At 65.8% G+C, this 115343-nt stretch carries 95 protein-coding genes, 2 tRNA genes and 1 pseudogene (2 of these 98 only partly in view); 53 read left to right on the top strand and 45 right to left on the bottom strand.

The features are described 5' to 3' along the window. Positions 1-221, top strand: partial view of an aldo/keto reductase gene (locus NX780_RS08570; protein ID WP_258827444.1) — the 3' portion only. The gene continues 691 nt to the left of window position 1, outside the view; only the last 221 of its 912 coding nucleotides appear in the window; its start codon lies off the left edge, out of view; the stop codon is at positions 219-221. Between the two features lie 21 nt (positions 222-242). After that, positions 243-554, top strand: coding sequence for a metal-sensing transcriptional repressor (locus tag NX780_RS08565; protein WP_258827443.1), 312 nt, complete (start codon positions 243-245; stop codon positions 552-554). Positions 555-650: 96 nt separating this feature from the next. Here NX780_RS08565 and pssA read toward each other — a convergent pair whose 3' ends face one another. Then, positions 651-1430: a CDP-diacylglycerol--serine O-phosphatidyltransferase gene (pssA, locus tag NX780_RS08560; RefSeq protein WP_258827442.1), complete on the bottom strand. Its 780-nt coding sequence runs from the start codon at positions 1428-1430 to the stop codon at positions 651-653. 140 nt (positions 1431-1570) lie between these two features. On the opposite strand from pssA, the gene NX780_RS08555 reads away from it, so the two are divergent. Together NX780_RS08555 and NX780_RS08550 are read left to right on the top strand one after the other, a co-directional pair. Then, positions 1571-2539, top strand: a complete 969-nt coding sequence (locus tag NX780_RS08555; protein ID WP_258827441.1) for a CAP domain-containing protein — start codon at positions 1571-1573, stop codon at positions 2537-2539. Beyond that, a complete protein-coding gene (locus NX780_RS08550) occupies positions 2536-3150 on the top strand; it encodes an Hpt domain-containing protein (protein WP_258827440.1) in 615 nt (204 codons plus the stop codon). The genes NX780_RS08555 and NX780_RS08550 overlap by 4 nt, the downstream gene beginning before the upstream one ends. On the opposite strand, the gene NX780_RS08545 is transcribed toward NX780_RS08550, so the two are convergent. The 7 genes from NX780_RS08545 to rpmH all read right to left on the bottom strand — a co-directional run bounded on the left by NX780_RS08545 (position 3140) and on the right by rpmH (position 8318). Further along, complete coding sequence (locus NX780_RS08545) at positions 3140-3355, bottom strand: hypothetical protein (protein ID WP_258827439.1); 216 nt, start codon at positions 3353-3355, stop codon at positions 3140-3142. The genes NX780_RS08550 and NX780_RS08545 overlap by 11 nt on opposite strands. A 277-nt stretch (positions 3356-3632) precedes the next feature. Next, positions 3633-4193 carry a DUF1439 domain-containing protein gene (locus NX780_RS08540; protein ID WP_258827438.1) on the bottom strand — a complete coding sequence of 187 codons (561 nt, stop codon included), beginning with the start codon at positions 4191-4193 and terminating at the stop codon, positions 3633-3635. A gap of 155 nt (positions 4194-4348) precedes the next feature. Further along, positions 4349-5725, bottom strand: coding sequence for a tRNA uridine-5-carboxymethylaminomethyl(34) synthesis GTPase MnmE (mnmE, locus tag NX780_RS08535; RefSeq protein ID WP_258827437.1), 1377 nt, complete (start codon positions 5723-5725; stop codon positions 4349-4351). Positions 5726-5820: 95 nt separating this feature from the next. Further along, positions 5821-7485, bottom strand: coding sequence for a membrane protein insertase YidC (gene yidC / locus NX780_RS08530; protein ID WP_258827436.1), 1665 nt, complete (start codon positions 7483-7485; stop codon positions 5821-5823). A gap of 10 nt (positions 7486-7495) precedes the next feature. Next, complete coding sequence (gene yidD, locus NX780_RS08525; protein WP_258827435.1) at positions 7496-7762, bottom strand: membrane protein insertion efficiency factor YidD; 267 nt, start codon at positions 7760-7762, stop codon at positions 7496-7498. Beyond that, the gene (gene rnpA / locus NX780_RS08520) at positions 7759-8157 is read right to left on the bottom strand and encodes a ribonuclease P protein component (protein WP_258827434.1); all 399 of its coding nucleotides are present in this window, start codon (positions 8155-8157) and stop codon (positions 7759-7761) included. The genes yidD and rnpA overlap by 4 nt, the downstream gene beginning before the upstream one ends. Positions 8158-8183: 26 nt before the next feature. Next, entirely contained in the window at positions 8184-8318 is a 135-nt protein-coding gene (gene rpmH / locus NX780_RS08515; protein ID WP_040378179.1) for a 50S ribosomal protein L34, read from the bottom strand. Positions 8319-8663: 345 nt separating this feature from the next. On the opposite strand from rpmH, the gene dnaA reads away from it, so the two are divergent. The 4 genes from dnaA to NX780_RS08495 all read left to right on the top strand — a co-directional run bounded on the left by dnaA (position 8664) and on the right by NX780_RS08495 (position 15051). Further along, positions 8664-10067, top strand: coding sequence for a chromosomal replication initiator protein DnaA (gene dnaA / locus NX780_RS08510; RefSeq protein ID WP_258827433.1), 1404 nt, complete (start codon positions 8664-8666; stop codon positions 10065-10067). Positions 10068-10170: 103 nt separating this feature from the next. Further along, entirely contained in the window at positions 10171-11277 is a 1107-nt protein-coding gene (dnaN, locus tag NX780_RS08505; protein WP_258827432.1) for a DNA polymerase III subunit beta, read from the top strand. 67 nt (positions 11278-11344) lie between these two features. Continuing rightward, positions 11345-13846, top strand: coding sequence for a DNA topoisomerase (ATP-hydrolyzing) subunit B (gene gyrB, locus NX780_RS08500; RefSeq protein ID WP_258827431.1), 2502 nt, complete (start codon positions 11345-11347; stop codon positions 13844-13846). A gap of 161 nt (positions 13847-14007) precedes the next feature. Then, positions 14008-15051 carry an MrcB family domain-containing protein gene (locus tag NX780_RS08495; protein ID WP_258827430.1) on the top strand — a complete coding sequence of 348 codons (1044 nt, stop codon included), beginning with the start codon at positions 14008-14010 and terminating at the stop codon, positions 15049-15051. 5 nt (positions 15052-15056) lie between these two features. On the opposite strand, the gene NX780_RS08490 is transcribed toward NX780_RS08495, so the two are convergent. Continuing rightward, positions 15057-16361 carry an MFS transporter gene (locus NX780_RS08490; RefSeq protein ID WP_258827429.1) on the bottom strand — a complete coding sequence of 435 codons (1305 nt, stop codon included), beginning with the start codon at positions 16359-16361 and terminating at the stop codon, positions 15057-15059. Between the two features lie 132 nt (positions 16362-16493). Next, the gene (locus NX780_RS08485) at positions 16494-17060 is read right to left on the bottom strand and encodes a flavin reductase family protein (RefSeq protein WP_258827461.1); all 567 of its coding nucleotides are present in this window, start codon (positions 17058-17060) and stop codon (positions 16494-16496) included. A gap of 94 nt (positions 17061-17154) precedes the next feature. On the opposite strand from NX780_RS08485, the gene NX780_RS08480 reads away from it, so the two are divergent. Then, positions 17155-17700 carry an NMCC_0638 family (lipo)protein gene (locus NX780_RS08480; protein WP_258827428.1) on the top strand — a complete coding sequence of 182 codons (546 nt, stop codon included), beginning with the start codon at positions 17155-17157 and terminating at the stop codon, positions 17698-17700. A 96-nt stretch (positions 17701-17796) separates the two neighbouring features. On the opposite strand, the gene NX780_RS08475 is transcribed toward NX780_RS08480, so the two are convergent. Then, positions 17797-18888 (bottom strand): NHL domain-containing protein, encoded by a 1092-nt coding sequence (locus NX780_RS08475; protein WP_258827427.1) that lies wholly within the window; start codon positions 18886-18888, stop codon positions 17797-17799. Positions 18889-19064: 176 nt separating this feature from the next. On the opposite strand from NX780_RS08475, the gene NX780_RS08470 reads away from it, so the two are divergent. Continuing rightward, positions 19065-20150, top strand: coding sequence for a serine hydrolase domain-containing protein (locus NX780_RS08470; RefSeq protein ID WP_258827426.1), 1086 nt, complete (start codon positions 19065-19067; stop codon positions 20148-20150). Here NX780_RS08470 and NX780_RS08465 read toward each other — a convergent pair. Next, positions 20140-21789 carry an ATP-binding domain-containing protein gene (locus tag NX780_RS08465; RefSeq protein WP_258827425.1) on the bottom strand — a complete coding sequence of 550 codons (1650 nt, stop codon included), beginning with the start codon at positions 21787-21789 and terminating at the stop codon, positions 20140-20142. The genes NX780_RS08470 and NX780_RS08465 overlap by 11 nt on opposite strands. 425 nt (positions 21790-22214) lie before the next feature. Next, entirely contained in the window at positions 22215-22478 is a 264-nt protein-coding gene (gene infA / locus NX780_RS08460) for a translation initiation factor IF-1 (RefSeq protein WP_258827424.1), read from the bottom strand. 797 nt (positions 22479-23275) lie between these two features. Between infA and leuA the strand changes: the two genes are divergently transcribed. The 6 genes from leuA to NX780_RS08430 all read left to right on the top strand — a co-directional run bounded on the left by leuA (position 23276) and on the right by NX780_RS08430 (position 30198). After that, positions 23276-24952: a 2-isopropylmalate synthase gene (leuA, locus tag NX780_RS08455; RefSeq protein WP_258827460.1), complete on the top strand. Its 1677-nt coding sequence runs from the start codon at positions 23276-23278 to the stop codon at positions 24950-24952. Positions 24953-25070: 118 nt separating this feature from the next. Then, entirely contained in the window at positions 25071-27956 is a 2886-nt protein-coding gene (locus tag NX780_RS08450) for a DUF6701 domain-containing protein (RefSeq protein WP_258827423.1), read from the top strand. Then, positions 27953-28411, top strand: a complete 459-nt coding sequence (locus NX780_RS08445; protein ID WP_258827422.1) for a type II secretion system protein — start codon at positions 27953-27955, stop codon at positions 28409-28411. Before NX780_RS08450 ends, NX780_RS08445 begins: the two co-directional genes overlap by 4 nt. After that, positions 28401-28877 (top strand): type IV pilus modification PilV family protein, encoded by a 477-nt coding sequence (locus tag NX780_RS08440; RefSeq protein WP_258827421.1) that lies wholly within the window; start codon positions 28401-28403, stop codon positions 28875-28877. Before NX780_RS08445 ends, NX780_RS08440 begins: the two co-directional genes overlap by 11 nt. Continuing rightward, complete coding sequence (locus NX780_RS08435) at positions 28874-29737, top strand: type II secretion system protein (protein ID WP_258827420.1); 864 nt, start codon at positions 28874-28876, stop codon at positions 29735-29737. The genes NX780_RS08440 and NX780_RS08435 overlap by 4 nt, the downstream gene beginning before the upstream one ends. Before the next feature lie 8 nt (positions 29738-29745). Further along, positions 29746-30198: an MSHA biogenesis protein MshP gene (locus NX780_RS08430; RefSeq protein WP_258827419.1), complete on the top strand. Its 453-nt coding sequence runs from the start codon at positions 29746-29748 to the stop codon at positions 30196-30198. A gap of 13 nt (positions 30199-30211) precedes the next feature. Here NX780_RS08430 and NX780_RS08425 read toward each other — a convergent pair whose 3' ends face one another. Next, positions 30212-31183: a GlxA family transcriptional regulator gene (locus NX780_RS08425; protein WP_258827418.1), complete on the bottom strand. Its 972-nt coding sequence runs from the start codon at positions 31181-31183 to the stop codon at positions 30212-30214. 90 nt (positions 31184-31273) lie between these two features. Here NX780_RS08425 and NX780_RS08420 point away from each other — a divergent pair, with 90 nt between their 5' ends. The 3 genes from NX780_RS08420 (at position 31274) to NX780_RS08410 (ending at position 33573) form a co-directional block, all read left to right on the top strand. Further along, on the top strand, positions 31274-32077 hold the full coding sequence (locus NX780_RS08420) for an MBL fold metallo-hydrolase (protein ID WP_258827417.1): 804 nt from the start codon (positions 31274-31276) through the stop codon (positions 32075-32077). A gap of 82 nt (positions 32078-32159) precedes the next feature. Further along, positions 32160-32900, top strand: a complete 741-nt coding sequence (locus NX780_RS08415) for an SDR family oxidoreductase (protein WP_258827416.1) — start codon at positions 32160-32162, stop codon at positions 32898-32900. 43 nt (positions 32901-32943) lie between these two features. Further along, positions 32944-33573 (top strand): HAD-IA family hydrolase, encoded by a 630-nt coding sequence (locus tag NX780_RS08410; protein ID WP_258827415.1) that lies wholly within the window; start codon positions 32944-32946, stop codon positions 33571-33573. A 3-nt stretch (positions 33574-33576) separates the two neighbouring features. On the opposite strand, the gene NX780_RS08405 is transcribed toward NX780_RS08410, so the two are convergent. Next, the gene (locus NX780_RS08405) at positions 33577-34812 is read right to left on the bottom strand and encodes an RtcB family protein (RefSeq protein ID WP_258827414.1); all 1236 of its coding nucleotides are present in this window, start codon (positions 34810-34812) and stop codon (positions 33577-33579) included. 126 nt (positions 34813-34938) lie between these two features. Between NX780_RS08405 and NX780_RS08400 the strand changes: the two genes are divergently transcribed. Both NX780_RS08400 and NX780_RS08395 read left to right on the top strand, forming a co-directional pair. Then, entirely contained in the window at positions 34939-35970 is a 1032-nt protein-coding gene (locus NX780_RS08400; protein WP_258827413.1) for a lipid A deacylase LpxR family protein, read from the top strand. A 94-nt stretch (positions 35971-36064) separates the two neighbouring features. Continuing rightward, on the top strand, positions 36065-36523 hold the full coding sequence (locus NX780_RS08395) for a hypothetical protein (protein ID WP_258827412.1): 459 nt from the start codon (positions 36065-36067) through the stop codon (positions 36521-36523). 127 nt (positions 36524-36650) lie between these two features. On the opposite strand, the gene NX780_RS08390 is transcribed toward NX780_RS08395, so the two are convergent. The 3 genes and pseudogenes from NX780_RS08390 to folE all read right to left on the bottom strand — a co-directional run bounded on the left by NX780_RS08390 (position 36651) and on the right by folE (position 38363). Beyond that, positions 36651-37259: a phosphatase PAP2 family protein gene (locus NX780_RS08390; protein WP_258827411.1), complete on the bottom strand. Its 609-nt coding sequence runs from the start codon at positions 37257-37259 to the stop codon at positions 36651-36653. Between the two features lie 173 nt (positions 37260-37432). Further along, positions 37433-37708, bottom strand: a pseudogene (locus NX780_RS08385) (transposase); the annotation flags it as partial. Positions 37709-37796: 88 nt separating this feature from the next. Further along, positions 37797-38363 (bottom strand): GTP cyclohydrolase I FolE, encoded by a 567-nt coding sequence (gene folE, locus NX780_RS08380; RefSeq protein WP_258827410.1) that lies wholly within the window; start codon positions 38361-38363, stop codon positions 37797-37799. A 207-nt stretch (positions 38364-38570) separates the two neighbouring features. Here folE and NX780_RS08375 point away from each other — a divergent pair, with 207 nt between their 5' ends. After that, positions 38571-39446 carry a hypothetical protein gene (locus NX780_RS08375; RefSeq protein WP_258827409.1) on the top strand — a complete coding sequence of 292 codons (876 nt, stop codon included), beginning with the start codon at positions 38571-38573 and terminating at the stop codon, positions 39444-39446. On the opposite strand, the gene nudC is transcribed toward NX780_RS08375, so the two are convergent. Beyond that, entirely contained in the window at positions 39443-40267 is an 825-nt protein-coding gene (gene nudC / locus NX780_RS08370; protein WP_258827408.1) for an NAD(+) diphosphatase, read from the bottom strand. The genes NX780_RS08375 and nudC overlap by 4 nt on opposite strands. Positions 40268-40433: 166 nt before the next feature. Between nudC and NX780_RS08365 the strand changes: the two genes are divergently transcribed. The 3 genes from NX780_RS08365 (at position 40434) to NX780_RS08355 (ending at position 44822) form a co-directional block, all read left to right on the top strand. Next, positions 40434-42131: a carbamoyltransferase family protein gene (locus tag NX780_RS08365; protein WP_258827407.1), complete on the top strand. Its 1698-nt coding sequence runs from the start codon at positions 40434-40436 to the stop codon at positions 42129-42131. Then, positions 42128-43483 carry a N,N-dimethylformamidase beta subunit family domain-containing protein gene (locus tag NX780_RS08360; RefSeq protein WP_258827406.1) on the top strand — a complete coding sequence of 452 codons (1356 nt, stop codon included), beginning with the start codon at positions 42128-42130 and terminating at the stop codon, positions 43481-43483. Before NX780_RS08365 ends, NX780_RS08360 begins: the two co-directional genes overlap by 4 nt. Before the next feature lie 286 nt (positions 43484-43769). After that, positions 43770-44822: a glycosyltransferase family 9 protein gene (locus tag NX780_RS08355; protein WP_258827405.1), complete on the top strand. Its 1053-nt coding sequence runs from the start codon at positions 43770-43772 to the stop codon at positions 44820-44822. A gap of 155 nt (positions 44823-44977) precedes the next feature. Here the strand turns inward: NX780_RS08355 and NX780_RS08350 are convergent, their stop codons facing one another. The 6 genes from NX780_RS08350 to NX780_RS08325 form a co-directional block, all read right to left on the bottom strand. Continuing rightward, a complete protein-coding gene (locus tag NX780_RS08350) occupies positions 44978-46159 on the bottom strand; it encodes a glycosyltransferase family 9 protein (protein ID WP_258827404.1) in 1182 nt (393 codons plus the stop codon). Between the two features lie 32 nt (positions 46160-46191). Then, positions 46192-47037: a glycosyltransferase family A protein gene (locus NX780_RS08345; RefSeq protein ID WP_258827403.1), complete on the bottom strand. Its 846-nt coding sequence runs from the start codon at positions 47035-47037 to the stop codon at positions 46192-46194. Beyond that, positions 47034-47660 (bottom strand): DUF4254 domain-containing protein, encoded by a 627-nt coding sequence (locus NX780_RS08340; protein WP_258827402.1) that lies wholly within the window; start codon positions 47658-47660, stop codon positions 47034-47036. Before NX780_RS08340 ends, NX780_RS08345 begins: the two co-directional genes overlap by 4 nt. 187 nt (positions 47661-47847) lie before the next feature. Then, the gene (locus NX780_RS08335; RefSeq protein ID WP_258827401.1) at positions 47848-49002 is read right to left on the bottom strand and encodes an MFS transporter; all 1155 of its coding nucleotides are present in this window, start codon (positions 49000-49002) and stop codon (positions 47848-47850) included. 598 nt (positions 49003-49600) lie between these two features. Continuing rightward, positions 49601-50026, bottom strand: coding sequence for an organic hydroperoxide resistance protein (locus tag NX780_RS08330; protein WP_258827400.1), 426 nt, complete (start codon positions 50024-50026; stop codon positions 49601-49603). Positions 50027-50247: 221 nt separating this feature from the next. Then, positions 50248-51264: a LacI family DNA-binding transcriptional regulator gene (locus tag NX780_RS08325; RefSeq protein ID WP_258827399.1), complete on the bottom strand. Its 1017-nt coding sequence runs from the start codon at positions 51262-51264 to the stop codon at positions 50248-50250. 232 nt (positions 51265-51496) lie between these two features. Between NX780_RS08325 and NX780_RS08320 the strand changes: the two genes are divergently transcribed. From NX780_RS08320 to NX780_RS08295, 6 genes are all read left to right on the top strand, one after another. Next, positions 51497-53971 (top strand): TonB-dependent receptor, encoded by a 2475-nt coding sequence (locus NX780_RS08320; protein WP_258827398.1) that lies wholly within the window; start codon positions 51497-51499, stop codon positions 53969-53971. Positions 53972-54056: 85 nt separating this feature from the next. Next, a complete protein-coding gene (locus NX780_RS08315; RefSeq protein ID WP_258827397.1) occupies positions 54057-55406 on the top strand; it encodes a GH1 family beta-glucosidase in 1350 nt (449 codons plus the stop codon). A 42-nt stretch (positions 55407-55448) separates the two neighbouring features. Then, complete coding sequence (locus tag NX780_RS08310) at positions 55449-56522, top strand: glucokinase (RefSeq protein ID WP_258827396.1); 1074 nt, start codon at positions 55449-55451, stop codon at positions 56520-56522. Further along, positions 56509-57846, top strand: coding sequence for an MFS transporter (locus tag NX780_RS08305; RefSeq protein ID WP_258827395.1), 1338 nt, complete (start codon positions 56509-56511; stop codon positions 57844-57846). The genes NX780_RS08310 and NX780_RS08305 overlap by 14 nt, the downstream gene beginning before the upstream one ends. Continuing rightward, positions 57843-60044 carry a heme-degrading domain-containing protein gene (locus NX780_RS08300; protein ID WP_258827394.1) on the top strand — a complete coding sequence of 734 codons (2202 nt, stop codon included), beginning with the start codon at positions 57843-57845 and terminating at the stop codon, positions 60042-60044. Before NX780_RS08305 ends, NX780_RS08300 begins: the two co-directional genes overlap by 4 nt. Continuing rightward, positions 60044-61030, top strand: coding sequence for a Gfo/Idh/MocA family protein (locus tag NX780_RS08295; protein WP_258827393.1), 987 nt, complete (start codon positions 60044-60046; stop codon positions 61028-61030). Before NX780_RS08300 ends, NX780_RS08295 begins: the two co-directional genes overlap by 1 nt. On the opposite strand, the gene NX780_RS08290 is transcribed toward NX780_RS08295, so the two are convergent. Then, on the bottom strand, positions 61012-62787 hold the full coding sequence (locus NX780_RS08290) for an ABC transporter ATP-binding protein (protein ID WP_258827392.1): 1776 nt from the start codon (positions 62785-62787) through the stop codon (positions 61012-61014). The genes NX780_RS08295 and NX780_RS08290 overlap by 19 nt on opposite strands. A 128-nt stretch (positions 62788-62915) precedes the next feature. Between NX780_RS08290 and NX780_RS08285 the strand changes: the two genes are divergently transcribed. From NX780_RS08285 to NX780_RS08245, 9 genes are all read left to right on the top strand, one after another. Beyond that, the gene (locus tag NX780_RS08285) at positions 62916-63335 is read left to right on the top strand and encodes a hypothetical protein (protein WP_258827391.1); all 420 of its coding nucleotides are present in this window, start codon (positions 62916-62918) and stop codon (positions 63333-63335) included. Positions 63336-63440: 105 nt separating this feature from the next. Continuing rightward, positions 63441-64316: a universal stress protein gene (locus tag NX780_RS08280; RefSeq protein ID WP_258827390.1), complete on the top strand. Its 876-nt coding sequence runs from the start codon at positions 63441-63443 to the stop codon at positions 64314-64316. Between the two features lie 24 nt (positions 64317-64340). After that, positions 64341-67259, top strand: coding sequence for a monovalent cation/H+ antiporter subunit A (locus NX780_RS08275; RefSeq protein WP_258827389.1), 2919 nt, complete (start codon positions 64341-64343; stop codon positions 67257-67259). Beyond that, the gene (locus NX780_RS08270; protein WP_258827388.1) at positions 67259-67603 is read left to right on the top strand and encodes a Na+/H+ antiporter subunit C; all 345 of its coding nucleotides are present in this window, start codon (positions 67259-67261) and stop codon (positions 67601-67603) included. Before NX780_RS08275 ends, NX780_RS08270 begins: the two co-directional genes overlap by 1 nt. Beyond that, a complete protein-coding gene (locus tag NX780_RS08265; protein ID WP_258827387.1) occupies positions 67600-69225 on the top strand; it encodes a monovalent cation/H+ antiporter subunit D in 1626 nt (541 codons plus the stop codon). The genes NX780_RS08270 and NX780_RS08265 overlap by 4 nt, the downstream gene beginning before the upstream one ends. Continuing rightward, positions 69222-69740, top strand: coding sequence for a Na+/H+ antiporter subunit E (locus NX780_RS08260; protein WP_258827386.1), 519 nt, complete (start codon positions 69222-69224; stop codon positions 69738-69740). Before NX780_RS08265 ends, NX780_RS08260 begins: the two co-directional genes overlap by 4 nt. After that, positions 69724-70002, top strand: a complete 279-nt coding sequence (locus tag NX780_RS08255) for a K+/H+ antiporter subunit F (RefSeq protein ID WP_258827385.1) — start codon at positions 69724-69726, stop codon at positions 70000-70002. The genes NX780_RS08260 and NX780_RS08255 overlap by 17 nt, the downstream gene beginning before the upstream one ends. Next, positions 69999-70400 carry a monovalent cation/H(+) antiporter subunit G gene (mnhG, locus tag NX780_RS08250; protein WP_258827384.1) on the top strand — a complete coding sequence of 134 codons (402 nt, stop codon included), beginning with the start codon at positions 69999-70001 and terminating at the stop codon, positions 70398-70400. The genes NX780_RS08255 and mnhG overlap by 4 nt, the downstream gene beginning before the upstream one ends. A 155-nt stretch (positions 70401-70555) precedes the next feature. Next, positions 70556-72595 carry a GGDEF domain-containing protein gene (locus NX780_RS08245; protein ID WP_258827383.1) on the top strand — a complete coding sequence of 680 codons (2040 nt, stop codon included), beginning with the start codon at positions 70556-70558 and terminating at the stop codon, positions 72593-72595. A 7-nt stretch (positions 72596-72602) separates the two neighbouring features. Here NX780_RS08245 and NX780_RS08240 read toward each other — a convergent pair whose 3' ends face one another. After that, complete coding sequence (locus NX780_RS08240; RefSeq protein ID WP_258827382.1) at positions 72603-73367, bottom strand: SDR family oxidoreductase; 765 nt, start codon at positions 73365-73367, stop codon at positions 72603-72605. 304 nt (positions 73368-73671) lie between these two features. Here NX780_RS08240 and NX780_RS08235 point away from each other — a divergent pair, with 304 nt between their 5' ends. Further along, on the top strand, positions 73672-75651 hold the full coding sequence (locus NX780_RS08235) for a PKD domain-containing protein (protein ID WP_258827381.1): 1980 nt from the start codon (positions 73672-73674) through the stop codon (positions 75649-75651). A gap of 79 nt (positions 75652-75730) precedes the next feature. Here the strand turns inward: NX780_RS08235 and ssb are convergent, their stop codons facing one another. Further along, on the bottom strand, positions 75731-76228 hold the full coding sequence (gene ssb / locus NX780_RS08230; RefSeq protein WP_258827380.1) for a single-stranded DNA-binding protein: 498 nt from the start codon (positions 76226-76228) through the stop codon (positions 75731-75733). Between the two features lie 450 nt (positions 76229-76678). Here ssb and uvrA point away from each other — a divergent pair, with 450 nt between their 5' ends. Both uvrA and NX780_RS08220 read left to right on the top strand, forming a co-directional pair. Continuing rightward, positions 76679-79528, top strand: a complete 2850-nt coding sequence (uvrA, locus tag NX780_RS08225; protein ID WP_258827379.1) for an excinuclease ABC subunit UvrA — start codon at positions 76679-76681, stop codon at positions 79526-79528. Positions 79529-79710: 182 nt separating this feature from the next. Then, the gene (locus tag NX780_RS08220; protein WP_258827378.1) at positions 79711-81945 is read left to right on the top strand and encodes a S41 family peptidase; all 2235 of its coding nucleotides are present in this window, start codon (positions 79711-79713) and stop codon (positions 81943-81945) included. Positions 81946-81981: 36 nt separating this feature from the next. Here NX780_RS08220 and NX780_RS08215 read toward each other — a convergent pair whose 3' ends face one another. The 3 genes from NX780_RS08215 to NX780_RS08205 are packed head-to-tail and all read right to left on the bottom strand — an operon-like array spanning position 81982 to position 86943. Continuing rightward, a complete protein-coding gene (locus tag NX780_RS08215; protein ID WP_258827377.1) occupies positions 81982-83190 on the bottom strand; it encodes a cyanophycinase in 1209 nt (402 codons plus the stop codon). A 5-nt stretch (positions 83191-83195) separates the two neighbouring features. After that, positions 83196-85946, bottom strand: coding sequence for a TonB-dependent receptor (locus NX780_RS08210; protein ID WP_258827376.1), 2751 nt, complete (start codon positions 85944-85946; stop codon positions 83196-83198). A 37-nt stretch (positions 85947-85983) separates the two neighbouring features. Next, entirely contained in the window at positions 85984-86943 is a 960-nt protein-coding gene (locus NX780_RS08205) for a MurR/RpiR family transcriptional regulator (RefSeq protein WP_258827375.1), read from the bottom strand. Positions 86944-87132: 189 nt separating this feature from the next. On the opposite strand from NX780_RS08205, the gene NX780_RS08200 reads away from it, so the two are divergent. Both NX780_RS08200 and NX780_RS08195 read left to right on the top strand, forming a co-directional pair. Then, complete coding sequence (locus tag NX780_RS08200) at positions 87133-88251, top strand: succinylglutamate desuccinylase/aspartoacylase family protein (RefSeq protein ID WP_258827374.1); 1119 nt, start codon at positions 87133-87135, stop codon at positions 88249-88251. A gap of 19 nt (positions 88252-88270) precedes the next feature. After that, on the top strand, positions 88271-89647 hold the full coding sequence (locus NX780_RS08195) for a YfcC family protein (protein ID WP_258827373.1): 1377 nt from the start codon (positions 88271-88273) through the stop codon (positions 89645-89647). 13 nt (positions 89648-89660) lie between these two features. On the opposite strand, the gene NX780_RS08190 is transcribed toward NX780_RS08195, so the two are convergent. Then, complete coding sequence (locus NX780_RS08190; RefSeq protein ID WP_258827372.1) at positions 89661-90476, bottom strand: lipid-binding SYLF domain-containing protein; 816 nt, start codon at positions 90474-90476, stop codon at positions 89661-89663. A gap of 172 nt (positions 90477-90648) precedes the next feature. Here NX780_RS08190 and NX780_RS08185 point away from each other — a divergent pair, with 172 nt between their 5' ends. Continuing rightward, on the top strand, positions 90649-91101 hold the full coding sequence (locus tag NX780_RS08185; RefSeq protein WP_258827371.1) for a DUF2214 family protein: 453 nt from the start codon (positions 90649-90651) through the stop codon (positions 91099-91101). Between the two features lie 113 nt (positions 91102-91214). Here the strand turns inward: NX780_RS08185 and NX780_RS08180 are convergent, their stop codons facing one another. Continuing rightward, positions 91215-93077 carry a phosphoenolpyruvate carboxykinase (GTP) gene (locus NX780_RS08180; RefSeq protein WP_258827370.1) on the bottom strand — a complete coding sequence of 621 codons (1863 nt, stop codon included), beginning with the start codon at positions 93075-93077 and terminating at the stop codon, positions 91215-91217. 329 nt (positions 93078-93406) lie between these two features. Between NX780_RS08180 and NX780_RS08175 the strand changes: the two genes are divergently transcribed. Beyond that, positions 93407-94408, top strand: a complete 1002-nt coding sequence (locus NX780_RS08175) for a D-2-hydroxyacid dehydrogenase family protein (protein ID WP_258827369.1) — start codon at positions 93407-93409, stop codon at positions 94406-94408. Here NX780_RS08175 and NX780_RS08170 read toward each other — a convergent pair. Then, positions 94405-95169 (bottom strand): L-asparaginase, encoded by a 765-nt coding sequence (locus NX780_RS08170; protein WP_258827368.1) that lies wholly within the window; start codon positions 95167-95169, stop codon positions 94405-94407. The two genes, NX780_RS08175 and NX780_RS08170, sit on opposite strands and share 4 nt — an antisense overlap. Before the next feature lie 138 nt (positions 95170-95307). Between NX780_RS08170 and NX780_RS08165 the strand changes: the two genes are divergently transcribed. Both NX780_RS08165 and NX780_RS08160 read left to right on the top strand, forming a co-directional pair. Then, complete coding sequence (locus NX780_RS08165) at positions 95308-95793, top strand: asparaginase domain-containing protein (RefSeq protein WP_258827367.1); 486 nt, start codon at positions 95308-95310, stop codon at positions 95791-95793. A 90-nt stretch (positions 95794-95883) separates the two neighbouring features. Next, on the top strand, positions 95884-97506 hold the full coding sequence (locus tag NX780_RS08160; protein ID WP_258827366.1) for a catalase: 1623 nt from the start codon (positions 95884-95886) through the stop codon (positions 97504-97506). Positions 97507-97543: 37 nt separating this feature from the next. Here NX780_RS08160 and NX780_RS08155 read toward each other — a convergent pair whose 3' ends face one another. The 9 genes from NX780_RS08155 to NX780_RS08115 all read right to left on the bottom strand — a co-directional run bounded on the left by NX780_RS08155 (position 97544) and on the right by NX780_RS08115 (position 110021). Next, positions 97544-98164, bottom strand: a complete 621-nt coding sequence (locus NX780_RS08155) for a DVUA0089 family protein (protein ID WP_258827365.1) — start codon at positions 98162-98164, stop codon at positions 97544-97546. Between the two features lie 190 nt (positions 98165-98354). After that, positions 98355-99251, bottom strand: coding sequence for a recombination-associated protein RdgC (locus NX780_RS08150; protein WP_258827364.1), 897 nt, complete (start codon positions 99249-99251; stop codon positions 98355-98357). Positions 99252-99340: 89 nt separating this feature from the next. Then, positions 99341-100453, bottom strand: coding sequence for a DNA polymerase IV (gene dinB, locus NX780_RS08145; protein ID WP_258827363.1), 1113 nt, complete (start codon positions 100451-100453; stop codon positions 99341-99343). A gap of 263 nt (positions 100454-100716) precedes the next feature. Further along, on the bottom strand, positions 100717-102519 hold the full coding sequence (locus NX780_RS08140) for a S8 family serine peptidase (protein ID WP_258827362.1): 1803 nt from the start codon (positions 102517-102519) through the stop codon (positions 100717-100719). A 315-nt stretch (positions 102520-102834) separates the two neighbouring features. Further along, positions 102835-103770 (bottom strand): DUF4189 domain-containing protein, encoded by a 936-nt coding sequence (locus NX780_RS08135; RefSeq protein WP_258827361.1) that lies wholly within the window; start codon positions 103768-103770, stop codon positions 102835-102837. Between the two features lie 117 nt (positions 103771-103887). Further along, positions 103888-104631 (bottom strand): LytR/AlgR family response regulator transcription factor, encoded by a 744-nt coding sequence (locus NX780_RS08130; protein ID WP_258827360.1) that lies wholly within the window; start codon positions 104629-104631, stop codon positions 103888-103890. 2 nt (positions 104632-104633) lie between these two features. Beyond that, entirely contained in the window at positions 104634-106154 is a 1521-nt protein-coding gene (locus NX780_RS08125; RefSeq protein ID WP_258827359.1) for a sensor histidine kinase, read from the bottom strand. A gap of 166 nt (positions 106155-106320) precedes the next feature. Then, the gene (locus NX780_RS08120; protein ID WP_258827358.1) at positions 106321-108528 is read right to left on the bottom strand and encodes a TonB-dependent receptor; all 2208 of its coding nucleotides are present in this window, start codon (positions 108526-108528) and stop codon (positions 106321-106323) included. Positions 108529-108758: 230 nt separating this feature from the next. Next, positions 108759-110021 carry a glycerate kinase type-2 family protein gene (locus NX780_RS08115; RefSeq protein WP_258827357.1) on the bottom strand — a complete coding sequence of 421 codons (1263 nt, stop codon included), beginning with the start codon at positions 110019-110021 and terminating at the stop codon, positions 108759-108761. 187 nt (positions 110022-110208) lie between these two features. Between NX780_RS08115 and NX780_RS08110 the strand changes: the two genes are divergently transcribed. Beyond that, positions 110209-110284, top strand: a tRNA-Val gene (locus NX780_RS08110). A gap of 41 nt (positions 110285-110325) precedes the next feature. Beyond that, positions 110326-110402, top strand: a tRNA-Asp gene (locus NX780_RS08105). A 153-nt stretch (positions 110403-110555) separates the two neighbouring features. On the opposite strand, the gene NX780_RS08100 is transcribed toward NX780_RS08105, so the two are convergent. After that, a complete protein-coding gene (locus NX780_RS08100) occupies positions 110556-111707 on the bottom strand; it encodes a GGDEF domain-containing protein (RefSeq protein WP_258827356.1) in 1152 nt (383 codons plus the stop codon). Between the two features lie 250 nt (positions 111708-111957). Here NX780_RS08100 and NX780_RS08095 point away from each other — a divergent pair, with 250 nt between their 5' ends. Next, entirely contained in the window at positions 111958-112443 is a 486-nt protein-coding gene (locus NX780_RS08095; RefSeq protein WP_258827355.1) for a cyclic nucleotide-binding domain-containing protein, read from the top strand. Further along, a complete protein-coding gene (locus NX780_RS08090; RefSeq protein ID WP_258827354.1) occupies positions 112440-113600 on the top strand; it encodes an AI-2E family transporter in 1161 nt (386 codons plus the stop codon). The genes NX780_RS08095 and NX780_RS08090 overlap by 4 nt, the downstream gene beginning before the upstream one ends. 7 nt (positions 113601-113607) lie before the next feature. Here NX780_RS08090 and NX780_RS08085 read toward each other — a convergent pair whose 3' ends face one another. Continuing rightward, on the bottom strand, positions 113608-115343 hold the 3' portion of the coding sequence (locus tag NX780_RS08085) for a YgiQ family radical SAM protein (protein WP_258827353.1). 532 nt of this gene lie beyond the right edge of the window; only the last 1736 of its 2268 coding nucleotides appear in the window; the start codon falls outside the window, past its right edge; it ends in the stop codon at positions 113608-113610.

Below are 115343 nucleotides of genomic sequence, written 5' to 3'. Positions count from 1 at the left end.
ACGTGCGCGCGGTCATCCAGGAAATCGCCGACCGCATGCAGCAGCCCTTCGCCAGCGTGCTGTTCGCCTGGATCATGACGCTGCCGAGCCGCCCGATCCCGCTCACCGGCACCGGCCGCATCGAGGCGATCCGCGAAGCCGTCATCGGCGCCGGCATGCACCTGGCGCGCGAGGACTGGTTCCACATCCTGCGCGCCGCGCGCGGGCACGAAGTGGCCTGAGTACACTGAGGGGGAACGGCAATGGCCGACGGCGCGCTGAAGATCGTCGAGGGCAGCGCCCTCACCGCCCAGCAGAAGAAGGACCTGCTGAACCGGCTGGCGCGCATCGAAGGCCAGCTGCGCGGGGTGCAGAAGCTGGTGGCGCTGGCTGCCGAGCCGTCCGACATCGACGCGGTGGCCCAGCAGATGGCGGCGGCGCGCAAGGCGCTCGACCGCTCCTTCGTGCAGCTGCTCACCAGCGCCATCCAGACCCAGTCCTTGAACGCAGCCGATTTGGAAGATGCGCAGGCCCGGGCTGCCCAACTGGCCGCGCTGCTCGACAAATTCGCGTAGGGTGGTCGGCTTCGCCGACCGCGCGTTCAGCTCCGGTTTGCACAGCCACCAGGCATCCGGGAGTTGAACGCGCGGTCGGGAGACCCGACCACCCTACTAGTCCTCGTAGACCTTCGGGCGCGCGATACCTTCCCAACCCATGCGCCAGGCGATGTTCAGCAGCAGGGTCGCGCACACGTAGAGCAGGAAGAAGAGCACGAAGAAGCGGGTCTGCAAGAGAAGCAGCAGCACCAGGCAGACCGCCAGCAGCGCCAGCATCACCTTGCCGCGCGGGTGCTTCGAGCTGGGGAAGCGGACGGTCGACACCATCAGGGTACCCACCGCCACCATCAGGGCGATGATGGCGAAGCATTGCGCCATCGTGGTCGCCGGATCCGGCCAGGCCACCACCACCGAGGCCACGCAGGCCGCGCCCGCGGTGATCGGCATGCCCACGAAATAACGCGGATCGGTGCGGCCGACCATGACGTTGAAGCGCGCCAGGCGCAGCGCGCCGCAGGCAACGAAAATGAAGCAGGCCAGGCCGCCCATGCGCACCAGGGTCGGGTGCGCGGCGCTCATCTGGGCGAAGCCGTAGCAGTAGAGCAGCAGGCCGGGGGCGCAGCCGAAGTTCATCACGTCGGCGATCGAGTCGAGCTGCACCCCGAAGCTGGACTGGGTGTTGGTGGCGCGCGCGACGAAACCGTCCAGCGCATCGAAGACGCCGGCCAGCACCAGCAGGATCGCCGCCAGGCGGTAGTCGTCGGGGGCGCCGATATGGGCGTTGTCCACCGAGATGACGATGCTGCCGAAGCCGCAGGCGATCGACAGCAGCGTCACGAAACTGGGCAGGGCAAACTTGGCGCGCGCGAGGCGCTGCTGGCTGGATGGCTTCAATTGAAAGCTCGGCAAGGGAAAGATGCCATATTCTACAGGCAGGGAAATAAGGCGAGGTTCCGCAGCACATGCGTTCCGCATACCAGGGCGTTTTGCTCTAGAATGTCGCCTGGTTCCGACGTATTGACAGGAGTTGCAAAATGAGCTATGTGCCTCGCTGGCGTCCCCTCATCGCCGCGCTGGTGGTCGTGTCGACCTTGTCCGCCTGCGGCGGTGGAGGCGGCGATGACAACAACGGCGGCATCGTCGGCACCCCGGTAGCGAACACCCCGTCGCCGGGCACGGTCGCGCCCGACGCCAGTGCGCCGGCCCTGACCAACAATATCGCCGTCGACGGCCGTAACTGGATCAACTACCGCCGCAGCCAGCTCGGCGTGCCCGCCGTGACGGAAAATGCGCTGATCAACAATGCGGCCCAGGGCCACTCCGAATACCTGCGCACCAACAACCTGATGAGCCACGACCAGGTCGCCGGCCGTCCCGGCTTCACGGGCGCCACGCTGGGCGACCGCCTGAAAGCGGCCGGCTACAACCTGGGCACCTCGGGCTACGCCTATGGCGAAGTGATCTCGGGGACGACCAACAGCAGCGGCTTCTTCATGGCCGAGGAACTGGTCACCGCGATCTACCACCGCTTCGTCATGTTCGAGCCGAAGTTCCGCGAGATCGGCACCGGCGCGGCCACCGCGAGCAACCGCTACAACTACTTCACCGCCGATTTCGCCACCCGCAACGGCTTCGGCCCCGGCATCGCCGCCAACGCCATCGTTACCTGGCCCTTCAGCGGCCAGACCCAGGTAACGCCGAACTTCATGAGCGACACCGAGCAACCCGACCCGGTGCCGAACCAGAACGAAGTCGGCTACCCGATCAGCGTGCACGCCAACATCGACGCGCCGGTCACCGTGCAAACCTTCACGGTGCGACCGCGCGGCGGCGCCAACCTGCAGGTGCAGCCGGTCTACCCCTCGGGCGGCACTTCGGAGCGCACCGCGGCCGCGATCGTCCCGCTGGCGCCGCTGCGCGCCGCCACCACCTACGACGTCAGCTTCACCGGCACGGTGAACGGCGCCCCGGTCACCCGGGCATGGTCGTTTACGACGCGGTGAGCACCCTACCCCTCGCCGGCGGCCGGGAGGCCGCGCTCGACTACGCGGCCGGCCTGGAAAGGATGATGGGCGACCGCGAGATGTTCCTGCGCGTGCTGGCGCGCTTTCGCGGCGACTACCGCGACAGCGTGGCGCGCGTGCGCCTGGCTGCCGTTGCCGGCGACCTGGCGTTGGCCCAGCGCCTCGCGCACACGCTCAAGGGCGCGGCCGCGATGATCGAGGCACGCGGCCTGCGGCAACAGGCGGCGCAGGCCGAACAGGTCCTGCGCGCGGGCCACATGCCCGAGGCGCAGATCTTCGATTCGCTGGACGCGGAACTGGCGCGCGTGATGGCGCAACTCGATACCCTGCTGGCGGCGCCCGCGGCGCGCGACACCGCCCCGGCGCCGGCATTGAGCGAAGCGGAGCTGTCGCAGCTGTGCGCGCTGCTCGATCTCGGCGACAGCGCGGCGCAGGATCTCGTCGAAAGACACGGCGCAGGATTGCGCGCCCTGCTGGGCGCGGCGCGCATGGCGCAGCTGCAGGCGGCGGTGGCGTGCTTCGACTTCGAAGGCGCGCTGCGCATGCTGCGGCCGGAACTCGCCGGCCGTACAGGCCTGTTCAGCGGGTAAATTCCGCTTCTTCGTCGAAGGAATCGGCACAGCCCTTGCCGCAGAAACGGCGTACGCTGTCGAGCGGCTTCTCGCAATACCAGCACGATCCCTTGGCAGGCAGGCTCAGTCTGGCTGGCATGCCTGTGGCAACACCGGTCGCAGCCGCAAGCACCGGCTCGGTCGCCAGCCCATTGTCCGGAAAACTTTCCTGTGTCGTTTCCAAGATTACCCCCTACGACAGACTGAAGTCCGATCAAGATTACTTCAGTGGAACATGGTGCCTATGAGAAACCTCAAGCGCGGACCGCAGCTGGCACGCGCCACGGCAGGTAACTGCGTTCCAGTGTGCGCCGAATGGGCCGGCTCTGCAATCTTCGTGGGGCGATTCAACATACCCACAACAATTCTTCCAGGAAGCGCGCAGTAATCGGCGAAGCAGGCGCGAAAATAATAGCGTAATGCCAATTTGTACGCTCTCAAGCGTGCGCGTCGCGCAAATGCTACTTCGCCGGCTCGAGCGTCACCAGCAAACCAGAGCGTGTGGTTTCGATGCGGGTCGGGATGTACTGGATGCCGGCGTAGCGCAGGTCCTGCGGGTCGAAGGCGTATACGGGCGTGTCGCGCACCACCGTGTCGATGAGAGAATTCGCCACGCGCGTGAGCTGGCGCTCCGCTTCGCGGTTGGCGCCGATGGTGAGGTGGTCGACGCGCGGCTCGGCCATCATCACGGCGGGACGGCCCGGGTCCACGTAGAGACGCCCGGAGAAGGCCACGCTGCCGGCCCAGGCGTCGCTGGCGAAGGGCGGCGAGACCGAGGCTTCCAGCGCCAGCGCGACCCGGTCCTGCTCCGGCTGGATCGACAGCATCGGGCGCGAGAGGCGGATGTCGAAAATCTGCATCAGGCGGTTGTTGACCGGGAAGCGGCGCTCCAGGCCGGCCTGCAGCTTGTGCAGCGGGATCTCGACCTTGCGCGGGCCGGTCAGGCTGGCGCAGGAGGACAGCAGGCCGCATGCCGCAAGAGCCAGACCAGCTTTCAACAATTGTCGCTTATGTATCGCCATGCTTCCTCCTCGGACTGATGCGCTAGCCTAGCATGGTAGGGGGCACCGGGCCACGAGAGGCGGCTCTGCCGTGCGCGCGTTCAGCTCCCGCATGAACGGATGTGACGCGATTACTCACCGGATGGTTGAACGCGCGTTCGGCGAAGCCGAACACCCTACTTTCCGATGCAGAAGCGGCTGAAAATCACACCCAGCAGATCGTCCGGCGTGAACTGCCCGGTGATGCTGGACAGCTGGTCCTGCGCCAGGCGCAGCTCCTCGGCGAACAGGTCGAGCGACTGGTCGTCCTGCATCGCGTGCTGGCGCGCCAGCTCCAGGTGCTCGCGGGCGGCGCGCAGGGCGATCAGGTGGCGTTCGCGCGCCAGGTACAGCGACTCGCCGGTCTGCTGCCAGCCGGCGATGCGCAGCAGCTCGGTGCGCAGCAGGTCGATGCCCAGCTTCTCGTTGGCCGACAGGTAGAGGTGGGTTGCGTCCGCCGACACGTCGATCGAAGGCTTGTGGCCCGACAGGTCGATCTTGTTCCAGATGCGCACCACCGGCACGCCCTGCGGGAAGGCGGCGACGATGCGCTCATCCTCCGCGCTCGGCCCCAGGCTGGCGTCCAGCAGGTGCAGGATCACGTCGGCCTTGCCGACTTCTCCCCAGGTGCGCTCGATGCCGATGCGCTCGACCACGTCGATGCCTTCATCGGTGCGGATGCCGGCCGTGTCGATGATGTTGAGCGGGATGCCCTCGATCTGGATGGTCTCGGTGACCTTGTCGCGGGTGGTGCCGGCGATCGGGGTGACGATGGCCACGTCGGCGCCCGCCAGGGCGTTGAGCAGCGAAGACTTGCCCACGTTCGGCTGGCCCACCAGCACCACGTTCAGGCCTTCGCGCAAAAGCGCGCCTTGCGCCGCCTGGCGGAACACGTTCTCGAGCGCCTCGATGATGCCGGCCAGCTGGCCGCGCGCGTTCGATTTTTCGAGGAAGTCGATCTCCTCTTCCGGGAAGTCGAGCGTGGCTTCGACCAGCATGCGCAGGTTGATGGTCTGGTCGACCAGCGCGTGCACGACCTGCGAGAAGGCGCCGGACAGTGACTGCGACGCCGACTTCGCGGCCGCCTCGGTGGAGGCGTCGATCAGGTCGGCCACCGCCTCGGCCTGGGCCAGGTCGAGCTTGTCGTTTAAAAAAGCGCGGCGGGTGAATTCGCCCGGCTCCGCGAGCCGCAGCCCAAACGGTGCGCCCGCTTCCAGCACGCGCGCGAGCAGCATCTGCAGCACCACCGGACCACCGTGGCCCTGCAGTTCGAGCACGTCCTCGCCGGTATAGGAATGCGGTCCCTTGAAGTAGAGGGCGATGCCCTGGTCGATCACGTCGCCATTGGCCGCCTTGAAGGGAATGTAGGTCGCGTGGCGCTTTGCCAGCTTCACGCCGGGGAACAGGGCGTCGATCAGTTCAGCGAGGGACTTGCCGGAGGCGCGGACCACGCCGATGCCGCCGCGGCCGGGGGCGGTGGCGATGGCGGCGATGGGGGAGGTGTCGAGTTTCATGGGGCGATTGTAAGGGATACGGCGCCCCGCGACAGGGACGCGAAAAGTAAAAAGCCCGCGCAAGGCGCGGGCTTTCGGGTGGGAAGCGGGAAGACTTACTTCGCCGCGCCCGATTCGAACTTCTTGGTGATGACCCACTGCTGGGCGATCGACAGGATGTTGTTGACCACCCAGTACAGCACCAGGCCGGACGGGAAGAACACGAAGATCACCGAGAACGCGAGCGGCATGAACAGCATCATCTTCGCCTGCACCGGGTCGGCCGGCTGCGGGTTCAGCTTGGTGGTGATGTACATCGAGATCGCGTAGATGATCGGCAGGACGTAGTACGGGTCCGGCTGGGTCAGGTCGGTGATCCAGCCGATCCACGGCGCGCCGCGCATCTCGACCGACGATTGCAGCACCCAGTACAGGGCGAAGAAGACCGGCATCTGCACCAGGATCGGTAGGCAGCCGCCCAGCGGGTTGATCTTCTCGGTCTTGTACAGCTCCATGGTGGCCTGCTGCATCTTCTGCGGGTCGTTCTTGTAGCGCTCGCGGATCGCCTGCATCTTCGGCGTCACCACGCGCATCTTGGCCATGCTGCGGTAGCCGGCCGCCGACAGCGGGAAGAAGGCCAGCTTGATCAGGATCGTCAGGGCGACGATGGTCCAGCCCCAGTTGCCCAGCATCGCATGCAGCTGGTCCATCACCCAGAAGATCGGCTTGGCGAGGATGGTCAGCATGCCGTAGTCCTTGACCAGTTCCAGGCCAGGGGTGATGGTTTCCAGGGTCTTCTCGTCCTGCGGGCCCGAATACAGGCGGCTGTCGGTCGAGACGGTGGCGCCCGGCGCCACGGTGCCCAGCGGCTGCACGGTGCCGATGGCGTACAGGTTGGTGGCGATCTTCTTGGTGAAGATGTCGCGCTGCGCCTTGTCGGCCGGGATGAAGGCCGAGACGAAGAAGTGCTGCGAGATCGCGATCCAGCCGTTGTTGGCCTTGGTCGAGTGCTGGGCGCTGCCCTCCTCGATTTCTTCGAAGGTCAGCTTCTGGTACTTGTCCTCACTCGTGTACAAGGTCGGGCCGGTGTAGCTCGACATGAACCAGGAATCATTGGCCGGCTTGTTGCCGTCGTGCTGCAGCTGCAGGTAGAGCGAAGGCTGGACCGGCGCGGCAGTCAGGTTGGTCACGTCATGGCGCAGGCCGATGGTGTAGTCGCCCTTCTTGAAGGTGAAGGTCTTGGTCAGGCGCACGCCGCCCTGCTCCGCGTCCAGCACCAGTTGCACGTTGCCGTTGGCGTCGCGGGTCGGCGCGCCGCCGCGGACGGTGAACGGGGTCTGGTGGTTCGGCAGCACGCCGGCCGGGGTCTGGCCGATCAGGCCGGTCTGGCCGAGGTAGGTGTTGGGGCCGCCCACGTCGAACAGGACCTGGTTCTTCGTCTTGTCAAAGTGATCCGGGAACTTCAGCAGTTCGAGACGCTTGATGACGCCGCCGAGGGTGTCGATGTCGACCTTCACGATGTCGGTGGTGATGGTGACGCGTTGCGTTGCCGGTGCGGCGCCGGCCGGGCCTGCGCCCGGCCCGCCAGGAACGGCGGCGGCGCCTGCCTGGGCGGCGGCCGGCACGTCATTCGGCTTGGCCGGCTGCTGCTGCGCGACCTTGGCGGGCGGCGCAGCCGAGAACAGCGACTGCTTACCGTTGGCCACCATCCAATTGTTCCAGAGAACAATCAGCGAGATGGCGAACACGATCCACAGGACGGTACGTTTATTGAGTTCCATTGGAGTCTAGTCAGGAGTGGTTACAACCGCGAGCGGCTGGTGGAGGTTGCTGGTGCTTGTCCGCGGGCGGAGGCACGAAGTCGACGCCGCCCGGATTCCACGGGTGGCAGCGGCACACGCGGCGCGCGGCCAGGAGCGAACCGCGTGCGGCGCCATGGACGCGCAGCGCTTCGATCGCATAGTTGGAGCAGGTCGGGTAGAAACGGCATTTCTGCCCGAGCATCGGGGACAGCAGCAGCTGGTAGCCGCGAAGCAAGCAGACCAGCAGCGTCTTCATGGCGCTACGGGGGGACTGGGACGGCGCGGACGCTGGGAAGCGAACAGGCGCGTGAGTTCGGCGCGCAGCTCGCGCTTGAGCGCACGCGTGGTCGCCGGTCCGTCCTTGCCGTTCACCGGGCGCGACAGGCGCACGATACAGTCGACGGGCTGCAGCTGGCTGGTGCGGAACAGTTCGCGCGTGACGCGCTTGATCGTGTTGCGGGTCACCGCGCGCGGCGCAAAACGTTTGGCCGCAACGACGCCGAGCCGCGCATGCGGCAGCGTAGTGGGTCGGGTATAGAGCACGAAATGCGCGGATTTTTGCGTCGGCCGCAAACGAAAAACGGATGAAAACTCATCCGTTTTAACGATACGCCGAACGCGCGCGAAGTCGTGCGAACCTTCGCCTGTCATACCGACCGCGTCGATCTGTCTAAAACTTAGACAGCCAGGCGCTTGCGGCCCTTGGCGCGGCGTGCGTTCAGGACTTGACGGCCACCACGGGTAGCCATACGTGCGCGGAAGCCGTGCGTGCGCTTGCGACGGACGACGGAAGGTTGGTAAGTACGTTTCATGGTGGTCTCGCTTAAAGCAAAAGTAAGTGCAAAATCGGGTCTGACGTCGTGTCAGGATTCGTCGCCAATGACAGTTCGCAGATGGTTAAGCCAGCGTCACGCCACAGGGATACTCGTTTTCGCCCGGACAACCTGGTGCCAACGATGTCAGCTTGATATGGCGCACGGACGGGGAACCCTGAATTAGACACGATTTGCAGTCCAGCTGTCAAGAAAGCTGTTGTTTCCCGATGAGCTCCGCAAGCCTTGCAAAACCGGCCATCCGGTTGAAAATAGTGGGCGCAACCTGTGGATAACTTCGGCTGAGACAGGTAAAATAGCGTGTTACGTATCAACTAGCGAAGTATGGAAAATTTTTGGCAGACCTGTTCCGCGCAGCTGGAACTCGAGCTGACGCCGCAGCAATATAGCGCGTGGATCAAATCGCTCGTCGTGCTCGACTACGAGGACGGCAAGCTGCGCATTGCGGCGCCGAATCGCTTCAAGCTCGACTGGGTCAAGACGCAGTTCGCCACCCGCATCACCGAGCTCGCCTGCCAGTACTGGGAAGCGCCGGTGGAAGTGCAGTTCGTGCTCGACCCGAAGAACAATCCGGCCAAGAAGCCGGCGGGCCCTGCCTCGGCCGGCACCGCCGGAGGCGGTGCGGCGCCCGATTTCAATGCTCCGCGCCAGCCGGAAGCAGCGCCGACCCAGGGCAACGTCAACATCGCCAACTCGCCCAAGCGCGAGCAGAGCCGGATCAACACCGACCTGACGTTCGACAGCTTCGTGACCGGTAAGGCGAACCAGCTGGCGCGCGCCGCCGCGATCCAGGTCGCCAACAATCCGGGCATCTCCTACAACCCGCTGTTCTTCTACGGCGGTGTCGGCCTCGGTAAGACCCACCTGATCCACGCGATCGGCAACCAGGTCATGGCCGACAACCCGAACGCGCGCATCCGCTACATCCACGCAGAGCAGTACGTGCGCGACGTCGTCACCGCCTACCAGAGAAAAGGCTTCGACGACTTCAAGCATTACTATCACTCGCTCGACATGCTGCTGATCGACGATATTCAGTTCTTCGGTGGGAAGAGCCGCACGCAGGAAGAGTTCTTCTATGCCTTCGAAGCGCTGATCGCGGCCAAGAAGCAGATCATCATCACCTCGGATACCTATCCGAAAGAGATCACCGGCATGGACGACCGCCTGATCTCGCGCTTCGACTCCGGCCTGACGGTGGCGATCGAGCCGCCCGAGCTGGAAATGCGCGTGGCGATCCTGCTCAAGAAGGCGCAGTCCGAGGGCGTGGGCCTGTCGGACGACGTCGCCTTCTTCGTGGCCAAGCACCTGCGCTCGAACGTGCGCGAGCTGGAAGGCGCGCTGCGCAAGATCCTGGCCTACTCGCGCTTCCACGGCAAGGACATCACCATCGACGTGGTGAAGGAAGCCCTCAAGGATCTGCTGTCGGTGCAGAACCGCCAGATCTCGGTGGAGAACATCCAGAAGACGGTCGCGGACTTCTTCAACATCAAGGTCGCGGACATGTACTCGAAGCGCCGTCCGGCGAACATCGCCCGCCCGCGCCAGATCGCCATGTACCTGGCCAAGGAACTGACCCAGAAGAGCCTGCCGGAGATCGGCGAGCTGTTCGGCGGCCGCGATCATACGACCGTGCTGCACGCGGTGCGCAAGATCGCCGCGGATCGCCAGAAGAATGCGGAATGCAACCACGAGCTGCACGTGCTGGAGCAGACGCTGAAGGGTTGACACCGCGTTTCACCGCCGTATGCGGGAGCGTTTGTGTTTGCTCCCGGCAATTGGCAAAATAGTGTTATAGCAATAAAAATTTCAACATCTACTGAGGATATCTATGCAACTGGTCAAAACCACCCGAGACACGCTTCTCCGGCCACTGCAGATCGTGAGCGGTATTGTCGAGCGTCGGCACACTATGCCGATTCTGGCCAATATCCTCATTCGCAAGGACGGCGAAAGCGTCTCGTTCCTCTCGACCGACACCGAAGTGCAGATCACGACCCTCGCGAACATCGGTTCGGGCGACGACGTGACCGGCACCACCGTCGCCGCGCGCAAGCTGCTCGACATCCTGCGCGCGCTGCCTGAATCGGGCGACGTCACCATGACCCTGCAGAACAAGCGCCTGGCCGTCCAGAGCGGCAAGTCGCGCTTCGCCCTGCAAACCCTGGCGGCCGAGGAATTCCCGACCGTCTCGGTGGCCGACAGCTACAACGCCTCGGTGACCCTGCCGCAGAAAACGCTGAAGCACCTGTTCAACATGGTGCACTTCGCCATGGCCCAGCAGGACATCCGCTACTACCTGAACGGCCTGCTGCTGGTGCTGGACGGCACCAACATCATCGCCGTGGCGACCGACGGCCACCGCCTGGCCTTCTGCCAGGTCGAGACCGAGCAGCAGTTCGAGCGCCAGGAAGTCATCATCCCGCGCAAGACCATCATCGAGCTGCAGCGCCTGCTGGAAGAAAGCGACGAAACCGTGCGCCTGGACATCGCGGCCTCGCAGGTGAAACTGACCTTCGCCGACATCGAGCTGGTCTCGAAGCTGGTCGAGGGCAAGTTCCCTGACTACACCCGCGTGATCCCGAAGGGCTACAAGAACGAGTTCACCATCGGCCGTGACGAGCTGCTGCGCTCGCTGCAGCGTGCTGCGATCATGACCAGCGACAAGTTCAAGGGCGTGCGCTGCATCATCGAGCCAGGCGTCATGAAGATCAGCTCGACCAATGCCGACCAGGAAGAGGCGGTCGAGGAACTCGAGATCGACTACGGTGGCGACACCATCGACATCGGCTTCAACGTGACTTACCTGCTCGACGTGCTGAACAACCTCAAGTGCGACCAGGTGAACATCGCGCTGGGCGACTCGAATTCGTCGGCGCTGATCTCGATTCCCGACAATGGCGACTTCAAGTACGTCGTCATGCCGATGCGGATTTAATCAGTCGGCACACCTCATGGCCGCGCGCCAGGCGGCCTGAATTACCCGTTTTATGAGAAAGCAGTCCATGTCCGAGAATACCCAACCAGAAAACACTCCCGCCCCCAAGGCGGATGAATACGGCGCCTCCTCGATCCAGATCCTGGAAGGCCTGGAGGCGGTTCGCAAGCGTCCGGGCATGTACATCGGCGACACCTCGGACGGCACCGGCCTGCACCACCTGGTGTTCGAGGTCCTCGACAACTCGATCGACGAAGCCCTCGCCGGCTACTGCACCGAGATCCACGTCACGATCCACTCCGACAACTCGATCTCGATCGCCGACAACGGCCGCGGCATCCCGACCGGCGTCAAGATGGACGACAAGCACGAGCCGAAGCGCTCGGCGACCGAGATCGCCCTGACGGAACTGCACGCCGGCGGCAAGTTCAACCAGAACTCGTACAAGGTTTCCGGCGGCCTGCACGGCGTCGGCGTCTCGTGCGTGAACGCGCTCTCGAAGCTGCTGCGCGTGACCGTGCGCCAGAAAGGCAAGGTCCACCAGCTGGAGTTCTCGCGCGGCGTCCCGATGGACCGCATCATCGAAGTCGTGGACGGCGTGGAAGTCTCGCCGATGAAGGTCCTCGGCGACACCGACAAGCGCGGCACCGAAGTGCATTTCTGGGCCGACGAGGAAATCTTCACGACCGTCGAGTACCACTACGAGATCCTGAGCAAGCGCATCCGCGAGCTCTCCTTCCTGAACAACGGCGTCAACATCAAGCTCTCCGACCACCGCACCGGCAAGGAAGAAGTGTTCGCCTTCGAAGGTGGCACCCGCGGCTTCGTCGAGTACATCAACAAGGCCAAGACCGTCCTGCACCCGACCGTGTTCCAGGCGACCGGCGAGCGCGTGTCCGACCAGGGCACTACCATCAGCGTGGACGTGTCGATGCAGTGGAACGACGCCTACAACGAACAGGTGCTGTGCTTCACCAACAACATCCCCCAGCGCGACGGCGGCACCCACCTGACCGGCCTGCGTGCGGCGATGACGCGCGTGATCAACAAGTACATCGACGAGAACGAATTCGCCAAGAAGGCCAAGGTCGAGATCTCGGGCGACGACATGCGCGAGGGCCTCACCTGCGTGCTGTCGGTGAAGGTGCCGGAGCCGAAGTTCTCCTCGCAGACCAAGGACAAGCTCGTGTCGTCGGAAGTGCGCGGCCCGGTCGAAGAGATCGTGGCGAAGACGCTCACCGACTTCCTGATGGAGAAGCCGAACGACGCCAAGATCATCTGCGGCAAGATCGTGGAAGCGGCCCGTGCCCGTGAAGCGGCACGCAAGGCGCGCGACCTGACCCGCCGCAAGGGCGTGATGGACGGCCTGGGCCTGTCCTCGAAGCTAGCCGACTGCCAGGAACGCGACCCGGCCCTGGCCGAGCTGTACATCGTCGAGGGTGACTCGGCAGGCGGCTCCGCGAAGCAAGGCCGCGACCGCAAGTTCCAGGCCATCCTGCCGCTGCGCGGCAAGGTGCTGAACGTGGAGAAGGCGCGCTTCGAGAAGATGCTGTCGTCGGAGCAGATCACCACCCTGATCGCGACGCTCGGCACCTCGATCGGCCCGGACGAATTCAACGTCGACAAGCTGCGCTACCACCGCATCATCATCATGACCGACGCGGACGTCGACGGCGCCCACATCCGTACCCTGCTGCTGACGCTGTTCTACCGCCAGATGCCGCAGCTGGTCGAGCGTGGCCACATCTATATTGCCCAGCCACCGCTGTACAAGGTCAAGGCCGGCCGCGACGAGCGCTACCTGAAGGACGACGTCGAGGAAGCGAGCTACATGATGACGTTCGCGCTGAACGGCGCTTCCTTGATCCCGCGCGAAGGCGCGGACCCGATCAACGGCGAAGCCCTGAGCGAGCTGGTGCGCCAGTACAACCTGTCGAACGCCATCATGATGCGCCTGACCCGCGTGATCGACCGCGCGGCGCTGACCGCCATCACCGGTGGCGTGACGCTGGACATGAGCACCCTGGAGAAGGCGGAAGCCTCGGCCAAGGCGATGGAAGCGGCGATCAAGGACCCGGCCGTGAAGGTGGTCGTGCGTTCGGACGAGCTGTCCGAGAAGCACGCGCTGCGCATCGAGCGCATGCGCCACGGTAACGTGCAGGTCACCTCGATCGATGCGGACTTCGTGCAGAGCAACGACTACGCGGTGCTGGCGAACGCGGCAGCCACCTTCCAGGGCCTGATCGGCGACGGCGCCATCATCCGCCGCGGCGAAGGCGAGAAGATGAAGGAGTTCGCGGTGCGCGGCTTCCACGAAGCCATGCTGTGGCTGCGTGACGAAGCGGAACGCGGCGTGAGCAAGCAGCGTTACAAGGGTCTGGGCGAGATGAATCCGGAGCAGCTGTGGGAAACCACGATGGATCCGACCGTGCGCCGCCTGCTGAAGGTACAGATCGAGGACGCGATTGCGGCGGACCAGATCTTCACCACGCTGATGGGTGACGAGGTGGAGCCGCGTCGTAATTTCATTGAAAGCAATGCGCTGCAGGCGGGGAATATTGACGTCTGAGCAAGTCTTGGTTTCTACGAAGCGGCCTCGTTGAGGCCGCTTTTTTTTTGGTCATTTGTCTGACGCAGTTGTGACTCTGCTGAGACAACCGCGTTCAAGATCTTTTCAGTAAGAAAAAATCATAGTATTGTTGCCCTCAAGATATTGAACAGGGCAAGGATATGGACGCGCTTCACATAGCACTGAAGATCGGCAAAGAATTTGCGTTCGAACGGACTCAAAAATATAAGGGCAACCACCTCGCCCATATTATCCGAAGTGACTGGCCTAATTCGGTTGCGCAGGTATTGGCGAAAACTAAAGCGCCCATTATTGCCAGAGCAAGTGCTGGAACCGGCAACTGGAACGCAGCACCATTTATGGCGTTTTTGGATGAACGTTTAACAACGTCACCTCAGCGTGGATACTATCCAGTGTTTCTGTATGAACGTGGGTTTGAATCATTTTGCCTAGTAATGGCACAAGGCGCGGATCGGCTTAAAAGTACTTTAGGAAATAAAGATGCTTTACGTGAGTTGAAGAGACGAGCGCCGAAGATTAGAGATGCCGCGCCAGACTGGGAAAGCAAAGGATTCTCGGTTGAGTCCTTCCAAACATATAGCCGCGGAAACGTCACATTTGGGCGAAACGCAGATGATCCATGGGCCGCATCAGTAGCTTTCGGAAAGCGATACCTCATCGCCAACCCTCCAACTTTGTCCGAATTTCTAAACGATCTCCTCCTAATGTTAGAGTTATATGAAGAGATCTATGAACGCATCGGGGACACCTTCTTCGCAGAAGAACTCGTGATGGAAGGACTTGCAGCGACTGGGGAACTTCCTATCGCGGGGGTCACCGGGCTGGATGGAGCGCTAAAGATAGATGAACACAAAAAGCGCGAACGTAGAGAGCGAAATTCAAAGCTAGTTAAAGATGTTAAAGCGAACCTTGGCTATATTTGCCAAGGTTGTGAAGCATCTTTAGATGCGATATATGGCGAAGCAGGTAAAGAATTTATTGAGGCACACCACTTAACTCCGCTTTCACAAGCACCAAAACAGGGTGTACAACTTACCGAGAAAGACTTCGCAGTACTTTGCCCAACTTGCCACCGCATCATTCATCGACTTGGCTGCCCTTCACTTGATCACCTTCGCCAAGTGGTAAATCCTCAGCTGCGCAATTTTCACCGGACCATTAAACCGAATTGGAAAGTTGCATAAGGAATCTATTCTTCTGAAACTCCTGATTCGAGCTCTGGAATCGGCCGAATCACTAAGAATTGATAAGACATCGCGCCAAGGAAGGCAATGCCAGCACCAGTCAGTAAAGCCGGCACGAAGGACCAGCTTTGTGCGATATAGCCAGTGAAGATCGGCGCTAGCGCGCCACCGATAAATCCGCCGAAATTCTGGATCGCGCCGAGGGAAGCAACGCGGCTGCGCGGTGCAACCGCCGTTGCGAGCGACCAGGAACAGGCCGACGCCGCGTTGGCCAGGAAGATGACGATCGAGATGCAGGCGATGGCTGCGGTATTGCTCTCGACCAGCGCCGCTGGAATCGTGAACGCCACCATGCCCAGCATGGCCAGCACGACCGCCGTCCGGCGTCCCGTTACCGCCGAGGCCGCGCGTTTGGTGATCTGGTCCGAGGCCCATCCAGCCGCCAGGGCGCCGGCGAAGCCGCACAGGAAGGGGATCGTGGCGGCCACGCCAACGTAGGCCACATCCATGTGGCGCTCCGTGCGCAGGTAGCCCGGAAGCCAGGTGAGGAAGACCCAGTTCAGATAGACCGAGCCGAAGAAGCCGAGCAACATGCCCCAGGTGGCGCGCTGGCGGAACAGTGCGCGCCAAGAGGCGAAGCCGGCTTTCGGCGCCGCTTCCAGGGTCTGGCCTTCGTCGAGGTAGGCGCGCTCCTCGTCGGAAAGCTGCTCGCGCACCGGATCGCGATAGAGCATGACCCAGACCACGGCGGCCACGATGCCGAGCGCGCCGGTGACGAAGAAGGCCCAATGCCAACTCGTTGCGGCAATCAAGGGCGAGAGACACAGAGGGGCCAGCGCAAAGCCCAGCGGCGACGCCGAGTTGTAGATGCCGGTCGGGGTGCCGCGTGCGCGCAAGGGGAACCAATTGCTCACCACGCGCGCAGCCGCCGGGAATTGCGGCGCCTCACCGATCCCAAGCACGATCCGCGCAAGCACGAACCAGCCGAAGCTCGACACCAGCCCGCCGGCAGCCTGGGCCAGGGACCACACCACCAAGCCCATGCCGAGCAGCCAGCGCGGGCCGATCTTGTCGACCAGCACGCCGACCGGGAGCTGGCACAGCGCATAGCTCCAGGAGAACGCCGACAGCAACAATCCCATCTCGCCGAGCGAAAGGCCGAGATCGGCACGGATGAACTCGTTGGCAACGGCGAGGGTGGCGCGGTCGAGGTAGTTGATGACACCTGTGACGACCAGCAGGACAAGTGCAATGGTCTGGCGGCGGCGGATGCGTGGAGGGGTAATTCCGTAGGAAGGGGATGCGTTCATCCCGAGATCCTACCAATGAATATTGATACTGCGAAAGAAATTCTCGCAGTCCAGTTATGCCGACGATGCGTTAAACAGACGCAGAGCCGCATACAGCAGCTGCTTAAACGGCGGCTCAAGTGAACACGTTGATCAGTCGGGCTCCTTGGCAAGGAGACTCGCCGATCGCCGACTGATCACTTTCCCGGCTACGATGAATAGACCCTCGCCCGTGTAATGCAGCGTCTCTGGATGCTTGGGCGTTCGCGCCGCCCTGGCCGCAACGACTTCCCAAATGAAGAAGTTGTACTTGTCCACCAGGCTGTCGTCATGCAGGCGGCAGGCGAACTGGGCGTGGCATTCGCGGATCGCCGGCGCTTCCACGCCATCGATCGCCTCGGGCGTTAAACCGAAGCGCTCGAACTTGTCGACTTCAAGGCCCGAGGTGGTGCCGATGCCGACGACCGTATCCGTCAAGGCGGTGGTCGGCAGGTTGATCACGCACTCGCGGCTTTGCCGGATGAGCTCGAAACTGTGGTTAGAAGAAGCGATCACGCAGCCGACCAGCGAGGGCGAGAACTCCATCACCGTATGCCAGCCCATTGTCATGATGTTGTGCCGCCCTTTCCAAGCGGAACTGACGAGCACGATAGGTCCTGGCTCCAAGTAGCGCCGGACCTTGTGGAGTGGAAAGTCTTGTTTGGTATAGCTGCGCGCCATCGGAATAGACGAGGCAAGACGAACATCGTCGTGCGCCACGATTCGGTTGACTAAAGCATCATAGTAAGGTCAGACCAACCCAGCCGGAGCACGAATGCACAAGCACTTGCGCAATGCCGCCATCACACTCGGAGGAACCTTGCTTTCTTCAATCGCTATCGCCGCGCCTGAGCAGCAGGCTGCCGCGTTCATGGACATCTATTCCTCGCACTGCCTGAAGTACTTGCACGACTTCGATGGCCTGCGCAAGCACCTGAGCACCACGCCGCAGCTGCCGGCCGAAAAGGCGGCAATGTTCCTGCAGGGCGCCAAGGGGAATGCCTGGGTCGTTCCCAGCCAGCATGGTCAGTTTGTCCTCGTTGTGCATCAGGACAAGAACCTGTGCGCGCTTTACGCCAAGACCGTCCCTGCGGACGCGACCAAGGCGCTGTTCGAGAAGGCGATGAGCAAGCCGCCGGCGCCCTTCGCTAGCGAACGCAAGCGCAATACGGCGGACAAGGGGCCGGATGGCGTCAAGAGTACCGTGGCTTATGAGTGGAGCAATGGGCAGTCGCCGCGCAAGCCGCTGTTTGCGCTGACTGTTACGACCAGCAAGTCGAGCGTGGCGCAGGGGGTGGCGACTGCGGCGATCGGGCACTGATCTTCGAAAAAAATGAGCGGTTACCACAGTGCATCCGGTAGTTGAACGCGCGGACGGCGAAGCCGCCTCTCGTGGCCCGGTCCACCCTACCAAACCTTAGGGCAGCACGATCTTGATGACGGCGTGCCCTGACGTCGCATACAGGTTGCCCTTGCCGTCCGTCGTGATGCCGCGCAGGTCTGCGAAGCTGCTGCCTTCGAGCGGCCCGGTTTTCAGGCTCGTGCCGCGCACCGTGCCCGCGATGGTCGACACCACGCCGCCCGGCGTGATCTTGCGGATCAGGTTGTTCACGCCGTCCGCCACGTAAAGGTTGCCCTGCGGGTCGGCCGTCATCGCCACCACGCGCTCGAAGCTGGCGCTCGTTCCCGTCCCGTTGGTCGAACCCGTGATGCCGGAGGAGCCGACGAAACGCGTGAGTCCATTACCGGTGCCGTTGACCTTGCTGATCGTGTTCGTCAGGTCCGCCACATACACCACGTTGCTGTCGTCGACCGCCACGCCGCGCGGCAGGAAGTCGCGCGTGCCGGTGAGGTTGTTCTGCGTCGCGACGCCTTCGATCATGGTCGCGACGCCGAAGGAGTTGATGCGGCGGGTGCCGTAGCCATTGGTTACGTAGACATTGCCACTGGAGTCGACATCGATGCCGCCCGTGTACACGTGGTTCAGGCTGCCGGACGCCACATTGCTCCCGATCGGCAGCGTAAACAGGGTGTCGACCCGCCCATCCAGGCCCACCCGTCGGACGGCGCGCGCATCGGCCACAACCATCACATTATTGCTGTCGATCGCGATCGCCGCGGGACTGGTGAAGCGCGCGTTGGCGCCGGTGCCGTCGATGCTCTCGCGCGCCTCGGCCCGGCCGGCCAGGGTGGTGACGACGCCAGACGGCGTGATGCGCCGGATCGTGGCGTTGACCTGGTCCGCCACGTAGAGGTTGCCGCTCGCGTCGATGGTGATGCCGCGTGGCGTGTTGAAACGCGCCGACGTGCCGGTGGCATCCCGGGTGCCTGAGGCCGTGGGGTCGCCCGCGACGATGGTGATGGCCGCGTTCTGCGGCGGCGGGTCTTCACCGTCATCGTCGTCCTTCGGTGGATGATCGCCGCATGCCACAAGCAGCACCATCAGTGCCGACGCGCCCAGCAGTTTCAGGCGTAGCCGGGCAGCCTTTGTCTCCACGAGCTGTTTCATCTTCTTCTCCCCAATTCAACCCAGCAATGCTAGCACGCTCCGCCGGACGTGCTTTTCGTCCGCTTAAAACATCGATTCGGGGATGTGTTAGGCGAGTTCACGGCAAAGGGCATTTCGCCGGCACGGTACGGATGGTGCAATACGATTCCTATCCACGGCATACTCCTTCGACCACCATGCGGACACAAACACACTCCCTTCTTGCCACGCTGCTCGCATGGGTGCTGCTCCCGGCCGCCGCATGCGACGCGCCCCGACTCGAATCAGCAGGTTTCGCAGCAACGAAGCTATGCGCACTGCTCGACGCGCCGGCACGCGACGGCGCCAATGTCCACGCCATCGTCGTCCTGCGCCACGGCGCCGTGGTGGCGGAGCGCTACTACCAGGGCCGCGACCGCTCGATCTGGTCGCCCTTCGCGCGCACCGTACAGTTCGACGCCATCCTGCGCCACGACCTGCGCTCGGTCAGCAAGTCGGTCACCAGCCTCCTGTGGGGCATCGCCCAGGGCGAGGGCCGCATGCCACAACTCGATACGCCGGCGCTCGATCTCTACCCCGAGCTCGCCGACCTCAAGACGGGAGGCCGCGAGAAGGTGACGTTGCGCCAGCTGTTCACCATGACGAGCGGCCTGGCCTGGGAAGAGCCGATCCGCTACGGCATAGGCAACGACGAGACCGGCCTGTACTGGCGCTCCTCGCAGGCGCGCTACCTGTTCGACCGCCCGCTCGCGCCAGGCGGGGCCGTCTTCAACTACAACGGCGGCACCACGGCCGTGCTGGCCGACATCCTGATGCGCCGCACCGGCATGCCACTCGAGGACTACGCGCAGCAAAAACTGTTCGCGCCGCTCGGCATCACGGACTGGGAATGGCAGAAGGATGTGCGCCTGCGCCCGATGGCATTCGCCGGCCTGCGCCTGCGGCCGCGCGACCTGGCGACCATCGGCCAGATGGTGCTGCAGCGGGGACAGTGGCAAGGCAGGCAGGTGGTGCCGGCACAGTGGATAGACGAATCCCTGAAGGCGCACGTGGAAACCGGCGACGGCCTGCAATACGGCTACCAGTGGTGGAGCGGGATGGTCGATGCCCTGGGCGGCAAGCACCGCTGGTACGCCGGCTTCGGCAACGGCGGCCAGCGCCTCTACATCGTGCCGACACTCAGCCTGGTGGTCGTGAGCACGGCCGGCGGCTACGACGATGCGGGCAGCGGACGCCATGCCGGCGCCCTGTTCCGGGCACTGGCCGGCGCCCTCATTCGCTGAAGGCGGCGCCTTCGACGCGCTCGACGAACTGCGCCGCAGCCCGATCGCTCATCACCAGCACCAGCTTCAGGCGCGCACGCGTCATGCCGACAAACAGCTTGCGCAGCGTGAGCTCGTCCATCTCCTCGAAGTCGATCTCGGTGAAGATCAGCGCCGGCGCCGACTGGCCCTTGAAACGGTAGACCGATTCGGCCAGCAGGCCGCCCTCGCGGAACACCGGATTGCCGAACAGGTCGTAGGCGCCGGTGAAGGAACGCAGCGTGTGCGCGTCGCTGAGCTTGTCGAGCTTGAGGATGGCCGATTTCTCGCGTCCGCGGAAGGAGCAGATCGCGATGTCCTGGCGCCCGAAGCCGGCGGCCAGGCAGGAGGTGACGGCGCGCCGGGTCTGGGACAGCATGGCGTCGACGTCGCCTTCCGGATAGGTCATCTCTTCGATGTCGGCGCCCTTGAAGGGACTGCCCGCCTCCACTGGCTGGCTCACCGCGCCGATCGAGGACAGCATCTGCACGACCTCGCGCGGGCTGCGGTAGTTGGTGTTCGAGTGCAGCACCACCCAGCCGGGCAGCGCCACCATCTCCTTGCCGTACAGGTTCTGGTCCGGGTCTTCCAGCCAGATCGCGCGCCCGCCCTCCCTCAGCATGCGCAGCACGATGTCGCGCCAGACGGGCGAGAAATCCTGGCCCTCGTCGACGATCAGCACGTCGTACTGCCAGGTTTCGGGCAGGTCGGCCGAGGCCAGCACGCCCTCGATCTCGGACCAGACATCGGGCTTGCCGTAGTCCGGACTTTCTCCCTTGGCGCGCAGCCAGGCGTCGCACAGTTCATGGAAGTTGGCCACGCGCCCGCCGGGCGGCACCAGGCGCCCGATGTGGTCGGCCAGCGGGCGGTTGAAGCAGACATATAAGGGCCGCAGGCCGGCGTCGATGGCGGCCGTGTACTCGGCCAACGCCAGCTGGGTCTTGCCGCTGCCGGCCGTGCCCACCACGCGCAGGCGGAAGGGTGAAAACTCGAGGCGCCGCGCCCAGGTGGCCAGGCCCCCGGACAGGCGCGTCACCATCTGGGTGGCGCAGCCGATCATCGAGCTCGGGTCGGGGCGCAGGCTCAGGGTGTCGCCGAGGTAGCGGGTGACCCGGTCGAAGTCCTCGGTGCGCGCGGTGACCGGCAGGATCTCGCGGATCTTGGCGCCCAGGCGGCCCTTGGTGGTGGCGTCGATGATGTGATTCGGGTCGATGCCGGCCTGGACAGGGTCCTTGACGATGTAGTCGGGGCAATAGAGCAGGTAGTCGATCGATAGCTCGCCCTGGTAGCGCTTGGCGAAGCCCTCGATGGTGTGCAGGATCTGGTGGCGGATCTTGCGCGGCTTGCCCTGGTAGTTCTTGACCAGGCCATCCTTGGTCTCGTTAAGGAAGCCGGCGATCTGCTCGATAAGCAGCAGGCGGCCGTTGGGGGCGAGAATGATGAAGTCGATGTCGCCATAGGCCGAGAAGCCGTGCTCGACATTGGTCCAGTGCACGCCGTGGTAGATCTCGTAAGGCGTGTCGGACAAACGCTTTTCCAGCAGCGTCAGGGTTTCGATCTCACGTGCGGCGGCGCCGGTGACGGACATCTCGCGCCAGCCGGCTGGATGGATGTGGGCCATGGATGGTCGGACTCGCCTGTTTTTGAGATAGCAACATTGTAAGGCCGATCACAGGGAGTCGATCACGCGCTTGGCACAGGGCCGGGATGCGGACGAAAAAAAAGCCCGCGTTTGCGAGCTTCGTTTCAAGCGTTACCGATTTATCGCCGCTCCAGCCCATGCTATCTGCGTGGTGCCGGGGCTCTTGGCCACCCAAGCTATCTGCAGGGTGTGGCCGCTGTACAGGCTGACTGACATTTCGAAAACACACCATCCGGGAAAGCCGCGCACTGCACAGGCGCAGCAACAGTATCGGACGGGTCCGCCAAAGCCACTGGCTCAAGCGAAAACACAGTATAACAGCTTTTTTGTGCAGCGCACAAAAATATTGGCCGGCGCACCGGCGCCGGCTCTTTCTCGCAACGCCCTGGATGGGCGGCTGCGGCTTAGCGGCGGCGCGGCGCCGGACGGGGCCCCGAGGGACCGCGGTTCTCGATGTGGCGGAAGGTGATGCGGCCCTTGTTGAGGTCGTATGGCGACATCTCGAGGGTGACGCGGTCGCCCGCCAGGATGCGGATGTGGTTCTTCTTCATGCGGCCCGAGGTATAGGCGATCAACTGGTGACCGTTGTCCAGATTCACGCGAAAGCGCAGTTCGGGCAGGATTTCGGCCACGAGGCCATTCATTTCGATGAGTTCTTCTTTTGCCATGCTGGTTCTCCTGATGCAAATGCATGTACGGCCCGGGCGGCGCACGGGTTCGGTGAAGCGTCGGTCGCACCGCCGGCGCTGCATGGCAGTGGTTGGTGCTGGCCTGACCGGGACCAGGGTGGGAGAGAAAGAAGCGCGCAAGCTGATGCAGCTGCGGAGGCTTGGGCGGCGGCGTAGCGTTGTCGATCGGCTACGGGCCGGGGGAGAGTCGGAAGCGGGGCCTCGACGACAGAACGCCAGTATACCACTTAGCGTACTGCGCTGCAGGAAAGAGGCGGCTTTCCTGGCATGGGCGCCGTCTCGGCTTCGCAGGAAACCGGCCTTTTTGGCAGCAAAACCACCTTTTCCCCTTCGCAACCCTAGAAAATCCGGCCGATGTCACGATGCGCCGCACAAATTTTCGCTTGACACACTTCAGCCACTCCCCTAAAGTCTTCCGCATGTCTTTCCATCCGCATCTGTCGATCTCCCTACCTGCCACCGGCGCGCTAGCGCTGGGCCTGCTACTACGCGCGTAATCCACGCCGTACGTCCCGGCCACAAGCCGGCCCCACAAGCAGTCTCGTAGTCCAGGAAGTGAACAAGATGTCCCGGTTTTCCACCCCAGCGTCAAACAGCAAGTCCTCCGGCCCCACCCTGCCGTCAGGTTCGCGCGCCTTCGTCCGCCTGCTGCTAAAGCTACCGATCGGTTGCCGGGCCTAGCGTTCCCGCGGCCCGCCCGGCAGCCCCTTCGCCGCACTCCCGCCCCATCCAGGGCCTGAAGTGTCACGTCGTAGTCATGCAACCAGGAGCAATCGATCATGCTGAAGAATCCCGCCGCCAAATACCGTCCCTTCCCCGCCGTCGCACTGAGCGACCGCCAGTGGCCAAGCCGCACCATCACCCAGCCGCCCATCTGGATGAGCACCGACCTGCGCGACGGTAACCAGGCGCTGATCGAGCCGATGAGCCCGGAGAAGAAGCTGCGCTTCTTCGAGATGCTGGTAAAAATCGGCATCAAGGAGATCGAAGTCGGCTTCCCCTCGGCTTCGCAGACCGACTTCGACTTCGTGCGCATGCTGGTCGAGGAAAACCGCATCCCCGACGACGTGACCATCATCGTCCTGACCCAGGCGCGCGATGAGCTGATCCGCCGCACCGTGGAATCGGCCGTCGGCGCCAAACGCGCCGTCGTCCACGTCTACAACTCGGTGGCCCCGGTGTTCCGCCGCGTGGTGTTCGGCATGGAGCGCGAAGAGATCGTGCAGATCGCCGTGAAGGGCACGCAACTGATCAAGGAGCTGGTCGCCCAGCATCCGGAAACGCAATGGGGCCTCGAGTATTCGCCGGAATCCTTCTCGACCACCGAGCTCGATTTCTCCAAGCAGATCGTCGATGCCGTGAGCAGCGTGTGGCAGCCGACGATTGATAACAAGATGATCGTCAACCTGCCCTCCACCGTCGAGGCCAGTACCCCGAACGTCTACGCCGACCAGATCGAGTGGATGTGCCGCCACCTGAATAACCGCGACGCCCTCGTCATCAGCGTCCACCCGCACAATGACCGCGGCACCGCCGTCGCCGCCGCCGAACTGGCCGTGATGGCCGGCGCCGACCGCGTCGAAGGCTGCCTGTTCGGCAACGGCGAACGCACCGGCAACGTCGACCTGGTGACCCTGGCCATGAACCTCTACACCCAGGGCGTGAACCCGGGCCTGGACTTCTCGGACATCGACGCGGTGCGCCAGCTGGTCGAGGAATGCAACCAGCTGCCGGTACACCCGCGCCACCCGTATGTCGGCGACCTGGTGTTCACCGCCTTCTCCGGCTCGCACCAGGACGCGATCAAGAAGGGCTTCGCCAAGCAGCAGCCCGACGCGATCTGGGAAGTGCCCTATCTGCCGATCGACCCGGCCGACCTGGGCCGCAGCTACGACGCCGTCATCCGCGTCAACAGCCAGTCGGGCAAGGGCGGCATGGCCTACCTGCTGCAGCAGGAATACGGCCTCGAACTGCCGCGCCGCCTGCAGATCGAATTCTCGCGCGCCGTGCAGCGCATGGCGGACAGCACGGGACGCGAAGTAATCGCCTCCGACATCCACGCCCTGTTCTCGCGCGAATACCTGGAACAGGACAGGCCCTATGACTACATCGCCCACCGCATGGTCGAGGACAGCGCCCACGGCGTGCAGATCGACCTGGACGTGACGCGCGACGGCGCCCGCAAAACCTGCAAAGGCGCCGGCAACGGCCCGATCGACGCCTTCGTGAACGCGCTCGGCCTCGACATCCGCCTGATGGACTACCACGAGCACGCGATTGGCCGTGGCGCCGACGCCCGCGCCGCCTGCTACGTCGAGCTGCGCGTGGGCGACGGAGCGACGCTGTTCGGTGTCGGCATCGACAGCAATATCGTGACGGCGTCCTTCCGCGCGGTGCTGTCGGCGGTGAACCGCCACCTGGCGCAGGCCGTTCCGGTCGCCAAGGCTGCCTGAAGAAAGAGTTTGTTGCCGGCTTGTCCAGAAAAGCGTTGCTTTACCGAAAAATTCGTTGTCGCATCACGTTAACTGATGCAAACTTTCGGGAATTGACGCTTTTGACTATGGACAAGCCGTGTCCTTTCCCTTCCCCTTCACACTGATCCTCGCCCGCGCGCTGCTGCGGCGGCGCGGCGCATTGGCGTGGATGGCGGCCTGCCTGCTGTTCTTCGCAGGACTGCTGGGCAGCAGCGCGGCGCATGCCACCGTCTACACGTTCAACGGCAACACGGTCGATACCTGCACGCTCTCCAACAAGGTCTATACCTGTCCTTATCCGGCCTACCTCGACTGGGACGACTCGGTCGTGATCGGCAGCGGCTATACCCTCAAGGTTACGAATAACGTCGCGGTCACCTGGAACCAGGGCCTGTCGATGGGCAGCGGTTCGAAGCTCATCGTGACGGGCAACCTGAACCTGAAAGACGTCAATCCGTCCAACCTCAAGATCTCGGGCGGCGATATCGAAGTCGGCGGAACCTTCTCGATGGGCGCATCGGCGCAGTCGGCCGTCGCCAACATTTCGGCCGGGGCAATCCAGTTCGGCACGGACCGGGTGACCATCACCGGTAACCTCACGTCGAAGGGCGTGGTCAACATCAGCTCCCACTCCCGCATCACGGGCAACATCTCCGGCACCGTCGTGAACACCGGTTCGCCGGTGACGATCACCGGCGACGTCACTGCGAGCAGCAAGTTCACGCTGGCGTCGGGCAGCACGGTTACCGGCAAGGTCACTGCGCCGGTCTTCGACATGCTGGCCTCCGGCAGCAAGGTGACCGGCAACGTGATCGCGAGCAGCAGCATGACCATGGGCTCGGGCAATGCGGTGACCGGCAACGTCGATACCGGCGACTTGCTGCTGCAGTCCTCCAGCGCCCTCATCACCGGCGACGCCAGGGTCAACTGGGCGACGCTGGAATGGGCAGGGCGGGTGAGCGGCACGATCTACTGCAAGAACGGCACCAAGAAGAACAAATGCGACTGCGTGACCAACAACAGCGGCTACGAGGTCAATTCCGCGAACGGGCCGCGCTGCGAGGGGCTGGCCTCGAAGACGGTCGACCACTACCTGATCACCCATGACGGCCAGGCGAACAGCTGCGTCCCCGAGACCGTCACGATCACCGCCTGCGCCAACGCCAGCTGCACCGCGCCGCATTTCGCGAACGCGCAAACCGTCGGCCTGAGCCCCGGCAGCGGCCTGGTGAGCTTCGGCTCCAGCGGGGTCGCTTCGGCGAGCGTGTCCAGCATCCAGGCGGGCAAGGTAGCGCTGGCCGTGACCGGCACCTTCGAGTGCTACAACACGAGCAGCAGGACGGGCAGCTGCGATATGGCTTTCTCCGACAAGACCGCTTTCGAGATCAAGGCGCAGAATCATCGCGCCGGCGAAGTCGTGTCCGCAACAATCCAGGCCCTGAAGCCGTCCAACGATAGAAAAGCCTGCGTGCCCGCCTTCAGCGACACGGCCCTCAAGGTGGCTTTCAGCTGCGCGCACAGCCGACCGGCGTCCGGGCGCGATTACCTGCGCCTGGCCGAGCCGGGCGGGGACACCGGCCAGAACGCAGCACGCCTGAGTTGCAGCGGCATGGCCAGCCCTGCCGGCGTGGCGGCGACAAAGGACGTGCAGGTCAGCTTCGACAACACCGGTACCGGCAAATTCGCGCTCACCTACGACGACGTCGGCGAGGTCAAGGTGAAGGCCAGCTACAGCGCCGACGGCGCCACCGTCGAGGGCGAAGGTCCGTTCATCGCCGTGCCCTTTGCCTTCGCCGTCAGTGCGCCCAAGCCCGATGCCCGCGGCTTCGTGGCCGGGGTCCCGTTCGCGGCCACGGTCACCGCCCAGAATGCGAAGAAGGGCACCACGCGCGGATTCGACGTCGACCTGCTGCCTGCCGGAACCACCGGCATCGGGATCGACAACTGCGTCGTCGATCTCTTCAAGGGCAGCGTCAGCCCCGCCAGCGCCAGCGACTTCCAGGACGGTGTTGCCGCGATCAAGCCGGCATGGTCGGAAGCAGGCCACATGGGCCTGAAGGTCAGCCAGGACGACTTCCTGGGGACGAAGATGGCGACCAGCGGTATCAGCGGGACCGGCGACTGCAAGGATCTCGGCCCCTTCGTCCCTGACTACCTGCAGGTCGAACGCGATCCGGCCTCACCCGTGCGTCCCTTCGACTACTCTGGACAGGACATTGCGCTCCAGGTGACGGCCAGGAACGATCAGGGCGCCATCACCCGGAATTACCAGGGCGCCTACAGCGAGGAAGTCACGATCGACGCGGTGGGTTCCGACGGCGGCCCCGGCGCCTGGGCTCCGCCCGCGCCGCCGAAGATCGCCGCCACCGGCTTCAAGGAGGGCAAGGCGCCCCTGGCGCGCGCCTATGTGCTGACGAAGGCCGTCAAGCCCGCGAAGATCGCCGTGCACGCCACCAGCGCCAGCGCCACCTCGAAGAGCCAGCCCGGCGCCGGGCTGCAGACCGAGGTGCGCCTGGGCCGCCTGCGCATCTTCAACACGAGCGGCGGCGAGAAGGCCAAGCTCGAGGTGCAGCTCGCCGCCGAGTACTGGACCGGCAGCAGCTGGATCAGGAACGACGTGGACGATTTCACCACCCTGACGCATGCCGCCTTCGCTTTCAGCCCGGCGCCGACGACGATGACGCTCGCAAAGGAATTTCCCACTCCGTTCAAGCTGCTAAAGGGTTCGGGCAGCTTCCTCCTGCAGGCGACCGCAGGCGGGCCGGGCTGGGTCGATATCGCGATCAACCTCGACAACGCCAGCAACAAGGACAACGCTTGCGCCGGTACGCATCCGCTCTCCAGTCCCGGGAAGAACCCCTGGCTGCGTCCCCAGACCGCTTCCTGCCGGACCGAGCCGACCGACCCGTCGGCGCGCGCGACCTTCGGCGTCTTCCTGCCGGGCTCCCGCAGCGTCATCCACGTGCGCGAGGTCTTCAATTGAGGCGCGCCGCGGGGTTCACGATGGTCGAGCTGATCGTGGTGATGGTCCTGATCGGCGTCCTCGCGGCGATCGGCGTGCCGCGCCTGATGGGCGACAATGGCGTGGCGGCCGCCGTGTTCGGCGACGAGGTGGTCAGCGCCTTGCGCACCGCGCAGAAATCCGCAGTCGCAAAACGGCGCCTGGTGTGCGCCACGGTCGGCAGCACCGCCGTGACCCTGCGCGTCGCGGCGCAGGCCGGCGCCGCCGGCTGCGACACCGATCTGGACGCCGCTTCGTACAAGACCGACGCCAGCGGCGTGGCGGCATCGACCCATGCGCTGTTCTTCCAGCCCAACGGCACGATCACCCTCGATGCGGCGGGCACGCAGCAGGCCAGCGGCAGCGTCGCCATCAGACTTGACACCCGGACCGTGCGCAGCATTGCCTTCGAAGGAAGCACCGGCTATGTCCAATAAACGCATGGCCGGCGTGACGCTGGTGGAACTGGTCATCGCTATCGTCATCGTCAGCGCGGCGCTCGCCGGCCTGGTGGCAGCCTTTACGCGCGCCACCCGCGCCAGCGCCGACCCGGTCGTCAGCCAGCAGATGCTGGCAATCGGCGAAAGCCTGATGGAAGAGATCATGCTCAAGCCGTTCACCCAGAATACGGATCCCTCGGCCACGCGCGCCGACTTCAACGACATCCGCGATTTCGATCCCATCGACGATGCGGCGGACGGCTACGCCACCACGGGCATCCGCGACGTCGACGGCGATCCGATCGCCGGCCTCGAGACCTATAACGTGGCGGTCCGCATCAACGTGGCGGGTGTGGCCTTGAGCTCGGTCGCGGCCGGCGACGCCTTGCGCGTGCAGGTCACCGTGACCCGCGGCGCCGAGCGCCTCGTGCTGACCGGCTGGAAGACGGCGCCCCTGCCATGACGAAGCGATTCCCGAAACAGCGCGGCTTCTCCCTCGTCGAACTCATCATCGTCATGGTGCTGATCGGGGCGATCGGCGGCATCATCGCCATGCAGATCAAGCCCACGGTGCAGGGCTACCTGGCAGTGGGCAAACGCGCCGGGCTGACCGACCAGGCCGACTCCGCCCTGCGCCGCATCGTCACCGAGGTGCGCAGCGCAGTGCCGAATTCGCTCAGGCTCGGCAATGCGCAATGCCTGGAACTGGTGCCCAGCAGCGACGGCGGCCGCTATCGCGCCGGACCGGACGTCGACCCGGCGCGCACCGGCGAAACCTTCCTCGATTTCGACACGCCGACCAACGAGTTCGACGTGCTCACCACCTTCATGGCGGCGCCGCGTCCCGGCGACCTGGTCGTCGTCGGCAACCAGAACAACTCGGACGTCTATCAGGGTGTCACAGGACCCAACGTCAGGACCATCCAGCAAGTGGCAACGCCCGCTCCGGCCAGCTGGATGGGCGAGCACCGCGTCACCCTGCTGGAGCCGCTCACCATTCCCAACGGCTATACCGGCGGCCGCTTCGTCGTGGTGCCGGGCGGACAGGCGGTCAGCTACATCTGCACCCAGGGACTCAACGACGGTACCGGCACCGGCCAGCTGGTGCGGGTGGTGCGTCCGATCGCCCCCGGCCAGGTCTGCAACGGCATTCCCGCCAATGCGCCTGTACTGGCCAGCAAGGTCGAGCGCTGCGAAATCACCTATTCGCCCAACCAGGGCGCGACCCAGCAGAGCGGCTTCATGCAGATGCAGCTGACTCTCACCGATGGAGGCGAATCGGTTTCGCTGACGATCGGCGCCCATGTGAACAACGTGCCATGAAAGAGCGCATGCGCCAGTCAGGTTTCGCCTACATCGCGGCGGTGGTGCTGCTGGTCGTCGTCGCCGGCATCTCGGTGGCGCTGCTGCGCCTGTCCGCTACCCAGCAGCAGACCGTCAACCAGAACCTGCTCGGCGTGCGCGCCAGCATGGCTGCGCGCGGCGGCATGGAGTGGGGCCTTTACCAGCTGCGCGCCAATGCGTGCTTCGGCGACCAGACCCTGACCGACTTCATGGCCGATACGGGCTTCCGGGTCCGGGTCCGCTGCAGCGTACGCAGCTTCAGCGAGGGCGAATCCGCGCCGGGCGCGCCCATCGCCAAGAACGCCTACCGCATCGAGGCGGTCGCCTGCAATGCCGCCAGCTGCCCCGCCCCTACGGGCGCCGACGTGGTTCGCCCCGACTACGTCGAGCGGCGGCGCGTGGCGACCGTCTGCATGACCGCCACAGGCGACGGCTGCTGAGGGCAACCGGAACTCAGGCCCGTCCGAAGGCCTGCCGGTACTGCGCCGTCGTCATCCCCGTCGCTTCCTTGAACATGCGCCGCATCCCCGCGTCGCTGCTGAAGCCCAGCTCCGCGCTGATGGTGCTGGCCGGCAGGCCGGTATGGATCAGGCGCTCGCTCACCTGGTTCAGCTTCACGCGCCGCACCCAGGCCGCGGCGGGCAGGCCGGTGGCGGCAAGCACCTTGCGCGCCAGGGTGCGCTCGGAGGTAGCGAGTTCGCGCGCCAGCCGCGGCAAGGTGCCCTCCCCCGCCGGCAGGCGTTCGACCGCATCGTGCAGGCGCCGCATCAGGCGGCCGGGCTGGGCGATCAGGTGCACGGTCTGGAAGGCCTGGTGGGTGCGCTCGGGACGCGGCAACACCATCAGGCGGGTCAGGTCGCGGTAGGCCTCCATGCTCAGGCGCGATTCGATGACGGCCTGGGCGATCGGCAGGTAGCCGTTCACGCCGGAGGCGGTCGCCGTGCGTACGTTGAACACGTCGGTGCGCTCGACCTGCCAGTCGACTTTCGGGAAGCGCTTTCTCGCGCTGTCCGCCAGCCACCAGGTGATGGTCGCGCCCTGCCGGTCCAGCCTGCGCGCGGCGGCGGCCAGGCACACGCCGGTGCAGTAGCTCCACACCGCGACGTGCTTGCCGAGCCGGCCGATGGCGGCGACCAGCGGCGCGTTGTCCGCCAGCGCCGCCTCCACCTGTTCGGCGGATTCGGTCCAGAAACCAGGCACCAGGAGGGCATCCACCTGCGTCCCGTCGAGCGCTTGCGCGGCCGGCAGGCGCAAGCCGTGCGCGCAGGCGACCTCGCCTTCGGCCAGCCCGACGAACACGGTCTCGAACAGGCGCCTGCCGGCACGCCGGTTGGCCGCGTGCAGCAGGTCGGCGAAGGCGAGCAGGCCGGCGGGCATGCAGCCGGGGTAGAGCAGCAGGGCGACGCGCAAGGAAGGCTGGGCCATGGCGGAAATTGGATGGTTTATGTCGTTTCCCGCCATTGGAGCAGATCGGGCGCCGGCTGACAATGGCGGCGTCACTCAAGGAGAAACCGCATGAAGATCACCCAGCTGCGCAACGCCACCATCATCGTCGACCTCGGCCCCCATCGCATCCTCGTCGACCCCATGCTGGCCCCACAAGGCGCGCTGCCGCCCCTGCGCTTCGGCGGTGGACGCGCGCGCAATCCCACGGTCGAACTGCCCTTCGGCGCCGACGCCCTGCTCGAGACGGTCACGCACTGCCTGATCACGCACTGCCAGAAAGGCCACTTCGACCACCTCGACCGCGCCGGCAAGCGCTGGCTGCGCGAGCGCGGCATCCCCGTGATCTGCACGCCGCACGACGCCGACTACCTGCGCGGCCGCGGCCTGAACGTGCAGCCCCTGGGGAGCAGCGCCCATGCGCCACAGCCTTTCCTGGATGGACAGGTGACGACGGTGCCCTGCCGCCACGGACGCGGCGCGGTGGCCCTCCTGATGGAGCACGGCGTCGGCTACTACATCGAGATGCCGGGCGAGCCGACGCTCTACCTGTCGGGCGACACCCTGCTCACGCCGCGGGTGCGCGAGTTCGTCGCCGGCCGCCAGCCGGACGTGTGCCTGGTGCCGGCCGGCGGCGCCCGTTTCGACCTGGGCAGCGAGATCATCATGGACGAGCAGGATGTCGTCGACCTGCTGCGCCTCACGCAAGGCCAGGTGGTGGCGAACCACCTCGAGGCACTGAGTCACTGCCCGGTCACGCGGACCGGGCTGGCGCAGGCCGCCGCGCAGGCCGGCATGCAGGCGCGGCTCCACGTCCCGGCCGATGGCGAGACCCTGGTGTTCCATGAGGAAGAACTGTTAATGGCGATGGAATAATGATGGCGGTTTTTCCGTAATTATCCCTTTTCGATAATCGTTCATCATGCGGACATCCCATCCAGACCAGAGGAGAATCCGCATGAACCAGGACACCCGCCCAGTCGCCATCGTCACCGGCGCATCGCGCGGTATCGGCGCCGCCATCGCCCAGCGCCTCGCCGAGGACGGCTACCACATCGTCGTCAACTACGCCAGCAACGAAGCCGAGGCGCAGCGCGTGGTGGCGACCCTGCACGCCGTCGGCCACGGCGCCATCGCCGTGCGGGCCGACGTCTCCAAACCGGACGACGTGCGCGCCCTGTTCGATGCCGCCGAGCGCGAGCTGGGCCGGGTGGACGTACTGGTCAACAATGCCGGCGTGCTCAAGACCATGCCGCTGGCCGAGACCAGCGACGAGCTCTTCGAAAACACCTTCGGCATCAATGTGCAGGGCACCTTCAACACCCTGCGCGAGGCGGCGCGGCGCCTGAACGACGGCGGGCGCATCGTGAACTTTTCCACGACCGTGCTGGCGATGAAGCTGCCGGGCTATGCGATCTACAGCGCCAGCAAGGCGGCGGTGGAGGCGATGGGCGCCATCTTCGCCAAGGAACTGCGCGGCCGCCGGATCCGCGTCAACACCGTGGCGCCGGGGCCGGTTGCCACCGAGCTGTTCTTCTCCGGGAAGACCCAGGAACAGATCGCCGGTTTCGCCAAGATGCCCCCGCTCGAACGCCTGGGCGAGCCGGGCGATATCGCGCGCATCGTGTCCTTCCTGGTGAGCGAAGAGTCGGGCTGGGTCAATGGCCAGGTGCTGCGAGCGAACGGGGGCACGGCCTGAGGTTCCAATATAATCGGGCGCATTGTTCCTATCGTGTGCCCGCATGTCTTACCGCCTCGCCATTTTCGACTTCGACGGCACGCTGGCCGATTCCTTTCCCTTCTTCGTCAGCGTGTTCAACCGCATCGCGGACGAGCACGGCTTTCGCCGCGTCGACGGCGAAGAGGCGCAGCAGCTGCGCCACCACGATACCCGCACCATCATGCGCCACCTCGGCATGCCGGCCTGGAAGCTGCCGCTGGCCTCGCGCAGCTTCATCGGCCTGATGCGCGAGAACGCGGCGCGCATCCCGCTGTTCGACGGCATCCACGAGGTGCTGCACACGCTCAGCCGCGAAGGCGTGCGCCTGGCCATCGTGTCCTCGAATTCGGAGCAGAACGTGCGGCTGGTGCTGGGCCCGGCGCTGGGCGATTTGTTCCAGCACTACGAATGCGGCATGTCGATCTTCGGCAAGGCCGCGCGCATCCGCAAGGTGGTGAAGCAGGCCGCGGTGCCGGCCGCGCATGCGCTCTACGTGGGCGACCAGGCCATGGATGCGGAAGCGGCGCGCAAGGTCGGCGTGGCCTTCGGCGCCGTCAGCTGGGGCTATGCGCCGATCGAGGCGCTGCGCCGCATCAAACCCGAGCGCGAATTCGGCACGCCAACCGAACTGCTGCGCATCGTCCGTCCCTGACGTTCAGCCCTTCACGCACACCACCTGCTTGAGCGTGTGCACCACTTCGACCAGCTCGCGCTGGGCGTGCATGACGGCGTCGATGTCCTTGTAGGCCATCGGGATCTCGTCGATCACGCCCTCGTCCTTGCGCGATTCCACCCCTTCCAGCACCCGTTCCATGTCGGCGCGGGTGAAGCGGCGCTTGGCTTCGGTGCGGCTCATCACGCGTCCCGCGCCATGGCTGCAGCTGTGAAAACTTTCCGGGTTCCCCTTGCCGCGCACAATGAAACTCTTGGCGCCCATGGAGCCCGGTATGATGCCCAGCTCGCCCTCACGGGCCGAGACGGCGCCCTTGCGCGTGACCAGCACGTCCTTGCCGAAGTGCTTCTCTTTCTGCACATAGTTATGGTGGCAATTAACCGCCTCCACATGCGCATCGAAAGGTTTCGGAAGCACGCCGCGCATCGCGTGGATCACGTTGTGCATCATGACTTCGCGGTTGATGCGCGCGAACTTCTGCGCCCAGCCCACCGCTTCCACGTAGTCGTCGTAGTGCTCGGTGCCTTCCTCGAGATAGGCGAGATCCTGGTCGGGCAGGTTGACCTGGTGGCGCCGCATGTCCTGGCGCGCCAGCTCGATGAAGTGCGTCCCGATCGCATTGCCCACCCCGCGCGAGCCGGAGTGCAGCATGACCCAGACCGCGCCCTCCTCGTCGAGGCAGACTTCGACGAAATGGTTGCCGCTGCCTAGGGTGCCCAGGTGCTTGTAGTTATTGGTGCCGCGCAGCTTCGGGTACTTGCGGCAGATCGCGTCGAACTCGTCCTTCAGTTTCGCCCAGCCGGCGTCGACGGCCGGCGGCGGACTGTTCCAGGAGCCGACGTCGCGGCCCTTGTGGCTGCGGGTCTTGGGCGACATACCGTGCGGCACCGCCTGCTCGATGGCGCTGCGCAGCTTGCCGAGATTATCCGGCAGGTCGGCGGCGCGCAGGGTGGTCTTGGCCGCCATCATGCCGCAGCCGATGTCGACGCCGACGGCGGCCGGGATCACGGCGCCCAGGGTCGGGATCACGCTGCCGATGGTGGAGCCCTTGCCGACGTGGACGTCCGGCATCACGGCGACGTGGTGGAACACGAAGGGCAGCTGCGCAAGCTTTTCCAGCTGCTGCTTCGCTTCGGCCTCGACGGGCACGCCCTGCGTCCACATCTTGACCGGCTTGCCGCCCTGTGGCGAGAGGAGTTCGATGTCGTCCTGGTTCATGGCGCCATCATCGCGCAAATCCGGCGTCGATGGAGTTCGGCTGGATTCGCATTTCCTGTGACAGATCAATGAGGTCTGTAGCGCAGACACAAGACTGGAGGATATTGCGCATTTGAAAGGACGATCATGCGGACTGCCTGCCGCCTGCTGGCGGCCTCCCTGCTGCTGGCGGCGCCCTGCGCGGCGCAGGAGGCGCGCTTCTTCACCCTCGACAACGACAGCTGGTTCGATACCGACCGCTACTACACCAATGGCGTCCAGCTCGCCTGGCGCGATGCCGCCGACACCCGTGGGGAGCTGGCGCGCCGCTGGACTGGGTCAGCCTGCCGCTGGCTCGGTTGCGGCGATGCGCGCTACCTGTTCGGCCAGCACAGTGTCGGGCAATTGATGTACACGCCGGGCGACATCACGGTGGCGGCACCCCAGCCCCTGGACCGCCCCTATGCCGGCCTGCTCTATCTGGAACGCAACTGGCTCTTCCTCGATGCCGATGGCCAGGTGCTCACCACCCTCGGTGCACAGGTCGGCCTCACCGGCAGGCTGTCGCTGGCCGAACCGGCGCAGAAACTGATCCACCGCATCGTCGACCGCCCGCAGCCCCAGGGTTGGGACGACCAGGTCGGCACGACCCTGGCCGTGATGCTCTCGGCTGAGCGGCGCATGGCTTGGCCCGCCCTTTCCGGCCCCATCGCAGGCAATGTCCGCCTGCACACGGCGGCGTACTGGCGCGCCGCACTCGGCAATACCATGACGTATGCTGCGGGCGGCCTCACCCTCACCGTTGGCAAGAACCTGCCGCCCGTTTCTCCGGCGCCACCCGGCATCGCCAACCGGCTGACGGGCGGCGCCACGGGCGACACCTCCTGCCTGTGGGAATGGCTGCAATGCACGCTGGTGCTCGGAGCCGAAGGCCGCGGCATGGCCTACAACCTGTTCCTGCAGGGCCGCCCCTGGCGCGAGGACCCCGGCGTGCGGCCACGGCGCTGGGTCGGCGATCTCATGGCGGGATTGCGCCTGGATTTTCCCGGCACGCGCGGGCGCGAACACGGCCCCTGGTTCGTCCAGTTCCGCACGACCCGCCGCACGGCCGAGTTCCGCGCTCCCACCTTCGTACCGCGCCACACCGTCGGTTCGCTAACGCTCGGCATCGATTTCTGAAGACGTACGCCAGCGGCCTCGCCTTGCGCGGGCTGGACAGCGCTTCTATACTCGCAGCACATGCATTCCTGCATCATCGACAAGGTAACCGCCCATGCGCCACCCATCCTTCCTGCTCGTCCCGCTGCTCGCACCGCTGCTGCTGACCGGCTGCGTCAACGACACGGCCAGCTACCAGATCGAGGGCAATGACCATGCGCTGACCGTACGCGTGGTGCAGGATTATTTTTGGAGCAAGGAAGGCACGGTGAAGCTGACCGCGGCGCGCATGCCCGACTGCATGCGCCAGATGGATCTGGGGGAATTGCCCCTGTCTGGCCTGGAGATCGAACTGTTCGCCAGCGGCCCCAACCTGTACACCCTGCGCGCCGGCGAAGAGGCCTGGCAGGTCGAGACCCAGGGCTGTACCCAGCTCGAAGCACCGGAAGCGAACGCCGTGACCGGCCAGGCGCTGGGCGCCTTCCACCTCGATGCCAAGGGCAAGCTGCTGTTCGAGGCGGCGGAGGCGGCGCCGGAAGGCGATACGGGAAGCAGCACGCAAGCGCCGTCGTAGGAGCGCGCGGCCGGCGCGCGAACAATCCTTCCACGCGTCCTGCGTGCGTCGGACCCGCTCGCTGCAAGGCCAGGCCTGCGGCGATGCCGGCCGCGTCGTCCCTACACGGTCGCCTTCACATCAACACTCAGGGGCGCAGCCAGCCGCGCCCGATCGGCACCGCCAGCACCCGGCGGTACACTTCTTCCATCCAGGGCAGCACGGAGGCGCAGGCCGCGCGGCCCGCCGGCGTCGATACGAGCGCCGCCATCGTGGCCGACACCACGAGTGCGCCGAACATGTCTTTCGGCCAATGCACGCCGAGGTAGACCCGCGACCAGGCAACGATCAGGGCCAGCGGCAGCAGCACCAGGCCGATGCGGCGCACCTGCGCGACCCCACTGAAGACCAGCACCAGGGCCACCGAGAAGATGCTCGTGGCATGGTCGCTCGGGAAGGAGCTGTCAGGATCGTGCAGGAGGAAAGTGTGGCCGATCTCGGCGACGAAGGGACGGGGGCTGTACCAGAAATGGCCGATCAGGTTGTTGAGGGTCAGGGCGCAGGCGGCGGCAATGAAGGCGCGCAGCGCGATCTCGCGGCGCGGCCCGCTCCCGCCGATCCACAGCAGCACCAGCGTCAAGGGCACCAGGAAAATCAGCCACTCGGCCGCGAACACGGCGCCAAGCAATTGCCAGCCACCCAGGCTGGCTTCGGCATTGAGGGCGGAGAAGAGGATCAGGTTGAGGTGCTCGAACATGGCGCCGCCAAAAGTGATATCAAGAATATATCGCCATAGCTTAGCGGAGCTCATCCGCCGCACAGTTCGAGAAGTGCAACAGATTGTGACAATGGTGTGACAATCCCGAGGGCCACTGCCCCAGCTCAAGCGCGATGCAGCATGCGCCGCAGCTGGCTCAGCTCCTGTTCCCGCCCGGACCGTTCGAGCACGGTCTCCAGCAGCGAGCGGTCGCCCTCGCGCAGCATGGTCCACTGGGTGAAGTACTCGTGCACCGTGCGCCAGGGCGGAAAGCCGGCCGGCATATTGCGCCAGGTGCTGCCGGTGTGCAGGAAGTACAGGACCGCGCAGAACACGTCGTAGAGGTCGTGCTTGCGTGGCCGGGTCTTGCGCCGCGCCGCTTCCAGCATGCCGCGCACGGGCTCAAACTGCTCGCGAGAAATATCGCTGGGATAGGCCGGACGGTCCATGGTCGTCCCCTCCAAAGTAACTTGGAGGGGAGCGATCCGGAACAGGTTCCAAGACAAACGCGGCCGTCGGACGAAGGCCGCTAGGACCTTAATCGCGCGTCAGCGCCAGGAACTCGGTACGCAGCGCCAGGTTCGGCTGCAGCTCGCCCAGCATCGCCGAGGTGATGGTCTCTTCGCCGATGGCGCGGATGCCACGGCTTTCCATGCACAGGTGACGGCACTTCACGACCACGCCGACCGCCTTCGGTTCCAGCACTTCCATCAGGGCGTTGGCGATCTGGATCGTCATGCGCTCCTGCACCTGCAGGCGCTTGGAGAAGATGTCGACCAGGCGGGTCAGCTTGGACAGGCCGACGATCTTCCCGTTCGGCAGGTAGCCGACGGTGGCCTTGCCGAAGAAGGGCGCCAGGTGGTGTTCGCAATGGCTGTAGACCGGGATGTTGCGCACCACGATCAGCTCATTGTATTCCTCGGCGCCATCCTCGAAGGCCTTGAGCACTTCGACGGGATCCTGGTCATAGCCCGAGGTCCAGTGTTTCCAGGCCGTCGCCACGCGGTGCGGCGTCTCCTGCAGGCCCGGACGGTCGGGGTCCTCGCCCAGGCTGGTGAGCAGGCGGCGCCAGTCGTGTTCGGTGAAAGCTTCTTTGTCAGACATGGTGAACCTTAAAAAATCGAGTGCCGCAAGTATATAGAAAATGCGCGAAATCGACCGGAGGCTGCCGGTTTCTTGAGCAAAATTAATGTACTTACGCCACGGCCGGCGTAGCGTGGAAGGTGGTTCCTGCCCAATGAGCGTGTAAACAAACATTCAGGGCAAGGCGCACCGTCGAAGACAGTTGTTTACACGGTCTGGGAGACAAACATGTTCGGAAGCACCGTCCTCGAAGTCGCCATAGGCCTGACATTTTGCTACGGCACCCTGGCGCTGGTCGTCAGTACCTTGCAGGAGGCCCTGGCGGCGGCCTTCAGCCTGCGCGCCAACATGCTGCTGGCGGCCATCAAGCGCATGCTGGACGACCCGCGCTGCGAAGCGCTGGCCCAGAGCCTCTACGACCACCCGCTGGTCAATCCGCACGGCAGCACCGCCAACCGCCGGCCACTGTCGGTGCGACCGTCTTACATCGAACCGGCCCACTTCGCGATCGCCCTGCTCGATTCGCTGCGCAGCAATCCGGCCATCCCGCTGCAGGCGGCCATCGAGGCCCTGCCCGACGAACAGGTAAAACGCGTGCTGCTGGCCCTGTACCGCCAGTCCAGCGGAGACCTGCAACGCTTCCAGGATGGCATCGCCGGCTGGTTCAACAGCGCGATGGAACGTCTGTCGGGCGTGTATAAACGGCGCCAGCTCCTGATTTCCTTCCTGCTGGCCATGCTGCTCGCCATTTTGCTGAACATCGACAGCATCCACCTGTTCCAGACCCTGTGGCAGAACCCGGCCCTGGCCGCCCAGATCAAGGCCGCGCCCAGCGCGCTGGACGCCGAGGCGCTGCGCCAGCTGTGGGCGCTGCCGATCGGCTGGAGCACCTTCCCGCCGCAGCTGGACAGCGCATTCGCCCTGCAGGTGGCGGGTTGGCTGATCACGGCCGGCACCACCCTGTTCGGCGCGCCCTTCTGGTTCGACCTGCTGCAGCGCGCCGTGCAGCTGCGCGGCACCGGCGCCAAGCCCGCCGCATCGCGGACCCAGGCCGACGGCAGCGCCGCCGCCCTGGCGCCGGTGCCGGCAGCGGGAAGGGATTAGCGCCCCGGCGGCCGGTGCGCGTCCACCAGCACGCTCGACACCGAGATGTGCGGCACCCGCTCCGGCCACTCGTCATCCGGTCCGAACCAGCGCGCCTCGGCCAGCTCCGTCGCGTCGACGCGGATCTCGCCATCGAGGTAGTCGGCCGTGAAGGCCAGCATCAGCGAATGCGGGAAGGGCCAGGACTGGCTGGCGAAGTAGCGCAGGTTCTGCACGCGCAGGCCCACCTCCTCGTAGACCTCGCGATGGATCGCCTCTTCCACCGACTCCCCCGCCTCCAGGAAGCCCGCCAGCGGCACGAAGCGCTTGGTCGGCGAATGCAGGTGCATGGCCAGCAGCACGCTGTCGCCCTTTTTGATCAGGACCATCATGGCCGGCGAAATGCGCGGATAGGCCATGTGCCCGCACTGCACGCATTGATAGCAGCGCTCACCAGTGGCCAGCACGGTGGAGCTTCCGCAGGCGCCGCAGAAGCGGTGGGTGCGCGCCCACTCGGCCACCTGGGCGGCGCGCGCCGCCAGGCCACGCAGTGATTCATCCATGTTCGAGAACAGGACCGCGCGCAGGCTGAGCAGGACATAGCCCGGCGGCAGCACCGGCTCGCTGTCGAACCATCCCGTTTCGCAGTAGCGCTCGCCCAGCATGCCGAGCGGTTGCAGGCGCGCACGGTCGACGTCCAGCTGCGCCAGCAGGGCGGTGTCCGGCAGGGCCAGGTCGCTCTCGCGCACCAGCAGCCGGCCGGCATGGAAGACGAAACTCAGGGGATGGGGGTCGGGACGGGAGGCGAACAGCGGGGTGAAGGATGGCGGTGTCAGGAGCATGGTCTGGGCGGCAAGGTAGAGAACGCGGTGCTTGATGATACCGCCTTTCGCGCACGCCTTCGTCCGACCCGATCAGAGCTGCGCACCTTCGCCGCGCGAACTATTCGCTGCTCATCCGGCTCAAAGTTGGGCTGATCGCTGCTCGCCGCCCCCACTGGAGAGGACCATGGATGATTTTCCTATTGTGCTCGGCATTAACCGGACCCAGGATGCCAGCATCTGCCTGATGCAGGGCTCGCATCTGGCCTGGGCCATCCAGAAAGAACGCCTCACGCGGCGCAAGCACCACTGGGGCAAGCCCGGCGACCTGCGCGACCATTATTCCCCGCGCCTGCCCGGGCTCGACCGGCCGGTCGACATCGTGGTCGAATGCTTCTCCTCCGACGAGGAAGTGCGGCAGCTGCCGCTGTACGAGGAAGAACTGGCCGCCACCCTGCGCCTGGCGCACGGCGCGCGGCGGGCCCGCATCTCGCACCACCTGGCCCACCTGTACAGCGTGTTCCACCCCTCCCCTTTCGAGGAGGCGGCGGTGATGGTGATCGATGGCCAGGGTAGTCCGGTGGCCGACTTCACCGAACACTGGAGCGGCGCGACCGAGACACCGGGCGACTGGCGCGAGGTCTCCTCCTTCTACACCGCCACGCGCGCGGGAGGCGTCAACTGTATCGGCAAGCAGGTCCGGCCCCCTGACGGCGGCCGCCACGACGACGAGCGCCTGGTGGGCCTGGGCATGTTCTACTTCCTGCTGACGCAGGCGATCTTCCCCGGCGAAGGAAACGAAGGCAAGGTCATGGGACTGGCGCCCTACGGCGACCCGGACGCGCTCGGCCTGCCCGCGCTCGATGTCGAGGGCATGGCCGTCGGCATTCCCCAGGCCTGGCGCTCGCTGCTGCGCGAGCGCAAGCGCTTCCGCTTCGGCAGCCTGGATGCGCGCTTCACCGACTGCGCCAACCTGGCCGCCGCCGGCCAGCGCGCCTTCGAAGAGGCCCTGCTGGGACTGGCGCACTGGCTATACCGCCAGACCGGCGCCGAGCACCTGTGCTTCGCCGGCGGCACGGCCCTGAACTGCTCGGCCAACGCACGCCTGCTGCGCGAGACCCCGTTCCGGCGCGTGTTCCTGCCGCCCGCCCCGAGCGACGCCGGCACCGCGCTCGGCTGCGCGGTCTACGGCCTGGCCGAAGTGGCCGGGCAACGCTGCGACTTTCGCTGGAGCGCCGACTACCTCGGGCCGCCACCCCAGCTGGCCGATATCGAGGCCGCGCTGCAGGGTGCCCAAGACCTCGTCATCGAACAGCCGCGCGGGCGCGACGCCCTGTGCGCGCGCATGCTCGACCTGCTGTGCAGCGGCCGCGTGGTCGGTCTCTACCAGGGCCGCAGCGAATTCGGGCCGCGGGCGCTGGGGCACCGCAGCATCCTGGCCGACCCGCGCCGCGACCGCGTGCGCGACTGGATCAACGCACGCGTCAAGGGCCGCGAGTGGTTCCGTCCCCTGGCCCCGGTGGTGCCGGAAGAACGGGCGCCGGCCTATTTCGAACTGAGCGGCCCTTCTCCCTTCATGCAGTTCGCCGCCCCGGTGCGTCCCGAGATCGCGCCGATGCTGCCGGCCATTACCCACGTCGACGGCACCGCCCGCCTGCAGACAGTGAGCCCCAGCGACGACCCGCTGCTGCGCGCCCTGCTGGCAGGCTTCGAGGTGCGCACCGGCGTGCCGGTGCTGCTCAACACCTCCTTCAACGGCCACGACGAACCCATCGTCGAAACACCCTTCGAGGCCGTGGCCGCCTTCCGCCAGATGCCCCTGCATGCGCTGGCGATGCCGCCCTTCCTCGTCACCAAGCGCCAAGAGCCGGAGCTGCCCGCATGATCCGCGGCTACCCGGGCCGCCCCGGCGTGCAGGCCGGCGAGCCGCTGACCCTGCACGTCGCAGGCGACGAGGCGCGTTTTCGCATCGCCATCCATCGCTGGGAGGACGGGCTGGTGCCGGTCTGGCGCAGCAGCTGGCTGCACGCGGAGCAGGCGCCGGAGGGCCGCGCAGACGAAGACTGGGAATGGCCCGCCTACCGGGTCGAGACCGATGCCGGCTGGCCATCGGGCGTCTACCTCGCCCATTTCGAGACGCCGCAGGGCATGCCCCTGCGCCTGTCGGCCGACTGCGGCGCCGCACTGTTCGTCGTGCGCGGCGAGCAGGCGCGGCAACGCATGCTGTACAAGCTTCCCGTCGCCACCTGGCATGCCTACAACAGCAGCGGCGGCGCCTGCTTCTATACCAATCCGCCCCGCTCGGCGCAGCCGCCGGGGGCACGGGTGTCACTGCGCCGGCCGGGCGGCGGCATCGGCGGCGAGACCTGGGGCGCGCCAGACCACTACGACTGCCGTTCCGCGCGCCAGACCTTCGCCCACTGGGACGCCCGTTTCATCCGCTGGATGGCGAGAAATCGCTATGCGGCGGATTTCTGCACCGACCTCGACATTCACGAGCAGCCCGAGCTGCTACGCGACTACCGCCTGCTGGTGAGCGTCGGCCACGACGAGTACTGGACCGAGCGCACGCGCGACGCCGTCGAAGACTTCGTGGCTGATGGCGGCAACCTCGCCTTCTTCGGCGCCAATCTGTGCTGGTGGCGCATCCATCTGGTCGACGATGCGAGTGCCATGGTCTGCCACCAGGGCAGCAAACGGGGGGCATGGGACCACTGGTGGCCGTCGACGGGAGCCGGGCGCCCGGAGGACCAGCTTACCGGCAGCAGCTACCGGCATGGCGGAGGCTGGTGGGACGGGCCCCGCGATACCCGAGGTTACGTGGTCCAGCAACCGGAGCACTGGGTCTTCGCCGGCACCGGCTTCACCCACGGGGACACGCTCGGACGCGACACCTGGCCCCCGCTGGCGGGCTACGAATGCGACGGCGTGCCAGTCGACCATGTCGCGCCCGATGGCACGGCCCTGCTCTCGGCCTGGCGCGACGAGGCCGGCACCCCGGACGGCTACCAGTTGCTGGCGGCCTGCCAACTCGACCGGCGCTGGCAGGAACTGCCGCCGCGCGAACGCCATGGTCCCGGCGAAGGCGTGCACCTCGCGGCGATGGGCGTGTTCCGGCGCGGCGGCACCGTGTTCTCGGCCGGCACGACCGACTGGGCCCAGGTACTGGGCGACGCCCGCGACCGGCAGGTGGAACGCATTACACGCAACGTGCTCGATCGCCTCGGCGGCGATTGAGACCGCACCGCTTGCTTGAAGCTTGCAGGAAGCCCCGGCTCGGAACGCGATACGGGTGCCGGGTCGATTCTGGATACGGGTTCGGTGTGGGTACGGGTTTGGATCCAGGTGCGGGAGCGGCCGGAGTACGGGTTAGGTACGAGTTAGATACAGCTTGGGAACGGTTAGGTGTGGATGTAGGTGCGCGTGCAGGTGCGGGGGCGAACGCAGGTGGGTGCGCGTGCTGTCACGGTCACGGTCACGGTCACGGTCACGCAAGAATATCCAGAACAATATTGGGGAACACATGAATCGCCGCTCATTCCTCCAACGTCATGACATTCGCAGCGTCATCGTGTTCCGCGCCCTGCAGCTCGGTGACATGCTGTGCGCAGTGCCGGCCTTGCGCGCCCTGCGGGCCGCACTGCCGGAAGCACGCATCGTGCTGACCGGCCTGCCATGGGCGACGCAATTCGCCCAGCGCTTCCCCTCCTACGTAAACGAATTCCTGGCCTTTCCCGGCCACCCGCTGTTGCCCGAGCAGGCGGTGCGCCACGACGAGCTGACCGCCTTCTACGCCACCGTCTGCGACCAGGGCTTCGACCTGGCCCTGCAGCTGCATGGCAGCGGCGACGTCACCAATCACATCGTCGCCGGCTTCGGCGCGCGCACCATGGCGGGCTTCTCGCGCAGCGAAGCGACCCAAACGGACCGGACCCTGCTGCTGCCCTATCCCGAGGCCGGTGCGGAATCCGAACGTCTGCTGCACCTGTCCGAACGCCTCGGCGCCCCGGCCATGGGCAGCCACCTCGAATTTCCCCTGCGGCGCGATGATGTCGAAGAACTCGAAGCCAGCCAGGTCGCGCCTGAGCTGGAGCCCGGCAGCTATATCTGCATCCACGCGGGCGCACGCAAGCGCGACAAATGCTGGCCCCCGGAGCGCTTCGCCGAAGTGGCCGACCAGCTGCACGCCGAGTTCGGGCTCGACACGGTCCTGACCGGCTCGGCCGACGAAGCCCCCCTGGCGCGCGCCGTCGCCAGCCACATGCGCTCGCCGGTGATCGAAGCCGCGGCCCCGATCTCGATCGGCGCCATGGCCGCCCTGATGAGCCGGTCACGCCTCCTGATCTGCAACGACACGGGCGTCTCCCACATCGCTGCCGGGCTCGGCCTGAACAGTGTCGTCGTGTTCAGCAAGGCCGACATCGCACGCTGGGCGCCGCTGGACCGCCTGCGCCACCGATGCATCTGGGATCCGGCCGCCGAGCGCTCCGCCGTCGTGTTCGAGCATGCTCGCGCACTGCTCGCCGGAACGGCGCCCAGCGGACAGCGCGCGGCGGGAATGTGGCCATATTGGTGAGACCCGCGTACATTCCCTTGTATCGTGCCCCCTCGGATCTTGCCGGCGATGCGACAAGGGCTGGCCCATGTGACGTTGTTGCGTCGTTCTATCGCCGCATGACCGCGGCACACCCACGCCAAAATGGCCTTTCCCTGCTCCGCCAGTCGGTCAAGTTATCCAGCCCCATGGACCGGTACCCCATCGGAGGACCATTCCTTGTGCCGTCGGTCCTGCAACAGTTCCAGGGCCAGGCTGCGCACCTCGTCAACCGTCACCTCGTCGACGAAACTCTCCTGATGCGCGCAGCGGCGCGCGCGGTTGTCGATGCCGCATGTGCGGCAACGGGTCTGCGCGGACACTGCCGCGCGCAGGAGGCTGGGACGCAAGGGAGCACCATCCACCAGGTTGGTATGCCAGAACACCCCGACGGCCGGGGTGCCGATCGCCAGCGCGAGGTGCAGGGGCCCGGTGTCGTTCGAGACCAGCAGCGTGCTACGTTCGAGCAGTCCGCACAGGCCGCCCAGCTGGAGCGCGCCCGCCAGGTTGATCGCAGGGTGGCGCATGCCCGCAATCACCTGTCGCACCAAGCCCACCTCGCCTGCCATGCCATTGACGGCCACGAGGGCGCCCGCCGTCGCCAGCGCATCCCCGACAGCGGCGAAACGTTCGGCTGGCCAGCATCTGCGCGGATCGGACGAGCCTGGCTGCAGCAGAACAAGCGGACGTGTACGGTCCGGCGGCAGGATGCGCGCCGCCTCTTGACGGTCGGCCACCGTTACCTCCAGCTCGCGCGCCATGGGCGGCAATCTGGCCCCCGCCAGCGCGGCGATCTCGAGCAGGGCCAGGCGCCGGTTGCCCGGTTCGACATGGTCGACCCAGCGGTCGAGCGCTGCGGCTCCCTGCGCGCGGGCGCCGATTGTCAGGCGGCTACCCAGGCGCAGGGCGAAGGGATTCGAATAGCGCCCGCCGCCGACCATCTGCGCCACGATGTCGAAGGCCTCGGCGCGCATCCGCGCCACGAAGTCATCGATCGCCCGCTGGTCCGAACACGCGTCTTCCGGCGCGCCGACACCCGCGACCTGCGGCATGACCACGACCCGGTCCACCGGCCCGGGCCGCTCCGCGAGGAAACCGGCATGCCAGGGTTTGCCGAGCAGGACCAGTTCGGCCTGCGGATAGGCCTGCTTCAGTGCGTGCAGGGCGGGCAGCGCAAAGACGAAGTCGCCCACCGCATTCGGACGCAGCACACCGATCTTCACCACGCCACGCAGCCGCTCCCCGCCGTGCGGCCCGCCAGCATATTCGATGTCCTGCCCCACGTGATGCTCCCTGCCCGGCGCCATGCCGCCTTCCATGCCGTCTCTCCTGTCCCAGGCCATCGCCGGCCTCAGTTTTCTTCGGGCCAGGACACGGCCCCGCCCGGGTCCGCCCCCAGCACCCACGGCGCATCGACCTCCCGTCCGGGCAGGGTCGTCGGCAGCTCCATGTGAAAGGCCCCGGAAGGCAGGATCCCGCATCCGCCGAAGCGCGCCATCACACGCAGCTGCGCCAGCACGTCTTCCCCGCAGTGTTGGGGCGGCAGGTCGGGCCAGAAGTCGAAACCGCCTGCGGCGCGCAGCCTGGCCGTCTCGTACAGCACGCAGCCGCCCACCCAGGCGACGCGGTAGGCGCGCGCTTCGGCAGGCGAGGCGTGCAGGCGCTGCTGCAGGTGGAAGAGGTTGGCCGCGCTGTGCAGGTGGTGGCGCCCCCATGCGGGCCCGCCCGGCGCGACGAGTTCCGGCTCCACCCTGCCCTCCCAGAACGCCACCGCTTCCTGCGCCGGCCGCCGTTCGCCGAGGTAGCTCAGCCCATGCACGGCGCTGCCGGCGAAGCCGCAACCGTGCTGCGCGAGCAGCTCGCGCAGGCGCCGCAGCAGCCACGGGGCAAGGATGACGTCGTCGTCGACGAACAGGCAGTAGCGCGCATGGGCCTGCGCCAGCAGGAAGGCGCGCTGCTCGGCCATGCCGCGGCGCGGCAGGTGGCGCCAGGCGTCGACCGGGCGGCCGCTGGCCTGCAGCCAGCGCAGCACCGCCACCACCTCGGGCTGGCGCAGGGCGCTGCTGTCTTCGCTCTGGTCGGACACCACCACCCGCAGGTCCGGGTAGTCCTGGGCGCCGATGGTGGCCAGGGTCACCGCCAGCGCCGCCGGCCGGCCGCAGCTCGGCACCAGCACGTCGATGCGCGGCAGGCTCAAGCCAGCCCCTTGCCGTCCTGCGTGCCGGCGCCCCCGTACAGGTAGGGGTTGAGGGCGGGATCGTTGTACATCTTGAACTGGCGGTAAACCTTGAAGTAGGACTGCCCTGCGCGCGCTTCATGCAGCAACTGGTCGAGGCAGGCGGCGAGGTCGTGGCGCTGGTTGATCAGGCGCTGCAGCCGCGCGCTGCAGGCCTGCACGTGCTCGCGCCCGGCTTCGCTGCGCTCGGTCTGCAGGCGCATGTGGTGGATCTTGAGTGCGAGGATGGACAGGCGGTCGATCATCGCGCCCGGCGTCTCGCTCGACAGGCGCGCGCCGGGGCCGGGCGGGTCCAGGCCCAGCAGCGCCAGCAGGGCTTCGTCGATCTCTTCGACGGCGTCGTTGCGTTGCTGGTTGTAGCGGTCGATCAGGCGCTTGCTGGTGGCGATCTCGATCGAGGGCACGTCCACGCGGCGTGCGCGGTCTTCTTCCTGCCACAGGAGGCAATTGCAGCGGTGATTGGCGTGGATGGCGCGCCAGGGGCCGGACAGCTCGGTGATCTGGCGCGGCGCCGGCCAGCCGGGACGCGCGAGTTCTTCGTCATGGAACGCTGTCACCGCGGCCGCATCGATTGTGCTGGACATGAACACCCCCTGGAATGTGCGAACCCTTCTTGGAGGCGGCGGGCCCGGCGAAGTTCTTCCAGTGCCGGGCTGGCTTGGCGCGGCGCAAACGGAGCAAAAAAAACGCAGACGGCCTTGCGGGCGTCTGCGTTGGAAGGCGGCTTGCGCCGCGCGAGGAGGGGTGCCGGCGGGCCGGCGAATCTCTTGCTTACTTCAGCAGGCGGGTACGGCTGGCGACCATGGCGATGACCAGGGACAGGCCGCCGACGTAGGCCATGGCTGCCTTCATGCCGACGAAGTGGGCGACGGCGCCGATCACCGGCGGGCCCATCAGGCTGCCGCTGTAGGCCATGCTGGCCACTGCCGCCAGGGCCATCGGACCTTGGGCGCCGGCTGCGCTGAACACGAAGGGGAACAGCAGCGACAGGCCGAGGCCGGCGATCGCGAAACCGACCAGGGCGACGTAGGCGTTCGGGGCCACGACGGCGAAGAACAGACCGCTTGCCGACACCATCGCACCGAGGGTGACCAGGCGCTGGGCGCCGAAGCGCACTTTCAGCTTGTCGCCAACCATGCGCGACAGCAGCATCATGACCGAGAAGGAGGACAGGGCCAGGGGCGCCAGGCCGTCCGACGCGCCGAAGTGCTCTTTCAGGAACACGCCGCTCCAGTCGGCGATGCTGCCTTCCGACATCGAGCCCAGGAAGCCCAGCAGGCCCAGCAGTGCCAGCGGACCGCGCGGCAGCGAGAACGACTTCTTCTCGACCTTTTCGACGCTGTCGTCGGCGTCCATCATGGTGAACGCGCCCCACAGCACCACGGCCAGGGGACCAGCCAGCATCAGGAAGTGGGTTGCCGGAGCGATCTTCATGCTGGCCATCAGGCTGCCGAGGGTCGCGCCCGCCAGGCCACCGGCGCAGCCGATACCGTGCAGCATCGACAGTTCCGACTTGCCGGTGAGCTTTTCACGCTTGGTCGCGGCCGAGTTGATGGCGACATCGAAGGTGCTCGCGGTGATGCCCAGCATCAGGACCGACAGCATCAGGCGCGGCACGGTCGGCGCCATGCCGATCGAGACCAGTACGCACAGCAGGGCCATGCCCGAGATCAGCAGCGACTTGCGGGCACCGAAGCGGCCCATCAGGAAGGACGAGATCGGGTAGGACACGACGGCGCCGAGGCCGCCGCACAGCAGGACCATCGACAGGGCCGAGTGCGACACTTGCACACGCTCGGCCAGCGCCGGGATACGACCGGCCCAGGAGCCCATGATCAGGCCGAACAGCGCGAACAGGACAGGCAGTGCGTACTGCTGGGTTTGCGCGAGGGAGAACGAACGCTGAGAAGAAACAGTGGTTTGCATTGCTAAGAAGATTGTTAAATTTTTTCGGTGGAGTTTCTTAAGTGCCAGCCGATCCTGACCGTTTAAATTAATTCGTCAGGAAGCTGATGGGAGGCAATTTTAACGACCGGAAAAATTTTTTGTTTGCCGCGCGGAAAAATATTTCGGAGCGTTGTTTTACGTCGACGCAAAGATGACAACTTCCTTGGCGAACAGCTATCGAAGCGGACAAATCCACCGTATTCATGGCCGAAATTCGGCTAAATGTAAGCAAATATTGCTGAGCTCGCGTGACTCGCGCACGAATCAGGGCCAAGCAAGTCCTTGGTAATTGGTAAATAAAATGGAATTCAAATCGGCCGAGAGCAATAAACATTGGGCCAAATGGAATAATTAAACCGACAAGAAATCGATATATTCTTCAGATTATTTATATCCCTTATTTGCGACGCCTATTACCTGCGATTAATATCTGAACTGTGAAATACTGAAATAGCTCAGCTCGGTAGATGAGGAATACCGGGACATCAGCGAACGCGTTGCCAAAAAATGCAGAAAGCCAGCCCTGCCGGTATGCCGACAGGGCTGGCTTTCCTTTTCCGGCAAGCCGGACCGTGCTTCAGACGAGCTGCAAGGTCACGTCGATGTTGCCGCGGGTAGCGTTCGAGTAGGGGCAGACGATGTGGGCACGCTCGATCAGGGTGCGCGCCTCTTCTTCCGGCACTCCCGGCAGGCTGATCTGCAACAGCACTTCGATGCCGAAGCCGGTCGGGATGGGGCCGATGCCGACACTGCCCTGCACCGACACGTCCGGCGAGATCTTCAGCTTGTCACGCGCGGCCACGAACTTCATCGCGCCCAGGAAGCAGGCCGAGTAGCCGGCGGCAAACAGCTGTTCAGGATTGGTGCCGTCGCCGCCCGCGCCGCCCAGTTCCTTCGGGGTCGACAGCTTGACGTCGAGCGCATTGTCGGAGGAGACGGCGCGGCCGTCACGGCCGCCGGTGGCTTTGGCGTTTGCACGGTAGAGGACTTTTTCGATTGCCATGGTGATGCTCCTTGTCTGTTTGGGCGATGCCCATGATTAAAACGCTATTGTATAGCGCGCTATATAACACTGGCGGCGCACGGGATGAGTTCTTCCCTTCCCGTTCAGCTGCCATCTGCTGAACACGGAGCCATAATACATAGCACGCTATTTAATAGCAAGCGATATTTATCATTTCATGCGAAATGCATGAATTGGCGCCACAGGATGCGGACCAAGCCTCAGATGCGGCGCACCGACTCGCGCACGATCAGGCTCAGCGGCGGCATGTCCATGCCCGGCTGCCCGTGGCCCAGCATGGTCAGCATCATGCGGCCGATATTGGTGCCCACCTCGTAGAGCGGCTGGCGCACCGTGGTCAGGGGCGGCGTCGTGTACATCGAGCTGTGCAGGTCGTCGAAGCCGACGATCGAGATATCGTCCGGCACCCGGATGCTGCGGCGGTAGAGCGCCAGCCGCGCGCCATAGGCGGTGAGGTCGTTGCCGGCGAAGATGGCGGTGAAGCGCTGGTTCGAGGCGAGCAGCTGGTTCACCGCCAGCAGGCCGCCCGACTCCTGGAAGTCGCCCGGCACCGTCAAGTTCGGGTCGACCTCGATGCGGTGCTTCGCGAGCGTGTCGCGGTAGCCGGCCAGGCGTGCGCGCGCATCCTCGTGGTCGGCCGGGCCGGTGATCATGGCGATGCGCCGGTGTCCCTGTTCGACCAGGAAGTCGACCGCTTCGCAGGCGCCGCGGTAGTTGTCGAGGCCAAAGCTCAATACCCGCTCGCCGGCCACCTTGCGGCCAAAGGCGACGATGGGCACGCGGCGCGAGAAGTCGAGGATCTGGCGGTCGCTCATATTCCCGGTCAGGATCGCCACGCCATCGACGCGGCGCCCGATCAGCAGTTCGACCCGCTCGGCCTCCTCGTCCGCATGCCAGTGCCCGCTCATGATGAGCAGGGCATAGCCGGACTCCTTGACCGCATCCTCGATGCCGACCATGGCGCGGTTGAAGTAACCGCTCTCGAGCGACTGGGTCAGCACGCCGATGGTGCGGGTGCTGCCCATCTTGAGGCTCTGCGCCAGTCGGTTCGGCTTGTAGTTGAGCTCTTCGATCACGCGCTCGATGGTGCGGCGCTTTTCATCGGAGACCTTGGCGGTGCCGTTCAAGAAACGCGACACCGTGGCGGGAGAGACGCCGGCGGCGCTCGCGACCTGGTTCAGGGTGGTGGTGCCGCTGCTGCTCTCGTCGTTCTTCATGAGTGATATGCCGGTCGGATGACAGACCCCAGCTTACCACGCCATGAAAATCTTTCATAGCTTTTGCACTAACGCAAACAGAACGCTCGTTCATTAACTTTTTTAAAATTTCGTTTGACATCTGCTCCGAAGCAGATTTAGCATGAAATCGTTTTCAAGATTTATGAAACCGATTTCTTGAAACATCTGCATACGAGCAATAAAACAAGATAATTCGAATATTGGAGACAACATGGAAACCTCTGCACCGCAGCGTCGCGGCGTCACGCGCCCGAGTTTGAGCCTGACCTTCGCCCCCATCCAGCTGGCCGTCCTCACCTTTGTCGCGGGCATCGGCAGCGCATCCGCCCAGACCGCAGCCGACATGGCCCGTCCGGGCGACGCCGCCAACCCCGCAGCCGCCACCAGCCCGGCCGCTACCCCTTCTCCGGCGGTGAACAGCAACGGCATGGCCGAAGTCATCGTCACCGCCACCAAGCGCTCGACCTCGCTGCAGAAGACCCCGATCGCGATCACCGCCCTCTCCGCCGCGACCCTGGCCGACAACCACGTGCAGACCATGCTCGACGTGGTCCAGCTGGTGCCCGGCTTCCAGGCCACCGCCCAGGGCGACCACGGCGTCACCACCATGACCCTGCGCGGCATCGGCAACGACAGCGCCAAGACCCAGTACGCCGACCCCGAAGTCGCCTCTTTTGTGGACAACGTCTACTCGCCGCGCGCGGAAGGCGCCACCGCCCTGATGTTCGACGTCGAGGGCATCGAGGTGCTGCGCGGCCCGCAGGGCACGCTGTGGGGCCGCAATTCCACCGTCGGCGCGGTCAACATCCAGACCGTCAAGCCGGAGCTGGGCAGCCGCGCCGGCTACGTCGAAGGCGGCATCGGCGACTACAACCGCTATGGCATGCGCGGCGCCGTCAATATCCCGATCTCGGACAATGCCGCGCTGCGCTTCGCCGTGGTCCATGAGCAGCACGACGGCTACGTCGACTACCAGAAATTCCCGGGCGTGCCGGAAGCCCAGCAGCGCGCCGCCTATCTCGCCGCGGGCGGCGACCCGGCCAAGTTCCGCCTGATCAACCCGAACGACTTCGCCGTCGGCGACAGGAAGTACAACGCCCAGGACCAGACCGCCGCCCGCCTGAGCCTGCTGTGGCAGATCACGCCGAACGTGCGCTGGAACATCGCCTACGAAAAATTCGACGACCGCGGCACCCCGAGCGCCAACCTGATGCAAAAACCCCGCCCCGGCCAGGACCACTGGTCGATTCTGAGCGACAGCGCCCCCTGGATCGACCGCACCAGCCACAACGTGCGCAGCCGCCTGAGCTGGGACATCGGCCAGGACATGGCCCTGCACTACGTGGCCGGCTACTCCAAGTACAAGGGCACGATGCGCTTCGACCAGGACGGCGGCGCCAACGTGCCGACCTCGGTCATCTCCGGCGCCGTGTGGCAGGAGCACACCACCACCGACTCCGACTACCGCAGCCACAGCCATGAACTGCTGCTGCAATCCACCGGCACCCGCACCGTCGACTGGCAGACCGGCCTCTACTACGGCGCCGAGAAGAACAGCATCCGTTTCGACATCCCGATCATGAACGGCACCAAGGACAGCGGCAGCGTTGCCTGGCAGGGTTCCTTCGTCCAGCCGAAGGAAACGGTCGACTCGGCCGCCGTCTTCGGCCAGGCCACCTGGAACGTGTCCGACAAGCTGCACCTGACCGGCGGCGTGCGCTACACCCACGACAAGCGCGAGAACATCGGCGGCCGCGCCTACACCTGGCGCAGCGCCCTGAACGCGCCCGGCATCCCGCTGAACCCCTCGATCGATCCGCGCACCCATCCGGGCCTGGCCGAAGACGTGCCGGGCAACGACGGCAAGTTCACCGGCAGCAAAGCCACCTGGCTGGCGCGCGTGAACTACGACATCAGCAAGGACCACATGGTCTACGGCAGCGTCTCGACCGGCTACAAGTCCGGTGGCACCCAGGACCGTGGCCTGACCTACCAGCCCGAAACGCTCACCAACTACGAGATCGGCTCGAAGAGCTCGTTCAATGGCGGCGCCGTCAAGGTCAACAACGCCCTGTTCTACATGGACTTCAAGGACTTCCAGTTCAACTCGCCGGTCAACTTCTCGGACGGCAGCCGCGGCCTGTCGATCGAGAATGCGGAAGGCGCCGAAGTCTACGGCCTGGAGACGGAGATCGCGGCGCGCCTGAGCCCAAGCGACCGCCTGTCGGTCAGCTTCGCCCTGCTGAAGACCAAGCTCGGCGCCCTGATTGCCGGTTCCAACGACTACACCTTGCCGAGCCCCTGCGCCGCCAAGCCGGAGTTCGACCGCTGCCTCGACGTGACCGGCAACACCCTGCCGCACGCGCCGCGCTTCTCGACCACGATCATGTACCAGCACACCTTCAACCTGGCGAACGGCGGCACCCTGGTGCCGCGCGTGACGGCGCACTACGAGACCGACGCCGAACTCTCGGTGTTCAACTACGGACCCGAAGACCGCCAGGAAGCCTGGGCCAGCGCCGACCTCGGCCTGCGCTACCAGAACAAGGGCTGGTGGGTCGACGCTTTCGTCCGCAACGTGAACGACAAGAAGATCAAGACCAGCGCCTTCAACGGCTTCGGTCCATGGCTGGCCCAGTACAAGCCGCCACGCACCATCGGCATCAACACCGGCTTCGATTTCTGATTCCCGCCTATCGAAGTCGGGCAGCACGGCGGGCCGGGACAGCGGTTCCGGCCCGCCGTTTTTTCACCTCGATTCACAACGCTCCATGACCCAACGTCCAATGTTTACTTCCGCCTTCGACAGCGTGCGCGATTTTCCGACCGACTTCACCTGGGGCATCGCCACCAGCGCCTTCCAGATCGAGGGGGCTTCCCGCGCCGACGGCAAGGGAGCCTCGATCTGGGACACCTTCTGCGCCACCCCGGGCAACATCAAGGACGGCAGCGACGGGAACATCGCCTGCGACCACTACCACCGCTACCGTGAAGACGTGGACCTGATGGCCAGCCTCGGCGTCGACGCCTACCGCTTCTCGATGGCCTGGTCGCGCGTCCAGCCCGACGGCAAGGGCGCCTGGAACGAGAAGGGTTTCGATTTCTACGACCGCCTGCTGGACGCCCTGGCCGAAAAAGACATCCGCGCCCACCTGACGCTCTACCACTGGGACCTGCCCCAGGCCCTGCAGGACGGCGGCGGCTGGCTCAATCGCGAGACCGCCCACCGCTTCGCCGACTATGCCTATGAAGTCACGCGCCGCTTCGGCAAGCGGATCGAGGCGATCGCCACCCACAACGAACCCTGGTGCACGGCCAACCTCGGCTACGGCAACGCCCAGTTCGCGCCCGGCGTACGCGACCTCAAACAGTCGATCCAGGTCTCGCACCACCTGCTGCTCTCGCACGGCCTGGCCATGCGCGCCATGCGCGCCATCGGCAGCCCGGCGAAACTCGGCATCGTGCTGAACCAGTGGACCGCCGACCCGGCCACCGATTCCCAGGCCGACCGCGACCTGGCCGCCTTCGAATACGCGCGCTCGACACAGTGGTTCATGGACCCGATCTTCAAGGGACACTATCCGGAACTGGCCCTGCGCGTGCATGGCGCCAACGCGCCGCAGGTCCAGGAGGGCGACTTCGACATCATCAAGCAGCCGATCGATTTCCTGGGCTGTAACTACTACTTCCGTTCCTGGTGCAGCGCCGACAATCCACCGAAGCCCATGCCGGGCAAGCACGGTTTCACCGACATGGGCTGGGAGATCTACCCCGAGGGCCTGCCGGAGCTGCTGCTCAAGCTGAAAAGCGAATACGAGCTGCCGCCGATCTACATCACCGAGAACGGCATGGCTGCGCCGGATGTGGTCGAAGGCGGCCAGGTGCACGACGCCCAGCGCATCGCATTCGTGCGCAGCCACCTGGAGGCCCTGCATGCGGCGATGGTCCATGGTGTCGACGTCAAGGGTTACTTCCTGTGGAGCCTGTTGGATAATTTCGAATGGAACTCGGGCTACGCCAAGCGCTTCGGCATCGTCCACGTCGACTATGCGACCCAGAAGCGCACCTTGAAGGACAGCGCGCTGTGGTACCGGGAATTCCTCGCCGCACGCGGGGCATGACCCCACGCCGGCAGGCGACATAAAACAATAGCAGGAGGAGACATGCACGATTACATTCCAGGCCGCGTGGATGCTTCCCCGCGCCTGCTGGCCGACATCGGCGGCACCAATGCGCGCTTCGCGCTCGAGACAGGCAAGGGGACCATCACGGCCATGCTGACGCTCCCCTGCGCAGACTATCCGCGCTTCGAGGACGCAGTGCACGCCTATCTGGCGCACTTCGACGCGCAGGTGGAACATGCCGTGATCGCGATCGCCAATCCGGTCGACGGCGACGCCATCCGCATGACCAACCACCACTGGGCTTTCTCGATCGCCGGCGCGCGCGCCGAGCTGAAACTCGAGACCCTGCTGGTGGTGAACGACTTCACGGCCCTGGCCATGGCCCTGCCGGTGCTGGCAGCCTCCGACCTGGTCCAGGTGGGCGGCGGCGTGGCACGTGCAGGCAGCGCCATCGGCCTGGTCGGCGCGGGCACCGGCCTGGGCGTGTCGGGGCTGGTGCCCAGCAATGGCCGCTGGGTGCCGCTGCACAGCGAGGGCGGCCACGTCGCCTTCTCTCCGCTGGACGAGCGCGAGGTCGACGTGCTGCGCTATTGCTGGCGGCGCTTCGACCACGTCTCGGCCGAGCGCTTCGTCTCCGGTCCCGGCATCGCCCTGATTCGCGAGGCGCTGGCCGCCAGCCGCGGCGCCGATCCGGCGCCGGGCTTGAGCCCGGCCGACATCGTCACCCGTGCGCTCTCGGGCGCCGATGCCCTCAGCCGCGAAGCGGTGGACTGCTTCTGCGGCATGCTCGGCACCGTGGCCGCCAACCTGGCGGTGACGCTGGGGGCACAGGGCGGCATCTATATCGGCGGCGGCGTGGTGCCCAAGCTGGGACCGTATTTCGCCGACTCGCCTTTCCGTGCCCGCTTCGAGAAGAAGGGCCGCTTCAGCGCCTTCACGGCAAGGATCCCGACCTGGGTCATCACCGCGCCCTACCCGGCCCTGAGCGGCGCGTCCGCCATCCTGTCCGACCACCTGGCGCAGCATCCGCCGGTGCATGCACGCCGCCGCCTGCGTTCGGCCCCGCCCGCAGCCCTGCACCAGCAAGGAGAGCGTGATCATGCGCAGCGCTAAACCGGCGGTCTCGCCACTGCTCTGGGTGCCGACCGGCTACTTCACGATGGCCCTCGGCTACGTGATGCTCACCAGCGTCACCGCCATCATGTTCAAGAACCTGGGCATGGACAACGGCCGCGCCGCGCAGTATTCGAGCCTCCTGATCCTGGCCTACACGATCAAGCCCCTGTTCGCGCCTTTCGTCGAGATGTACCGCACCAAGAAGTTCTTCGTGCTGTGCGCGCAGGTCCTGATCGGCCTCGGTTTCGCCGGCGTCGGCCTGGCCCTCGGACTGCCCGGCTACATGGGCTTCCTGATGGTGGTCTTCTTCGCCCTGTCCTTCATCGGCGCCACCCAGGACATCGCCAGCGACGGCGTCTACGTCACCTCGCTCGACACCCGCGCCCAGTCGCTCTACTGCGGCATCCAGAGCCTGTCCTGGAACATCGGTCCCATCGTCGCCGCCGGCGGCATGGTCTACCTGAGCGGCTACCTGCACACCAGTGTGTTCGGCCATGACCCCAAGGTCTTCGGCCCGGACTGGATCGACGCCTGGCGCGTCATCTTCTTCCTGGTCGCGGGCATCACCCTCCTGATGGCGCTGTGGCACCTGCGCTTCATGCCACAGGGGGCACGCGCCGCCGATACGCCCTCCAGCGTGCGCGACGCCGGCCGCATCCTGCTGGACGCCTTCGCTACCCTGTTCCAGAAGCGCGGCGTGTGGCGCATGATCGCCTTCGCCTTTCTCTTCCGCCTCAGCATCGGCTTCCTCGAGAAGATCGGGCCCTTCTTCATGGTCGATCCGGTCACCAAGGGAGGACTGGGCCTGTCGAACGAGATGCTCGGCCTGATCTACGGCACCTATGGGCTCGCGGCCGTGCTGCTCGGCTCCCTGCTGGGCGGCTGGTACGTGGCCAGGCGCGGCCTGAAATCGACGCTGTTCGTGCTGTGCTGCGCGGTGAACATCCCCAACGTCACCTTCCTCATCATGGCCATCTACCTGCCGAGCAGCCTGCTCGCCATCACGCTTGGCGTCGTGATCGAGAAATTCTTCTTCGGCTTCGGCGCGGTCGGCTTCATGATCTACCTGATGCAGCAGCTCGCGCCCGGCAAGTACACCACCACTCACTATGCCTTCGGCACCGGCCTGATGGCCCTGAGCGGCATGGCCACGGGCGTGGTCAGCGGCCACCTGCAGGAGATGATGGGCTACGTCAGCTACTTCGTGTTCGTGATGGTTGCAACGATTCCCTCCTTCCTCGCGACCTGGTATGCGCCTTTCCACCACGACGACGGCAGCACGCCGGCGGCCGACGCGCAGGCGAAGGCGGTGCCGGCATGAAGCGCCTGATTCTGCTCCTCCTGTGCGCCACGGGTGGCGCCACGGCCGCCCCGGGCATCGTCAAGGTCAACCAGATCGGCTTCCTGCCCGGCTCCCAGAAGCTGGCCGTGGTGCCGCAGGGCGCCGGCACGCGCTTCGAGGTGGTGCCGGCCGCGGGCGGCAAGCCGGTGTTCTCCGGCACGCTTGGCGCGCCGGCAAGGTGGGACGCCTCCGGCGAGACCGTCCGCATCGCCGATTTCACGGGCCTCGTCGCGCCCGGGCAGTACCGCATCAAGGTGGATGGATTGCCGCTGTCCGACGCCTTCCCGGTCAAGCCCGACAACTACCGCGCGCTGAGCGTAGCCTCGCTGAAGGCCTTTTACTTCAACCGCACCGCGATCGCGCTCGCCCCGCAGTACGCCGGCGCCTGGGCCCGCCCGGCCGGGCATCCGGACGACAAGGTCGTGGTCCACGCTTCGGCCGCATCCGGCAAGCGTCCGGCCGGCACCGTCATCGCCAGTAGCCGCGGCTGGTACGACGCGGGCGACTACAACAAATACCTGCCCAGTTCCGGCATCTCGACCTATACCCTGCTGGCGGCCTTCGAGCACTTCCCGCGCTGGTTCGAGCGCCTGGACGTGAACATCCCGGAGTCCGGCAACGGCGTGCCCGACGTCGTCGACGAGGCCATGTGGAACCTCGAGTGGATGCTGTCGATGCAAGACCCGGCGGACGGCGGCGTCTACCACAAGCTCACCAACCTGAAGTTCGATGCCATGGTGATGCCGCACCTGGCGCAATCGGCGCCGCGCTACGTGGTGGCCAAGAGCACCTCGGCTGCCCTCAATTTCGCCGCCACCATGGCGGCGGCCAGCCGGGTGCTGGCGCCGTACCAGAAACAGTATCCGGGCATGGCGGCGAAGATGCTGGCGGCAAGTGAATCGGCATGGAAGTGGGCGCAGGCCAACCCGGCGGTGCTGTTCAAGAATCCGCCGGACGTGATCACCGGAGAATACGGCGATGCCCGCGTGGACGACGAATTCGCCTGGGCCGCGGCGGAGCTCTACATCACGACCGGCAAGGACAGCTACTACACGGCGATGCAGCCGGAGACGGTGTCGAGCACCTACCCTGCCTGGGACGATGTGCGCGGCCTGGCCTGGATGTCCCTGGCCCACCACCGCGACCGCCTGACGCCGCTGGCGGACCGCGGCTTGATCTCGGCGCGCGCGGACGGCCTGGCCGAACGCCTGGCCCGCGAATGGCGGACCTCGGGCTACCGGGTGCCGATGAAAGCGTCGGACTTCGTCTGGGGCAGCAATGCCGTCATGCTGAACCAGGCCATGATGTTGCTGCAGGGCTACCGCCTGAACGGCAAGCGCGACTATCTCCTGGCGGGCCAGTCGGCGCTGGATTACGTGCTGGGCCGCAATGCGCTCGGTTATTCCTTCGTCACCGGCTTCGGCGCGCGTCCTTCCCTGCATCCCCACCACCGCCCCTCGCAGGGCGACAGCGTGGCCGCGCCGGTGCCGGGCTGGGTCACGGGCGGTCCCCAGCCCTTCCAGCAGGACAAGGCCGAATGCCCGCCCTACCCGAGCACCCTGCCGGCCCTGTCCTATCTCGACCACGTATGCAGCTTCGCCAGCAACGAGGTCGCCATCAACTGGAACGCGCCGCTGGTCTACGTCAGCGCCGCCCTGTCCGAACTGACACCGAAGGACCCGAGCATGAGCGACAAGGAGAACACGAGCACGGCGCTGGACCTGCTGCGCCGCCAGGAAGCGCTGTTGCAATTCGAACGCTTCAGCAATGACATGGCGCTCGACATCGGCCTGAAACTGGTCGAGCGGGCGAAAGCGAAGAAGCAGGTGGTCACCGTCGAGATCGCACGCAATGGCCAGGTGCTGTTCGCGCATGGCATGGAGGGGGCGCCACCCGACCATATGGACTGGATCCGCCGCAAGAGCAATCTCGCCAACCGCACCGGCCACAGCTCCTTCTACATCCATACCGAGGCGGTCCAGAACGGTCTCGACTACGACGCCATTCCCAGCTTCGATCCACGGGAGTATGCTGCTCATGGCGGCGCCTTCCCGGTGGTGGTCAAGGGAACGGGCCAGGTCGGCACCATCACGGTCTCGGGATTGCCGGGGCCGGACGACCACCAGCTGGTGGTCGACGTGCTGAAGGATTACCTCAAGGTGAAGGGGGACATCTGATGAAGGACACGGTACGCTGGGGCATCCTCGGCACGGGCGGCATCGCGCGCGCCTTCGCCCTCGGCCTGAAGCATGCGCCCGGCGCGGTGCTGGCCGCGGTCGGCTCGCGCACCCAGGACAGCGCCGACACGTTTGCCCGCGAACTCGGCATCGCGCATGCCTACGGCTCCTACGAGGCACTGGCCGACGCGCCGGACGTGGACATCATCTACATTGGCACGCCGCATCCCATGCATGCCGAGAACGCCCTGCTGGCCTTAGGAGGCGGCAAGGCTGTCCTGTGCGAAAAGCCCTTCACCATGAACCGGCGCGAGGCCGGTGAAGTCGTGGCGCTGGCCCGTGCGAAGGGGCTGTTCCTGATGGAAGCCATGTGGACGCGCTTCATGCCGGCCCTTGCGGAAGTGAAGCGCATTATGGCCTCCGGCGAGATCGGCGCCATTACCCAGGTGCATGCCGACTTCGGCTATTCCGCCACGCTCGACCCCGAACACCGCGTCAACAAGCTCGAGCTGGGCGGCGGCGCCCTGCTCGACCTCGGCATCTACCCGCTCTCGATCGCCTGCGCCCTGCTGGGCCAGGTGGAGAGCGTGCGCGCGCAGGCCGTCTTCACCGATACCGGCGTCGATGCGAGCACCGCCTTCACCATGAAGCACAGCGGCGGCACGCTGTCGATCTGCAGCTGCTCGATGCGCGCCCGCTCGGCCTCGGAACTGGTGGTCTCCGGCACGAGCGGCAGCATCCGCATGCACCGCATGTTCCACCTCGCCGAGCGCATCACGGTGGAGCTGCAGGATGGTTCCTCGCGCACCATCCCGACGCCTTACCTGGGAAACGGCTACACGCATGAGGCCATCGAGGCCGGCCGCTGCCTGCGCGAAGGCTTGCTCGAGCACCCCTGGATGACATTGGACGACAGCCTCAACCTGATGGCGCTGCTGGACGACATCCGTGCGCAGATCGGGCTGCGCTATCCCTCGGACGCTTGAATAGCGCCGGCGGGCACCGGGCGCTCGCCGATCTGCTGGCGCCACATCGCGTAATACAGGCCCTTCTGCGCCACCAGCGCCTCGTGCGATCCGGTCTCCACGATGCGGCCCTTCTCCAGCACGTAGATCGTGTCCGCATGCATGACGGTCGACAGGCGGTGCGCAATCAGAATCGTGATCCGGGTGGCGCTTGAAGAAAGCTGCCGCACGGTGTTCGTGATCTGTTCCTCGGTGAGCGAATCGAGCGCCGACGTCGCCTCGTCGAAGATCAGGAGGCGCGGTGCGCGCACCAGCGCCCGCGCGATCGACAGGCGCTGCTTCTCTCCGCCCGAGAGCTTCATGCCGCGCTCGCCGATGATGGTGTCCAGCCCTTGCGGCGACTTCTCGACCAGGTTGGCGCAGGAAGCCTGTTCCATGGCCGCCATGATCTGCGCGTCGGTCGCATCCGGCTTCACGAACAGCAGGTTGTCGCGGATGGTGCCGGCAAACAGATTGGTCTCCTGGGTCACGAAACCGATCTGCCGGCGCGCCTCGTTGTAGCGCAGGTCTTCGGTCGAGGTCTCGTTGTAATAGACCTTGCCGCGCGCCGGCGTGTACAGGCCCACCAGCAGCTTCACCAGGGTCGACTTGCCGGAACCGGACGGGCCGACGAAGGCCACGGTCTGGCCCAGCGAGGCGCTGAAGGAGATGTCGACCAGGGAGTCCTCGGACGCGCCCTTGTGGCGGAAGCCCACCCCGGCGAAGCGGATCTGCGTCAGGGGGCCGATCTCGACGAAGTCCTGGGGCCGGCGCTCGATCGGCTTGTCCATCAGGTTGCGGAAGTTGAGCAGCGACGCTTCCACCTCGCGGTGCGCGAGGATGATGTTGCCCAGTTCCTGCAGGGGCGCGAAGATCGCCACCGAAATGAACTGCATGGCGATCAGCTCACCGGTCGACAGCACGTGCCGGAAGATCAGCCACAGCAGCGCGAACAGGATGGCCAGCTTGAGCAGGCTCAGGGTGCTGCCCTGCAGGAAGGAGAGCAGGCGGATGCGCTTCACCTTCTGCATCTCGAGGGCGAAGATGCTGTCGGTCTGTTCGCGCAGGCGGCGGATCTCGGTGAAGGTCAGCCCGAGGCTCTTGATCAGTTCGATGTTGCGCAGCGACTCGGTGATGAAGCCGGAGTTGCGGTTGGTCTCGCGCACGATCGAGCGCTGCTGGGTCTTGATCTCGCGGCTCAGCAGGCCGGTGAGCCCGCCCAGCACCAGCACGCCGACCAGGAACACCGGCACCAGCAGCCAGTGCTTGGTCACCGCGTACCAGACCAGGAAGGACACTCCGACGATCGAGGCGAACACCGTATTGATGAAGGTGTTGATGAAGCGCTCGCTGTCGGCACGCACCTTCTGCAGCAGCGACAGGGTCTCGCCGCTTCGCAGGTCTTCGAACTCCTGGTACTTCAGGCGCAGCACGTGGCGCAGGCCGTCGTTGAAGATCGCCACGCCCAGGCGCTGCACGGTGAGCCTCGTCACGTATTCCTGCAGCGCCTTGGCCAGGCGCGAGAGCAGGGCGACCAATACCGCGAGGCCGAGCAGGCGCAGCACGCCTGAGACGAGTTCCTCGTCGGTCCTGGCGCCGGGGTTGAGCGCGTAGTCGTCGATGATCTTGCCGAAGATGATCGGGTCGACCAGGTTCAGGACCTGCGCCACGCCGGCCAGCAGCAGCGCCAGCGCGGCCAGGCGCCAGTGCGGGCGCAGATAGCTCCAGAGGATGTGCATCTTGCCATCCTACCAAGCCGGACGAACCGGCCGCGCACGGCCGCTTTTACCTCGCTTTACATTTGCCGCCCTGCGCCCCGTTCGGAGCACTGCCGTTAATCAGGGAAGACGTTCATGGAAGGAGCACGATGGTCACGAGTATTACTGGCACCGCCCAGGCGCAGGCAGCGCAGGCGCCGGTGAAGAAAACACAGGCGGAAGAAGTGGCGGTGGCCTCGCCGGCGGCGCAGGAAACCGGGAGCGACAGCGTCAATACGGACAGCGTCGAGACGCAGAGCGCGCTCTCGAGTGCCACCGCACGGGTAGGCGATGAGCTGGGGGCGCAGGCGAATGCCGCGCGCGTCGCCCGCGCTTCGACCTCGAGCGGCACCGAGTCCGCCGACTACATCGCCGAGGCCGATACCAACTCGGACAAGAAGATCAGCGACCAGGAACGCATCGCCTACGAGAAGAAGCTGGAACAGCAGGCGCAGGACAAGTCCGGCGCGGTACAGAAGGCCTATGGCCTGGTCGACGACAGCGCACCGGCGGTCAGCGCCACCGCTTGAGAAGGATGGTTTGCTGCGTTGACCTGAAGTAATGGGTTGCCTTAACCCATGCAAAAAAAGTAAAGTGGACGCATTTGCCACTTTGTTCCAGCATGGAGGTAAGGCGTGAACGACAGCAGCCGCGGCCCCTGGCCCCAGCACCTGCTGCTCGCCACGGACCTGTGCGCGCGCTGCGACCGCCCACTGGACCGTGCGAAGCAGCTGGCCCTCGAATGGCAGTCCGAGCTCGTCATCCTGACGGTGCGCGAAGGTCCGCGCACACCCGAGGAAGTCGCTTCCTGGCTTGACCGCGACGGCGCGACCCAGGCATTCGAGCTGGCCGCGCGCCGCGAACTGGACGAGGAATTCCAAGATAGCGGCGTCGCCCCAAGCCTGCGGGTGGTCGAGGGCGACGTCACCGACGGCATCCTGGACGTCGCGGGGGCGATGGAGGACGCGCTGGTCGTCACCGGCGCATCTAGCGAGGACAACTTCCAGCAACTCATCCTCGGTTCGACCGCCGAACGCCTGGCCCAGGACCTGGCCCACCCGCTGCTGGTGGTGCGCCAGCGTACGCGCGGGCCCTACCAGCGCATCCTGGTGGCCAACGATTTCTCGAGCGCCGCACGCCGCGCCCTCGAAACCGCCGCGCGCCTGTTCCCGGAGCGCCGCATCGTCCTCTTTCACGTGCTCGAGGCCCTGGCCGAACCGGTCGCCGGGGCGGTGCAGGAGGCCTTGGCGGCGAGCGAACGCTTCCTCGACGATTGCCTGCTCGCGCCCGGCGCCCGCGCCCACATCTCCACCTTCATCGGCCACGGCAGCGTGCGCGACACCATCGCCCGCTACGCGCTGGAGCAGGCGACCCAGCTGGTGGTGCTGGGCGTGCATCCGCAATCCGGGCTGGCGCGCATGTTCATGGGCAGCCGCAGCGAAGAGCTGCTGCAGCACCTGGCCTGCGACACGCTGCTGCTGCGCTCGCGCGAGGACCACGACGATGGCTGACCGACCCGTGCCAGGTGAGCGCTGATGCTGCTCCTGCTCGTCCTCCTGCCCTTCGGCGCCGCCTTCCTGGCGGCCTGCATGCCGTCAAACTCACGCCACCGCCCGGCCGCCGTCTCCGCCCTTGCCACCCTCGCGGCCCTGATCCTCGCCGTCACCCAGTTCGACCGCATCGCCATCGGCGAGGTGCCGCAGGAACGCCACCCCTGGCTGCCCAGCTTCGGGCTCGACATCATCCTGCGCATGGACGGCCTGGCCTGGGTCTTCACCATCATGGTGCTCGGCATCGGCGTGCTGGTGCTGCTGTACGCGCGCTACTACATGTCCAGGCGCGACCCGGTGGCGCGCTTCTATGCCTACATCATGGCCTTCATGGGCTCGATGCTGGGCGTGGTCCTGTCAGGGAACCTGATCCAGCTAGTGGTGTTCTGGGAGCTCACCAGCGTCACCTCCTTCCTGCTGATCGGCTACTGGCAGGAGCGCAACGACGCCCGCCGCGGCGCGCGCATGGCCTTCACCGTGACCACCGTCGGCGGCCTGTGCCTGCTGGCCGGGGTGCTGCTGCTCGGGCAGATGGCGGGCAGCTACGAGCTGGAAAGGGTGATTGCGGCCGGCAACGCGATCCGTGCCCACGACTGGTACCTGCCGGCGCTGGTGCTGGTGACCCTGGGCGCCCTGACCAAGAGCGCGCAATTCCCCTTCCACTTCTGGCTGCCGCACGCGATGGCCGCGCCCACGCCGGTCTCCGCCTACCTGCACTCGGCCACGATGGTGAAGGCCGGGGTCTTCCTCCTGATGCGCCTGTGGCCGGCGCTGGCGGGCACCGAAGCCTGGTTCTGGATCCTCGCCGGCGCCGGCGTCTGCACCCTGCTGATCGGCTCCTTCTTCGCCATCTTCCAGCACGACATGAAGGGCCTGCTCGCCTACTCGACCATCAGCCACCTGGGCCTGATCACGGTGTTGATGAGCATCGGCACCCCGCTGTCGGTGGTGGCGGCCATCTTCCACACGATGAACCACGCGGTGTTCAAGGCATCCCTCTTCATGGCGGTCGGCATCGTCGACCACGAGAGCGGCACCCGCGACATGCGCATGCTGCGCGGCCTCAGGCGCGCCATGCCGCACACGGCGGCGCTGGCCATCGTCGCCAGCGCGGCGATGGCGGGCGTGCCCCTGATGAACGGCTTCCTGTCAAAAGAAATGTTCTTCGCCGAGACCATGATCGTCGGCGGTACCGAGAACTGGTGGATGTCGGTGGCGGCCGTCCTCATGGGGCTGTTCAGCGTGGTGTATTCGCTGCGCTTCATCAGCGTCTTCTTCGGTCCCCTGGCGCATGACCTGCCGGAGACGCCGCACGAGCCGGCGCGCTGGATGCGCGTGCCCATCGAGTGCCTGGTGCTGCTGTGCATCGCGGTGGGTGTGATGCCCGAGCGCGTGGTGGGCGACGTGCTGGCGGTGGCGGCCGGCTCGGTGCTCGGCCCCACGCTGCCGGAGTACAGCCTGGCGATCTGGCATGGCGTGAACCTGCCTTTGATGATGAGCGTGGCCGCGCTGGGCGGCGGCGTGCTGTGCTACCTCCTGCTGCGCAACCGCTTCGAGCTGCGCGAGCGCGACCGGGTGCCGGTGCTGCACCGCCTGAAAGGCGCGCAGATGTACGAGAACACCATGCTCGGCCTGTCATCCGGCGCGGCCTGGCTGCTGCGCTGGACCGGCACCCGCCGCCTGCAGCCCCAGCTCCTGGTGCTCATGATGGCGATGGTACTGGTGCCGCTGCTGCTGGCGCGACCGGTGCACGATCTCGTGACGCCTTCGCTGCTGGACGCCGACCCGCTGTTCGCCATGCTCTGGCTGATCGGCGCCGGCTGCGCCGTGGCCGCCGCCTGGCAGGCCAAGTACCACCGCCTCACCGCCCTGGCGCTGGTGGGCGGCACCGGCATGGTCACGAGCATCACCTTCCTGTGGTTGTCGGCGCCCGACCTGGCGCTGACCCAGCTGATGGTCGAGACGGTGACCACGGTGCTGGTCCTGCTCGGCCTGCGCTGGCTGCCGCCGCGCTTCCAGCCCGAGCACCTGAAGGGGCGCGTCCCGCTGGGGTCCTGGCTGCGGCGCTCGCGCGACCTGGGCGTGGCCCTGCTCGGCGGGCTGGCCCTGGCCGCCGCCAGCTATGCGGTGCTGACCCGCCCCGGCATCACGAGCCTGCGCGACTTCTTCGTGCAGCGCGCCTTGCCCGAAGGGGGCGGCGCCAACGTCGTGAACGTGCTGCTGGTCGACTTCCGCGGCTTCGACACCATGGGCGAGATCACCGTGCTGTCGGCGGTGGCCCTGACCGTGTATGCGCTGCTGCGGCGCTTCCGTCCGGCCCCGGAGAGCGTCGCGATTCCCGTGCAGCAGGCCAACGACGTCGATCCGGCGGTGAACCAGAAACCGGCGCAGCAGGCACGCGATGGCTACCTGATGGTGCAGGCCGTCTACCTGCGCCTGCTGCTGCCGGTAATGGGCGTGATCGCCGTCTACTTCTTCATGCGCGGCCACAACCTGCCGGGCGGCGGCTTCGTCGCCGGCCTGATCTTCGCCACCGCCCTGATCGTGCAGTACATGGTGGCCGGCACCGACTGGGTCGAATCGCACCTGCGCCTGCGGCCGCACCGCTGGATCGGCCTCGGCCTGGTTTCCGCCTGCGGTACCGGCATCGGCGCCTGGCTGTTCGGCTACCCTTTCCTGACCAGCCATACCGCCCATGTGACGCTGCCGCTGCTGGGCGAGCTGCACATTCCCTCGGCCTTCGTGTTCGACCTCGGCGTCTTCCTGGTGGTGGTCGGCACCACCATGCTGATCCTGGTCGCCCTGGCCCACCAGTCTCTGCGCAGCCGGCGCACCCCGGCCAGCGCCTCGCGCAGCGCGGCCGCCGTCGCAGCGGCCCTGCCCCCTGCCAAGGAGATCCAGTAATGGAAGCCGTGCTCGCCATCACCATCGGCATCGTCTTCGGCTCGGGCATCTGGCTGATCCTGCGCCCGCGCAGCTTCCAGGTGCTGATCGGGCTGATGCTGATGTCCTATGCCGTGAACCTCTTCATCTTCGCCATGGGCCGCCTGAGCGTGGACCGGCCGCCCCTGACGCCCGCAGGGACGCCGCCCGACCCGGCGCTGCTCGCCGACCCGGTGCCGCAGGCCCTGGTGCTGACCGCCATCGTGATCGGCTTCGCCACCACGGCGCTCTACCTGGTCGTCATGATCGGGGCGCGCGGCCTGACCGGCACCGACCACGTGGACGGGGAGGAACCGGAAGAATGAGCCTGGACTGGACCCGCCACCTCGTGATCGTCCCGGTGCTGCTGCCGCTGCTGTGCGGCGCGCTGCTCGCGCCGCTCACCCAGGGCCGGCACCGGCTGAAGTTCGTCGCCAGCTACGGCTCGGCCCTGCTGCTGCTCGCGAACGCGCTGGCGCTGGTGTGGCTGACCGACGCCCAGTGGCCGGGCGGTGTCGGGGTCTACCTCGCCGCCAACTGGGCCGCGCCCTTCGGCATCGCCCTGATGGCCGACCGCCTGTCCAGCATGATGCTGGTGCTCACCGCCCTGCTGGCCCTGTGCGCCCTGCACTACGCGCAGCCGCGCTGGAGCCGCATCGGCGTGCACTTCCATTCGCTGTTCCAGTTCCTGCTCATGGGGATCAACGGCGCCTTCCTGACCCACGACCTGTTCAACCTCTTCGTCTTCTTCGAGGTGATGCTGGCGGCCTCCTATGGCCTGGTCCTGCACGGCTACAACGTGGCGCGCCTGCGCGCCAGCATGCAGTACATCGCCATCAACCTGGCCGCCGCCCTGCTGTTCCTGATCGGGGTGGCGATGATCTACGCCACCACGGGCACCCTCAACATGGCCGACCTGGCCGCCCGCGCGCCCGCCCTTGCCGGTCCGGAGGCCGGCCTGCTGCGCACCGGGGTGGCCGTGCTGGCCCTGGCCTTCCTCGTGAAAGGCGCCATGTGGCCGCTGGGCTTCTGGCTGCCGACCACGTATGCGGCCGCCTCGCCGCCGGTGGCCGTGATGCTGGTCCTGATGACGAAGGTGGGCGCCTACGTGATCCTGCGCATCTGGCTGCTGGTGTTCGGCCTGGAGGCCGGCCCGGCGGCGCACTTCGGCTACGGGGCCCTGCTATGGGGCGGCATGGCGACCATCGTGTTCGGCGCGGCCGGCATGCTGGCCACCGACACGGCGGGCCGCATGGCCGGCTATGCGGCCATCGTCTCCTCGGGCACGCTGCTGGCGGTGATCGGCTACGGCGAGCCGCTCTTGGTAACGGCGGGGCTGTATTACTACCTCGCCTCGACGATCGCGATCGCCGCCTTCGTGCTCCTGATCGAACTGGTCGACCGCATCCGCACGCCGGGCGCGGCGATGCTGGCCCTGACCATGGAGGCCTATGCGGTCGAGGACATGCCGGCCGAGCCGAAAGGCAAGGGCGTGCCGGCCGCGATGGCCTTCCTGTCGCTGGCCTTCGCCGCCTGTTCATTGACCATCGCAGGCCTGCCGCCACTATCGGGTTTCGTCGCCAAGTTCGGCATGTTCCACGCCCTGCTGCAGCCGGGCGCGGATGGCGGCCCCATCGGCCCCATGGGCTGGTCGCTGATGGCCCTGATCATCCTGTCCGGCCTGGTCGCCATCGTGTCCCTGATGCGCTTCGGCGTGCGCACCTTCTGGGCCGCCGAGATCGTCGGCCCGCCGCGCCTGCACACGGCCGAGGTGATGCCGGTGGCGGCCCTGCTGCTGGTCTCGGTCGTGCTGACGATCCAGGCGCAGCCCGTGTTCTCCTACCTGGCGCGGGCGGGCGCCGACATCCACCGCCCGCAGCTCTACATCGATGCGGTGCTGGGCGCGCCGCCGGTGCCGGGACCGGTATCGCAGGAGGAGACGCCATGACGCCCTGGCTGCCCTGGCCCGTCGTGTCGCTCCTGCTCTGCGCACTGTGGCTGCTGCTGAACCAGGCGCTCGACCCGGCCAACCTGCTGTTCGGCGCGCTGCTCGGCATCGCCGTGCCGCTGCTCACGCGCCGCCTGCAGCCGCTCGGTTATCCGCGCCTGCGCAAGCCGCTGGTCTTCCTGCGCCTGATCGGCATGGCCTCCGTCGAAGTGGTGCGCTCCTGCCTGAACGTCTGCCAGATCATCCTGTTCCGGGACTACAAAACGGTCAGGGCCGAGTTCATGCGCGTCCCCCTGCACCTGCGCGACCCCTACGGCCTCGCCATGCTGTCCTGCCTCATCAACATGACGCCCGGGACGGTGTGGGTGGAGCTGCTGCCGGACACGCACGAGCTGTCCCTGCACGTATTCGACCTGCACGACCAGCAGTGGTGGATCGACACCATCAAGAACCGCTACGAGCGGCCGCTGATAGAAATCTTCGAATCGGAGACTGACGATGCAAACCCTGCTTGAACTGGCGATCGGCTACGCCCTCGTGTGCGTGCTGGTGGCGATGGCCTTCTGCGCCGTGCGCTTGCTCATCGGCCCCTCGGCCCATGACCGCGTGCTGGCCCTGGATACCCTGTGGATGTGCGGGATGCTGCTGGCCCTGGTGCTGGGCATCCGCTTCGGCACCCAGGTCTATTTCGAGGCGGCGATCCTGATCGCGCTGGTGGGCTTCGTGTCGACCATCGCCATGGCGAAGTTCCTGATGCGCGGGGAGATCATCGAATGAAGGGCATCGAATCCATTCCGGCCTGGGCCGCCCTGCCGGTGGCCCTGCTGCTGGTGCTGGGCGCCAGCATCATCCTGACCGGCGCGCTGGGCCTCCTGCGCCTGCCGACCTTCTACCAGCGCATGCACGGGCCGGCGATTACCATCACCCTGGGCGCGGGCTGCCTGCTGCTGGCCTCGATGCTCTACTTCACGGTGGAACAGTCGCGCCTCGTGATCCATGAACTCATCATCGCGATCTTCCTGCTGCTGACGGCGCCGGTGGTGGCGATGACGATCATGCGCGCGGCGGTTTATCGCGACCTGCGGGCACGCAAGCATGATGCGGGGGCGACGGCGGGCAATGTCTACGTCATTCCTGAAGAACCGGACGATAGCGCCCCCGGCCGCCGGAGCTGAGCCGGCAAAGTGGTGCGTGATTACAGCGTGATAACGTTGTGTTGCATAAGCACATCAGGCAGCGCTTGCAGGGCCCCGCCTGAAGTGATTTCAGTAAGGAAATATGCGTTTCCACCTGATAATTGGCAACGTACACATTTCGCTGTCTCGTCCGCATGCCACGCCTGCCCCGCCTTTCATCCCTCCTTCTTCTTGCCGCCTTGAGCGCCGGTGTACCCGCCCATGCGGCCGCACCGGACGTGGCGAGGGTGCGCGCGGAGCTGCATGCGATCCAGTCCCTGGCCGAGCGCTCCACCGATGCCGCCCTGCTCAGGCTGGAAGCCCTGCAGGCCTCGGTGCCGGAAACGGCTCCCTATGCATTGCGCCAGGAGCTGCTGCGCGCCGAAGTCTGGATCAGGGAAGACGCCGGTCAACTGGAACAATCCTATGCGGCAGAACGCAAGGCTTACCAGCTTGCCCTGGCCAACAAGGACCGCGCGGGCGCGACGCGCGCGCGCTTGGGTGAAGTACGCCAATTGCTCGACCAAAACCGCACGGACGGGGCGCAGGCCGTACTGGACGATATCCGCAACGGAGCGCCAGCCGATGTTCCCGCCAGCGTCCGCGCGCTGATCGACAGCATCCAGGGCGATATCCACAATGCCAAATCGCGCTTCGACAAGGCGCTCGCTTCCTACCTGTCCGCGCTGAAGCTGCTGCAGGGAGACCTGGCCGCCGGCGACCACCGCACCTCGCTGTACGGCCGCATCGCCCAGGTCTACGTGAACAGCGACCATGCGGAGAAAGCGGTCGAGACCACGCGCCAGGGCCTGGCCGAGCCAGGCATCACCCCGCGCGCCAGCGCCTCGCTGTGGCTCACCGAGGGCATCGCCATGATCCGCCTGGACCGCGGCAAGGAAGGTATCGCCGCCTTCCAGCAGGCCCTCGGCCTTGCCGAGCAGGCCGGACTGGACGGCATGGAGGGCTCCATCCGCGGCAATATCTCCGATTACTACCTGCGCCAGCACGACTACCCGCGCGCCGAACTGGAGGCCCGCAAGGCCCTGGAGGTATCGTTGCGGGTCAAGGACGACAACCTGATCCTCATGGCCAAGGCCAATCTCGGCTTCGGCCTGATGGGCCAGGGCAAGAGCGCGGAGGCCCTGCCCCTCATCGACGCCGTCATCGCCCAGCTGCGCAAGGCCGGCGCCGTGGCGGACGTGGAGGCCATGCTGGACGAGAAGGGCCGCATGCAGGAGGCGGCCGGCCAGTACCGGCAGGCGCTGGCCACGGTCCGCGAGCAACAGGCCTTGCAGCTGAGCAGCGCCCGCAGCGCACGCGACCGTGCGATTGCCGCCCTGCAGGAAGAATTCGACGCCAGCCAGCGCACCCGGCAGATCGCCATGCTCAAACGCGAGAACGAGCTGAAGGATGCCGAGCTGGACAGCCGGCACCGGGCCCAGCTCGCCACCGGCTTCGCCGCCGTCCTGACCGTGCTGGCCTGCGCCGTCGTCTACCTGCTGTACCGCCGCGCGGCGCGCAGCAACGCGCAGCTGCAAACGCTCAACCGCCAGCTGGAATACCACTCGATGCGCGACGCCTTGACCGGGCTGCACAACCGCCGCTCCTTCCTGGAAAAGATGCAGGCCAGGAGCGGCCGCGCCAGGGCAGAACGGCGCGCCTCGGCGCCGGGAGGTGTGGACTGCTTCGTGCTGATGGACATCGACCACTTCAAGAGCATCAACGACCGCTGGGGCCATGCGGTGGGCGACGCAGTGCTGGTCGAGGTGGCGAAGCGCCTGAACGCTGCCATGCGCGACAGCGACATGGTGGTGCGCTGGGGCGGCGAGGAATTCATGGTGTACGCCCCCGGCACCGATCCAGGCCACATCGCCGTGCTGGCTGCCAGGATCCTCGAGGCGATCGGCAGCGCGCCGGTCGACGCGGAGACTTGCACCGTTCCGGTCACCGTCACCGCCGGCGTGGTCTGGCTGCCGCAGGCGGCTGGCGGCGACATCGACTGGCAGTCCGCCACCCGCCTGGCCGACTGGGCGCTCTACCAGGGCAAGACGGGTGGCCGCAACCAGGCCCGCATCGTCAGCCGCCTGCACGCGCCGCCGGCAAGCGTGCTGGCCGCGCTCGATAGCGCCGGTGGCGTCGCGCCAGCCGGCCTGCTCGAGGTGGAGTGCGTGCCGGGTCCTCGACGCGCACCGTGAACTTCCCTCAGGTCTTGCTGATCGACGCGCCACCATCGACCAGCATGGCGGTGCCGGTCGTGAAACTGGAAGCATCGGACGCCAGGTAGAGCACCGAGCGCGCAATCTCCTGCGGCGTGGCGATACGCTTGAGGGCGTGCAGGCTTTCCACGAAGGCGCGTGCTTCCGGGGTGTTCGCCACTTCCCGTCCCATCGGCGTATCCGTCCCGCCGGGCAGGATGGCATTGACGCGGATGCCCTGTCTGCCAACCTCGCTGGCCAGCGCCCGCGTCAATCCGATCAGGCCGGCCTTGCTTGCCGCATAAGCCGCCATGTTCGGCATGCCGACCGTGTGGCCAACAAACGTCGAGGTGAAGATCAGGGAACCCTGGCCACGCGCCGCCATCGCCGGGATCTGGTACTTCGCGGCGAGGAAGGCGCTCGTCAGATTGACGTCGACGGTCTCGCGCCATTCGTCCAGCGTCAGGTCCGGCGCAGGCCGCATTGCACCCAGCGTGCCGGCATTGTTGAAGGCGATGTCGAGGCCGCCGAAGCGCGCGAGCGCCAGCTCGACCGCCGCCTTCAACAATGCCTCGTCGGCGACATCGCCCGCGCAGGCGACCGCTTCGGCGTCGTCGGCGGCCAGCTCCGCAAGCAGGGCATCGAGCCCGGCCTGGCGGCGCGCCACCAGCACCAGTTTCGCGCCCTCGCGGGCGAACAGCTTTGCCGTCTCGTAGCCGATGCCGGAGCTGGCGCCCGTGATGATCGCTACCTTGTCATCCAGTGATTTCATGTCCACTCCAAGTCGAAGAAAGAAGCGACAAGATAAGAGGACGCATCGACGTGCACTATCCGTTTCTTGCGGTCGAATGGGCGCGATTGGGCGAAAAATCCCACTCCTTGCGCAGTGACATTCAATACTGGGTCGCAAGCATGATTGACTGAAAGCGTGCCGATGCTTGATCCAACGCATAGATAACGAGAGTGGCGCCTGCGCACGCCCATATGCCACATGCCTCAGGCTGGCGAGGATGAATGGCACGGTTCCCCGAGCATTCGTTGGAGCCTGCACTCCCGACCTTTACCTGGAGAATGACATGTCGCACACTCATCAAGCAGATCTCCCGAAACGACGTTTATTGCGGCTGCTTCCCTGCCTGTTCGGAAGCCTGGTCTGCGCCGGCGTGGCAGGCGCCGCGGAACCGCAAGCAAGTGCGCAGGCGCAGCACACGGCCGCGGCGCCGAAAGCCTATCGCGTGGTCAACCTGCTCCCCGGGGGATACAACTCGTATTCGACCTTCAATGCCAAGGACCAGATCGCCATTGGGTTCGAGGACGAGACCGAGGCGTCAAGCGCCTATTTTTACGACGGAAGAACGCTGCGCTTCATCGGTAATCTCGGCGGCTTCCAGACATACGTGAACGGCGTGAACGACGCCGGGGAAGTGGCCGGACGTTCCATTATTGCCAACGGGGTGTATCACGCATTTAAGTGGAGCCGGCAGGGTGGCATACGCGACCTGGGGACCCTGGACGGCACCGGGGTCTCGCAGGAAGGCGGGAATGAACCGATCAATAATCGAGGGCAGATCGTGGGCTTTTCCAGCACCCAGAGCGGACAAAACCAGGCCTTCCTATGGAGCCGGTCGGGGGGCATGCGCAACCTTGGCGGCTTGCCGGGCAACGAGTCGGGCGTCAGCATCGCCAATGCCATCAACGACGCCGGCATGGTCGTCGGCTACGCCTATGCCGCGGATGGCATCATGCACCCCTTCATCTGGACGCCCTGGTCGGGCATGACCGATATCGGCACACTCGGCGGTGTCCAGGCCTATGCTGTGGCAATCAGCGACGATGGCCTGGTCGCCGGCAACGCGCGCATCCCCGATTTCCGGAATCACATCTTCGTCTGGACGCGCAGGGGCGGACTCCGTGACCTCGGCACGTTGGGCGCTGCCGAATCGTACGTCTATGCGAAACCGATGAGCCCGAATGGCAACGTCGTCGGCAGCATCCGCTCCGCCGAAGAAGTCGATCGCGCGGTACTCTGGACGCGCACCCGGGGCCTGGTCGAGCTCGGCACCCTGGGCGGCTCGTACTCGGTTGCAATCGGGGTCAACAACAAGACCCAGGTCGTGGGCACAGCCACTGCCACCGAGTTCGGCATCCCCTCCGGCTTCATCTGGACTGCCAGGGACGGCATGATCGACCTGAACACGCGCTTGCGCAACCCACCGCCGGGCCTGGTCGTGTACCAGGGCCTGGTCATTTCCGAAAATGGCGTGATCCTGGCCTACAGCAACGTCGGGCTCGTCCTGCTCAAGCCCGACCGCGGTGGCTCCTGGCCGCACGCAGCCGGTCCGATCACCGCGCCCGACATGGTCGAGGTCGGTGCGCCGTTCGACGCTTCCGTCAGCTTTGCGGACGCGGACACGGCTGCGCGGCATAACGTGACCTGGTCCTGGGGCGACGGCAGCGGCGACCAGCAGGTCAATCCGCGCGAGGGCAAGGGCGTCGGCCATGCCGATGGCAGCCACCGCTATACGGCGCCGGGGATCTATACGGTGTCGGCCAAGGTCGGCGACCGCAGCGGACAAGGCCCGACGGTGAGCCGCACTGTGGTCGTATACGAGCGGGCAACCGGCACCGCGGGCGGCAGTGGATGGTTCGAGTCGCCGTCCGGGGCGAACCGGAAAGACCTCGGCCAGCCCGGCAGGGCCTACTTCAGCGTCTTCGCAGCGCCGGCAACGGGCGCCAAGGCGTCGGCCGCGAAAGCGATGCTGCGGTTCCGCGTGGGCACACTGAATTTCCGCAGCGAGAACATCAAACTGGTATCGGCCCAGCAAGCGCGCGCGCAGTTCGAAGGCAGCGGCAAGATCAACGGTGAGGGCGACTACCTGTTCAGGCTGACCACGACGGCGGGCAGCACGGCCGGCCAGGGGCAGCCGGACCGTATCGGCCTGAAAATCTGGCGTATCGATCCCCTTACCGGGAAAGAAGTGGTCAGCTACGACAATGACGGCACGGGCAAGGGAAGCCCGGTTCCCGCAACGCAGGGGAGGATCGTCCTGCAGTAAGGGTGCTGCGGGCCACGGCAATAAAAAAGGGAAGCCAGGTCACTGGCTTCCCTTTTATTCACTCGGCGTGAAACGCCACTCAGAACGGAATGTCGTCGTCCATGTCCGAGAAATTCGGCGCCGGACGCTGCGGCTGAGGGCGCGCTGCCGGTGCCGGCGGAGCCTGGCGCGGGGCCGGGCGCTGCTGCGGCTCGTAGCCACCGCCGTCGTCCATGCCCATGTCGTTGCCGCCACCCATGCCCTGGCGGCCGCCCAGCATCTGCATGTTTTCCGCGATGATGTCGGTCGCGTAGCGCTCGATGCCGTCCTTGTCGGTGTACTTGCGGGTCTGCAGGCGGCCTTCGACGTAGACCGAGGAGCCCTTCTTGAGGTACTGGCCGACGATCTCAGCCAGGCGGCCGAAGAAGGAAATGCGGTGCCATTCGGTCAGCTCTTTCTGTTCGCCGGTCTGGCGGTCCTTCGACTTGTACGAGGTGGCGACCGCGATGTTCGCGATTGCGTCGCCGCTCGGCATGTAGCGGATTTCCGGGTCGCGGCCGAGGTTGCCGACGATGATGACCTTGTTGACTGATGCCATGTTGATACTCCAATGAGTTTTGTAGAGCCCTGACTCTGCGTGTTGACCAAGCGTCAGGGAACGTAGTGCTGCAGCCAACTATTATGGGGCCGATGAGCAACTTAAAAAAGAGATTTTTTACGCCTCGCGCACGCACACGATTGAGCCGGATTGACAAGACCTGATGCGGACTTGACCCGCCCCTCGAAGAAAATTTTCACCTTCTGGCCGCTTTGTCATTGAAGAGGCCGCGAACCGGCCCACATACCCCTGACCCCGGTTTTTCCTGGGCAGCTTTCCTATGCCAAAAGGTCAAGGAAACGTATCCCAGCGGCACAAAACTGCTGGATGCATGTACAGCACTTCGAAAAACCAGCTACACTTATGGGTTCTCCCTGATTGGCCCGCTCACCGCCTCGGATCTTCGTGCGCCGGCCCTGCAAACTTTATTGAAAGCCTGCAAAAAGACTAATGGAAGAAATTCGAATCCGCGGCGCACGCACGCACAACCTGAAGAACATCAACCTCGACCTTCCGCGTAACAAGCTGATCGTCATCACGGGCCTCTCGGGTTCGGGCAAGTCGTCGCTCGCCTTCGATACCCTCTATGCCGAAGGCCAGCGCCGCTACGTCGAGTCGCTGTCGGCCTACGCGCGCCAGTTCCTGCAGCTGATGGAAAAGCCGGACGTCGACCTGATCGAAGGCCTGTCGCCGGCGATCTCGATCGAGCAGAAGGCGACCTCGCACAACCCGCGCTCGACCGTTGGCACCGTCACCGAGATCCACGACTACCTGCGCCTGCTGTACGCGCGCGTCGGCACGCCCTACTGCCCGGACCACCCGCACGAGCCGCTGGCCGCGCAGACCGTGTCGCAGATGGTCGACGCCGTTCTCGCCATGCCCGAAGGGACCAAGCTGATGATCCTGGCCCCGGTCGTGGCCAACCGCAAGGGCGAGCACAGCGACCTGTTCCAGACCATGCAGGCCCAGGGCTTCGTGCGCTTCCGCATCGCCAGCGGCGTCAACGCGGCCAAGATCTACGAGATCGACGAGCTGCCCAAGCTGAAGAAGACCGAGAAGCACACCATCGACGTCGTCATCGACCGCGTCAAGGTGAATGCCGAGATCAAGCAGCGCTTGGCCGAAAGCTTCGAGACCGCGCTGCGCCTGGCCGACGGCCGCGCCGTGGCCTACGAGATGGACACCGAGAAGGAAACCGTCTTCTCGAACAAGTTCGCCTGTAACGTCTGCGGCTATTCGCTGCAGGAGCTCGAGCCGCGCCTGTTCTCCTTCAATAACCCGATGGGCGCCTGCCAGGAATGCGATGGCCTGGGCCACATCGAGTTCTTCGATCCGAAGCGCATCGTCGCCTTCCCGCACCTGTCGCTGGCCTCCGGCGCCGTGAAGGGCTGGGACCGCCGCAACCAGTTCTACTACCAGATGCTGCAGAACCTGGCGGCCTACTACGACTTCGACCTCGACAAGCCTTTCGACTCGCTGCCGAAGTCGGCGCAAGAGGCCGTGCTGTTCGGCTCCGGTAAAACTTCGATCCCGTTCAGCTACGTCAACGAGCGTGGCCGCACCGTGATCCGCGAGCACACCTTCGAAGGCGTGGTGAACAACCTGCAGCGCCGCTACCGCGAGACCGACTCGATGGCGGTCAAGGAAGAGCTGGCGAAGTTCATCAACGAGAAGAAGTGCCCGGCCTGCGAAGGCGCACGCCTGCGCACCGAAGCGCGCTTCGTGAAGATCGGGCAGGGAGCCCAGCAGCGCGCCATCTATGAGGTTTCGGACAAGCCGCTGCGCGACACCCTGGCCTTCTTCGAGACCCTGGAACTGACCGGCGCCAAGAAGGACATCGCCGAGCGCGTCATCAAGGAGATCACGGCGCGCCTGAAGTTCCTGAACAACGTGGGCCTGGACTACCTGTCGCTCGACCGCAGCGCCGACACCCTGTCGGGCGGCGAGGCGCAGCGCATCCGCCTGGCCTCGCAGATCGGCTCCGGTCTCACCGGCGTGATGTACGTGCTCGACGAACCCTCGATCGGCCTGCACCAGCGCGACAACGACCGCCTGATCGCGACCCTGAAACACCTGCGCGACATCGGCAACAGCGTGCTGGTGGTCGAGCACGACGAGGATGCGATCCGCACCGCCGACTATATCGTCGACATGGGCCCGGGCGCCGGCGTGCACGGTGGCGCGGTGATCGCGGCCGGCTCGCTGTCGGAGATCATGCAGAGCGAGCATTCGCTGACCGCCCAATACCTGGACGGCCGCCGCAAGATCGAAGTGCCGAAGAAGCGCACCAAGATGGATCCTGCGCGCCAGCTGGTGATCACGGGCGCCAAGGGCAACAACCTGAAGAACGTGTCGCTCACGCTGCCGGTCGGCCTGATGACCTGCGTGACGGGCGTCTCGGGCTCCGGTAAATCGACCCTGATCAACGACACCCTGTACCCGGCCCTGTCGCGCCACCTCTACGGTTCGCAGACCGAGCCGGCCGAGCACGAGTCCATCCACGGCCTCGAGCACTTCGACAAGGTGATCTCGGTCGACCAGGCGCCGATCGGCCGCACCCCGCGTTCGAACCCGGCGACGTATACCGGCCTGTTCACGCCGATCCGCGACCTGTTCGCCACCGTGCCGACCGCGAAGGAACGCGGCTACTCGGCGGGCCGCTTCTCCTTCAACGTGAAGGGCGGCCGCTGCGAAGCCTGCCAGGGCGACGGCGTGATCAAGGTCGAGATGCACTTCCTGCCGGACGTGTACGTGCCTTGCGACGTCTGCCACGGCAAGCGCTACAACCGCGAGACGCTGGAAGTGCAGTACAAGGGCAAGAACATCACCGAAGTGCTGGAGATGACGGTCGAGGATGCGCACGAGTTCTTCAAGCCGGTGCCGGTCATCGCGCGCAAGCTGCAAACGCTGCTGGACGTGGGCCTCGGCTACATCAAGCTGGGCCAGAGCGCGACCACGCTCTCGGGCGGCGAGGCCCAGCGCGTGAAGCTGTCGCTGGAACTGTCCAAGCGCGATACCGGACGTACCCTGTACATCCTGGACGAGCCGACCACCGGCCTGCACTTCGCCGACATCGACCTGCTGCTGAAGGTGATCCACCGCCTGCGCGACCAGGGCAATACCCTGGCGATCATCGAGCACAACCTCGACGTGATCAAGACGGCGGACTGGATCGTCGACCTGGGTCCGGAAGGCGGCGCAGGCGGCGGCACCATCGTCGCCAGCGGCTCGCCGGAAGAAGTGGCAAAGAACAAGGCCAGCGTCACCGGCAAGTATCTGAAGCCTTTGCTGAAGGCATAACGCACGCATCGCCGGAAGAAGAAGGGCTGGGTGGATCACCCGGCCTTTTTTTTTCGCCATCCTGGTAGTTCTATCAGGATCAGAACGGCATCCTGATGCGCATTGCATTGACCTCTTCATCGTTCATGGCCAACATTGGCCAGGCAAGCCGGTTCCATGTACGCCAACCGAAAGACCTGCCAATGACAGCCATTTCCCTTCGTGTTGCCGCCTTCGCCGCGGGCGCCCTGCTGTGCTCACTGTCCGCGGCCGCGCCGCCCGCAGCGCGCACGCCTGCCGACCAGCGCCTGCTGGGACTCGCCGAGCTGTGGCGCGACGTCAAGTTCTACCATCCCGCGCTGGCGACAGCGAAGGTCGACTGGGACGCGGCGATGGCCAACAACCTGCCGGCCCTCCAGGCCGCCAGGACGCCGCAGGAACTGCAGACGGCGCTCGCGCAGCTGATGGCCCCCTTGGGCGGCCCGGAGCTGCCCTTCGCACCCTACCAGCCGGCGCCTTACCTGCCGCGCGACGCCGCCGCCTCACCCGTCGAGTGGCTGCCGGGGGAGCTGGCGCTGGTGCGCCTGCACCATGCCACCAACCGCAGCGAAGACACCGCACTTGTCGCCGCCCAGCGCGAAATCGTCGCGCGCGCCCGCGGGGTCATCGTCGACCTGCGGCCCGACGGACCCGCGGTCGTCGAGGAACGCGTACTGCAGCAGCTGGCCGCGCAGCTGATCGACAGCCCGGTGCAACTGCCCGCCGTGCGCTACCGGACGCATTCGGGCTACAGGCCGCAGCGCGGCGACTCGAGCGGGAACTACCGTTCCGGTTTCGAGATCATGGAAAGCGATCTCCTGTCCCCCTCACGCACGGCGCGCCCCGTGCCGCTCGTCTTCATCGTCAACAATCGCCGTCCCCTTTCCCCGGTCGCCCTGGCCCTGCAACGGCGCGGCCAGGCGCGGATCGTCGCGCAGGGCGGCCTGTCGGTGGCAACGCTGCTGCCCCACCGTGCCGTGATGGTCGAGGAAGGGGTGGCGGTCCGCTTCCCCGTCGGCGAGCTGGTCTACGAGGATGGCAGCACCGGCATGGCCGCGGATGCGTCACCGCCCGTCGACCAGGCTGCCGGCGCCGACAGCCCTGCGGTCAAGCTTGCCGTCAAGCTGCTCGGCGAGGGAAAACGACCCGGCGCGCCGGACTATCCGCGGCTGGCCGCGATGCCCATGCGCATGGTCGAAAAGCCCTACCCGGACATGCAGCTGCCCACGCTGGCATGGCGCCAGCTGGCCGTGATCAAGCTGTGGGCGGTCGCCGACACCTTCTTCCCCTACAAGGAAGGGATGGCGCAACCGTGGCAGGACAGCCTGGTTCCCTTCCTGCGCCGGATGGAACAGGTGAACAGCCCGCTCGACTATGCGCTGGTCCTGCAGCAGATGGCGGCCACGCTCCAGGACAGCCATGTGGGCCTGCGCAGCGCCGAGATCGACAAATACCTCGGCCTGGCCGCGCCCGGCGTGCGGCTGGCACGCGTCGAGGGCAAGATTGCGGTCGTCGGCCTGGATGCCGCCGGCGCGGCCGGCCAGGCCGGCCTGCAGCGGGGCGACGTGGTGCTAAGCGTCGACGGCGAGGACGCAGACGCGCGGGCGCGGCGCCTCGCCGACCTGCTGGGTGGATCGACGCCCGCCGGACGCGACCTGAAAGGATTGGGCAATATGCTGCGCGGCGAAGAGGGCAAGGCTGCCGTGCTCCAGGTCGAGCGCGGCGACGGCCAGGTCCGGACCGTCTCGCTCATGCGGTCGGCGTCGGCCCGCCCAGCCCCGCCCTCGGCGGCGCCCTACCGCCTGCTGGATGCGCGCATCGGCTACGCCGACCTGAACTTGCTGCAGCCGCAGCAGATCGACGCGATGTTCGACGCCCTCGGCCAGACCGACAGCCTGATCCTGAACATGCGCGGCTATCCGAAGGGGACAGGCTGGATGCTCGCGAGCCGCCTGAACGTGCGCGGGGCGCGCAGCGGGGCCGCCTTCATGCGCCCGGTCGCTTCAGCAATGGGCGGCCGCGAGCCTGCGCGCCAGGCCTCCCTCCAGCCGATCATGCCGTCCAAACATGCGCCGTATTCCGGCAAGGTGATCATGCTGCTTGACGAAACCTCGATCAGCCAGGCCGAGCATACCGCCCTGTTCGTCGAGGCGGCCACCCCGGTCACCTTCATTGGCGGCGTCACATCGGGGACCAATGGCGATGTCACCAACACCCTGCTGCCCGGGAATATCGTAGTGGGCTTCACCGGCCAGGAGGTACGCCATGCGGACGGCAGGCCGCTGCAGCGCGTCGGCATCCAGCCGCACATTCCCAGCGCACCGACCCTGGCGGGGCTGCGCGCCGGACGAGACGACGTGCTCGAACGCGCGCTCACATTCGCACGCAGCGGCAAGTGAGGCAAGGCCGCCACCAGTGCGGTGGCGGCGCTTCCTTCATTCGACCGTATACAGCGGCTGTTGCATCTTCACCGGCCGCACATCCATCCTGATCCGGTAGATCGACCAGGCATCTTCGCGATTGGTCACGTACTCCCGGCTGTCCGGTGCGCGCGAGAAGGTGAACTCGAAGCCGCGCTCCGGCGCCTTGCTGGTCGGGCCTTCGAAGGCCAGGCCCGTGGCGCGTTCCAGGTTGCTGTCGACGAGCTTCTCGAGCAGGTTGACCACCGAGGTGTTCCCCAGGATGTCGGTGTAGAACAGGGCCTCGCGGTACTCGCGCATGTTCCGGTCGACCGGCTCCTTGCCCTTGCTCGGCACATAGGTCCGGCTCACCAGGTTGAAGGTGTCGCCGTTGTCCACGTAACTGATGCGGGCATTGGACAGGTTGAAGATGGGCTGCTTCGGGTCCGTGCTCGCCTCGGTCAGATCGAGCACCAGGGCGCCCGTATAGCCGATCACCGACACCTCGCGGTCGGGCCCGACCACGGCGGCGGTGTTCTCGTCGATGCCGAGCCCCAGCTTGTAGCCCTTCTTCAGCATCGCCGGCAGCATGCGCGCGAAGCGGCCGCGCACCAGCAGATGCTGGTCGATGAAGACGTCGTCGCCGATGAAGCCCAGGCCCGGCGCGATGTCCTTGCCGTCGACCACGCCGTGCTTGAGGATGGGGATCACGTCCAGCGGCGGATCGTAGAACATGGTGCTGCTCATGATGGCCGCGCCCGCGCTGGTGCCGGCGATCACGCCGCCGCGCCGGTACTGGGACCACAGGGCGTCCAGCACCGCGCTGTTGCTGCCGTCCTGGCGCCGTAGCGATCCCGTGATGCGCGCCTGGTCGCCGCCCGTGAAGAAGACCCCGCCGGCATTGCGCACCGCGTCCGCAATGGCCGGGTCCTCGGCCGCCTTGCGCGCGTCGGTGCCGGCCAGGCGCGGCGCGAGCGGCACCATGAAGGCCTGGGCGCCGTAGCGGTTCAGGAAGGCCACGGCATTGCCTCCTTCGCGCGCGGGGTTCTCGGCGGCGGTCGGGAACACGGCGATGCGCGCGCCCTTGCCGCCGGCGAGCAGCACGATCTTTTCCCATACCGCCGCATTCTCGGGGCGCAGGCCGCCGCCGATGATGACGAGGGAGCCCTTCGGCGGCTCCGCGGCCAGGCCGGCGCCGATGCCGCCGAAGGCCAGCGCCAGCCCAAACATAAGCTGCTTCAGCATACGCATCACTTGAACGAGTAGTTCAGGCTCACGTAGGCGCTGCGGCCACGCGGATCGGTGTAGCTCGGATCGTAGCCCGACAAGAAGAAGTAGGCCTGGTTCGAGAACGGTGGATCGTTGTCGAGCAGGTTCAGCACGCCGGCGCGCAGCTTCAGGCTCTTGCTGACGGCCCAGGAGCCGGTCAGGTCCCACAGCGAATAGGCCTTCACGTGGTTCGGCTCGAGCAGCGAATCGGTGGCCGGGTCGTAGGTTGTGTTCTGGTCGGTGTAGCTGGACGAGTACTGGTTCGCGAGCGACAGGGTGGCCGGGCCATGGTCCCATTCGAAGCTGATGCGGTGGCGCCACTTCTGGATCACCTGGTCGTTCAGGAACACGCCCAGGTTGCTGCGGAAGGGCTCCGAAGGGCCGAACTGGCGGTCGTAGCGCAGGATGCGGGTGCCCGACAGGTCGATGCCGAAGCGGCCCCAGGGCCCGCGCTCGGTGCGCCAGTCGGCCGCGATGTCGATGCCCGAGGTTTTCAGGCGTCCCTGGTTTTCCTTCATCAGGAGGATGTTGGAGATGAAGCCGTCTTCGTCGCGCTCGATGTACTTGCCGTTGTAGGAGGCCGGGTTCTCGACGATGACCTGCTCGCCCAGGGTGCTGATCACGTCCTTCTTCGTGATGTTCCAGTAGTCGATCGAGAAGTTGGTCCGTTTATTGAGCTCGAACACGGTGCCGAAAGTGAACTGGCGCGATTTTTCCGGCTTGAGGTCCGGGTTCGAGCGGCGCTCCACGCCCCACTGGTCGGTACACAGGTCGATGCTGCCTTCCTGCGCCACGCACTGCGGGTCGGTCAGGAAGCCGGCGGCGGTGCCGAAGATGGTCGGGCGCTTCAGGTCCGACAGCGAGGGCGCGCGGAAACCCGTGCCGGCCGAGGCGCGCAGCATCACGGCGCTATTCGGCTGGTAGCGCAGGCCGATCTTCGGATTGGTGGTGCTGCCGATCTCGCTGTAGCGGTCGTGGCGCAGCGCGAACTGCATCTCGAGTTCCTTGGTGAAGGGGGCGATCACCTCGGTAAAGACCGAGCTCACGCGGCGCCGGTTGTCCGCGGTCTCGACGTCGAGCAGTTCGCCGACCGGCACGGTGCTGTCGCGGTCGCCCGCGATATTGTTCGACTTGAGCAGCTCGGAGGGCGTGAACAGCTGGTGCTCGCGGCGCAGTTCTCCGCCCACCGCGATCGCCAGGTCGCCGCCCGCCAGCTTGGCGAGCGAACGCGAGATCTTGCCGTCGACCGAGGTCGAGATGCCTTTCGCCACGCGCGCCTTGTCGTTGACCTTGATGCTGTTGATCAGGTCGATGGCGGCCTGCGAAGACGGCGCGAAGGGATTCACCAGGCCGCTGCGCACCGCGGCATCGAACTGGTCGTACAGCACGTAGCCGTTGACGTACTTGTCGATGGCCCGGTTCTCGGCGCGCGAGAAGGCCACATCATAGTCCCAGCCCCGCACCACGCCGGTGGCGCCCAGCACCAGGCGCTGGCCCCGGCTCGTCACCTCGTTGCTGCGGTTGCCCGCTTCCTGCATGCGATAGCGGATGCCGCTGAAGGTGTCGGGCAGGCCGGGCCCGGTGAGCGCGCGGCGCCAGGCTTCGGGCAGGATGCTGACCGGCAGGTTACGGATGCGCACCGGGTTCGGCGACAGCACGTATTTCGACTTTGCTTCGGTCTGTACCAGTTCCGCGAACAGCTGGTTGTCTGGGTTGAGCTGGAAGGTCGCGCGGCCGATGAAGCCGATCTTGCGCGAGTCGGGATAGATCTCGGTGTCTTCCATGAAGTCGTAGCTGCAACCGAGGCGGCCGCCCGGGCCCAGCGGGGCGTAGACGGTGGCGGGTGGGTTGCAGTCCGGCGCGCTCGGGTTGACCCGGCTGGCCGTGCTGCCGGCCGGGATCAGGCCGGCGGCGATCAAGGCGGCGCGCTGGGCGCCCGAGATGTCGACGTTGGCGGGGAAGGTATTGCTCGACATCTGGGCCGGCAGGGTGGTCGCCAGCGGGCGCTCGGCGATGAAGCTGCGCTGGCGCGAATTCAGGCGGTCGAGTTGCTGGAAGTCGAGCACGCCGAAGACGTTGAAGCGGTCGGTCGCCAGGTCGCCGATGCCGCCGCTGATGCTGGCGGTGCGCTTGCCTGCGCCGCCATGCTCGGTACCGGCGGCGGTGGCGGCGAAGTCCAGGCCCGTGTAGTCCTTGCGGGTGATGAAGTTGATCACGCCGCCGATCGCATCGGTGCCGTAGATCGCCGAAGCGCCGTCCTTGAGCACCTCGACGCGCTGGATGGCGCCGGCCGGGATGTTGTTCAGGTCGACGCCGGCGTTGTCGCCGGGCGAAGCGAAGTTGGCCAGGCGCCGGCCGTTCAGCAGGATCAGGGTGGACGAGACGCCGATGCCGCGCATATTGGCGCCGTTCAGGCCGCGCTGGCCCGAGGTGCCGTCCGAGATGCTGGGACCGTCCGTCAGCGGGGCCGTGTTGGCGGCGATGTTGCGCACCAGTTCGGCGGCGGTGGTGACGCCCATCTTGTCGATGTCCTCACGCGTGATCAGCTCCACCGGCAGCGCCGCCTCGGTGTCGAGGCGCTTGATCGAGGAACCGGTGACTTCGACGCGGTGCATCTTCTGCACATCCTGTCCATCCGTCTGCGCCTGCTGCGCCCAGGCCCCGTGGGACATCAGGCCCAGCGCGGCCACGACGCTCGACGCCAGGATGGTCGGCCGCAAGGTAATCGACATGTGCTTCCTCATGCAATGCTCCCTTTTCGAAGATGACTCAGGACTGCTTCACGTTGCGGCGCTTCGGCGCGCCCTCTTTTTTCTGCGTGCTGCCGGTACGAATCTGGTGTTCGCCATACAGGTAGGCTGCGATCGCCTCGGTGTGGCGGGCCGCCTTGGCGACGTTGGCCTTGTTGGAGGTCATGAGGGACACCACCAGCGCCTCGATGACGGCCAGCGCCGCGCTCGAACTGCTGGGCAGCACCGGATGCGCGCTGTGCGCATACAGCACGTGGTGCCCGAGTTCGGCCAGCGGCGAGGCCGGTGAATCGGTGATCGAGACGACGGTGGCGCCGCTGTCGCGCGCGAAGCGGGTGAGCGAGACCGCCGCCAGCGTGTAGCGCGGCAGCGAGATCACCACCAGCACGTCCTTGTCGGTGATGGTGGCCAGTTGGCTGGCCGCGACCTCGGTGCCGCCGGCGGCGGCGACTTCGACCACGTGGCGGCAGAAGGGCTGCAGGTGCATGGCCAGCGCGCCGGCCAGGAAGGTAGACAGGCCGAAGCCCAGCACGTAGACGGTGCGCGCCTTGGTGAGTCCCGCGCCGATGCGGTCCAGCTTGGCGCCGGCCAGGTCGCGGCTGGTGGCCGTGATCGCCGCTTCCGCATAGCCCAGGCTTTCCAGCGCGGGCGAGGCGGGACGGCGTGCGATCGAGCTGCGCAGCTTCTCGACCGGCTGCAGCATCGACTGCAGGGTCTCGGCCACCGCGCCGCGCATCGCCGCGTAGTTTTTGAATCCGAGGTCGCGCGCGAAGCGGCTGATGGTGGCGCTCGACACCTCGCAGGCCTCGGCCAGTTCCTCGATGCCAAGCGCCGTCACGCGCACCTGGTTGCGCAACAGGTAGTCGGCGATATTGCGGTTGGAGGCCGAGCCTTCCGACAGCATGCGCAGCAGGGACTGGCCAAGCGTGGACTCGGCGAAGCCGATGTCGGGTGAGGCGTTGCGCAGGCTGGAAGGCATCGTTTATGTAGGGTGAATGGTTTTCTTTATGACATGCAAATTTCTAAATTTTTTTAAATGTAATCCAGCTTCTGTGGCAAACTCAACAGGAATCTGAAAATATTCTTTCATCGATTCTGGCTGTGTAAAAAAACCTACATACCCGCCGAAGCCCCATGCAGCTGGCATATCGGCGTGTGGAGATTGCGCATGCATATACAGACACACCCGATCGCCACCGAGCCGGGCCTGGCCATGTACCAGCTCACGTCCCGCCACTACGGCACGCCCGGCAGCGGAAAGAAGGCTTATATCCAGGCCTCCCTGCACGCGGACGAAGTGCCGGCGATGTTGGTGGCGCAGTTCCTGCGCCGCAAGCTCGACGCGCTCGATGCCGAAGGCTGCATCCGCGGCGAGATCGTGCTGGTCCCGGCCGCCAATCCCGTCGGCCTGTCGCAGGTGGTGCAGGGCACGCCCTTGGGACGCTTCGACCTCGGCACCGGCGTGAACTTCAACCGCGCCTTCCGCCACGTCGCCGATGAATTGAAGCAGACCCTGGCGGGCCGCCTCGGGCCGGACGCGCAAGCCAACGTCGCCCTGGTGCGCGCCGGCGCGCGCGCCGCAGTCGAACGCTGGGAACCGCAGGACCACACCGAGCTGCTCAAGAAGACCCTGCTGTCGATGGCGATCGATGCCGACATCGTGCTCGACCTGCACAGCGATAACGAAGGCCTGCTGCACGTGTACGCGGGCACGCCGCTGCTCGATAAAGCCGCGCAGCTGTCCGCCCTGCTCGGCGCGCGCGCCCTGCTGCTCTCCAGCGCTTCGGGCGGCGCGCCTTTCGATGAAGCCTGCAGCCGCCTGTGGTGGGAGCTGGCCGAGCATTTCGGAGAAGCCACGCCGCTGCCCCCGGCCTGCGCCGCCGTCACGGTCGAACTGCGCGGCGAGATGGATGTGCGCTACGAGCTTGCGGAGCAGGACGCCAATGCACTGCTGCAGTTCCTGGCGCGCGAAGGGATGATCGAGATGCCGGTGTCAAGGCTGCCCGCTGCCTTGTGCGAGCCCACCCCGCTGGCGGGCGTCGAGCCGCTCTACGCGCCGCAGTCGGGCGTGCTGGTGTTCCTGAAGGCGCTTGGCGAGCAGGTCGCGGCGGGCGAAGCGGTGGCCGACATCGTCAACCCGGTCAGCGGCGCCACCGCCACCGTGCGCGCAACGCAAGATGGCCTGCTGTTCGCCTCCACCGTCCATCGCCACCTGCTGCGCGGCATGCAGGTCTGCAAAATCGCGGGCGCCACGCCCTTCCGTTCCGGTTCCCTATTGAGTCAGTGAGTCGACGATGCGTCTTCGAATGCCCAACACCTTCGTGCTGCTGTTCGCCATCCTGGCCCTGATCGCGCTGGCGACCTGGCTCGTCCCCGGCGGGAAGTACGAGACCCACCTGGTCGACGGCAGGCAGCTGGTCGACCCCGCCTCCTTCCATTACGTCGACAGCAAGCCGCAAGGCCTGGTGGCGCTGTTGAAATCACCGATCAAGGGCTTCGTGGAGTCCGCCCAGATCATCGGCTTCGTCCTCTTCGTCGGCGGCGCCTTCGCCGTGCTGCAGCGGACCGAGGCGATCGACACCCTGATCCGCTCGATCGTGCGCGCGCATGCGCATTCCCCAACGGTGCGCGCGCTCGTGATTCCCGTCTTCGTCACCATGTTCTCGCTGGGCGGCGCCACCTTCGGCATGAACGAGGAAGTGATTCCCTTCATCCTGATCTTCGTGCCGCTGGCGCTCGCCCTGGGCTACGACACCGTGACCGGCGTGTCGATTCCTTTCCTGGGTTCCCAGGTCGGCTTCGGCGCGGCCTTCCTGAATCCCTTCAACGTCGGCATCGCCCAGGGCATCGCGGGCGTGCCGGTGTTCTCGGGCATGGGTTATCGCCTCATCGTCTGGGCCTCAGCGACCTTCGTGACCATCGCCTTCCTGATGTGGTACGCGGCCCGCGTGAAACGCAATCCGGCCCTGAGCCCGACCTATGTACTGGACCAGGCCAAGCGCCAGGAGATGCCTGCCGTGTCCGCGCACGAGCACGAGCGCATGACGCGACGCCATGCTGCCGTGCTGGGCATCTTCGCGCTGACCCTGGGCGCGATGGTGGTGGGCGTGGTGCAGTACGGCTGGTTCATCGACGAGATCGCGGCCCTGTTCCTGGCCATGGCGATCGTGGTGGGCCTGGTCGCGCGCCTCGGCACCGACAACTGGGTGGCCGCCTTCATGCAGGGCGTGAAGGACCTCGCGCCGACCGCCCTCGTGATCGCGATCGCACGCGCCACCATGGTGATCGCGCGCGAGGCCAACATCATCGACACCATGCTGCATGAACTGCTGCCGCTGGTGCAGTCGAGCCATCCGGTGTTCGCAGCCCAGAAGATGTACCTGATCCAGTCGGTGATCAACTTCTTCATCCACTCGGGCAGCGGCCAGGCCGCGCTCACGATGCCGATCATGGCGCCGCTCGCGGACCTGGTCGGGGTGTCGCGCCAGACCGCCATCCTCGCCTTCCAGCTGGGCGAACTGTCCACGCCGATGATCCCGACTTCCGGCATCACGGTCGGCGTGCTGGCGCTGGCGCGCATCCCCTGGCTGACCTGGGCCAAGTGGATGATCCCGCTGCAGCTGATCTACCTGGTGCTGGCCCTGCTGCTGCTCATTCCGCCGGTCCTGATGGGATGGAACTGAGCAGCCGGGCCGGCTAGCGGCTGCGGTCCCGTTCGGAATCGGTCCTGGTGTCCTTGCCTGAAGTCGTGCCGCGCGTGCCGCTGCTGCCCATGCTCGAGGCCGCGCTGCCGCTCGACGTATCGGCCAATGCCTGGCGCAGCATATCGGCCTGGGGATTGGTCACCTTGCCGCTCAGGACATCGCGCGCCGCCACCTGGCGCCGGTAATAGCCGGCCGTTTCGTCTTCGTCGTAGTCGATGTCGGTGACGTTGATGGCCGCGCCGCCGAACAGCCCTTCGGTGTCGGACCAGGCGGTGATATTGCCCCAGCCGGCCGAGCCGGCGCCCTTCTTCGACCAGTCGACCAGGGTCAGGTCGGCGTCGGCGCCCAGCGAGAACTTATTGTTCTGCATGAAGCTGTTGAGAGCCTTCTGGTCGTTGAGCACCAGCGCGATGGCGCCGGCCTGGGCGCCCGCCTGCAGGCCGACGCTGATGCCGCCCATATTGTAGAAGGCGGGATTGCTCCAGGTCTTCCCGCTGCGCACCAGCAGCACGCCCGCACCGCCGCGCGCCCCGACGCCCAGCGCCGCCTCGCCATACTGCGGCACGACGAACACGCCTTTCGAACGCTGCAGCAGCGCGCGCATCTCCGGATTCGCCTGCATCCTGTGCACGACCTGCACGGCCTTGGTGACGTGTTCGGTCGCGTTCCTGGCTTCTTCCTGCTGACGGGCGGTGCCCGGCGTGGCGGCCTGCTTCGCCGAGCCGACCTGGGCGGTGGCGACCCCGGTAGTTCCTGCCAATACCGCGGCAAGCGACGCCGCGGCGAGATGCTTCACGGTCGGATTCATGATGCCCTCCTTCGAGTGGCGTTGAACGGATGGTCAGGCTAAACCCGGCGGCGATCGGATAGCGCCAGTTTGAACGCAGGATAAGGCCTGCAAGCATGACCGGTGTCTTGACAAGCTTGCATGCGCGAGACACATTGGAGGCTTTCTCTCATCCGTTCATCATTCATTCGCCATGATCGATTTCCTCGTCGCCAGCGTCCACCACCTGATCGTCTTCGGCATCGCGGCCGTGCTGGCCGCCGAGCTGGCGCTGATGCGTCCCGCGGCGATGTCGCCGCACACGGTACGCCTGCTGGGACGCTTCGACGCGGCCTACGGACTGCTGGCCCTGGCCATCCTGTTCGTCGGTTTCGGGCGGGTGTGGCACGGCGCCAAGGGGGCGGACTTCTACCTGGACAACCCGATGTTCTGGGCCAAGATCGCCGCCTTTGGCGTGGTCGGCATCCTGTCCATCCGGCCGACCATGCGCATCGCGGCCTGGCGCAAGCGTCTCAAGCTTGATGCCGCCTTCGTACCGCCGCAGGAAGAGATCGGCAAGCTGCGCCGCATCCTGCTGGCCGAGATCCATGTGTTCGCCTTGATTCCGATCTTTGCGGCCGCGATGGCGCGCGGAATCGGCTACTGAGCCGGCCGGCACGCCGGACAATGAAAAAAGGGACAGGCGGTTCATTTGCCTGTCCCTTTTTCATTGGCTGGCGGTCTGTGCCGCTTTCAGCCACTCCCCCTACTCCATGGTCCTTACGCGCCCAGGCGCTGCTCCAGCTGCTGCTTGGTGTCCACCAGTTCCTGCGGCAGGCGGTAGGCCAGCTTGTCGAACAGTTCGCTGTGCAGCTTCAGTTCTTCGACCCAGGCGTCCTTGTCGATCGAGGTGATCTGGGTGAACTGCGCTTCGGTAAATTCCACGCCTTCCCAGTTCAGGTCGGCGTAGTTCGGCGAGGTGCCGAACATGTGCTGCCGGCCTGCCGGGGCGCTGCCTTCGGCGCGGTCCAGCACCCACTTCAGCACGCGCATATTGTCGCCATAGCCCGGCCACACGAAGCTGCCGTCTTCGCCGGTGCGGAACCAGTTGACGCAGAAGATCTTCGGCAGCGTGCCCTTGGCCTCGACTTTCTTGCCGAGGTCCAGCCAGTGCTGGAAGTAGTCGCTCATGTTGTAGCCGATGAAGGGCAGCATCGCGAACGGGTCGCGGCGCACGATGCCCATCTGGCCGGCGGCGGCGGCGGTGGTCTCCGAGCCCATGGTCGCGGCCATGTAGACCCCTTCCACCCAGTTGTTGGCTTCGGTGACCAGCGGCACGGTGGTCGAGCGGCGGCCGCCGAAGATGAAGGCCGAGATCGGCACGCCGGCCGGGTCGTCCCAGGCGGCGTCGATGACCGGGTTCTGGGTCGCGGCGACGGTGAAGCGCGCGTTCGGGTGGGCGGCCTTGGTGCCCGAGGCCGGGGTCCAGTCCTTGCCCTGCCAGTCGATCAGGTGTGCCGGGGCTTCCTTGGTCATGCCTTCCCACCAGACGTCGCCGTCGTCGGTCAGCGCCACGTTGGTGAAGATGACGTTCTCGCGCAGCGAGGCCATGCAGTTCGGGTTGGTCTTGTCGTTGGTGCCCGGGGCCACGCCGAAGTAGCCGGCTTCCGGGTTGATGGCGTAGAGCTTGCCGTCCTGGCCCGGCTTGATCCAGGCGATGTCGTCGCCGATGGTGGTGACCTTCCAGCCGTCGAATGCCTTCGGCGGGATCAGCATGGCGAAGTTGGTCTTGCCGCAGGCCGAGGGGAAGGCGGCCGCCACGTATTTCTTGTCGCCCTTCGGGGACTCGACGCCCAGGATCAGCATGTGCTCGGCCAGCCAGCCGGTGCCGCCGGCTTGGGCTTCCTGGTAGCCCATGTTCGAGGCGATGCGCAGCGCGAAGCACTTCTTGCCCAGCAGCGCGTTGCCGCCGTAGCCCGAGCCGAAGGACCAGATCTCGCGGGTTTCCGGATAGTGGACGATGTACTTGGTGGCATTGCACGGCCACGGCACGTCTTTCTGGCCGGCGGCCAGCGGCATGCCGACGGAATGCACGCAGGGCACGAAGTCGCCGTCGCTGCCGAGCACGTCGAACACGGCCTTGCCCATGCGCGTCATGATGCGCATGTTGACGGCGACATAGGGCGAGTCGGACAGTTCGACGCCGATGTGGGCGATCGGCGAGCCCAGCGGACCCATCGAGAACGGCACCACGTAGAGGGTACGGCCGGCCATGCAGCCGTCGAACAGGCCGTTCAGGGTGCGGCGCATCTCGGCCGGGTCCATCCAGTTGTTCGTGGGGCCAGCCTGCTCTTTCGTGCTTGAGCAGATGTAGGTGCGGTCTTCGACGCGGGCCACGTCCGACGGGTCCGACCATGCCAGGTAGGAATTCGGGCGCTTGGCCGGGTTGAGCTTCTTCATGGTGCCGGCTTCGACCATCTGCGCGCAGAGGCGGTCGTACTCTTCCTCGGAACCGTCGCACCAGTAGATGCTGTCAGGCTTCGTCAGGGCGGCGATGTCCGCGACCCAATTGATGAGCTGCTGGTGTTTGACGTGAGCTGGAACGTTCAGTGCGGCGACGCCGCCCATCACGGGCTGGTTCATAGATACCTCCAATGCCAATTAAGAATACTGTCACGGCAGGATCGTCCGTCTGGCCGTGCCTTAGAATGGCTGGTCGCTCCAGCGGAGCGCGGCGATTACGGCGGTCGTGTCGACGGCCTCGCAGGGAGACCGGAAAGGGTGCTGCAGGGCCCGGCACAAGCGTGTCAAACCCTCAAGAATTGGCCGATTGTACACCCGTAAAACGCCGATTTAGCTCTGCTACTACAAAAAAGTAGTCAAAATTGCCCGACTAATGTAGTAGGCTATTTATGATCTTTTTAGAAGCTGTTATTTCGCTACGCGCAGTCCCTTAACTAGAAGCAACTGACATGAAAATAGCTGTTCTCGACGATTACCAGGACGCCGTGCGCGGCCTTTCCTGCTTCCGCCTGCTCGACGGCCATGAAGTGAAGGTGTTTAACAATTCGGCACGCGGGCTGGGGCAGCTGGCGATCCGGCTGGCGCCCTACGAGGCCCTCGTGCTCATCCGCGAACGCACCGCCTTCCCTGCCGCCCTGTTGCAGCGCCTGCCGAACCTGAAGCTGATCTCCCAGACCGGCAAGGTCAGCGGCCATATCGACGTGGCGGCGGCCACCGAACATGGCATCGCGATCGCCGAAGGCATCGGTTCGCCGGTGGCGCCCTCGGAGCTGACCTGGGCCCTGATCATGGCCGCCAGCCGCAAGATCGTGCCCTATGCGAACAACCTGAAGGAAGGCTTGTGGCAGACGGCCTCGATCAACCCGGTACTCAACGGCCTGGGACGCTCGCTGCGCGGGCGCACCCTGGCGATCTGGGGCTACGGCAAGATCGGGCGCCTGGTGGCGGGCTATGCGCGGGCTTTCGGGATGCGCGTGCTGGTGTGGGGGAGCGAAGGCAGCCGGCAGGCGGCCCAGGACGATGGCTTGGAGGCGGCGGTCTCGCGCGAGGCGCTGTTCTCCCAGGCGGACGTGTTGACGGTGCACCTGCGCCTGCTCGATGCCACGCGCGGCATCGTGAAGGCGGAGGATTTCGCGCGCATGAAACCGGATGCCCTGTTCGTGAATACCAGTCGCGCCGAGCTGGTCGAGGAAGGGGCGCTGGAGCAGGCCCTGCGTTCAGGCCGTCCCGGCCATGCGGCGCTGGATGTGTTCAGCAATGAACCCTTGAAACCGGACTCGCCGCTGCTGCGCATCCCGACGGTGCTGGCCACGCCGCACCTGGGCTATGTGGAGCAGGACAGTTACGAGATCTATTTCCAGACGGCCTTCGAGAACGTCGTGCGCTTCGCCGCGGGGCAGCCGGACAACATCTTCAACCCCGAGGCATTGGGCAAGCGCCAGCTACCTTAACTCTCCTGCTTCAGTTCGGGCTCGCCGGTGAAGCTGGGCCGGCGCACCGGCATCACGTGGGCGCCGCTCCACAGCCCCGCCCAGCCGGGTGGCCAGCCGATGGCCGGGCCCGCGTAGGGCTGCAGGCCGGCCCGCACGGGCACCACCGGCACCGGCGGCGCCTCGATGAGCTTGCCGCCCGCGGGACGCTCCATATTGAGGCTGTACATATAGCCGGGCAGCAGCAACTCGCAGACCTGCGCAAACCAGGCCGTGTGATCTTCGTCGCGCCCGAGCGCCTGCGCCAGGCCCTGCGGGTCGAACTTCGCCAGTGCGTGGATGAGTTCTTCAGTCGTCGCGCCCGGCGAATCGCCCCAGCCCATCACGGGGTTGTTGTTGTAGTCCGCGCCCGAGCCATACCAGCCTTCGCGCCAGGTGCGCTGCATCCAGTTGCGCGGGCCCGTGAACAGGTGCCAGCGCCAGTGCAGGCCGGAGGGCTTGGGCCAGGAATACAGATACAGCTTCTGGTAGCCGGCCTTGTGCAGCTCGCGCACCACGTCCATCAGGCGCGCATGCGGCATGCGGTCCGGCGGGGCGCGGCGGAACAGGATCGGCTCACCATCCGCGTGCTGCACCTCGTCGCTGGACAGGTTCAGGTCGAGGGTGCGGGCTTCGGCCCCGAAGCGCGCCGAGATCCAGCCCGTCAGGAGATTGACGTGGGTGATCACGCCATAGCCTCGATGGCGGTGGAAAATGACGGTGCCTGGTGCGACGGCTTTCATGGGAGAAGAAGGTGAGAAATGGAAAGAAGCGGTGAGTCTACTCATCCGATCCAGACGATTCTAGCGCAGTCACATATGGATACACTACCGTTTGAGGCTATCATTACCCACCTTTTTTCTGCACGTGGACAAACCAACATGACTTTGCGAATCATCGCCACCGGTGGCACTTTCGACAAACACTACAATGAACTGAACGGCGTGCTCGGCTTTGCCGACAGCCACCTGCCGGCCGTGATCGCGCGCTCGCGCATGACCGTGCCGTGCGCGCTGGAGGTGCTGCCCCTGCTCGACTCGCTCGACATGCAGGACCCGGACCGCCAGCGCGTGCTGGCTTCCTGCCAGGCGGCAAGCGAGAAAGCCATCGTCATCATCCACGGCACCGACACCATGCGTGAAACGGCGGCCGTGCTGGGCGCGGCGAAGCTCGGCCAGACCGTCGTGCTGACCGGCGCCATGATCCCCTACGAGATCGCCAATTCGGACGCCCTGTTCAACCTCGGCTTCGCATGCGGCGTGGCGCAAACCCTGCCGGCCGGCGTCTACGTCGCCATGAACGGCCAGGTTTTCCCATGGGATAACGTCACCAAGAACCGCGCCGCCGGCGTGTTCCAGCAGCTGTAAATCCCGTTGTTTTCCGGGAGGCAGCCGCGCGCTGCCTTTCCCGGCCTCTTCCTATACTCATTGTTCCCTACCCCGAATGAGGAGAGAGCAATGAGCGAGCAGCGCCCCATCCTGACCACCCGCCAGGGTCACCCTGTCAGCGACAACCAGTCCCTGCGCTCGGTGGGCGAACGTGGTCCGGCCACGCTCGAAAATTACCAGTTCATCGAAAAGATCACGCACTTCGACCGCGAGCGGATTCCCGAACGCGTGGTCCATGCGCGCGGCACCGGCGCCCACGGCTATTTCGAAACCTACGGCACCATCGGCAGTGAGCCGGCCAGCAAGTACACCAGGGCGCGTGTGCTCAATGAGGTCGGCGTGCAGACCCCGCTCTTCGTGCGCTTCTCGACCGTGATCGGCGCCAAGGAATCGCCCGAGACGGCGCGCGACCCGCGCGGCTTCGCGATCAAGTTCAAGACCGTGGACGGCAACTGGGACCTGGTGGGCAATAACCTGAAAGTCTTCTTCATCCGCGATGCGATCAAGTTCCCGGACATGATCCACGCCTTCAAGCCCGACCCCGTGACCAACCAGCAGGAGCCGTGGCGCTTCTACGATTTCATTTGCAGCCATCCGGAAGCGCTGCACATGGTTACCTGGGTCAAGAGTCCATGGGGCATTCCCGCGACCTACCGCGAAATGGAAGGCTCCGGTGTGAACACCTATAAACTGGTCAACGACCAGGGCGTGGCCCACCTCGTGAAATTCCACTTCGAACCGAAGCAGGGCGTGCGCAACCTCACCGCGCAACAGGCCGCCGAGATCCAGGCCCAGGACACCAGCCACGCCACGCGCGACCTCTACGATGCGATCGAGCGCGGCGACTTCCCGGAATGGGAATTCTGCGTGCAGATCATGAGCGACGGCGAGCATCCCGAGCTCGACTTCGATCCGCTGGACGACACCAAGCGCTGGCCGGAAGAGCAGTTCCCGCTGCTGCCGGTGGGACGCCTGGTCCTGAACAAGAATCCCGACAACGTCTTCGCGGAAACCGAGCAGTCGGCCTTCGGTACCGGCGTGCTGGTGGACGGCATCGACTTCTCGGACGACAAGATGCTGCAGGGCCGCACCCTCTCCTATTCCGACACCCAGCGCTACCGCGTGGGGCCGAACTACCTGCAGTTGCCGATCAACCAGCCGCAGGCGGGCGCGGCGGCGCGCACCAACCAGCGCGACGGCCAGATGACCTTCTACGTGGACGGCCGCGGCGAGGACAAGCACATCAACTACGAGCCGAGCCTGATGGGCGGCTACCAGGAAGCGCCCAGGCCCGGGAAGGAATACCACCAGTGGGTCGAAGGCCACCTGGGCCGCTACCAGACCACCCGCACCGCCGACGACTATGCCCAGGCCGGCACGCGCTACCGCAGCTTCGAGGATTGGGAACGCGACGACCTCGTCAATAACGTCGGGGGCGACCTGAGGAAGTGTCCGGAGCCGATCCAGCTGCGCATGGTGTGGCACCTGTGGCACTGCGACGAGGACTACGGCCGCCGCGTGGCGGAAGTGGCGGGCATCGACCTGGAGAAGGCCAAGGCCCTGCCGCCGCTGCCGGGCAAGCCGGCCCCGCACGAGAAGCGGCAGGGGCCGACCTATTCGAGCGGCAAGCTCGAGCGCGGCGACGGGGGAAGCCGGGAGCCGGCCACCAGCGAAGAGGTCGCCTCGAAGTAAAGGAGACGAAAGCGCCGGGGACGGCGCTTTCACTTTCTTACGCCTTGGCCTTGCGGCGGCGCGCCAGGCCCATGCCTGCCATGCCGGCAGCCAGGATCGCCATGCTCGCGGGTTCCGGGACTTCGTCCGGAATCTCGGCGCTGTTGACGTTCAGGATGTCGAAGGCCCAATGACCGTCGCGCTTGTCGTCCTGGGCGTCGACGAAGCCATCGCGGAAATTGCGATACGCCACACCGTCAAATTCGAAGCCGTCCGCCAGGTCGCCAAGCGAAAAATTATCGAACTGCTGGATCGTCACGATGTAGTTGCCGGCAGCCAGTTCGTGAGTGAAATTCACGTCGTAGCAGGCGTTGGTCACCTCATCGGCCGGAACCAGCGGGCAATCGGCATCGTCCTGTTCGGCGATGCGGATGCCGTCCGCCGAGAACAGGGCCAGGATCGGGTCGAAGCCGCCGCGCGCGATGGTCTGGCCGGCTGCGTTCACGCCGCCCGCATAGGACCAGCTGCGCAGGGTCACGGTCGATGCTTCGGCCAGCGTGAAGTTAAAACGCTGCACATCGTTATCGTAGGTGAAGTTGCCGGTGAAGGAGATGTTGTCTGCCTGGGCGAGCGAGGCGAATCCGAACAGGGCGAGTGCGACGAGTTTCTTGAGTTTCATTAAAGCGGCTCCTTTGGAGAGTTGGTCAAAAGTACGCCGCCGACTTTTAGCAAAGAGTGTGCCTGCCCGCTAAGTCAATGTTAAATAAGAGAAAATGTTTCACGGCACAATTGAAATGTAAAACTGCTCGACAGTACCGTTTGGGAGAGTTCACCCGGGCTGCATATGCAGCCCGGGTGACAGGGATGAATCAGGCCTTGGCTTCGCCGCCCAGGGCCTCGACGACGTCGGCCAGCAGCTTGGCCAGCTCGCCCGTCATCAGGGTGATGTCGTTGTCGAAGCGCTCGTCGTCGCTGTAGGTGACGGCTTCGCCTTCCTTGATCACGTCCAGCGGCTTGATGCTCTTGATCGCCAGCGACTCGGTCAGCACGAAGCTGATGCGGTCGTTCCAGGTCATGGCCAGGCGGGTGCACTGCTTGCCGGCGGCGATGTGGCGGCGGATGTCGTCCGGTTCCAGGGTGTGCTTCACGTAGCGCACGGCCGCACGGCTTTCGCCGGTGGCGCGCAGTTCGGTGTCCTGGTCGATGGTGAAGCCGTACGGCGCTTCGTCGGCCTCCAGCCAGCCGGTCATCACGGCCACCGGGGATTTCTGCACGCGCAGCGATTCGAGCGGCATGCGGTCCACGGCTTTCAGCAGCATCTTGATGACGTCGTCCGCTTTTGCCGGGCTGGCGGCATCGACGACCAGCCAGCCGTTGACCGGGTCGATCCAGACCCAGACGTTGCTGCGGATCGAGAAGGCGCGCGGCAGCAGTTCGTCGGCCACGCGTTCCTTCAGGTCCTTCATTGCCTTCTTGCCGGGCGGGAAGCCCTGCTGTTCTTCCAGCTCGGCGGCCTTGGCCTTGGCGACCTGGTTGATGACCGAGCTCGGCAGCAGCTTCTTCTCGCTGCCCAGCATCATCAGCATCTGCTTGTTGACGACGTGGACCAGCTTGCCGTTACCGCGTGGCGAATCCCAGCCCTGGCGCAGCAGCTCGTTGCTGCTGGCGGGCGTGAAAGCCTGCGACTGCAGCGCTTCTTCCATCTGTTCCGGGTTGAATGCCCAGGGAGCGGGCAGGCGATAAATCTGGAGATTCTTGAACCACATACGCTTGTTATCCGATTGTTTCCAAAATTCTGGGGAACGACATTCTACGCTGCTCAGCGGCAATTTAAGCCGGGACCGGTGCGAAAAAATTACTCTGTTGTCGAGTCGCCAACGGCCTCGACGATGGCTTGCGGCAGCGCGTCCTCGAACAGCCGCAATTGTTCGACCATCTCCGTATCGCTCAGCCGCACGCCGACGCCCAGCAGGCGCACCGGGCGGCTGGCGCGTGCCCAGCCGGTCTCCATCAGGCGCGCATAGGTCGGAATATGTGGTGCATAGCCAACACACTCGACCGTCGTCTGCTGGAAGTCTGAGAACTTGATTTTTACGAAGAGCTTGTTGATGAATTTTTCGGCACCGTTGCGCTTGATGCGCCGGAGCAGATGCTCGTAGAGGTCAGGCAGCAGGCGCAGGCAGGCTTCCAGGTCGGGCACGTCCGGCGTATAGGTTTCCTCGGTGCTGATCGACTTGCGCTCGCGCGAGGTGTTCACTTCGCGCGTGTCGACGCCGCGGCAGAGGTTGTACAGGCGATAACCAAAACTGCCGAAATGCTCGGTCAGCCGCTCAATGGGCCAGCTGCGCATGTCGCCGCAGGTCTGCAGGCCGAGCCGGTTCATCTTCTCGGCCGTCACCTTGCCCACGCCATACAGCTTCTTGACCGGCAGCGCGGCGACAAAGGCGTCGACCTCTTCCGGGCGCACCAGGAACAGGCCGTCCGGCTTGTTCCAGTCGCTGGCGATCTTGGCCACGAACTTGTTCGGCGCCACCCCGGCCGAGGCGGTGATGCCGACGGTCTCGAAAATGCGGCGCCGGATCTCCTGCGCGATCAGGGTGGCGCTGCCCTTGCAGTGCGGGGAGTCGGTGACGTCGAGGTAGGCTTCGTCGAGCGAGAGCGGCTCCACGAGTTCCGTGTAGTCGCGGTAGATGTCCATGATCTGGCGCGAAGCGATCCGGTACTTTTCCATCGCCGGCGGGATCACCAGCAGGCTCGGGCACAGTTTCATGGCCTGGGCGGTGGCCATGGCCGAATGGATGCCGTAGCGCCGCGCCTCGTAGTTGCAGGTGGCGATCACGCCGCGCTGGTCGGGACGACCGCCGACGGCGAGCGGACGCCCGCGCAGCGAAGGATCGTCGCGCATCTCGACCGATGCGTAGAAACAGTCGCAATCGCAGTGGATGATTTTACGGAGCGGAGCGTTCACACGGGCGGCGGGGCCGACTACTGTAATTGCATACAGTATCCGTTGAAAGTGGAGTTATTGCAATACGTAGGGTGGACGGGTCTCTCCCGTCCGCGCGTTCAAACAGTCGGTGAGTAGCCCATGCGCGTCCATGCGTCGGTTGGTTGAACGCGCGGACGGCAGAGCCGTCCACCCTACGAAACCCCAAAAAAGAACGCGCGGCATGCCGCGCGTTCCCGGATGAAGGCGGCGCAAGGGGAGCAGCGCCGCTTCGTCCTAGACCGTTACCAGGAGAGTTTCAGGCTGTACTTGCCGTTGGTCGAGCCGGTGCCGCCGCTGTAGTACACCACGCGCACGTAGCGGGTCGAGGTGGACGATCCGGTATTGGCGCTGGTGACGCTGTCGACCGCGCCGGCCGGATTCTCGCTGGCGCCCAGCTGGCTGCCGGAGCTGTTGTACACGTACAGGTCGTAGTCGGCGCTGCTGCTGCCCGGGGTCATGACGGCGCTCAGGGTCTTGCCGGCCGGCAGGTCTACGCGGAAGTAGTCGCTGTCGGTCGTGCTGCCCATGTTGCCGTTGACGGTGGTGCCGGTGGTCGAGACCAGATCCGCCGTACCCAGCGTGTTGTTCGACTCGGATTCGCTGATCGTCGGGCCGGTCGGCGTGGTGGTGCCGCCGATCGCCGCGTTCACGGCGGCGGTGGCGTCCACGATGCCGGTGCCGCAGCCCGAGCAGGTCGCCGGGAAGGCGCGCGCGCTCGACTTCAGCATGCTTTCGATCTGGTCCGGGGTCAGGGTCGACTTGGCCGCCAGCATCAGCGCGGCCACGCCGGCCACGTGCGGGGTGGCCATCGAGGTGCCCTGGTAGCCGGCGTAGTTGTCCGAACCCGGCGCATTGGTGCCCGAATTCAGGGTCGAGATCACGCTGTAGCTGCCGTCGCCGCCCGGGGCTGCGACGTCGACCAGGGTGCCGTAGTTCGAGTAGGACGCACGGCCGCCGGTCTTGCCGGTTGCCGCGACCGCGACCACGCCCGAGCAGTTCGCCGGGCTGGCGTTGCTGACGTTCATGTTGTCGTTACCGGCCGCCACCACCACCACCGCGCCGCGCGAGCGGGCGCCGTTGATGGCGTTCTGGGTGGTCGTGTCGCAGGCGCCGCTGCCGCCCAGCGACAGGTTCAGCACCTTGGCCTTGTTGGCATTGGTCGGCACGCCGCTCACGGTGCCGCCCGAGGTCCAGGTGATCGCGTCGGCGATGTCCGAGGTGTAGCCACCGCACTTGCCGAGCACGCGGGCCGGGACGATCCTGGCGTTGTACGCCACGCCGGCCACGCCCAGGCTGTTGTTGGTGCGCGCGGCCACGGTGCCGGCCACGTGGGTGCCGTGCCAGCTCGAGTTCGAGGCCGGCGAGCCTGCATAGCATTCGCCTGCGACCACGCGGTCGCCCGGGTCGCTCGCATCGGTGTCGCGGCCATTGCCGTCGTTGCCGATGGTGGCGCTGCTGATGAAGTCATAGCCCTGCAGGATCTGGCCGCTCAGGTCGGCGTGGGGGCGGTAGCCGGTGTCGATCACGGCCACGACCACGCCGGTGCCGGTCGACTTGTCCCAGGCGGTCGGCAGGCGCAGGCCGCCGACCGAGTCGGTGTAGTGCCACTGCTGGGCGTAATACGGGTCATTCGCCGTCGCCATGTGGGTCATGATGCGGTCAGGCTCGGCGTACTCGATGTTCGGGTCGCGCGCCATCATCTCGGCGGCCAGCTTCTTCACCTCGTCCAGGTGCTTGCGGCCATTGAGCTTGAACACGCGGGCGCCGGTCGAGATCGCGTGGCTCTCGCTGACCAGCATGCCAAACTCCTGGCCGGCGCGGTCGAGGCGGGCCTTGCGGTCGGCGCTCAGGGCAGTGGCGACGCGCGCCTTCGCCTGGCCGACGGCCTTCGATGCCGGGACGGCATCCTTGTACTTCACGATAATGCGGTCAGTCTCCAGGATGAACTTCTGCTCCGCCGCTCCGGCCGCCGTGGCGGCAAGCGCCAGCGAGACCGCAGCGCACATCTTCAACATGGCAGGATGAATCGAACGCGTTTGCTTCATGTTTCTTCCTCATTGTGATGTTTTTCCGTCAAGCGAAATGACCCTCGCCCGTGTCGTTGTCAACCGAGGTTCAACCGGAACAGATTCCGGGTCAAACCCGTGCCGTCTGTATGCGGCGGAAATGAGCGTACTCCGAAAGGAAGAGCTTGCGCGCGACAATTCGATACAATTTCGGCGTATTAACAACAGTAAACCGTCCCAATGTTGAAGAAACCTATTTTCTTCGGCGAAACGTTAAATTTGGCAAATATCGTATGCCACAATTATATTGACATTTCTCAAAACGACTTGCTCAGCAATAAGGTATAGGGCCACTCAGCCGCCGCAACTGGAGGTATCCCATTTCCAGTTGTTGGTGAACGGATCGAGTACCCGGGGAGCTTCCCAGCGTTCGGTATGGCCATTGGCGAAGGTGCGCACGCAGCTGCCGTTGACGCAGCGGTTGGTGCAGCTCAGCGTCCGGCCGCGTGGCGGCGCCGACGGACGGGATTGCGCTGCGCGTTCCCTGGCCAGGGCCGTCTGGGCGAAGACCTTGTCGAAAGTCGCCGGCTGGGGGCGCGGTCCCGCATTCTCGGTGACGCGAATGATCTTGCATGCGTCACCGGGGGCCGAATGCTCGCGGCACCGTGCCATTGCCACCTTCTCCGCCTCCGACCGGCTCCGCTCGAGCTGGTAGGAGGTATAGCTCGACGACGACACTGCAACGCGTGTCCATGCACCCCAGTTGGTCTGCACCGCGCATCTGGCAGCGGCGTCTTTCAAGTCCGCCGCGCATCCATCCAGGGCGACCTGGCGAGCCTCTGCTTCGCGTTCGTAGCCGTAGGCATAGAACTGCGACACCAGATTGCCCTTTGCGTCTTCCGCAGTCGCCCAGGCGAGCCACTCGCCGCCCGGTTCCCAGTACAGGGCCATGAAGGCGCAGTCCTTCGATTGCTTGCGGCACTCCTTCATGGCCGCGGTACGGGCCAGTTCCGGCGTGTCACGCATGACGACCGTCGTCCTGCCCGGGCTCTTGGCGATGGCGATTGCAGCGGGCTTGCTGCCCCATACCATGAGCTGGCAGTCCTCGCCGCGCTCGCGGCATCCGGCCAGCGCCTCTCGCTTTGTTTCTTCGACGTCCCTTCCTTCGGTAACGGTATACGTGTGGCCATTCGATGCCTTGGCGACTGCAGCGGCGGCCCGCGCAGAGCCCGTGTTGCCGGCAAGGACCAGGGACAGGAGGGAGACAGCGAGGATGCGGTAGGGATGCATGATGAACTCTCGTGAAATGCAGGAGTCGTCATCATTTCCCGAGAGCATCTTTTGCGCCAGACCATCCGCGACGGATGCGGCAAATGCCGGAATGGATGCGCCATTCCGGGGAATTGATCACATCTGGCGCAGGGCCGGCTGGGACTGGAAACCGGCGCTGACCTGCAGCACCTCGGGCCTGCCTTTCAGGCGGATCTCGACCTGCCCTTCGCGGCGGTAGATCGCTTCGATGCGGCGGCGGTTGACGATGGCGCCGCGGCTGATCTGGATGAACTCTTCCGGGTCGAGCTGGGCCGCCAGGTCCTTCACGGGCACCCGGATCAGGGCTTCGACCTGGCTGGTCGCGACCTTGGTGTACTTGGCGTCGGACTGGAAGAAGATGACTTCGTCGACCGTGATCACGCGCACCATGCTGCCGACCGAGGCCTGGATCCAGGACAGGTAGCGCGGCGCCTGCACGGGCGCCGCGGCCGGCGCCCGCTGCGCGGCCGGCGTCGCGGACTGGTCGAGCCGGCAGCGCAGCCGTTCGATCGTCTCCAGCAACCGTCCCCGGTTGAGCGGCTTGACCAGGTAGTCGACCGCGCCGACGTCGAAGGCGTCCAGCGCATGCTGGCCGTAGGCCGTCAGGAAGACGATGGCGGTGCCCGGGGGACGCATCCTGGCGACGTCGAGACCCGTCGCCTTGGGCATATTGATGTCGAGGAAGGCGACATCCGGGGCATGCTGGCGCAGCGCGGCCAGGGTCGCCGCGCCGTCGCCCGTTTCGGCCACGATGGCGAGTTCCGGCCACAGGTCGGCCAGCGCCTCCTTCAGTTCGGCCAGCAGCAGCGGTTCGTCTTCGGCCAGCAATGCGGTGGGCATGTTCAGTCTTTCCTTTCCTGGAGGGGGATCACGATGGTGGCGGTGAAACCGGCGCCCGGCTCGGCGCCCACTTCGAGCCAGGCCGCGCTGCCGAACATGGCCTCGAGGCGCTGGCGGATGTTCGACAGCCCGACGCCCGTGCCGCCCACGCTCGACAGGCCGGCGCCGTTGTCAAACACGCGCAGGCGCAGCCGGCCATCGGCGCTCGATGCCGACAGCACGATCTCGCCCTGCTCGCTGCCCGCGATGCCGTGCTTGATGGCGTTCTCGACCAGCGAGATCAGCATCGCCGGCGGGAAGGGATGCTCGAGCAGCTCGTCGGGCAGGATGAAGCGGTAGGACAGGCGTTCGCCCATGCGGATCTTCATGATGGCGAGATAGTGCATGGCCAGGTCCATCTCGCGCACCACGGTCGAGTCCTCGGCGCGCAGGTCGTCCATGGCGCTGCGCAGGTAGGCGATCAGGTGGTCGAGCATGTCTTCGCCGGCCTCGACGCTGCTGCGGTAGAGGTGGCGCACGTTGGCCAGGGTGTTGAACAGGAAGTGCGGTTCGATCTGGGCCTGCAGGATGCGCAACTGGGTTTCGACCGCGCGGCCATGCAGGGCATCACGCTGGCGCTCGGCTGCCACTTTGGCGAGCTGGTCGCGCAAGGGGACCAGCAGCTGCGTCTCGATGTACTTCATCTGCGCCAGGGCGTCCAGCGGCGTGGCGAACAGCTCGACCTGGTGCCAGCCGCCGCGCAGCACGGAGCGCACCACGACGCGCCGGCCTGCGCCCTCGTCCGGGCGCAGGGAAACCAGCAGCTTCATCGGGCAGTTCGACCACACGAGTTCATATTCCGGGCTTCCCGCATGCTCGCGCACATGCAGGCGCGGATGCGGGCTGTACAACATGCGTCCGAGGCCCGGCATGCTGCGGTCGGTCAGGCGTTCGACCATGGACGAAAGGGTATGGCGCAGGTCATCGCTATCGGCGCCGACCCGCAGTTCGCGCCGCGTCAGGGTGCCCTTCGCGGCCGCCAGCACCGCGCCTGGCGTATTGCCCAGGGCATGCAGGCGCCACGCACCGATCAGCATGCTCAGCGCCGGCATCATCAGCGCGAACAACAGCACCGTCAACCAGGTGCTGCTCTCGAAAATATAGTCGATGACGCCGCGCTGGGTGTCGTGATCGCCCACCACGCCGAGCAGGACGATCATGCCGCCACCCACCGCCGCCGCCGTAACGGCGAAGACGAGGATTTCGGCCACCGCCTGCAATTGCAGGGCCAGTGCGTAACGCACCAGCGGACCCACATCGGCCCGTTCGCCACCGTAGCGGGATGCGAAGCCCAGATACACGAGCTGGACGGCGACCAGGGTCAGGAAACCGCCAAAGCGGCCATGCGGGATATCCAGGCCGAGCGGTCCGGCGAACAGGGAAAATCCGGCGACGACCGTGCCGGACAGGGCAGCCAGGACCAGGCCGGTAAGGACCAGGACACTGACCAGGCTGGATTTTGCTTGCGTGAGTAAGGTAGACATCGACATTCCAGGAAAGTGGCGGGAATCGACATCTTTACTAGGCGCAACATTATGCACCAGCCCCGCTGCGACGGACACGGCAGTCAGCGGGATGGATGCGCCTTTCGCGGGAATGCAACAAAAAAGGCCGCGCAGTGCGCGGCCTTCTTGCGGCTCAGTTCAAGGCTTAGAAGTTGCCCTTGACCTGGATGCCCCACTGGCGCGGCTCGTTGGTGAAGCCGGTCAGGTTGTTGAAGTCGATCGCGCCGGTGATGCGGCGCTGGTCGAGCACGTTGCGGCCGAAGGCAGCCACCTCATACTTGCCGTTGCCGAAGATGTAGCCCAGGCGCACGCCGCCTTCCGTCAGCGGCGCACCCGTGAACTCGGTCGCCTCGTACAGGAAGAAGTTGATCTTGCTGCGGTAGGACCAGTCGGTGAAGAAGTACAGCTCGCCATCCGCGAACGGCACGCCGTAGCGGGCGGTCGCGTTCAGGGTCCAGCGCGGCGCCTGCGGCAGTGCGTTGCCGTCGATGACGACGCGGCCGGCGGCGTTGATCGGATCGGTCACGGTGCACTGCGCGCACTTGTTCACCGACAGGCTGCCGTCGCGGATCTGGGTGTAGTTGTAGCTCGCGCCGGCGCTGACGCGCAGGGCGGTGCTGACGGCCGCTTCGAAGTCGAACTCGGCGCCCTTGCCCTTGGTCTTGTCGGCATTGATCAGGCGGTTGACATTCGAGTTGCCGCCCACCACGGTCAGCTGCTGGTCCTTGACGGTGTAGTCGTAGATCGAGAACGAGGTGCGGGCGCGGCGCTCGAACAGGTCGGCCTTCAGGCCCAGCTCGTACGAGGTGATGGTTTCCGAATCGGCGACGGTGATCGGCACCGCGGCCGAGGCGGCGGCGATGCTCGGCGCGCGGAAGCCGGTGGCGACGCGGCCGTAGACGTTCACGGCGTCATTCACTTTGTAGGTGGCCGACAGGTCCCAGTTGATCTTGTCCTGGCTGGTGGCGACCGAACGCGGGCCGATCTGGGCGACGTTCTCGTTGACCAGGGTGGCGAAGTCCTTCTCGTCCTTGGTGTAGCGCACGCCGCCACGCACGGTCCAGGCCGGGCTGATGGTGTAGTTCACCGAGGCGAAGGCCGCCCAGGCTTCGTTTTTCTGGTTGCTGACCAGGCGCGAGGTGCGCGCGCCGGCATCGTTGAAGTTGTCGCTGCCGCCGGTCGCGTCTTCATCGAAGAAGTACAGGCCGGTCTGCCAGTTCAGCGGGCCGCTGTTCTGCGACTCGACGCGGAATTCCTGGCTCCACTGGTCGAGATTGGTGATGTAGCCGCCGGTCTGGACCTGGAAGGGGATGAAGCCCGGGCCCGCCGGGGTGCCGCCGTCGATGTCGCCGCGGCTGTAGTAGTCGCTGACGTGCTCGAAGCCGGTGATCGAGAACAGGCGCACGCTGCCCAGGTCCCAGGACAGGCGCAGGTTGGCGCCGTTGGACTTCAGGGTCTGGAAGTTGTCGGCATTGGTGACGATCTTGTCGAGGTCGTAGCCGGGAACGACTTTGTTCGAGCCTTTCTGGATCAGGTTGGCGCGGAACAGGCGGGCGGTGCCCTGGGTCTGGCGCTGGTGCACGTTCAGCAGGGCGTTGAAGCTGCTGCCCGGGCTGTACAGGACCTGGATGCGCTCGGCGTGCTCGTTATAGCCGTCCAGCTCGCCCCGCTTCTGGGTCATGGCCACGTCGCTGTAGTTCTTGACGTAGTCGTCGCGGTGCTGGCCGGTGGCCGACACGCGCATCGCCCATTGATCGGACAGCGGAATGTTCACGGCGCCTTCGACGTTGGCGGTGGTGTGGGTGGCGTAGGAGGCGTTGACGTAACCTTCCGACTTGCCCAGCTTCGGCTTCTCGGATTCGAATTTCACGACGCCGGCCGGGGTGTTGCGGCCGAACAGGGTGCCCTGCGGGCCGCGCAGCACTTCGACGCTGGCCAGGTCGAAGATCGGGAAGCCTTTCAGGATCGGGTTTTCCTGCACCACGTCGTCGTAGACCAGCGAGACCGGCTGCGAAGCGAAGGTGTTGAAGTCGGTGTTGCCGTAGCCGCGGATGTAGAAGCGCGGGAAGGTACGGCCATTGGAGGATTCGACGTTCAGGCTCGGGACCTTGCCGGCCAGCAGGCGGATATCGTCGCCGCCGGATACCAGCACGTCGAGCTTGTCGCCCTTGAGGGCGGTGACGGACACCGGAACTTCGCGGATGTTTTCAGTGCGGCGCTGCGCCGTCACGGTGACGGTCTGCAGTTCGGGGGCCTTCTCGGTCGCGGTGGTCTGGGCCTGGGCCGGCAGGGCTGCAGCCAGGGCCAGCGGTGCGGCGAGCACGCGCTTGTGCATCTTGGACATCTTGATCATGGAAAGTCTTTCCTAACGATTGATAAAAGAACCGATGTCCCCGTTCTCTCTTATCGGCGCGGCCAGGGATGTCCAGCTGGCGGCGCGGGCGCTTATGGCGCGCCCGTCGGCAGCGCATCTCTTGTGGATGTCTTAATCTTGCCGACTTGTAAAGGCGGTATTGTCAGTGATGAATATGTCGATTTGCAAGAAATACACGGCAGAAGCGCGCTTTTTACAACACATATGCATCAAGAATCGATGACGATGGCACGAAAGTCGTTGACGTTCGTGCGCGTGGGGCCGGTGACGATCAATTGCCCGAGCGTGGAGAAAAAGCCGTAACCGTCGTTGTCCGCCAGGCGGGTCCTGGCGTCCAGGCCCAGGGTGTGTGCGGTCGGCAGCGTATCGGGGGCGAGCCAGGCGCCGGCATTGTCTTCGGTACCGTCAATGCCGTCGGTGTCTGCCGCGATCGCGTGCACGCCGGGCAAACCGTCGAGCGCGACGGCGAGGGCCAGCAGGAATTCGGCGTTGCGCCCTCCTCTTCCCTGGCCGCGCACGGTCACGCTGGTCTCGCCGCCGGAGAGGATCACGCAGGGACGCGCGGCAGGCTGGCCGTATTGCAGGACCTGGCGCGCGATCGCCGCATGCACCAGGGCGACCTCGCGCGCCTCGCCTTCGAGGCTGGAAGACAGGATCACGGGGGTGTAGCCGGCGGCGCGCGCCACCTGCGCGGCGGCTTCCAGCGACTGCTGGGCGGTGACGATGACGTGCACGCTGTTTTGGGCCAGGCGCGGGTCAATGGGTCGGGGCGCAGCCAATGCCGGGTCGGCCAGCACCGCGCGCACGGCGCCCGAGGCGTTGATGCCGTACTTGTCGAGAATGGCGAGCGCGTCCTCGCCGGTACTGCCGTCGGGCACGGTCGGACCCGAGGCGACCACGGCCGGGTCGTCACCCGGCACGTCCGACACGACCAGGGTTACCACGCGCGCCGGATGGCAGGCCAGGGCCAGGCGCCCGCCCTTGATGCTGGAGAGGTGGCGCCGTACGCAGTTCATCTCGCCGATCGGCGCGCCGCTGCGCAGCAGCGCCTTGTTGATCGCGCGCTTCTCGTCGAATCCGATGCCGGGCGCCGGCAAGGACAGCAGGGCCGAACCGCCGCCGGACATCAGGCAGATCACCAGGTCGTCCGGCCCCAGATCGCTTGCCAGCGCCAGCATGCGGCGCGCCGCCGTCTCGCCCGCTTCATCCGGCAAGGGATGGCCGGCCTCGACCACCTCGATATGGCGGGTCGCGGCGCCGTGGCCATAGCGGGTCACCACCAGGCCGGACAGTTCGCCCTGCCAGTGCCGCTCGACCGCCTCGGCCATGCGCGCCGCGGCCTTGCCGGCTCCCAGCACCACGGTGCGTCCCTTGGGCGGGGGCGGCAGGTGCGGGGCGATCAGGTCGAATGGATCGGCTGCTTTCAAGGCAGCGTCGAACAGGCGGGTCAGCAATGGGTGTGCGGTGCGCATGGCGGAGGTCTCGTTGAGCTGAACCACGATGGTTGCACAAAAGCGCGCGGACCGTAAAAAAGTGCCAATTTCGTCCGTTCCACATTTTTTTCGAAAAACCCTTGCACACCTCGAATTCCAACCTCTATAATTCGGGCCTCTTCGGACGCAATGACAAGCGTCAGACAGAAACCTCTGAATAGAGAACGGGCGCTTAGCTCAGTTGGTAGAGCGGATCCCTTACAAGGATTAGGTCGGGAGTTCGAGCCTCTCAGCGCCCACCAGCCAATTCAGATGGTTGATCGAAGTAATGATCAGAGTAAACGGAGCGGTAGTTCAGTTGGTTAGAATACCGGCCTGTCACGCCGGGGGTCGCGGGTTCGAGCCCCGTCCGCTCCGCCAGCATCAAAGGAAAGGGTCCGATTCGTCGGACCCTTTTTCTTTTTCCGGTTTCGTAGGGTGGTCGGGTTCCCCGACCGCGCGTTCAAATTACCTTCGATTTGTTGCGGCCCTGTTCATCTACTGGCTGAACGCGTGGGCGGAGGACCGCCCACCCTACGCACGACGCGCTTGCGGCTGTCCGACTTCAACACGATCGCGCCCACCACTCTTTGCACGGTACAAGGCGTGATCCGCACGCGCCAGCGCCGCACTCAATTCCTCGTTCGGATCCAGCACCACCACCCCGATACTCACCGTCATGGTGTACGGCGTGCCGCTCGTGATCACCGTCGAGTCGCGCACCGCAAGACGCAAGCGCTCGGCGGCCTGCACCGCCCCCTCCAGGTTCGTATTCGGCAGCACCATCGCGAATTCCTCGCCACCGAGGCGCCCCACCATCTCGTGGCTGCGCAGGGTGGCGCGCGCGGTGCGGGCGAAGACAGTCAGGGCTTCATCGCCGCTGGCGTGGCCGAAGCGGTCGTTGATCTGCTTGAAATGGTCGATGTCCATCATCGCCAGGGCCAGCGGCTGGCGCTGGCGCAGCGCGGCCTGGCGCGCCCCTTCCGCGCGCTCGAGGAAGGCATGGCGGTTCGGCAGGCCGGTGAGGCAGTCGGTGGTGGCCATGCGCGCCATCTCGGCATCGTCCTTCTGCTTGCACAGCAGCAGAAAGCCGAAGCCGTTGACGATCATGAGGAGATAGCCGGCCAGGTAGGCGGTTTCCTGTGCCTGCTTTCCCAGCGGGGCGTCGCCGGCCAGGCTGCTGGCGGCCCACCAGGCCACGGAGACGGCGAACAGGGCATCGTTGGCGCCGATGATCCGCTGCAGCAGGGAGGCGCGGCGACTGGGGCGCAGCAGGATCCAGGCCATGCCGGCCGCGAACAGGGCGACGACGCCGGCCACCAGGGCGGTCAGATAACCGACCGGCGCGCCGGCGCTGCCCGCCGCCAGCACGATGGCCAGCGCCAGCGCGCAGACCGGCAGCAGCACGCGGCGCCAGCGCTCCAGGCCGAAGAAAATGCAATAGGCGGCGATCTCGAGCGCGACCGTGAGGATCCATCCCGCGCCCTCGATGCCGTTGAGCGCCGGCACGGCAAGGTAGACGCGGACCCAGCCGAGCAGCTGGCACAGGCCCATGCCGAAGCGCGCCCACATCCACAGGCGCAGGCCGGGGCTGGGCGCGGCGCCATGGGTATAGCCCGCCATCAGGACCGCGAAGGCGACGTTGCCCAGGCCAAGCGCCAGCAGGAAGGAAGGAATGTCGATCACCGATCGTTCCTCGGCAAAGCGCACAGCAGTCTCGAAATCATGTTATAAGAATAATATATATTTCCGTAGAGAATTATCTTACACGGTTTTGTTTACTTGGTTCACACAATTGAACGGCTATGCAGGCCGCATGCCCAAAGTGCAACAGTTGCTCGTCAAGCCTGGCCGGTACTCAGCTTTTTAATGCACAGCAGCACCTGATAGCGGATAATCATCCGACAACAAACAACGCACCATTGTCGGAGCACATGTGATTTTCGGTTTCCTCAAGTCGCCCAAGATGTCGCCGCGCCTGCATCGTCTGAAGAACTCGACGCTGTTCTCGGCCTTGAGCCCGCTGGAACTGAAGATCGTCGACGGCATGCTGCACGAGCGCCGCTACCTGCCCGACGAGATCGTCTTCGACGAGGGTGAAGAGGGCCAGGCCCTATACCTCATCATGAGCGGCCGGGTGGTGATCAACAAGCTGCACCAGGGCAGCAACCAGGTCGTGGCCGAACTCGGCCCGGGCAGCTTCTTCGGTGACTTGGCCCTGCTCGACAACTCGCCCCGCAATGCCCAGGCGCGCGCGGTCGAGCCCTGCGAGATGGCGGTGTTCTTCCGCGCCGACTTCCTCGGCCTGCTGGAAACCGATGCCGTGATCGGCTACAAGATCTCGCTGGCGCTGGCGCGCCACATCGGCCTGCGCCTGCGCGAATGGATGGGCACCGGCCGGCCCCAGCTGGAAGCCTTATGAACCGCAGCGAGCGCGCCGGGCCGGTCGTCTGGACCGGCATCATCGCGGCCACCTGCGTGCTGCTGCTGGTGGTCCAGCAGATGCTGTGGCTGGCCCTGCCCTTCCTCTTCGGCGGGGTGCTGCACTACATCCTCGTAGGGCCGATGCAGCGCATGGTGCGCGCCGGCTACAGCCGCAACAGCGCGACCATGATGGTGTGCCTGCTGTTCTTCGCCTTCCTCGGCCTGGCCCTGACGGCCGCCTTCTCGTGGAGCCGCGGCCCGGAAGAAGAGTCCTGGGAAAAGACGATCGGCCTCTACCTCGACGGCGGCGTCGCCTTCGTGCACAACACCATGACCCTGCTCGAGAAGCGCTTCCCGCTGCTGGCCGAGATGCACCTGACCTCGACCGTCAACGGCATCTTCCGCCGCTTCACCGACGACTTCGCCGAGAAGCACCTGGGCGAGATCCTGGTGGCGCTGGCGACCTGGGTGCCTTCGCTGCTGCTGGCGCCTTTCCTGACCTTCTTCTTCCTGCGCGACGGCCTGCGCTTCAAGAAGTTCCTGGCGCGCGCGGTGCCGAACGCCTACTTCGAACGGGCCCTCTACCTGCTGCACGAAGTCGACCAGACGGCGCGCCGCTATTTCGAGGGCCTGCTCAAGCTGACGGTGCTCGATACCGCGGTGCTGGCGCTGGGCCTGTGGACGATCGGCGTGTCTTCGCCGCTCCTGCTCGGCCTGATGTCGGCGGTGCTGGCCTGGGTGCCCTTTGTCGGCTCGGTGGTGGGTTGCGTGCTGGTGGTGATCGTCGCCTCGACCGACGCGCCGAACAATCCCTTCATCGCCTATGGCGCCATCGGCGTGTTCGTGCTGGTGCGGCTGCTGGACGACTTCGTGTTCATGCCCTTGACGCTGGGACGCAGCATCCGCGTGCATCCGCTCGTGACGGTCTTGATGATCTTCATCGGCGGCGCGCTGGCCGGCGTGGTCGGGCTGATGCTGGTGCTGCCCCTGCTGGGCGTGGTGATGGTCGTGGGCGAGACCCTGGGGCGCCTGGTGACCAATCCACGCCTGCGCGCGCGGCACCGCTATGCGCGCGCGCTGCGGGCGCGCCAGGCCGCCATGGACCTCGACGTCGCCCAGGAGCGCCGCGCCCGCATCACGAACGCGGAGCTCTGAACGGCGCTTACTTGCGCCCCGCTTTCGGCTTGGTCTTGATCGTATCCAGGATCGAGGGACGGGCTTTGGACGACGCCACGACCGCCGCCGGCGCACGCTCGACGCGCACCTGCACCTTGCCGCGCGCATTGCCCGGACCACGCTTGCCGGCCTCGCGCTCGGCCACCGGCGTCCCGCCCGGCACCATGCGCTTGCGGTCCCATTCCGGCCCCGGCTCGACGCCGGCGGGAGGAATCAGGTGGCGCTCGCCGGTGCCGATCAGGTCGCCACGGCCCATGCGCTTCAGCCCCTCGCGCAGGATCGGCCAGTTCTCCGGATCGTAGTAGCGCAGGAAGGCCTTGTGCAGCTTGCGGGTCTTGCCGCTCTTGGCGGTCTCGACGACTTCCGAATCTTCCGTCACCTTCGCCAGCGGGTTCTTGCCCGAGTGGTACATGGTGGTCGCCATGGCCATCGGCGTCGGCGTGAAGGTCTGCACCTGGTCGAGCTTGAAGTTGTTTTTCTTCAGCCACAGGGCCAGGTTCAGCATGTCCTCGTCGGTCGAACCCGGGTGGGCCGCGATGAAGTAGGGAATCAGGTACTGCTTCTTGCCCGCTTCCATCGAGAACTTGTCGAACAGGCGCTTGAACTCGTCGTAGGCGCCGATACCCGGCTTCATCATCTTCGACAGGGTGCCCTGCTCGGTGTGCTCCGGCGCGATCTTCAGGAGGCCGCCCACGTGGTGGGTGACCAGTTCCTTCACGTACTCGGGCGAGCGCACGGCCAGGTCGTAGCGCAGCCCTGAACCGATCAGGATCTTCTTGATGCCCGGGATGGCGCGCGCCTTGCGGTACAGCGAGATCAGCTTGCTGTGGTCGGTGCCCAGGTTGCTGCAGATCGTCGGGTAGACGCAGGACAGGCGGCGGCAGGATTCCTCGATTTTCTTGTCCTTGCAGGCCAGGCGGTACATGTTCGCCGTCGGGCCGCCGAGGTCGGTGATCGTGCCGGCGAAGTTCTTGGTCGTGTCGCGGATCAGTTCGATCTCGCGCAGGATCGACGGTTCCGAGCGGCTCTGGATGATGCGGCCTTCGTGCTCGGTGATCGAGCAGAAGGTGCAACCGCCGAAGCAGCCGCGCATGATGTTGACCGAGTAGCGGATCATTTCCCAGGCCGGGATGTGGGCCTTGCCGTAGCTCGGGTGCGGCGCGCGCGCATATGGCAGGTCGTAGACGTTGTCCATCTCGTCCATGGCCAGCGGCAGCGGCGGCGGGTTCAGCCAGACGTCGCGGTCGCCGTGCTGCTGCACCAGCGCGCGCGCATTGCCCGGGTTCGACTCCAGGTGGAAGACGCGCGAGGCGTGCGCGTACATCACCGGGTCTTCGCTCACGGTCTCGAACGACGGCAGGCGCACCACGGTCTTGCGCGCTTTTTCGCGGGCGGCGGCCTGGCGCTCTTCGCGCGTCATGATGATGACGGGCTTGGCCACGGGTTCCGGTGCGGCATTATCCAGCGCGCACTGCTTCGGGTCTTCCAGCGCCATCGCATACGGGTTCGGCTGCTTGTCGATGCGGCCCGGTACGTCCACGCGGGTGGAGTTGTGCACGGTCCATTCGTCGTCCGGCAGCCAGCCGTTCGGGACCAGGAAGGCGGTGCCGCGCAGGTCGCGGATTTCGCGGATAGGCTCACCCGCGGCGATGCGGCGCGTCACGTCCACCAGGGCACGCTCGGCATTGCCGAAGATGAGCATGTCGGCCTTCGACTCGAACA

The sequence above is a fragment of the Massilia agri genome (assembly GCF_024753255.1).
GTDB lineage: Bacteria > Pseudomonadota > Gammaproteobacteria > Burkholderiales > Burkholderiaceae_D > Telluria > Telluria agri.
The sequence above is the reverse complement of the archived record's forward strand: the minus strand, read 5'-3'. Positions and strand labels throughout refer to the sequence as shown.

Coding starts and splice junctions, on each gene's coding strand:
- NX780_RS08120 (WP_258827358.1), bottom strand. CDS start 108,528: ATGATCAAGATGTCCAAGATGCACAAGCGCGTGCTCGCCGCACCGCTG.
- NX780_RS08565 (WP_258827443.1), top strand. CDS start 243: ATGGCCGACGGCGCGCTGAAGATCGTCGAGGGCAGCGCCCTCACCGCC.
- NX780_RS08315 (WP_258827397.1), top strand. CDS start 54,057: ATGACCCAACGTCCAATGTTTACTTCCGCCTTCGACAGCGTGCGCGAT.
- NX780_RS08270 (WP_258827388.1), top strand. CDS start 67,259: ATGGAAGCCGTGCTCGCCATCACCATCGGCATCGTCTTCGGCTCGGGC.
- NX780_RS08175 (WP_258827369.1), top strand. CDS start 93,407: ATGAAAATAGCTGTTCTCGACGATTACCAGGACGCCGTGCGCGGCCTT.
- dnaA (WP_258827433.1), top strand. CDS start 8,664: ATGGAAAATTTTTGGCAGACCTGTTCCGCGCAGCTGGAACTCGAGCTG.
- NX780_RS08355 (WP_258827405.1), top strand. CDS start 43,770: ATGAATCGCCGCTCATTCCTCCAACGTCATGACATTCGCAGCGTCATC.
- NX780_RS08480 (WP_258827428.1), top strand. CDS start 17,155: ATGCACAAGCACTTGCGCAATGCCGCCATCACACTCGGAGGAACCTTG.
- NX780_RS08245 (WP_258827383.1), top strand. CDS start 70,556: ATGCCACGCCTGCCCCGCCTTTCATCCCTCCTTCTTCTTGCCGCCTTG.
- NX780_RS08115 (WP_258827357.1), bottom strand. CDS start 110,021: ATGCGCACCGCACACCCATTGCTGACCCGCCTGTTCGACGCTGCCTTG.
- NX780_RS08330 (WP_258827400.1), bottom strand. CDS start 50,026: ATGGCAATCGAAAAAGTCCTCTACCGTGCAAACGCCAAAGCCACCGGC.
- yidD (WP_258827435.1), bottom strand. CDS start 7,762: ATGAAGACGCTGCTGGTCTGCTTGCTTCGCGGCTACCAGCTGCTGCTG.
- NX780_RS08180 (WP_258827370.1), bottom strand. CDS start 93,077: ATGAACCAGCCCGTGATGGGCGGCGTCGCCGCACTGAACGTTCCAGCT.
- NX780_RS08465 (WP_258827425.1), bottom strand. CDS start 21,789: ATGGCCCACATCCATCCAGCCGGCTGGCGCGAGATGTCCGTCACCGGC.
- rpmH (WP_040378179.1), bottom strand. CDS start 8,318: ATGAAACGTACTTACCAACCTTCCGTCGTCCGTCGCAAGCGCACGCAC.
- NX780_RS08325 (WP_258827399.1), bottom strand. CDS start 51,264: ATGAAGAACGACGAGAGCAGCAGCGGCACCACCACCCTGAACCAGGTC.
- NX780_RS08135 (WP_258827361.1), bottom strand. CDS start 103,770: ATGCATCCCTACCGCATCCTCGCTGTCTCCCTCCTGTCCCTGGTCCTT.
- NX780_RS08475 (WP_258827427.1), bottom strand. CDS start 18,888: ATGAAACAGCTCGTGGAGACAAAGGCTGCCCGGCTACGCCTGAAACTG.
- NX780_RS08340 (WP_258827402.1), bottom strand. CDS start 47,660: ATGTCCAGCACAATCGATGCGGCCGCGGTGACAGCGTTCCATGACGAA.
- NX780_RS08295 (WP_258827393.1), top strand. CDS start 60,044: ATGAAGGACACGGTACGCTGGGGCATCCTCGGCACGGGCGGCATCGCG.
- NX780_RS08375 (WP_258827409.1), top strand. CDS start 38,571: ATGTTCGGAAGCACCGTCCTCGAAGTCGCCATAGGCCTGACATTTTGC.
- NX780_RS08540 (WP_258827438.1), bottom strand. CDS start 4,193: ATGGCGATACATAAGCGACAATTGTTGAAAGCTGGTCTGGCTCTTGCG.
- NX780_RS08160 (WP_258827366.1), top strand. CDS start 95,884: ATGAGCGAGCAGCGCCCCATCCTGACCACCCGCCAGGGTCACCCTGTC.
- yidC (WP_258827436.1), bottom strand. CDS start 7,485: ATGGAACTCAATAAACGTACCGTCCTGTGGATCGTGTTCGCCATCTCG.
- NX780_RS08170 (WP_258827368.1), bottom strand. CDS start 95,169: ATGAAAGCCGTCGCACCAGGCACCGTCATTTTCCACCGCCATCGAGGC.
- NX780_RS08205 (WP_258827375.1), bottom strand. CDS start 86,943: ATGCCTTCCAGCCTGCGCAACGCCTCACCCGACATCGGCTTCGCCGAG.
- NX780_RS08125 (WP_258827359.1), bottom strand. CDS start 106,154: ATGTCTACCTTACTCACGCAAGCAAAATCCAGCCTGGTCAGTGTCCTG.
- uvrA (WP_258827379.1), top strand. CDS start 76,679: ATGGAAGAAATTCGAATCCGCGGCGCACGCACGCACAACCTGAAGAAC.
- NX780_RS08165 (WP_258827367.1), top strand. CDS start 95,308: ATGACTTTGCGAATCATCGCCACCGGTGGCACTTTCGACAAACACTAC.
- NX780_RS08275 (WP_258827389.1), top strand. CDS start 64,341: ATGCTGCTCCTGCTCGTCCTCCTGCCCTTCGGCGCCGCCTTCCTGGCG.
- NX780_RS08490 (WP_258827429.1), bottom strand. CDS start 16,361: ATGAACGCATCCCCTTCCTACGGAATTACCCCTCCACGCATCCGCCGC.
- NX780_RS08130 (WP_258827360.1), bottom strand. CDS start 104,631: ATGCCCACCGCATTGCTGGCCGAAGACGAACCGCTGCTGCTGGCCGAA.
- NX780_RS08485 (WP_258827461.1), bottom strand. CDS start 17,060: ATGGCGCGCAGCTATACCAAACAAGACTTTCCACTCCACAAGGTCCGG.
- NX780_RS08435 (WP_258827420.1), top strand. CDS start 28,874: ATGACGAAGCGATTCCCGAAACAGCGCGGCTTCTCCCTCGTCGAACTC.
- NX780_RS08555 (WP_258827441.1), top strand. CDS start 1,571: ATGAGCTATGTGCCTCGCTGGCGTCCCCTCATCGCCGCGCTGGTGGTC.
- NX780_RS08220 (WP_258827378.1), top strand. CDS start 79,711: ATGACAGCCATTTCCCTTCGTGTTGCCGCCTTCGCCGCGGGCGCCCTG.
- nudC (WP_258827408.1), bottom strand. CDS start 40,267: ATGCTCCTGACACCGCCATCCTTCACCCCGCTGTTCGCCTCCCGTCCC.
- NX780_RS08300 (WP_258827394.1), top strand. CDS start 57,843: ATGAAGCGCCTGATTCTGCTCCTCCTGTGCGCCACGGGTGGCGCCACG.
- NX780_RS08430 (WP_258827419.1), top strand. CDS start 29,746: ATGCGCCAGTCAGGTTTCGCCTACATCGCGGCGGTGGTGCTGCTGGTC.
- NX780_RS08200 (WP_258827374.1), top strand. CDS start 87,133: ATGCATATACAGACACACCCGATCGCCACCGAGCCGGGCCTGGCCATG.
- NX780_RS08240 (WP_258827382.1), bottom strand. CDS start 73,367: ATGAAATCACTGGATGACAAGGTAGCGATCATCACGGGCGCCAGCTCC.
- folE (WP_258827410.1), bottom strand. CDS start 38,363: ATGTCTGACAAAGAAGCTTTCACCGAACACGACTGGCGCCGCCTGCTC.
- NX780_RS08495 (WP_258827430.1), top strand. CDS start 14,008: ATGGACGCGCTTCACATAGCACTGAAGATCGGCAAAGAATTTGCGTTC.
- NX780_RS08265 (WP_258827387.1), top strand. CDS start 67,600: ATGAGCCTGGACTGGACCCGCCACCTCGTGATCGTCCCGGTGCTGCTG.
- NX780_RS08305 (WP_258827395.1), top strand. CDS start 56,509: ATGCGCAGCGCTAAACCGGCGGTCTCGCCACTGCTCTGGGTGCCGACC.
- NX780_RS08320 (WP_258827398.1), top strand. CDS start 51,497: ATGGAAACCTCTGCACCGCAGCGTCGCGGCGTCACGCGCCCGAGTTTG.
- ssb (WP_258827380.1), bottom strand. CDS start 76,228: ATGGCATCAGTCAACAAGGTCATCATCGTCGGCAACCTCGGCCGCGAC.
- NX780_RS08140 (WP_258827362.1), bottom strand. CDS start 102,519: ATGAAGCAAACGCGTTCGATTCATCCTGCCATGTTGAAGATGTGCGCT.
- NX780_RS08425 (WP_258827418.1), bottom strand. CDS start 31,183: ATGGCCCAGCCTTCCTTGCGCGTCGCCCTGCTGCTCTACCCCGGCTGC.
- NX780_RS08260 (WP_258827386.1), top strand. CDS start 69,222: ATGACGCCCTGGCTGCCCTGGCCCGTCGTGTCGCTCCTGCTCTGCGCA.
- NX780_RS08235 (WP_258827381.1), top strand. CDS start 73,672: ATGTCGCACACTCATCAAGCAGATCTCCCGAAACGACGTTTATTGCGG.
- NX780_RS08350 (WP_258827404.1), bottom strand. CDS start 46,159: ATGGAAGGCGGCATGGCGCCGGGCAGGGAGCATCACGTGGGGCAGGAC.
- NX780_RS08190 (WP_258827372.1), bottom strand. CDS start 90,476: ATGAATCCGACCGTGAAGCATCTCGCCGCGGCGTCGCTTGCCGCGGTA.
- NX780_RS08360 (WP_258827406.1), top strand. CDS start 42,128: ATGATCCGCGGCTACCCGGGCCGCCCCGGCGTGCAGGCCGGCGAGCCG.
- rnpA (WP_258827434.1), bottom strand. CDS start 8,157: ATGACAGGCGAAGGTTCGCACGACTTCGCGCGCGTTCGGCGTATCGTT.
- NX780_RS08255 (WP_258827385.1), top strand. CDS start 69,724: ATGCAAACCCTGCTTGAACTGGCGATCGGCTACGCCCTCGTGTGCGTG.
- NX780_RS08400 (WP_258827413.1), top strand. CDS start 34,939: ATGCGGACTGCCTGCCGCCTGCTGGCGGCCTCCCTGCTGCTGGCGGCG.
- NX780_RS08210 (WP_258827376.1), bottom strand. CDS start 85,946: ATGTCGATTACCTTGCGGCCGACCATCCTGGCGTCGAGCGTCGTGGCC.
- NX780_RS08390 (WP_258827411.1), bottom strand. CDS start 37,259: ATGTTCGAGCACCTCAACCTGATCCTCTTCTCCGCCCTCAATGCCGAA.
- NX780_RS08395 (WP_258827412.1), top strand. CDS start 36,065: ATGCGCCACCCATCCTTCCTGCTCGTCCCGCTGCTCGCACCGCTGCTG.
- gyrB (WP_258827431.1), top strand. CDS start 11,345: ATGTCCGAGAATACCCAACCAGAAAACACTCCCGCCCCCAAGGCGGAT.
- NX780_RS08150 (WP_258827364.1), bottom strand. CDS start 99,251: ATGTGGTTCAAGAATCTCCAGATTTATCGCCTGCCCGCTCCCTGGGCA.
- NX780_RS08310 (WP_258827396.1), top strand. CDS start 55,449: ATGCACGATTACATTCCAGGCCGCGTGGATGCTTCCCCGCGCCTGCTG.
- infA (WP_258827424.1), bottom strand. CDS start 22,478: ATGGCAAAAGAAGAACTCATCGAAATGAATGGCCTCGTGGCCGAAATC.
- NX780_RS08410 (WP_258827415.1), top strand. CDS start 32,944: ATGTCTTACCGCCTCGCCATTTTCGACTTCGACGGCACGCTGGCCGAT.
- NX780_RS08090 (WP_258827354.1), top strand. CDS start 112,440: ATGAACCGCAGCGAGCGCGCCGGGCCGGTCGTCTGGACCGGCATCATC.
- NX780_RS08155 (WP_258827365.1), bottom strand. CDS start 98,164: ATGAAACTCAAGAAACTCGTCGCACTCGCCCTGTTCGGATTCGCCTCG.
- NX780_RS08285 (WP_258827391.1), top strand. CDS start 62,916: ATGGTCACGAGTATTACTGGCACCGCCCAGGCGCAGGCAGCGCAGGCG.
- NX780_RS08215 (WP_258827377.1), bottom strand. CDS start 83,190: ATGCTGAAGCAGCTTATGTTTGGGCTGGCGCTGGCCTTCGGCGGCATC.
- NX780_RS08405 (WP_258827414.1), bottom strand. CDS start 34,812: ATGAACCAGGACGACATCGAACTCCTCTCGCCACAGGGCGGCAAGCCG.
- mnmE (WP_258827437.1), bottom strand. CDS start 5,725: ATGAAACTCGACACCTCCCCCATCGCCGCCATCGCCACCGCCCCCGGC.
- NX780_RS08470 (WP_258827426.1), top strand. CDS start 19,065: ATGCGGACACAAACACACTCCCTTCTTGCCACGCTGCTCGCATGGGTG.
- NX780_RS08290 (WP_258827392.1), bottom strand. CDS start 62,787: ATGCACATCCTCTGGAGCTATCTGCGCCCGCACTGGCGCCTGGCCGCG.
- NX780_RS08335 (WP_258827401.1), bottom strand. CDS start 49,002: ATGCAAACCACTGTTTCTTCTCAGCGTTCGTTCTCCCTCGCGCAAACC.
- dnaN (WP_258827432.1), top strand. CDS start 10,171: ATGCAACTGGTCAAAACCACCCGAGACACGCTTCTCCGGCCACTGCAG.
- mnhG (WP_258827384.1), top strand. CDS start 69,999: ATGAAGGGCATCGAATCCATTCCGGCCTGGGCCGCCCTGCCGGTGGCC.
- NX780_RS08415 (WP_258827416.1), top strand. CDS start 32,160: ATGAACCAGGACACCCGCCCAGTCGCCATCGTCACCGGCGCATCGCGC.
- NX780_RS08440 (WP_258827421.1), top strand. CDS start 28,401: ATGTCCAATAAACGCATGGCCGGCGTGACGCTGGTGGAACTGGTCATC.
- NX780_RS08195 (WP_258827373.1), top strand. CDS start 88,271: ATGCCCAACACCTTCGTGCTGCTGTTCGCCATCCTGGCCCTGATCGCG.
- NX780_RS08365 (WP_258827407.1), top strand. CDS start 40,434: ATGGATGATTTTCCTATTGTGCTCGGCATTAACCGGACCCAGGATGCC.
- NX780_RS08185 (WP_258827371.1), top strand. CDS start 90,649: ATGATCGATTTCCTCGTCGCCAGCGTCCACCACCTGATCGTCTTCGGC.
- NX780_RS08420 (WP_258827417.1), top strand. CDS start 31,274: ATGAAGATCACCCAGCTGCGCAACGCCACCATCATCGTCGACCTCGGC.